Here is a 114,890-nt window from a genome sequence, read left to right on the forward strand (position 1 = left end):
TTTGTCTCGTTTTGATGCCCTCTTGAATGATGACGTCCCAGTCAAACGTCAGATGCTCGTCATTCCGACGTGGCGCTCGTGGCTACAGACGCCACTCCAGTTCTTCGAATCGGAATATTATCAGCAGTACCAAGCGTTCCTATCGAGTGAGCGTCTGCATGCATACGCAAAACAACATCGTCTCGAGATCGTCCTTTGCCTGCACCCGAACATGCAGCAATATTCGAGTCACTTCGAGAACTTACCGATCACGGTCATCCATCAAGGCGAACGTGATGTCCAAGGGTTGTTAAAAGAGAGCCTCTTGCTCGTCACCGACTACTCGAGTGTCGCCTTTGACTTCAGTTTCTTGAAACGACCGGTCCATTACCTGCAATTCGACCCGAAACGCTTCATCGGTCCACTCGGTTCGTATCTCGATCTCGAAAACGAATTACCGGGGCGGATCTCGAAGACGATCGATGACTTGTTCGAGGATCTCGATGCGACGGCACGCCGTCATTTTGAGATGGATGACGAATTCAAACGCCGCGCTGACGTCTTCTTGACGAAAACGGATACGACCTATTCCGATCAGGTCTATCAAACAATCGCGAACTATACGAAGCAGACGAGTCTTTTAGAGAAGATTCAGACGAACGAAGCGGCGAACATCATCTTTAAGGTCTATCGTCGGAGCCGGTTCTACTTCCCGACGATGAAGGCAGGATATCGACTCATGCAACGCGTCTTACCGGTCGACCCAAAACTTGTCGTCTTCGAGAGCGGTCTCGGTAAACATTACGCGGACAGCCCGCGTTACATTTACGAAGAACTGAAGAAACAAGCTCTCGGCTATAAAGTCGTCTGGATCTATAACAAAAAGCTCTATCTGAGTGATCCGAATGCAAAAGTCGTCAAACGCCTGTCTCCCGCCTACTTCTATTACATGGCGACAGCGAAGTTCTGGGTCAACAATCAGAACTTCCCGCACTACATGACGCGGCGGAAAGAGACGACGTACATCCAAACGTGGCACGGCACGCCGTTGAAGAAGATGTTGTTCGACTTAGATGAGATCCATGGACGGGATGAAGGCTACGTCGAACGAGTGACGAATTCGATCGCGCAATGGAGCGTCCTCTTGTCTCCGAGTCCTTATGCGACGAACACCTTTAGAAGTGCATTCCAGTATAGCGGTCCTGTCGTCGAATCCGGTTATCCGCGAAATGACCTCTTCTTTACGGCGAATGATGAAGCAACGATCGAGCGGATTCGGACGCAGTTGCAACTACCGGAAGGCAAAAAAGTCATCTTGTATGCACCGACCTTCCGCGATCATCAATCGCTTGGCAAAGGGAAGTTCTACTTCGACTATCCGTTTGATTTCGACCGTGTCGCGGAAGCGTTAGGCGATGAGTACGTCTTCTTGATTCGGACGCACGTGCTCGTCACGAAAAAGCCGAAGATTCCGGCACAGCACCGGGAACAATTCATTGACGTGACAGCCTATCCGGACATTCAGGAATTGTATTTAATCACGGATCTGCTGATCACGGACTATTCCTCTGTCTTCTTCGACTTCGCGAACATGAATCGACCGATGATGTTCTATGCGTATGACCTTGATCTCTATCGGGACACGCTACGCGGATTCTATCTCGATTACTACAACGATCTTCCGGGACCCATCTTAGAGACGGAAGAGGCTTTGCTTCACGCCTTATCGGACATTCCGCGTCTGAAGAAAATGTATCAAGCGCAACTCGATACGTTCCGTGCGACGTACGGTCCGATGGAGGACGGCTTCGCCGCTTCCCGCGTCGTCGATGCGTACTTCGGGACGAATCCACAGGTTCGCACTGGAGCACTCGAATTACGTGAGCAACCGGACGGCAGTTATTCCGTTTAATTGTTTCAATCTGTTGAATAAACGCTCCCTCTCAAAACAGACGGTTTCATTCTTTCAACCGTTTATTTTGAAGGGAGTTTTTCTGTGTTTTCGTTCAGCCCTTCTGCATGGTCCATACGTTAAGTGATGCTAAGAATAGGAAAACGGCTTGAGTCCTTTTGAATTCTGGACTCAAGCCGTTTCATTACGTTGCTTATTCGTTTGACGGAAAAATCGAGCATTTACGTAGTCGATCGGATGATATCAGCTATTGACCTCAACGGTGTCTTGAATAATGTAGTAGAGAAAATCGGAGAACGATTTGAATGCATCACGATCATCATAGTCTTCTTCCGGTACGTTCACTTCTCGATACACTACTTTAGGCTCACCATTCACTATATTTTTGAAATCAAGACACGCATAAAATTCCTCAAGATCATCAAAATAGACAGCCACTAGATGTTTTGAAAGAGCATGCTCAAATTCTGTTGGATGATACAATTCGAGATTCGTTTTTACTAATTCATCATTGAACATCGTAAAAAACTGGTTGTCTCCAAAGATACCCCCTCCGAATTCTTTCATAAATGTCACGTAACTTTCAGGTAAGGTGACGTTTAACTCTTTTTCAATTACCTCGACTTCAGCGTCCGAAATCCCTTCTCCAAACTCAGATAACTCTGGATGTGCATGGATCAATGCTTTTGCTTCGGAATAAATATCCTTATGCTCCGTCTTGATCGCACTCACCTTTTCGATTGGAGTAGAGGATTCGTCCTCTATATCCTCTAAATACGTTGACACGCCACTATCACACACCTCAAATAATCTTTCCGTGAAGGAATCTGCATAGTAAGGTTCGTCATCACTTGGGTAAAAACATACTTTTGCCTCTTGATCATGGTAGGTCAAGGCTTGTAAGTCTAGACAAATGAGCGACGAACTAAAGTCTTCCATTTGTATTCCGATTAAATGTGAAGGAACTTCACTTTGAGATTTGCTTCGGAGTTCCTTGTTATATTTTTCAAGTCTAAATACAAGATCTAACTGGTTGTTTGATGGACTGATTCCCCAGATCTCTTCATCATGCGTAGCCAGATAACTAAACTTTTTTAGAAATTCTTTGTACATTGGCGGAAACGTGACCTGAAGACGATGTTCGACTTCAAGAATCTCATTTTCCGTTGACCCATTCCCCACTATGAAAGCTTGTGGGTATTTTTCGATTAGTTTTAAACACCGATTAAACTTTGCCTTAACATTTGCCATGGTTTCTTTCATTGCCTCCTCGTTAAGCTTCACGACACGCCCTCAATTTCTATTGGTTCGTGTTAGCTGTTGTACTCGCTAATTTGTCCGCGAGCACTTCGTCGAGCTTTTTCTTGAACATCGGAGCAAAGCTTTCCGCATACGTATTCGTCATATGGCTGTTGTCACGATAGATGACGACATTACCGATGACAGGGCGATACTCGCCTTTGACGTGGAAGTAACGCGTCAAATCCAGCTTATGGAGCGACTGGTTCGTTTTTTCGAACTGTTTCCAGTACGCCTCATCCGTTTGGTTCGGTTGCGTATTCATCTGTTTCGTCGTATCCGCGATGCTTGTCGTCTCGAGCGCCTCGAGTACGTTGAAATCGTATCGTGGATTATCCCGGAGTGCTAGACCATCGATCCCATACTCGTCTTTGACGAACTGCATCTGGTCGACCATTTGTTGATGAATGCTGTCTTTTGAAGCATCTGCTGCAGTCACGTGCGAGATGATCAAATCGACGTCAGCATCTTTCAAGTAGTTCAAGACATTCTGGTTCCAGATCCCTTTTAAGGAATCCGGTTCATAGCCGGTCGAAAAACGTGTTCCTGAACGAGTCAGATTGAGTAAACGGATGTCCGTTCCTTTAATCGCTTCATGCAATGCACCGAACCATTGCTCCGAGTGCGAGCTCCCGACGAGCGCAATCGTCGCTTTATAATCCTTCGTCTTTCCGTATTCGCCGACTTTCGCTTCCGTCTTTTGCAGCCCTTGGTTGCTCCCATCCGTATGGACGAGCGGTAAGTCATTGAAGACGTTCGCATAAGACGGGAACGGATCTTGCTTCGGTACAGGCAGTGTCTGTTCGATCGCTAAAGCACCCGGATACTTATTCTTGCTGACAGCTTGTTTCAGCTCTTGCTCTTCCATATAAGCGAGTCCGAGTAAGGATCCAATCAACAAAACGTTGACCGTCAACAGCGCACCTAGCTTCTTGAACGCTGTCCGATTGACAGTCGAAGTGCGAATCGGTTTTTCAACCCATTCCGTCATCAAGTAGGATAAACCGATCGATGCAACGATAATCAGTGTACCGACGAGCAGACCTGGCGTTTGTTGAACATTATAGCGATAGAACTCAAGCAACACCCAGTGCCAAAGGTAAATCCCGAACGCGATCCCGCCGAGTTTGACCATCGGCTTTGATCCGAGGAATCGTTTTAATCCGAATCGTGTCTCTTGCGTTCCTGATAACACGATTATCAAGGCGCACGTCATCGGCCAGAGTGCGATATAGCCAGGGAACATTTGCGAGACGTTAAACAGAACACCAGTCGTCAGCAAGCCAATCAGACCGACCCAGCCGATGATCGTCGCTATCCACTTCGGAACACGAATCGCCGATAAGTTCACACATAACAGACTACCTAAGGCAAATTCCCAGACCCGCGTCGGCGTAATGAAATACGCCCACGGCTGATTGACTTCTGTCAGGTAGATTGAGTACGCGAGTGACGTGACGAATAGGAATCCAAGCAACCCATTTAAAACGGTTTTAATCGACCGGATCTGATACGTGTTCATCATCCATAAGATGAACGAGAATAAGACGAACCAAATCATATAAAACTGCCACTGGATCGATAGCGCCCAAAAATGTTCGACGGGTGACTTCATCTGGGTCGCGTCTAAGTAATCCGTACTTGAGACGGCGAGTTGCCAGTTTTGATAAAAGAACATCGAGGCGACGACTTCACGAATTGTTTTCCCGAGAATTGATGCCGGTAATAAAAATGTGCTTAGTACTAACACGACGCCTAAGATGAACAAAACGGATGGCAAGAGGCGTTTCAGCAACTTTGTCACGTACGGCAGGAATTTGAACTCCCCTGTCCGGTTGATCGTCGAGATGATCGATGTCGTGATCAAAAAACCTGAGATGACGAAGAAGACATCGACACCTCCAGAGACGCGATTGAACCAAATATGATAGATTGCGACGAGTAAGGCAGCTACCGTGCGTAGCCCTTCGATTTCCGGACGAAACCGGCTTTCAATATCAATCCGCTTCTGACCCGGTTGACCAGATACTTTCCATTCCTGCATGCTTCTATGTCCCTCCATCTACTTCTACACCTACGAATCCTGACGATTGCAGCGCATTTCTTGTACAGTTCGGTATGTACTCACCATTTTAAGAAAACGTTTCCATTCACTATGATAGAACATATTTCAAAAAATACAATGCTACTGAACTATATTGCCGCAAGAAACTTGGAAAATATGTAAAAGAAGTGCATCGATGAAAGATTACGTTAAAAACCGGTATAAGTAGTCGGCAAAAATTCGTTGCATGACTTTTGGTGTGTTCTCGATATAGATCCGCATCTGTTCGACGTTTGCTTCGACAGCATTTTCTTCCTTCTCTTCGGTCGGAAAATCGGAGATACCTTTGATGATGATACATTCGACGGCGTTTTTCTGACAGATGTACGCGATAGCCCCCGCTTCCGTATCGGCAATCGTCAATCCGTTATCCCGCAGTTCGATATAGTCTCGCCACATGACGACAGCACGGTCTGCCGTTCCGATCGTTCCGAGATGAAAGTCGTTGCCATACTTCGATACATCGAGATTGACGACGAACGAGGGTTTAATCAGTGGTTCAATCTCTTTGACCGTGCAATCATATTGAACGGCACGATCTGCCACGATGATATCGAGTACGTCGTACCTCGAGTCAATCCCGGCACACGTTCCGGCAACGATGACCTTCGTCAATGAGAAACGGAGAATCATGTATTGATTGGCACCGATACCGTTTACTTTTCGAACGCCCGTGCTATAAAACAGAAGTGTCTTCCCGTTTATCTCACTTGTGAAGTATTCACCATATGGATAAGTGATTCTATCTTCAGGCGAGACATGAAAATACGCAAGTGTTGCGTCAAACTCCCATGTGGTGGCGATGCTGATTCCGATCATGACTTATTCCTCCTTTATTGCATTCGCTAGAAACCACTCTATTTTTTAAACTATTTGATTTAACAAAAAATCTTATCAGTTATATTGCTTGTATTAAAACAAAATCACATTTATATTAGTACCTAGTACTAATATCTAGTTTTAAATTTTATAGGAATATTTTTTACAAGGAGGAACAATTCTTGAATGCATCTTATGCCCGAATTACAGCAATCGGCTCTTACGTTCCAAATCAAATCATGACGAACCATGATTTAGAGAAACTAGTAGAAACAAATGATGAATGGATAGTTCAACGAACAGGCATCAAAGAACGAAGAATCGCGGCTCAGACTGAATCGACAAGTGATCTTGCATATCAAGCGGCCATGAATTTAAAACTGCGTTACAATAAAGAATTTCAAGATGTCGATATGATCATCATCTGTACGATGTCACCCGATTTTAAGACACCAAGTACCGCATCATTGGTTCAAGCAAAACTCGGTATCAAACATGCCGGTACAATTGACCTGAACGCTGCTTGTGCGGGATTTACATACGGATTACACTTGGCGAACGGATTAATTTCATCTGGTCTTCATAAAAAAATTCTCGTTATCGGTGCAGAAACACTTTCTAAAATTACTGACTACACGGATCGAAATACATGCATTTTGTTTGGAGACGGAAGCGGAGCTGTTCTTGTGGAACGTGATGAAGTCCAGTCTGACTTTATTTCCTTCTACTTGAACTCGGAAGGAGAAAAAGGATCAAGTCTATATTGCTCAAACCTGTCAAATCAATTGTTCGAAAATCCTATTATTCACAATAACAAAATCGTTCAAAATGGACGAGAAGTATACAAATGGGCAGTCAGCACGGTTCCTCATGGGATGAAATATGTACTGGCTCAAGCATCGATGACTTTAGATCAAATCGATTGGTTCATTCCACATAGTGCAAACCTTCGCATGATTCAATCAATCTGCGATAAAAGTGGGGTTCCCTTTGATAAAACGCTTTTCAGCCTAGTCAATTATGGCAACACTTCTTCAGCGACCATCCCCTTATCTTTAGATAAAGGTATATCTGAGGGGAAAATCAAAGCGGGAGATATGCTCCTGTTATATGGGTTCGGTGGCGGTTTGACACAAGCAGGATTACTAATGAAATGGAGTCTGTGATTCATAAAAGGAAGAAGTACAGATGCATCGTACTTCCTCCTTGTTTTTAATTCTGATGATGGATAAGCATAGCGACATCCAGCCATTCATATGCTTCATCTTTAACAGTGACATTCCCAAAACGACTCTGACGATGACCTATGTATTTGCCGCCAAGTCGTTTGTAAAATGCACGCCCTGGCTCATTCTTTTTCATTACCCAAACCATCATCGAGGAGACCTCTGCTTTCAGGAAATGCACGCTGACAGTCTCCATCAACTTTTTGCCGATTCCTAAACCGTGTGCTTCGGGTAATATATAGAGGGCAGACAACTCTCCTTTCCGTACTCCAGCATTAGCATGAATTTGAGCTGCTGCGAATCCGATTATAATTCCCTTTTCATTTAATACCACATATAGGAATGTATCTTGTGAGGAATCTTTCAAAAACTGTATCCATTTTTGTTCAGCTTGTTGAACAGTGAGTTGTTCTAAATATGCATCGGGCACTAAACCGGTGTATGTCGTCCTCCACGTATCAACGTAAATCTTTGCTACTGCCATCATGTCTTTGGATGTTGCTAAACGTATTTTCAAAATTTTTACCCCCTACCTGACGGATTGCATTAGCAGCTCATACTACTAACACTTTTTCTCATTAAATTACCTTAGTCCCAAACTCGTACCCGCTCAACATCTGCTGTTCTTAAGTAATCGAGTAACTGTCCTGTATGCACTGCTTCGTGATAAGCAATTCGTAACAACATATCACCGAGCGAACGCACATAACCTGATTCCGAACGATCAATCTGAACGATCGCTAAATCTGATTCCGGTAGTTGCTCGACATATGCCATGAATTCCTCATGATAGACTGCCGCAAAGTCTAGTTCAGCTTGCACTGATACGAAGTCGCGCCCTTCAAACGGGGACTCATACGACGGTAGACTGCCTCGATTCTGTAACGCTAAGAAATAATAATACTCGCTGTCTAACACATGACGGATCATCTCAAAACACGTCATGGCGTTCTCATCCGGTTTCCAGTTCAATTTATCTTCAGGAATCGACTGCCAGACTTTGATGCTTCTTCTTCTCACTTCGTTTAAATTCCATACCGTCCAATCGATTGCGTTCATGATGCGACCTTCCTTTCAATGACGAATAAGTGTTCTCTTATCTCTATTTTGACAAAGCAATTTAAAAATCCTTTAAAAATTAAAAACAGGAAGCATCCGCAGATGTTTCCTGTCTTGTCGTCCACCGTTCAGTTATTCTCTTCCTCAGATAACGCATCAATCTCTTTTTGGCGCAAGATCTCCGCAATCTGATGGTGTTCGTTATCAAGTGCCGCATCACGCGCTGTCCGTCCATCTTCATTTCGATGCAGTGGATCGGCTCCATAAGAGAGTAATAACCGGACGACCCGTTCATAGCCGTAAGCACTCGCTAATGCGAGGACTGCCGTATCGCCATCCGCGACGTTTTCCGCTTCGATGTCAGCTCCTGCCTTTAGAAGCACTTTGACCGCTTTCGGATGATTATTTCCGACTGCGAGATACAGCGGTGTGAATCCGTCTAGTCCGACAGCATCGACTTCTGCTCCTGCCTCCAGTAATAGCTGGACTTTTTTCGACTTACCTTCCTGCGCCGCATAATGTAGCGGTGTCACACCTTCCCCGTCATCGGTCCGTTGATGTAACAACTCGACGTTCTGCGCTAGTTTCCGTAAGACTTTTTTATTGCCGCCCCGGCCCGCTACTAAATGAAGTGCTGAGAATCCGTGTTCATCTAAATCAAGATGAGCGCCTCGCTTGATCAAAAGTAACGCAATGTCGGTCTTTTGATCATAAAGCGCAATATGCAATGGTGACATCCCGTCCTGATTCGGAAGGTTGACATCCGCCCCGTGATCGAGCAACAATTCGACGATCCGTAGGTACCCTTCCTGAATCGCCCAATGAAGCGCCGCAAATCCTTCTTCATCCAGTTCGTTCAGATCGTCACCACGTTCGATGCAGCGCATTACTTGTTTTCGTTTGCCCAAAAAAGCAGCATCTTGGATGGATCGTTTCGTCATGTCCGTTCGCCCCTCACCTGTTCCGTCGTTGTTCTCATTTTACAACAACAATCAGTTGTCATGCGCAAAAACGCCTTTGAACATCTGATGTCTTTTGTACCAAGTTCAGTTCGTCACTCATGACATTTATTGATTTTAGGGAGATCGTTAGAATTAAAAGAAAAATAATCATGATCAGAGCATAGATAAACATCGTGAAAATAATGGATTCGTCATATCGTAATATATTTCACTTGATCACTTTGTATGGAAGAAAGCCCACATTATGAAGCACATGTGGGCTTTCTTCTATCGTGTACTCAGCAATAGAACAATTGAATACATTATTGATTTGATGTGTTTTTTTTGAGAGATTTTTTAGAAAAAATACCTTCCGTTATTAGGAAAATGACAGCAATTGCCACAGACTTTATTCCATATTCGACCCATGTATCAGTCGACTTCGGCATTCCTTCAAAAAACATTAGAAAAATAAGAAAAAACATTACTGCGAAAATACTTTCTAAAATTTGATTTTTCATCTTTCTGTATCACCTCTCAATTCTTCATACTTTATTTTACTTTTATAGAAGTAACACAATTCAATTTTACTATATTTATATAATTACATTTATTTTTTACCAATTCAACTAAAAAAAGATTTATCCTATTTTTAACGAGGAGACAATTACGTTCTACCTAAGCAAATTATGGAACGAAATCATCAATTTCTCGTTTGATTTGGATGAATTGAGAAAAGGTATCACAAAAGTTTTTTCGCTCAAAATCGCCTTATAGAGAAAAACAAGCAGGAGTAGCCGCGAGAAGCTTGACCCTGGAAAATGATTCGAGATGAACGAAAAAGCGCAAGCTTTCTCAATTAGAGAAAAACTGCACTTTGTCTTCAATCTGAATCGACCAACTTCAGGTGGTCTTCGTGTATCTCTTACTTTTCACTCGACTTATCCTGCAGGGAGCGCTCTACCAAAAGCACGAAAACGACTGCTGTTAGGACGCCAAGCACGCCTGGTAACACCGAAACGATTGGATCACTGAAAAAGGCAGTTGGGATAAGTACTGTCATTCCCCACTTCACACCCTTCAAGATCGCAAGCGATAGAAGCAAGATTAGGGAGATTTTTTTCTTTTCGACACCTGCGAAAAATTGTCGCTCTGCTTTTTTATCAGTCCTCATACCGAGCCACGTTAACATATGTAGCACCTCTCTTCTCCTTTCTTCTACGTTTCGACTAGACGGAATGGTTTCATGAATTACAAAAAAACCACTCTGAATCATGTCAGAGTGGTCCATCATGTTAAATGTCTAGTGTCTTGATAAAAGCTTTCAGCTCGTCACGCATCTCTGCATCTTTCAACGCATACTCAATCGTCGTCTTGACGAAACCGAGTTTCTCTCCGACGTCATAACGGTTACCTTCGAAATCATACGCGTAGACTTGGCTATCCGCATTCAATCGCTCAATCGCATCCGTCAATTGAATCTCACCGCCTGCCCCTTCTCCTTGATTTGCTAGATAATCAAAGATATCCGGTGTCAGCACGTAACGTCCCATGATCGCGAGGTTTGATGGTGCTGTGCCTGGAGCCGGTTTTTCGACGAATTTCTTCACGTCATACAGTCGTCCGTTTTGTGAAACAGGATCGATGATGCCGTAACGATGCGTATCTTCCGGACGGACTTCTTGTACACCGATGACCGATTTCTCCGTCTGTTCGTAGACGTCCATCAATTGTTTGATTGCCGGATCATCCGACTCGACGATATCGTCCCCGAGTAAAACTGCAAACGGTTCGTTCCCGATGAATTGTTTCGCCGTCAAAATGGCATGACCGAGACCCTTTTGTTCTTTTTGGCGGACATAGAAGATGTTCGCGAGGTTCGTCGAGAATTGAACCTTCTCGAGTAATTCGGTCTTCCCAGAGTTCTCGAGCGTAATTTCGAGTTCTTTTTGGTTATCAAAATGATCTTCGATGGCCCGTTTGTGTTTACCCGTGACGATGATGATATCTTCGATGCCGGCTTTTGCCGCTTCTTCGACGATATACTGGATCGTCGGTTTATCGAGAATCGGTAACATCTCTTTTGGCATTGCTTTTGTCGCAGGCAAGAAACGTGTCCCGAGTCCTGCTGCTGGAATAATGGCTTTCGTAATTTTCTTCATAACGTTCATCCTCTTCATCGTTCAAGTAGTAGGTTTAATTGCTTAATTCTTCTAGTAATCGTCCGTAGTTCTTTACAGCCGTCTCGAGGTAAAGCGATGGCTTCGTCTCGACGCGCGCGAGTGGTCGTTCGACGAGTTGCACCATCGCGGCAGCAAAAGCTTCCATGTCGTTCGCTGGAACGAGGTAGCCGTTCTCGCCGTGGGCGATGATTTCGCGTGGTCCGTATTTGACGTCATAAGAAATGACCGGACAGCCGACATTAATACTTTCCATGACCGTCAGTCCAAATCCTTCAAATTCACTCGTCAACAGTGATGCTTTCGATTCCCGGAAGACTTCTGCCGGATTCGATGTGAAGCCGTGGATTTCGATATCATCCTGTAAGCCGAGCTCCTCGATCAAACTCTCCATCATCGCCAGTTGCCCTTGTTCGTCCATGCCATAGAGCACAAGCTTCGTCGTATGACCTGATTGTTTGAAGATCGCATAACTCTTAATTAAATGATCCATCTGTTTTTGCAAACCGAATCGACCGATGAAACAGAATTGATCCTTGACCTGTTCGCGTCGTTGCGTTTGTTCTGGGACGATAAAGTGCGGAATGATGGAAATCTTCTCTTCCGGGATGTTATACCGCTCCAAAATGTCTTCTTTTTGGTGATTCGTCAGACTGATGAAACGTGTCACTTTATCGGATTCCGAGAACATCGTCGTATATGATCCTTTGACGGTCGAACCATCCAAGTGTGAGTTGTGGATGACCATGACTCGTTTGACATCTGCTTTGATGTTGAGAATCGAGCGGTCCAGTAAACGCGCATCGACGAACAAGACATCACCGTCTTTAAACAATCGATTGAAGTAATACTCAAATAAATCCTTCTCTTTTTTGAACGCTTTGTACATTCTGCCGTTCCGGTATAACTGAATCAAGATGAGCTTCGGGCGCGCCATTTCATTGTAGAACTTCTTACAATAGACATTGCCTTCCGAATCATATAGCTCTTCCATCATCTTTCCATGATGGACCGGCGAATAAATCGTCTTCCGGTGCAATTGACCATAGACGTTATATTCCCAGCGCTCGACTTTTTTACGGGAAGCGTTCGTCATGAAATCCTCGAATTCGACGACTTGCGTTTCAGGGTAAAATTTACGGTAGAGGACATACTCATCTTCCTCATCATAATAACGAACGGCGTCACTGTTTTTTTTCTCGACGCTTTTCAATCCTTCGATTTCGCGCTCCGTTTCTTTGATGATCGGTTTGTTACGAAAACGAGTCGTTGGAATACTTAACAATTTGTAATCTGATAGCCAATCGTAGATATTTTCAAATTGTACTTTCGGACCGACCTTCTCTTCTGTTCGGAACAATTCGTAGACTTCCATGTAGTTGGCATTGTAGTTCGTCGTAACGATTGTTGAACCGGCGCCAAGTTCTCGTTCCATGAGTGCGATTCGACTCAATAACGACTTCGTTCTACCACCGTGTTTTGGTGGTAATGTCGATGTTACCGTATACAGCATCTGTCATTACTCCCCTTCACCCTTCAAGATTGATCCCTGTTTTTTTCTGTGAGTTCAACCTCTATATATAGCCGACTTTGCTTTTTCATAAACCTCTTGCGATACTAGTCGCATTTACCAATACAGTTTCTATTTATCTCCTTTTTTACGAACAAAGTCAATCGGTTTTGCATAATATCCAATCATTGTCATGGTTCTGCAACCAATGATCTGTCGAAGATACGGTAACGTCTGTCTTTTCCCAATATCCTTCAGCCAGTAGACTATACTGCATTGGTTTCCAATCAATCTACATCTTTGCAGAAATCGGAAGATATTGTATGGTAAGTGATGTAGTTTAAGAACGACTGAATCAGAGTATGAAAGGAAGCCATGCACCAATGAAAATCACTTGTCGTGATCATACGTTTTTGATCGAGAATCTTCCGCACCAAAGCCTACAGTTATCGATCAATGAACAACTGATACCACTCCAAAAAATAGAGACAGCCTTTGTGCTATCGATTGATACATTGCTCGATATCTTCAAAAAAAAGAATCATCCTGTTAAATTCGTCGATAAATCCGGTAAACCGATTTCGTTCAAACATCTTTCGGAACCACTGGACATCGCACCGAATAGCTACATCAAACAAGGGAAACATTCCTATTTCATTTTCATCGACCAAGACTACGAGCTCAGTCTGATCTATAACAAAAAACCGTCCATCATGAATTTTTATGATCAAGACGTCCTATTTGAGGGCATCACTCGTCAAGACGACGTCCTTCTATTGAAGTTTTCGTTTCACTCAAAGTATTTCGAAGTGAAACAGCCACATTGCTTCATTAAAATCAGACATCAGGAACAAAAAATCGCCCTGCCGATTAATCGCTTCAACGTCACACCAGTTGATGCTCGTCGCTTCAAGACAGAAGTCGAAGCCGTGATCGAACCAAAACTCGTCGAGCAGTTACTCGGTGACCGGTATAACTACGACGCGTTCAATGCGAACATCTATGACCTCATGTTCGGATTTACGATTCGTGAGATGCCGATCTCTGGTTTCACACCGCGGATTCGTCACTTCAAAAATCACCCGGAACTCTTGAACGATGAGCACTGGTTATCGCTTAATGAGCAACATGACGTTTTGGTCCGCCCTTATTCAACCGTGTCGGAACGCCTTGCGATGCGTCTGATCCCAGTGCCGGTCGAGACCGTCAAGTATTATGCGGACCCTCAACCGTTACTTGGACTGGATCCAAATAAGAAGACAATTATCTGTTTTGAATATCCGGATAAAGCACAAGATAATGGGATGATTTTCTTCAAGTATCTCGTTGACCAGCATCAGAAGCGCTTCAATATCTTCTACATCATCAGTCGATCGAGTCCGGACCTCAAAAATCTTGTCGGATATGAGAACCATATCGTGTTCTACAAGTCACCAGAGAACATCGAGGTCGTCCAAGCAGCAGACATTCTCTGCCATACGCATTCTTCCAGTTATGCCTTACCGTTCGCTACCTATCACACGGAAGCATTGATGCAAACGAAACAAAAGCTGTTCTTGCAACATGGTGTCATCGGATCAAAAGATGTCAGTCACATTTATGGGAAAAAGATGCCGCATCCATTTACCGACTTATTCGTCGTCTCCTCGGAGCGGGAAAAACAACTCATCGCCCGCGATTACGGTTTTCATCCTGACGAAATCATCGTAACGGGTCTCGCCCGATTCGACCACTTGATCACGGTACGATCACGTTGGCTCAAGCGATACAAAAACCGGAAAAAGCTGTTGATCATGCCGACGTGGCGACCAAAACTCGATACGTATTCAGACGAACAGTTCATGGAAAGCGACTATTACCAGGAGTTTCAAGCGTTGATCACGGACGAACGGTTGAAAAGCTTAGTAATGGACAACAAGGCTGAAGTCTCGTTCTATCTTCATCGCAATTTCCAAAAATTCAGCCACTTGTTCCACTCGGACTTCGTCGATGTCATCAGTCAGGATGCGTTCACAGTCAAGGAGCTACTTGAAAATCATCATGTGTTGATTACCGATTATTCGAGTGTCGGTCTCGATTTTTCTTTGATGCACAAAAAGGTCATCTACTACCGCCCACCTGTCTTAGTTGGCGAAGATAACGCCGGCGAATCGACGGATTTGTTACCAGGAGACGTCATCGAAACAAGAGACGCCTTGATGGAATCACTACGCGAATCGAAGATGCCTAAAAAATTCAAACGTCATCTCAGCCATATCTATGCGTTTGACGATACAAAAGCAAGTAAACGGATTTTCGAAGCGATGCAACACCATTTTCAGCTATAACAAATGGAGCTGACTCAAAAAAGAATGACGCGTCTTTTCACGCCCTTTCCTCAGGCGAGACACAAGCCAGTTTTCCTGCTTCATTTAAGCAGGAAAGCGGGTCTTGTTTGTCTCTGACAGCGCATAATGCGCTTTTTCCTGTAGGAGTGGCGTGTGACGCGTCATTTTTACGAGAAAAGGGTGGCAGATCATCATTCTGCCACCCTTTTCTTTGTAGAGACTGACTTTTGAGTCAGCTCTTTTTTTCATCGACGAAATTCCAATGAGACCCCGTCGGCAATCTGGGAGGACTGTTTTAACAGCTCACGCTTGACTGGATCAATCCAGTAATACTGAATCCGCTCACCAAACGTAATTTGAACGTAAAGCGTCTCTACGTGTTCGCCTGACTCAGTCGTCAATAGTTCGTGCCGCAGAGGGTGCACCTGAATCGGCACCTCACGTCCGGAAACGGCACTAAAACCGTTGAACGAGAGCGTCGAATCGACGGTTAGTGGTAATGATCGCAACAACAATTCGATTGAAAACAGATCAACACTTTTCGTACGGATGGGCAAGACAGATTGCTCATTTCCTCGCGTGATCACGACTTCATCCGTTCGATACAACGCATGAACGGTTTGAACACCTTCTTGGTACTCGACGAATTCGAGCGGCGCATAACTTTCTGCATCCATCGTCAAACGAATCGTTCGATTGCCAATTTTTTCTGACACTAATTCTTGCTCCCGTACAAGGATGGATTGATGTGATGTTTTTTCTAACCAAATCGTTTCGTAAGTCTGTCCAATCTGAACCGCTTCTCCTTTTTCTATCCAGTAAACCTGTTTTTCGTCTTGTCCTTCGATGAGGGGATAGGTCATCCCTTTTACATTCATATCTCATTCTCCCTTCCTAAGATTCCGGTGACAGCCAACCGATGAACCGCTGCTTGTCGGACTTGCTCCAGCGATTTCGCTGTCGTATCAATCGAATAGACCGGAAACCGTTCAAACCAGTTTTCTTCAAGTTTCCAAAGCGGTTCGTGTTGTGCGAAAGATTGGCGCGTTCTTGTCTGATCGGCGTCGCGCCGCTCTCGTAAGAGATGGTCTGGTGCCCGTAAATAAAGAATCAGGTCTGATCGGCATCTTCTTAATGCCTCTAGTTCTGTCTTTAAACGGAATTCCATATCCCAGTCATACCCATGTACCTGTGGATAATGAAGCGTATAAAATTCAAGATCTTCCGGACCACGATCTAATATGATGTGTCCGTCGGGAAAATGGCGAAACCGTTCGAGTTCCGCTTGAATGAACAAGCGCTGATTCTCAACGAATCCGTCTTCGGTACGGATGTCTAATTCGAGCTCCTTTCGTTTTTGAACGATCGGATACGGATTTTCATAATAGACATGCAACTCCGGGTAAGCGTCTTCGAGCGCTTGCGCAAGCGTCGTCTTCCCGGATGCCATAGCCCCTTGGATCGAGATGATGGTTCTCATGAATGGCGTTCCTCCTACCTGTATATACTTAAGTATTAAAAAAATATGAGCTGAGGTCTGGATGACTGATCAATTCCTTTAACCCACTTTGTTCAGCATCCGGGATTTGCTCAAGCGTCCTAAGAATGGCCATAAGTCGTAACCAGTCTGCAAGGTTCGATAGCTGAATGGATGAAACAGCTTGATAGCGGTCGAGGTATTCGAGACAGACATATCGTCGTACCTCGTCCGGTACTGTTATTTCACCCGCTGTCCGTAGCAAGAGCAACGTCCGCGCGACATCCGCGATCGGTGGACCCATCGTCGCATCATGCCAATCAATGACGACGAACGTGTCATCTGATGTCACGAGAATGTTCTGGAAATGGAAGTCCCCGTGGAGCAATCCTTGCTGTTGCGGAATGTGAAGCGTCTTTAACAATCGTTCCGCCTTCAAGCGTAACGCAGGTGATAGATGACGCATTTTTTGATAGGTGACATCGTGCCATCCAGGTGCTACACGCGATTGATGCTGATGAATCCGTTGATGTAATGTCGCGAAGGCATTAAGAAAATCCGTTATTCGGGAGGGATCAAACAACTCTAACATTTCGTTGCCGTCGACCCGCTGCATCTCAATGAACGGCGAATCTTCTAATGCAACAGCATATACGTTTGGCGTCGGGATGGTCGTTCGTTCTAGTTCTTCGAGCATACGAAATTCCTGTATGATTCGTTGTTTTTCAATCGATTCATGGAAGTATTTGCGTACTCGTTCGTCAGAGATTGTCATCACGGTTGCGGTAGAACCTTTATTTACGTTAGTCATCGCCATATTTCTCCCATCACTTATTTCGTTAGGTCGTTTCTCAAATCATCCAGCCAATCCTTCTAATAAACGCATCACTTTTCCATCTTTTATCGTCTTCTTGATGCTTCAGGCTGAAACGCGTCCCAGTGCAACAAAAAATCTTGAATGAACAGTTCATTCAAGATTTTTGTTTTACCCTTTGCTTCAAATGGAGACGTGATGCGCTGTCTGTTGTTTTTGAACAAACTCCATCAAGATCGGTCGTTCCGGTGGATTGAGTTTTTCTGGTAGCTGATCGATAGCGAAAAAGCGTAATTCCGCGACTTCTGACGGATCCCGAACGATTTCACCCGTATAAGCCGTACACAGAAATGCTGAGATGACATTATAGACTTCATCCCCGTGCGGATACTTATAGTAAAACGCATCACCCGAATAGACGTTCAATAATTCGAGGTGCTCTGCTTCAAGACCGGTCTCTTCCCTTAATTCTCGTTTTGCCGTCTCTACGAGCGTTTCCCCGATCTCAAGCGCTCCACCAGCGAGTCCCCAGCATCCGTTATCTTGCCGAAGTTGTAATAAGACTTCTTGTTTATCGTTGACGACGATGACACACGCTCCTGCCATGACGAGCGGTCGTGTGCCGACGAGTTTGCGTAATTCTGTGATGTATCCCATGTCATTCAGTCCTTTTCCATTTAAATCACTCTCGTTCGGACGCGCATCCGTTTGAGCCCCGTCAATAGGAGACACAACAAGATGATGCCCGAAACGAACAGTACGTACGTGTGAATCGTAAAGAGGGAACGGAAATCGATTACGGCAACATTCTGCTGCACCTCAATCCAACTACTTAGTGTGATTCCACTGATTGCAAGTAAGATGAGTACGCCGACCTGTCGACGTGTCAGCGAGACATACGTCAAAACACGCATGCCTTCACGGATCACGAATGGTAGGAGAACGAGGAGTGCTGCGACCGGTAAGATGACCGGGTCACCGCCTTGCTGAATCGGCATCGACCGGGTCAAATAGCCAAACAGAAAAAAGAAACCACATACGAACAACAATAATCCGAACGCGATACTCGCATTCACCGCTTTGTTCATCTTACTTCCCTCACTTTTTAGAATAATGAATTATGAAGACACGGTACTTTGATGCCATATACCCGCTGCGTCAAGCCGGACCCGATGTCTGCCGTCGAGTTCCATCTCGATCGGACTGATCTTCGCCGTCTTCGGTGAGAACAACCATGTCCGACCTTCTGGGACGAGCAAGATATGCGTTCCATCTGCGACCGGTCCGAGGAAGTTGAGTGACGCGCCGTTGAGCGGACGTTCCCGTCGCTCGAGAACGCCGATCTCCGCTAGCTGCTCACCGACTTCAAGCACATCTTTCACCGTCAGACTCATCTCACCAATCCCGAGGATATCGGATACATCAAACGTCAGTTCCGCTTTAGATGGATTGATTTGATGCCGCGCAATCAGCTCCAAGACATTTTCATCTGGATCATAAAAATAGCAGGAATGCGAGTCCGTGAAGTCAAAATAAATCTCGTCCTGTCCATCTTCGATCAAGAGTGGTGTCCGTTCTACGAGCCACGCTTTACCTTGTTGGAAGACGTTTTCCGGAATGTTGAACGCCATATGGTACTGCGTATCAACATCGTCCGTCTGTTGATATGTCAGCTGATCGGTACCGATTTGCATCGTAAACGAATCGTTCGTTTCCGAGACGAGCGGAAATCCGATCTGGTTTATGTAAAAAGCCTTCATCGCCGGTAGATGGCGTGTCACAAGAATGGTTTTTGAAATATTCAAGCTGATGACCTTCCTTCATTTGCAGTAAAATTTATCAAAAAGCGATATGCTTTATTTTACCACTAATGGTAAAATCATGACGAATGGAAAGTCTGATTTTTCAGATATATTTATGCCTGAGAGGATGTTTTGATGAAATTATTAATCGCCCAACCGAAACGCGAGACCGGGCTCGAGCAATTCGAACGTGAAATCGCCGCTTATCCTGAAGTCGACCTGATTGTCTACCCGGAAGGCTATTGTACGGTCGCAGAACTCGAACGCGTGCAACATCTTGCCAAGCAGTTCGAAACAGCAATCGTCCTCGGTTACAAAGATGATGTGAATCTCGATCGCGCTGTCATCATCGATGCGACCGGAACGATTCTCCTTGATCGCGCAAAAACACCAGAAGCTGGACCACTTTATACACCATCAACAGCAAACGACGGGTCGTTCCGCTATGGATACGTCCTCTGTCGCGAAATCTTCTTAGGAAACGACGGACTACGCGAGGAATCTGGACTTGATCTCATCTTCAACCCGATTGGCGTCGGCATGTTCAGCGAGGAACAGTACGTTGAGTGGTCCGGTGAAGCGCGCATCATCAGTCAGGCGCAACGAGCACTCATGATCGGAACGAGTCATGCCGATGGTTCGTACCGCAACTGTGGTTTTTCGATTCCGATTGCCTTCATCTATGACGAGACGGGCGAGCCGTTGCTGTTGTCTCATAACGATACCCGGACACGTCTGTTTGATACGGACACGCGTCACGTCGAAGTAGTCGGTACACCCTCTTTATCGTAAACGAACACACGCTTCTTCTGACTGGAAGAAGCGTGCCATTCCTTCAGGAGGTGCTCTTATGTCTCAAACAGGTCGTGCGTCATTCTTTTGGAAACGATACTTCTATGTCTTCTTTCCTTTGTTCATCTTCGGGGTCAGTCACGAATCGTACTTGGTCGATAATCCGTTAGCTAACCTTGAGGACATCGGTGAGTTCGTCTTCTTCTTTTGTCTTTATTTGTTTAACTTTGCCGTCCTTGCCGCTCTATTAACGAATCTGTGGTGGTTCTTCCTTCCGACAAAACCCGCTCATGCCGAAACCGATTTTTGATAAGAAACAAGTGTCGCCCGTTCGTTGAGCGGTTGACTGACACCGGTCAATCGATAGCCCATCTTCTCATAGAAATAACAGTTACGTGTCTCTTCACGAATCGTCCGCAGTTCCCATGTCGTTGCAGTCGGATAAGCTGCTTCAACGAGCTGTAATGCGCGTTGGGCGATCCCTTCACCTTGACGGGCTGGATCTAAGAACATCGGACTGATCGCGTAGCGACTCGGTGCTTTCGCAACGACACAAATCCCGCCGACGACGACATCGTCGACGATGATTTGATGAAACGTACTACTTGGATGCGTGATCCGGTGAATGACACGATCGATCGATTCGTTCGCCGGATTCGTTGCAAAATCCTGATACCGCTCGAGCGTCTCTGAAAACGCCTCGAGTTGAAGCGTGTGAAGCTTCGGAGCGTCTGTAAGAGACGCTATCTTTAATTGAATATCCACTGAACCTCTTCCTCTCTTACCGAAACCATTCCCAAAATTGCGTGCCTTGCGTGACGATCAAGTAGTCGAGCCATCGCTCGAAGCCAAACTGCATTGCGTCTTCTTCCCATTCCTCGAAATTAAGAAATTCCCCACTCCAGATCCGATTTCCTGCCGGGCTTGACATAAGAACGTCTGATAGTCGTCTGCCGTCCACGCAGGTAACAGCGCGAGCTGTTCGTCCGTCGCTTCTCGGTTAAAGATGAAACGTTCTCGGGCTACTTCCCCTTCTTCTTTTTGGACCTGTAACAAACCGTCGACGAGTCGACCTTTTAATGCTTCTAATGCAATCATGATCTTCTCCTTAACAATATTCTTTCGTTGGTGCGAACGAGACACCGACATCGTGTCCGCCTAGCTGGACATCCCCTGCTCCTTGTAGCGGTTCAGTTCGAACGGAGGATAAGGCAAGGTGTTTAAATAACAAAGGCTCAAACGTCTCGACAATCGGTTGGAACGTCGCATCGACAGACAAGACGAGATCGATTCGTGCGTCCCGCGATAATGCTTGTGCCTTTCGTTCCGACTGGATATAGCGAACGAGCTCTCGCATCCAGCGTTCCTGCTCCAGTGTTTCCGTGATTCGTGTATCGAGCGTCACGGTGAGTCCACCACTCGTCGCAGCAGCAAAACCCGTCTTGACGATTGGTTCGACGATGACGTCCGCTTGACGCACCTCGACTTCATCGCCTGATGCGGTCTGATAGATCAATCTTCCGGTCTCGAGCAAGTCTGAAGTCTTCTGTGCAGACAATTGTTGTAGCCATTGATGGATCGCGTTCGCTTGCTGTGCGAATTTCGCTCCGGCTGCGCGGAAGTTCAATTTAAGACGGAACCGTGTCGTCGCTTGCGTCGTCGGAACGATTTGGACGTCTTTTACATTCAGTTCCTCTTGGATGATTGCCGTATAGTCCGACCACGAAAAGGTTTCACTCGATTGGACGCCTAAGCTAGCAAGCGGTTGTTTAACTTTTAAAGCGTGCGTATTACGAACTTGTCGTCCTAACTCGACGACAGACACGACTTGCATCATCTCGTATTCCAGATCAGGTCTGAGCATCGATGGATCGGCAACCGGATAATCCGCTACATGTACGCTCATTCCTGTTAATCGCTGATAGACATCATCAGCAAGGTACGGCGTGAACGGAGCGAGTAGTCGTGCCGTCGTCGAAAGTGCGAAGTGGAGCGTCGTGTACGCGGCTTGTTTCTCTTCCGACCAGTCAGCTTGCCAGAAACGTTCCCGCGAACGGCGGATGTACCAGTTACTGATCTCATCGACGAGTTGCGCAAGACTCCGTGCTGCTTGAGTCAATTGATAATCGTCCATCGCATCCGTCACGTCTTGCGTCGTCTGATGGACACGCGAGAGCAACCATTCGTCGAGACGCGTCCGTTTTTGCGGACGTGAGCCATCAAATCCGTCCAGTTCTGCATACGTCAGATAAAACTGGACGGCATGATCCAGTGTATCGACTAGTTTTGATTTTGCTTCTTGGACGATCCGCTCAGCAAACCGTTTCGCACTCCACGGACTGCTGTCGACGAGTAGCGCCCAGCGTAAGCTATCAGCACCATATGCTTCGATTAACGCCACCGGGTCGAGGGCATTTCCACGACTCTTCGACATCTTCTGCCCGTTCTCATCGAGGACGTGCCCGAGTGCGAGGACACGCTTATAGGCAGGCTGTCCCGTGAAAAGTGTCGAGATCGCTTGCAAGCTGTAGAACCAGCCCCGCGTCTGATCGATGCCTTCGATGACGACATCGGCTGGATAGCGGTTAAGCGTCTGCGTCCGTGACGGATAATGCTGTTGCGCGAACGGCATCGCTCCGCTATCAAACCAGACATCGATGACTTCTGGTGTCCGGTGCATCACTCCCTGACACGTCGGACACGAGACCGATAACGCATCAACGTATGGTTTATGCAACTCGACGGATTCCGTCGATGTCGTCGTCCGGTGCAACAAGTCAGCCTTGTTTTTTGGAACGAACGTCGTGTCACACGCTTCACACTCCCAGACGTTCAGTGGTGTACCCCAGTAGCGATTACGACTGATGTTCCAGTCGACGAGTTGCTCGAGGAACTTTCCGAACCGCCCTTCCTTGACGTGATCGGGGTACCACGTCACAGAAGCATTGTTCGCAAGGAGTTGTTCCTTGACGGCCGTCGTCTCGATGAACCAGTTGTCTTGTGCGTAATAGAGCAGTGGCGAGTCACATCGCCAACAATGCGGATAACTGTGCGTATAGCGTTTTTTCGCAAACAAGCGTCCCCGTTCAGCGAGCAGCTGGATGATCGCGACGTCTGACTCTTTGACGAATCGACCAACGAGTGGTGGAACGGCGTCCGTGTAACACCCAGCAGCATCGACGACATTAACGAATGACAGTCCGTTTTCCCGGATGACCCGGTAATCCTCTTCCCCATACGCTGGAGCAAGATGGACAAGTCCGGTTCCACTCGTCGCTTGGACAAAGGACGCCCCGACGACCGTGTGACCATTCTCCGGCGTCACGAAATCAAACGGTGGTTCATAACGCAAGCCAACGAGTTCCGCACCGAGCTGTTCGGATACGACCTCGACGGATTCTGAGAACAGTTCAGCGACTAACGCTTTTGCGACAATGAATCGCTCTCCTTCAAACGCTACCGTGACGTACGTCAATTCCGGATGAACCGCCACCGCGACGTTTGCCGGTAACGTCCAAGGTGTCGTCGTCCACGCAAGCAGAAATGTCTGCTCCATGTCGACGATCGGAAGTTTGACCGTCGCCGATAAGTCCGTTACGTCCTGATAACCTTGCGCGACTTCATGGGAACTGAGTGACGTCTGACAGCTCGGACAATACGGTGATACACGATGTCCTTTCGTCAACCAGCCTTTGTCATGGATCGTCCCAAGGATATGCCAGACGCTCTCGATATACTCGTCCTCCATCGTCACGTAAGGATCATCCATGTCGACCCAGTAGCCGAGTTTTTCCGTGAAGGCACGCCACTGTGTTTCATAGGAGAAGACACTTTCCTTACAGCGTGCGATGAATGCTTCGACACCATAGTCTTCGATCGCTTGTTTGCCGGAGATGCCGAGTTGTTTCTCGACCCCGAGTTCGACCGGTAGTCCATGTGTATCCCAGCCGGCTTTTCGTTCGACCCGGAATCCTTGCATCGTCTTATAGCGGGCGACGGTATCCTTGACGGTTCGTCCGAGTGCATGACCGACGTGGGGGTAAGCCGTTCGCGGTCGGCGGTCCTTCGTAGAATACGAAATCCGCTTCCGTGCGTTGCTCGATCGATCGTGCGAAGACCTGATCTTGTTTCCATCTGTTTCGAACACGCGCTTCGCGTTGTTGTACGGTTTCTGCTTGGTTTTGTGACGTCATCTCTTGTTCGCTCCTTTGTCGGTAACTAAGAGAATACAAAAAAGTCCGCCCCCTTTGACAGGGACGGACTTCACCGCGATACCACCCATATTCCGTCGAGAATGGTTATTCTCGACAGCACTTAGTTGCACACTATCATGTGCATTCCATGTAACGGTGGACACCCGGTCACGCTTACTGAATGGTTCAGCGTGACTTCTCAGAGAGGATCTTCATGATTGATCTGGCTACCGGTTCTCAGCAATCCCGGTTTTCTGTAAGGCAGAGGGACAATCATTACTCTTTCTCGTCAACGAAATGATATGCTCTTGTTGTGGAGAATCTTACCATATGACTTAAAGACTGCACAACATCTTTTTACATTTTCTTGCAAAGGAGTTTTTTGAATGTTACATACTTTCCCAACGCTTAAAACAGACCGTCTCGTCTTACGCGAAGTGTTACCCGAAGATGCTACGAGTGTCCTCGCCTATTTATCAGACGAACAAGTCGTCAAACAGATGGGACTCGACGCCTTTCAATCGGAAACAGACGCGCTCGAAGAGATTGATTGGTACGCTTCGATTCGTCGCGATGGCACGGGCATCCGGTTCGGGATCACGTTACAAGAAGACGATGTCATCATCGGCAGTTGCGGTTTCTTGAATCAGTCGGCACGCCATCAGCGGGCAGAACTCGGGTTTGAGTTGAATCCTGCCTATCAGGGACAGGGCATCGCGAAAGAAGCAGCGCTTGCAGTGATCACATATGGTTTTGAGGAGCTCTCTTTAAATCGTATCGAAGCACTTGTCTTACCAGCAAACACCGCTTCGCAACGATTGCTCGAACGGCTTGGTTTTCAGCGTGAAGGGTTGCTTCGTCAATATGAGAAAACACGTGGTCAGTTTGACGATCTGTATATGTACTCGATTTTGCAGAGTGATTGGTCTGTCTAAAATCTCACTTTTGGTTCTTCGACTCTAGCTCTTTGATCCGTCGGTAGACTTCTTCTACTTCTGTTTGCGCAAACCAGGCATCGGGATGCTTTTCAAACATCAACAAATTGATATACCATTCGATGTTATCAGGATCTAATTCGACTGCTTTTTTTGCATGGAATAAAGCGATTACGCAAGCTCCCTCGAGATGGCAAAGTGGATGTAACATCAATGAAGACGTCAAATCATGTATCTCGCTCGATTCATGGTGTTGGAGTAAATAATTCATAAAGGCATATATCGTGAGATGAAACGTATCAAACCCTGCACTAAGAATCATGTTGGATTGCTCTTCTTTTGTTAACTCTAAAAATAGTTTTGCTGCTTTCTCGAAATCCATCTCGGCAATATGTTTTCTTAATCGGTACTCTAATTCCGTCGCGGTGATTCCCTCCTTCCATAAAAAATCGCTGTTAATTGGCACTTGCACTATTACACGAGTCGTCTCTCCCAGTAATGTATCTAACATCCGTTGCAGAAGATCGACTGCCATTCCTTTTCATCGATAGGATCGTGCCTTTAGGAATTTAATGATCGGCAACAGTGTCAGTCCGATCGCGAACAAGACAATCAATAACAGATTCGTTGATCCATGTAAAAAGTAATCGAGACAAATAAATCCAAAAATCAGGACGATCAGAATTTTGTAGCTAACGAGCCCACTCTCCGTCGTAATCTTTTCTCCAAGTTCATCATTCGGTGTCGGTCGACTGTCTTCTCCTGAACGCGCCCACGTAAAATACGAGAAGAACATGATCAACAAAATCGCCAATTGAACAATCGAGAAGAACGTTACGTTGTTTTCGATGATCATACTAATGATGGTAAGACTCGCCACTATCACGAGCGTCACTAAAAATAAAACCGTTTTTTTCTTAGACATCCCATTCCTCCTGTTCTGAAATGAACAGATGATCGACTTGTGTCTGCAAGACTTTGGCGATATTAAACGCTAATTGTAAAGTCGGATCATACTTGTTGTTTTCAATCGCATTGATCGTCTGCCGACTGACCTGACAACGGTCAGCCAGTTCTTGTTGCGATAATTTTGCCGCTAGACGTCGCTCCTTGATGTGGTTTCTCACGTTCATACCTCCACGACGTGTCAAATTCTTTTTACATCTCTACTGTAATGAACTTCCATCCTCATGTCAAAAACATTTGACATGAGGATCATTAAAAAAACACGTTCTGATGCTCAGAACGTGTCGTATATGATAGCTCAACCTCGTGGTGGAAATGGATCGTGTCCGTAGGAATCTTTTTCGCGAATCTGCCCTTCTTTGTTATGAATGACAAGCTCTGTCTTCTGTTTTTTCGCAATCCGACGCCCTTCTGCAATCGCTTCTTTCTGTGTAGCAAATCGCTTTGTTGCTCGAGTCGCACCAGCAGCTTTCACTTGATAGCCACCTTTAGGATGTGGCGTGACATGTTGCTCTCGTTTCATCCAACTCCTCCTCTCATTTGTGTCAACTAGATACGTTCACGTCACATTGGTGGCTATCCTGATGTCCCTGTTTCAACAGTATCTTCGATTGACAACGTAGACATGTCATCAATCGGAAGGTAGCCTTTTTCGTGCTGACCGCGTGTCTTCTTAATTCATTCTCATATACATGTCTTGCCTTGATTCGATGGTCGACTTCACTTTCCATCTCAATCCCTCTTCCCTCAACTTATATTTTTTTCTAACTATTATGTGCCCTGAATCATTCTTGATAAATCCTTTTTTTAGAAAAAAACGGTTTTTCTTACGACCCTTTATAAAAAAATCGTTAAAAGGTCCTGTTTAATATGTATTTTAACGACCGATAAATGAATTACAGACAGAAAATATGAGTTGAAAGGACGGTTGCATGTGAAAAACACAACCAAGAACCATTCCATCCGAACACGTCTTTTAGTAATGATCAGTTTGATTTTGATTGCCTTTTTTGTTTTTAGTAGTCTGGCTTTATATTTCAATACGAAACAAACGGCAGTCTCAACACTGAAAGCGACTGCTGAAAAAGATGCCTTACGCATCAGCAAAACATTCGACACAGTGGCTTATAGCGAATTCCTACAATCGCCTGTCGCGTCCGAGCAGTATGAAACCCTACGGAATCAACTTGATACCTTACGTAAACAAAACGGACTCTTGTATACATACACAGCACGCATCGACCAAAACAAGGTCCGTTTGCTGATTGACGGTCTTCCGAAGAAAGATGCCGCAAAGATTAATGAACCGGCGAGTGGCGCAAAAGTCGCTGATATGAAGGACGTATTAAATGGTGGAACACACGCGACGGACATCATTGATGATCCTGTATATGGACAGTATATGAGTGTCTACGTTCCGTTAAAGGATGCGTCTGGTCAAATCATCGGAATTCTTGGCGTCGACATCGCTGCGAAGGAAATCGATGCCCTCACAACAGAAATATTAAAACAAAATGCACCGATTTTCATTGGACTTTTACTTCTTCTGTTAACGATCACACTCGTCTTGCTCTACATCGTACTCGGTCGAAAATTACGTCCGCTCGAGACGTTACAGAAAGTCGCTGCCTTGATTGCCGAGGGACGACTGGATCAGGCAAAACAGACGTTGACCGATTTGACGATTGCTTCGAGAGACGAAATCTATGCGTTTGCGATCTCGATTCGTGATATGAACGAGATGTTACGGACGATGATCGTTGATATCAAACAGACAGCCACTCTCGTCTCGACGACGAGTCAATCGATTGATCAAAGTACATCAGAAGTACTCGACGGTTCCGAACAAATCGCTCATACGATGTCGGAAATCGCGACCGGAACAGAAAGTCAGACGCAAGTCACGCTTTCGTTGAATGACGAGATGAATCGGTTCGCAGCATTGATCGAGACGACGAATCAGTCTGGTGTCGAAATTCAAGGAACGACGGAGCAGATGGCAACACTGACACGAGTCGGACGGGATCAAATGTCCGCTTCTGTCGAACAGATGCGCCACATTCATCAGCACGTCACGCAGTCTGCTGAACAGATTGATTTACTGAAACAGCAATCATCGGATATCCAAACGCTCGTCGGTATCATCCGCGGTATCTCCGAACAGACGAATCTACTCGCCCTTAATGCCGCGATTGAAGCGGCACGAGCTGGTGAACAAGGAAAAGGATTCGCTGTCGTCGCGACCGAGGTCAAGAATCTCTCAAGCCACGTCGCTAGCAGTGTCAGTGAGATCGCAACAATCGTCACGTCGATTGAAGCCAGTGCGCAGCAGATGCAACATAGCTTCAAGACGACGGTCGAAGCAACTGCAGCCGGTGAACAGATCGTTCTCGATACAGATACGACGTTCGAACGGTTGACGGATCAAGTCACGCACGTCTCGTCAGCAACACAGCAGATGACGCAACAGATGGAAGACGTCTTGCAGGCAGAACGGTTCATTCGTAATGCCTTGACGGAAATTGCTGCTGTCGCAGAAGAGCACACGGCAAGTAACGAGGAAGTTGCCGCTGCGTCTGAACAAATGATCGCGACGATCACGACGCTACATACGCTCGTCGGCGATTTAAACGCACGAACGGAACACTTAGAACAAGAAGCCCGTCGCTTCGAGATTTAATCTTTCATTTGTTCTTTTCTAGTTCTCACTCTATACTGGTGTGAACTTACATATGAAGGAGTCGAATCAGATGTCCCATTATGATGTCATCATCGTCGGTGCCGGATCCATGGGGATGGCAGCAGGCTACTATCTCTCACGAACCGATCAAAACATCTTACTATTAGACGCTCACAATCCACCGCATGATCAAGCGAGCCATCACGGGGAGACTCGGATCATTCGCCATGCGTACGGAGAAGGTGAAGCTTATGTGCCACTGGCGTTAGCCGCGCAACGCTTATGGTACGAGTTGGAACAAATCAGCGGCCGAAGTCTATTCCTGAACACGGGAGTCTTAAACGCTGGTCACCGTTCGTCCCGTTCGATGCAAACGATCATCAGGAGTGCAGCGCAATACGATTTGCCGCTCGAGGTCCTGACGGCTGAGGAAGTTAGAACCCGCTGGTCCGGCTTAACGATGCCCAACGACTATATCGGCTGTTTTGAACCGACGTCTGGTGTATTGAAGTGCGAGGATTGTATTGAAGCGTATCGCGATCTTGCAATCGCGAACGATGTCGACATCCGGACGAATGCGAAAGTAACGACGCTTACCGCCCACACTCATGGTGTGGACGTAACCGTCGGAACAGACACCTACTCAGCTGACGCGTTAATCGTCGCAGCCGGTGCCTGGTCTGGTCCGTTGCTCGAACAAACTGGACTCTCCTTACCGCTGCGCCCTATCCGTAAGACGTTCGCCTGGTTCGAAGCAGCGGAAGAGGTATTCAATGACGCGGTGTTCCCGGCCTTCGCCTTTGATACACCCGCCGGTTATTATTACGGTTTTCCAAGTATCGCTCAAGCCGGTCTGAAAATCGGACGCCACGACGGCGGCATCCCGGTTGATCCAAATCAATCACGCCGTCCTTTCGGTCAAGAGACGGGTGATCTGGCTGATTTACGACAATTCACGAATACGTTCATGCCCTCAATCGATACTTTAGCTCACGGCAAACCGTGTCTCTATACGATGACGCCAGACGAAGATTTCATCATCGATTTGCATCCGGACTATCCGCATATCGCGATCGCCGCCGGCTTCTCCGGTCACGGATTCAAGTTCAGCAGCTTAGTCGGAAAAGTACTCAGTGAATTGATCATGGAACGATCGACGACCGAACCGATCGGACCGTTCGCGATTAAGCGATTTAAACAATTGAACACATGAAACGATAAAGACCGGCAACGAAAATGCGTTGTCGGTCTTCTGTATCAACGGTATGATGTCACACCGATTCATTCGATTCTTGCTGATTTTTTGCAGCTAGCTTTTCACGCTGTTTTTTCTCATCTTCAGTCCACCAGCCGTGGATCAGTAATACGAGTCCAAGGATCAATGCACTCATCGGGAAATATGTTAAGTAATACTCACCAAGGTTTTCTCCTAGAAATTCTGGAGATAATTCAATATACGCTCGGAACATCTGAACGATGAAGAATAAGAAAAAACTTGTAATGAGTGCATATGTACTGTAGCGATAACTTGTATTTTTCATATGAAGGCTCCTTTCTAAAACATACTCTAATGTAAATCATTCAAGGAATACATCAAATTCCCTCTTTTTACATTATCATTTTTAAGAATGTTTCCAAAAGCATGATAAGATAGTTTTAGAATCGATTGAACGAAGGAGTGAAACACGTCGTGAACTTTAACTTATTCAAAAATCATGTCCGGTTTAAGATTGCACTCGAATTGATTGATCGCGAAGACGGCTTATCAATCATGCAACTGAATCAACGTTTAACGGATGTACCGCAGTCTACTTTGTACCGGCAAGTTAATGCGATGATGGACGATCAGTTGTTGAAAATCGTCGCCGTCCAGCGCGTCGGAAAAGTCGAGGAAAAAATCTATGCCTTGAACACGAGCGGTTATCAAATCAGCGAAGCAGACTGGAACAGTGCGACGTACGATGAAAAAGTGAACTTCGTCTCGTTCTACTTCATGTATGTCTTGCAGCAGTACCAGTCGTACTTCGAACAGACCGTTCAAACGCATGGTCAGGACCACTCGACGTTCTCGATCGCGAAATTGCACCTGACAGATGATACCTTCAATGATTTTCAACAGGACATGCGGACACTGCTCGAAAAATATCATCACCTAGAGACAGAAGACCAGGCAACTGAACGGACCGTCTCACTCGTCATCTTGCCCTAAACACGCTCCGTTTCTAGAATTGTATTTTCACCAAACTGAAACGAGACAACATTGCGAGGGAGAGAAAATAGACCCCATGAAACGGATCAAAGAAAATCTTGATGCAATTGTGCTGGATACGTTGAACGTAAAAGCAGAACAGATTCTAAAGATTGGTGAAGGAGCTTGGCACACTGTATATAAGTTAAAGAGAGTAGATGATCAAGACCTTGTGATTCGCATAAAAAAGAATGAAGCTTATGGGGAGTTGCAACAGATTGATAAACAAGAGCTGACTACAGAGTATGAGTCTACGAAAGCTTACTATTTACATGCCAATACAAGTGACCAAAATGTCTGTCCTGACTTTTATCAGTATTTTATTGAAGATGACACAGTATTTACAGTAGAAACGTTCATGGGTCGTGGAACAGATTTATTGTTACTCGATCAGAATAAAGCCCATTCTTACGGTACGAAATTAGGACAAATTTTTCATCGTATACACAACCAGAAAACCTCTATTGTTGGTTTCGGGGAACTGCACTGGCAAGGGGAAACTTTACAAGGTAGTGATTTAAGAAACGAGGATGAATTATGGCTGGAAGAAAATGAACACGTCTTAACCGCCTTAAATGCTCTCATTCACTCTAATCTTTGCTTTGATAAAGAAAAAGTCAGTCAGCATATTCATGCTTTAATTGAAAATAGACGAACTCAGGTTCAAAAGATCTCGCTCGTGAATCAAGATGTAACACCAGAAAATTTAATTTTAAGTGATAAACACATTGCAATCATTGACCCGTTTCCAAGATTGGACTTTGATTTGAAATATGCAGCTTACTTTGTTTTTTGTTACAATTTTTTGTTACCAGCCTTCTCAAATGCTCCACGATACATAAATCAAGCATATCAAGAAAAAAGTTATGTTCTTAACAAAATAGCTGATGGATTCATAAGCGGATATTGCTCTAACGTGGTTGGAGACGAACTCACCACTCAAACTCGACGGATACTGGATGATTATACATTATGGGTATTGCAAGAAGCTTATGAGCACTACGACATTCTAAATCATCCTCATCTCAATCTTAAAACAACGCAACAGATGGGGAATCGAGAAATGATAACTGTTCGGTTACATCTATGTCTCGAAGAATTAGAAAAACGGTGTACGGAATCAGAGTAGAGGCTGACGCAAACTCTAGTCTCGACAAAGATAAAAAGAATGACGCTTTACACGCCACTCCTACAGGAAAAGCGCATTTTTGCGCTGTCAGAGACAAACAAGACCCGCTTTCCTGCTTGAATGAAGCAGGAAAACTGGCTTGTGTCTCGCCTGAGGAAAGGGCGTGAGAAAGCGAATCATTCTTTTTTTGAGTCAACTTCTTTATGTATCCCACTTAGTTTCGTCATACGGAAACGAGAGATGACGTATCCAGTGACTCACTTTCGATCACGATCGCTGTTAAACCCGTATCCGTCTTCGTTTCGTGCCATTCTCCTTGTTTCCAAAACACGGCTTCCCCACACTGAACATTTATGTAGTCATCCGTTTCCCCTCTTACAAAGCCCTCACCCTCTACAATTAATAGAAGTTGCGGCACGACAGCCTGGTGATAACCGACCACGCCATCCTTCTCTAAATGGATGCATCCGATGTGCGTCACTTTTTCCGTCTGCATGATCCGTGACATCACAAAGTTCGAATCAAATTTCGTGATCTTCTTACCAACCTCTTTTTTGAATTGATAAATCTGCATATAAGCCTCCTTAAAATCATGATTCGTTTGATAGTTCGTTTTTCATTTAAACTATTTGATTCAAATCGCATTTGGAAAATTTTGATAAGAGAAGTTTATCATAGCTCTAACTGATTGAGAACTAACGATGATTCGTCTATGGCATTGACTTTTCTATTTTCATTATTGATAATGGTAATAGAAAAGGAGGGTTTTTTATGAACACAGATTTCTCTGCCTTATCACAAATCAACTGGGAACAATTCCTGCCCCTATTATTGATTTACATCTCCATCAACCTGATTCTACTCAGCTGCGCCTGTATCGATTGGTTTAGACGGAAGGACCGGATCGCGACACCGACTACTTGGTTATTGATTATTCTCCTCGTCCAGCCGATTGGCTCGATTCTCTACTTCGTCCTCGGAAGGAGGATGACAGCATGATTCAGATTTCTCATCTCCAGCTTTCACTTCAACGACGTCTTATCTTAGACGATATTTCCTTTACGATTCACGAACATGAATGTCTTGGACTGATTGGTCCGAATGGTGCCGGAAAGACGACACTCCTGAAATGTCTGAGCGGCATGATCGAGAGTGACCGTGGTTCCATCACGATGTCTTCGCGCTCCATCCGTCAACACCAGCAATCGATCGGCTACTTATCACAACAAACAGATTTCAAGCCTTGGATGACGTGCGAACAATCATTACGTTTTTTCGGTCGATTGTCAGGTCTCGATCGCGCAACGTTAAATAAGCGGATTCCGGACGTTCTACATGAAGTTGGACTCCACGATCAACAAACAGAAGTCATCGAACGCTTGTCCGGCGGGATGCGCCAACGTCTCGGAATCGCCCAAGCCATCTTACATGAACCGATATTTTTGATTCTCGACGAACCGGCTTCCGCCCTTGATCCGAGTGGTCGACATGATATCAATCAATTGATCCTCCGCTTAAAGAAACGGATGACGATCATCGTCTCAACGCACCTCTTAGAAGACGCAAAGACGTGTTGCGATCGCTTCCTCGTCATTAAACACGGAAAATTGTTAGGTCCACTCGACAATCAACGCAACGTGGATCAATATCGGATTCAAGTCGAGACGCTTACAGCTGCCCCGTCTTTTTCTGCGACACTATTTCCACGAGTCGAGATTGATCGAATCAACCCGTGCTGCTATCAGTTCTCCGCGCAGCAGCCGCTTGATCTCTCGCAGTTAGCGACTACTCTGATTCAGCTAGGATGGTCGATTGCTTCGATTGCCTATCAACCGATCGGACTCGAGGAACGGTTCCTCGACATGGTGGCAGACGTATGAGGACCTTTTATACGCTGACATGGACCGAGTGGTTGGAAGCATGGAAAGAATGGAAGATCGTTTGGTTACCGCTGTTCTTCATTGCCCTCGGGGTGACACAACCATTACTGTTGATGTACATGGATGTCTTGCTCGCACACGTCGGAAATGCAGACGGAATCATCGTTGATCCGAATCGTCCTACTCCACAACCGCTTGACGTCTTCAGCGCAACAATCCATGGGCAATTCAATCAGCTTGGCTTGATCGTCCTGATCATGAGCTTCATGGGACTGCTCGCTTCAGACCGACAAACCGGCATGCAGGATTTCATTCTGACGCGTCCCGTCTCCCGGAATGTCTATCTGCTGTCGAAATGGTTCAGTCACGGGATGATCAGTCTATTTGGGATTCTGATCGGTGCCCTCACGTCCTACTGTTTGACCGTCTATTGGTTCGGATCTCTCTCACCGATGCTTGCACTTCGCATCATTCTCGATTTTAGTCTTTGGACGTTATTCGTCGTCAGTCTGACACTTCTGATCAGCACCTTTTTGCAACGCGCCGTTCCGATCGGCATCCTGTCGCTCGTCGTTTCCTTGCTACTCGTCGCACTTCCTTCGCTAATGCCAGACATTCTATTCTTTATGCCTGGTGCGCTACTGTCGCTTCCATCGCACACGTCGTTTTTTTCTTCGTCCCATCTAATCGGTGTCGCTTCTTGTCTCGTTTGGATTGCCCTAACACTTGGCTGGTCTGGTCTTCAGTTTCGAAAAACGTCTTACTAATCCGACTCTACAACAAAAAAGGATAACGGAGCCGTTCAGCAGTCCGTTATCCTTTGTTTGATTGTGTCTTTCGAATCGTTCGTTGCCTTGGATGCACGGCAAGCTTTGCTTGGCGCATCCGTTCGACGGCAGGATCCGTCGCAGCATCGAACGCTGCTAAACTCGGGTAATGTCCGACGAGACGTCCCTGCTCCAAAATCGCAAAGCTGTCGCAAAGTTGCTCGGCAGCTTTAATGTCATGGGTGATGAAGACATATGTTAAGCCGTGTAGCCGCTTCAAGTCTGCTAACAATGCAAGAATCAATCGTTTGTTGACCATGTCGAGACTACTGACTGCTTCGTCTAAAACGATCAGACGTGGTTCAGCAGCAATCGCTCGCGCAATCGCGATCCGCTGCAGTTGCCCGCCACTAAACTGCGCCGGATATTTCGTCAAATCCGTTGCCTTGAGTCCGACTTGTTCAATAAGCGTGACGAGACGCTGTTGCCGTGCTTCACCCTTTAAACGAATGAAGTTATCAAGCGGTTCGGCGATGATATCGGCCGCCGTCAGCTTAGGATTGACGGCGGCGAATGAATCCTGGAAGACGACTTGGACATCTCCTTGAAACGGTCGTTTTGTCGCATGCCGGTCGACACCGTTGAACCAAATCGTACCGCTTGAAGGACGTTCGAGCCCAAGCAACAATCGTCCGAGCGTACTTTTGCCGGCACCACTCGACCCAAGTAGTCCGAGACAACGTCCCGCTTCAAGCGTCAACGAGACATCATGTAAGACGGTCTGAGCTGGTCGAAACCGACGTTTATAGACATGTGAGACTTGATCGATCTGTAGTAAACTCATCCGAACGCCTCCCTTCCTAGATGCTGTGCGAGAAGGGACTGTGTGTACGGATGTTGCGGTCGATCAAACAAATCAAAGACATCTGCTTGCTCAACGATCCGTCCTTGCTGCATGACGAGGACATCGTCTGCAAGTTCAGCGATCACACCGAGATCATGCGAGATGAGTAACATCGCCGTTCCGTAAGTCGCCCGCATCCGTTCGAGTAATTCAAGAACGGTCTTCTGATTGAAGACATCGAGTGCCGTCGTCGGTTCGTCGGCAATCAAGACGCTTGGGCGCAGGGCAACGGCTAAGGCGATCATGATCCGTTGCAACATCCCGCCACTCAGTTCGAATGGATAAGCTTTGAGCAACCGGGCGGCGTCCGTCAGATTGACTTCTTCGAGTGCCGTCATCGCTTGTTGTTTCGCTTCACGTTTTGAACAACGTGAATGGGTCTGAATCGTCTCGATCATCTGGTGCCCGATCGAGTAGACCGGTGTGAAGGCACTCATCGGATTTTGCATGATGAACGCAATCTCACCGCCTCGAATCGTTCGGACGGTTCGTTCGGATAGAGACATGATTGATCTGCCATTCAGTTGGATGTCACCGGTGACGTCTGTCGTCTGCGGATTGAGCAGACGCATCAAAGCGAGACTCGTCACCGTTTTTCCGCAGCCACTCTCTCCGACAAGACCGAGGATCCGACCAGGTTGAATCGAGAATGATACCTCTTCAATCAGTGTCACTTGTTGTTTCGTACGGACGGTTAGACCATCGACAGCTAAGATCGGTTCGATACGGGCACCTCCTCTCATTTCATTATTTTTGACACACCGAATCGTTCTGCTAACTGTTCTCCTAATAGGTTAAAGCTGATGATGACGAGCATGATCGCAAGTCCCGGATAAATCATCAATTCCGGATTCGTCCGGATGTACGATTTTCCTTCGTGAATCATCGCTCCCCACTCGGCAGTTGGTGACTGAACACCAAGCCCGAGGAACGACATCGCCGAGATATCCATGATCGCCCAGCCCATCTCAAGCGTTCCGATGACGAGCAGCGGCGGTAAGATGTTCGGCAGGATGTGCGTCCGAATGATCTTCCACGAAGACGAACCATTGACGCGAGCAGCAGCGATGAACGCTTCCGTTTTCAGCGTCATGACCATTCCGCGGAACATCCGCGCGTAGTAGACCCACTGGACGAGCATCAAGGCGATGATGACTTGCTTGAGACCTGGACCGAAGATACCGACGAGGCCGAGGACGAGAATCAGACTCGGAAATGCCATCACACCATCACACAGACGCATCAAGAGTTGGTCGACCCAACCGCCACGGTAACCGGCAAGTGTTCCGACGAACAGTCCGATCGCAAGTGAGGCGACGAAAATCAACACGGCACAGCCGAGTGAAATCCGCGCGCCGTAAATCAAGCGCGATAAGAGACAGCGTCCGAGCTGGTCGGTTCCGAGCGGATAGGCTGACGACGGCCCATGGAGCTTTTGCGTCAGGTCGACGAGGTTCGGATCATGCGGCGCAATCCATAGCGCAAACAACGCAATGCCTGCCATACCGATTAAGACGAATGCACAAAGATAAAGAAGCGGCGTATACCGCGACCGGATCATTGTTGCTGGAAGTGGAGTATTCATACCGTCCCTCCTTTTTTCGCTAGTCGTGGATCGAGCACGGCTTGAATGATGTCGACGAGCAAACTGCTGCCGATGAAGACGAGTGCCGCGAGAAAGACATAGCCTTGGATGACCGGCATGTCCCGGTCAAAGATCGCTTCAATGAAGTAGCGACCGAATCCTGGCCACGAGAAGACGGTCTCGACGATGATCGTTCCCGTCAGCAACTTCCCGAGGTTCATCCCAAGACCCGTGATCATCGGTGGAATCGCCATCCGGAGAACGTGTTTCCCAAGAATACGTCCTTCCTTTAAGCCACGTGTCCGGGCAAACAAGACATACGGTTCATTCAATGCTTCAATCACACTGCCACGGAGCAATCGTGTATACAAGGCAATCAACGGAAAGGCGAGTGTCAATGCCGGTAAGATCAAGTGCATCACACTTCCCGTCCCCCCGACCGGAAACCAATCCAGCTGGACAGCAAAGAAGAAGATAAATAGATACCCGAGCCAAAACGACGGGATTGAAGCCCCGATGAAGGCGATTGCCCGACTGAGATGGTCAAAGAAGCCATTCTTCTTGATCCCGGCAAGGAACCCGAGCGGGATACTGATGACGAGTGCGAGCAGTAGACTCGTTAATGCCAACTCGACCGTCGGTGGTAAGCGGAGCAAGACATCTTCAAGGACCGGTTTTCCGGAAAGATACGATGTTCCGAAATCGAGCTGCGCCAGGCGGATGACGGCATCGAAGTATTGTTGGTAGAACGGTTGATCGAGTCCGAATTCTGCTCGTTTGGCAGCGAGTAGTTCATCCGTCGGTTGGATATGAGCAGCAGACAGATAGGCCTGTGCCGGATCAACCGGTGACAAATGAATCAACCCTGTCAGAATCAAGACCGCCAGTAACAAGATCGGGATGACGGATAATATGCGTTTGACGAGGAAGACCCCCATGTCACCCCTCCTTTACTTAATGCCGATCCGGGCAAATGGACTCTCATCCCGGTTCGCCGGGAACTGGAAGTTCGTCACGTCCGACTGATAGATTGCCATCTTCTTCAAGTACGAAATCGGAATCAATGCCCCTTGATCTTGGAGTGATGGCAGAATATCGGCGTACATCTTCTGACGTTTCGTCTCGTCTGTCGTTTTTAAGACATCTTTGATTTCTTGCAACAGTTGTTCTTTATTCGGATAAGCCGAAATCGCTTCCTTGAAGCCGAAGCCATCCGTATCAATCAGGTTCAAGAACGTATGCGGATCATACGGTGCACCGAAATTACTGTAGAAGTTGATGTCAAATCGGTTGTCCTTGAAGCGCTGGACTTGATCCGGCAGTTCGACGGCTTCCGTCTTCAGCTCGACGCCGATTTTCGACCATTCCGACTGGAGTGTTTCGGCCATCGCCTTTTGGACCTGCTCGGCCGCATCATACACCATCCCGATTTGCAGCGGTTGACCATCCTTGACGCGGACCTTTTCACCTTTCGGCAGTTTCCAACCTGCTTCATCTAGGAGACGATTCGCTTCCTTGACGTCATAATCCCGTTGCTTCACTTTCAGGTTCGACGTGTACGGCATGTTCGGTGGCAACAGGTAATCAGCTGGTGCTTCTATTCCCGACGTGATCCCTTCGACAAGAGCGGCTCTATCAAACCCGTGCTGGAGCGCCTGGCGGACGCGTTCGTCAGACAGACGCTTATTTTTCGTATTCAAGACGAGAAGACGCGTCGCGACTGGTTCGGACATCTCTGTCTTGTAGGATTTATCCGTCTTCAACTGGTTGAAGGCATCGATGCTGATCGCCCCTTCACCGTAAATCAGATCAACTTGTCCTTTTTCGAGTGCTAAGACACGTGTCTCCGCATCCGGGATGATGTCGACCTTAATGTGATCGATGTTCGGTTTCGGACCCCAGTAGTTTTTATTGACCTTAAACGTCGCATACTGATCCGGTTTGTATTCGTCGAGCATCCATGGACCTGTCCCGACTTCCTTTTTGACACCCTTCGACGTATCGCCGTTTTCCGGGAATCCCGCTTCTCCGAGGAAACGGACCGGGCGGACGACCGCGAGTTCCTGAATCGTCGGGTAGTACGCTTCGGATAATGTCAGGCGGAACGTCTTCGCATCAACGGCTTCCGTCTTCTCAATTTTCGTGATGAAGCCAAGCCAGCTATGTAAGGCTTTTTGTTTGAGGATCGCGTCAAAGTTCTTTTTGACGATCGCTGCGTCGAACGTCGAACCGTCCGAGAACTTGACGCCGTCACGGAGCGTGAACGTATACGTTTTTCCGTCCGGAGAGATCTTCCAAGATGAGGCTAAGTATGGCTCGAGCTTTCCACCTTCCCCGTAGTGAACGAGTGGCTCATAGATCATCGACTGCGCGAACAGTTGTGATGGGTTGTAGACGTGGGGATTCATCGCTCCGACGTCGCGTGGCCACGCGAGCGTCAATGTATCTTTATCTTTTCGCTCTCCTGTCGACTCGCCCGGGTTCGAGCAGCCGATCAATAATGATGTCAAAGACAGGATCGAGACGGTAGAAATCAGTAATTTTTTACGGTTAACGTTCATGGTAGGCAGAACTCCCAACTTGTATTGATAATCATTTTCAATTGTAAGAGGGAAAGGTAAGGATTGTCAATGGATAATCCAGATGTTAACTGGACTTCGAGACGCTTTTTGACAGGATTTCCACACTTAACTGAGAAATATTCTGAGTACATCTCTTTTTGTCAATAATTGTAATCAGATGCGTTAAACGGTATCCTAGTTTGTATGCTGCATTTCTTGTCTAACGAAATCAATTGCACGGAAAGGATGATAGGATGTCACGACTGGTTTCCTCCGTCTCGATTGTTTTGCTCAGTCTGCTCTTAGTGCTCCCTTTACTGATGATCGATGGACTGATTTTATACGTCGGAGATGTGTCCTACGACTCGTTCGTTGGTTGTCTAGTGTTTCTCGTATGTTTCTATCTCGCTAGCCTGGTCGTCAGCGTCGTCTTCGACGGGATGATGCGTGCGCTTGGCGGACTGTTCAAGCGTCGTTTCTCGAACATACTGTTTGCTGTCGTGAACGGTTCCGTCAGTTTGAGCGTCTTACTTTGGATGGACCTCTACGTTGCGTCGATCACGATTTCTCTCGCGACAAAAGTCGTGCTGGTATCTGTACATACGGTATTGTTTTACCTGATTCATCAATCGAGCGATTCGACTGCTTCGTCTTCTGAAGGCAGCGCACAACATGAGCCAATCGTCCAAGAAGCCATCCGTTTGTTAGAAGATATCGATCCTGTGACATGCGTCGAGACGTTATGTCTCAAGTACCCTGATCTTCCGAAAAAAGACATCATTCGGATCGTCTATCGTCTTCATGGCAACTAAAAAGACCTGATCGTTTCTGAGGAGATTCAGAAGCGTCAGGTCTTTTAGTGTAACTAGAAATGAAACGCACAACTTTTTATAACGAAATAAGATGCAATGGAACCCGTTTAGCTGAATAGAGAAACAATCCAACTGATCAAAATACCGACGAACGCAAAGTCAGAATCCCCGAATGTCGTCCCTTCGAATCCGAGATTGCCGAGCAGTGGTAAGAGGAATGCCGGTAAAAAGCTAATCAGAATACCATTTGCAAATGAGCCAAGTATTGCACCTCGTCTTCCACCAGTCGCATTACCGAATACGCCAGCAGCAGCACCCGTGAAAAAGTGTGGTACTAATCCAGGCACGATGATTGATAATCCGAGTAAAGGTAAGAAGAACATTGAAATCAATCCAGCGACAAAACTGGATAGGAAGCCGATGATGACCGCGTTTGGTGCGAATGGGAAAACTGTCGGGCAATCTAGCGCCGGTTTGGCATTTGGAACTAGTTTATCCGCAATTCCTTTAAACGCTGGTACGATTTCAGAAATTAACATCCGAACACCGGCAAGTACGATATAGACTCCTGCTGCGAACGTAATGGCTTGAATGATGGAGAAGACGATATAGTTCGAACCACTCGATAATTCTTTTTCAATAAATCCTGGTCCAGCAAACAGAGCAACGACAACAAAAAGTAATGTCATCGTCAAAGAAACGGCAACGGATGTATCTCTTAAGAAGCCTAGTTGTTTGGGCACCTTAATTTGCTCAGTTGAGTGTTCTTTATTTCCTGCATATTTACCAATCGTTCCAGAAATAAAGTATCCAAGGGAACCAAAGTGGCCGACTGCAAAGTCATCAGAACCAGTGATTTGTCGAACGAAAGGTTGCAAGAGAGCTGGAAAAAGAACCATACATAATCCCAGTAGAACCGAACCTACAACAACTAATAGAACGCCACTCAATCCGGAAACTGAAAGTATTGCCGCAAGTAAACTCGCCATGAATAACGTATGATGTCCAGTCAAGAAGATGTACTTGAATGGTGTAAATCGAGCCAAAACAATGTTCATGACCATTCCGAACACCATGATCATTGCCGTCTCTACACCAAATGCATCTTGAGCAACTGCTACGATTGCTTCGTTATTTGGAATGATTCCCCGAATGCTGAATGCGTGATCGAACATTTTACTAAAGATTTCGAGTGCTGCGATGATAACACCGGCTCCTGCTCCAATAATGATAAAGCCCATGATTGTCTTCAGTGTCCCCGAAACAACTGTCGCAATATCCTTTTTTTGCAACAGTAATCCAACAAGAGCAAATATACCGAGCAAAATTGCTGGTGTCCCTAAAATATCTCGCATAAGTAAATCAAGCAAGGTCAGTCCCCCCTTCTGTTATGTGTTGTTACTTAAAGTCTCGTACTAAGTTGTGCCTTAATGTCTTCGATATTCATGACATTTTCAAGAGCAACAATGTCACGAGTGCCGTTGTCGAGCGAAATAATGATGTCTTTTGCACCTAAATAAATATCAGCCGGTTCCGTTTGTGCAGTCGAGAGATCCGTATGAGAAACATCTGCTTGTTTCCCCATTTGTTCAAGTGCCTTTTTAACGTTAAGTTCCATGATGAAACTTGATCCAAGTCCGTTTCCACATACCACTAAAATTTTCTTCATGATTTAGTCCTCCTCAGAATATGGTTCAATGATTATTTCGATATCTGTTACAGAGTTTGCTTCTAGTAAACGTGTGACATCTGCTTGATTTCCTAAAAGATTCGTCAGTTGGCTTAGCGCTTTTAGATGCGTTGTTTGATCAATGGCTGCAAGAACAAAAAACAGACGTACTTCTTTATCTTGAGGAAATAAAACAGGTTCTTCTAATTTCAAAATACTCATTCCTAGTTGAAGTACACCGTCTTCCGGTCGTGCGTGTGGAATCGCCACATCTGGCATTAAGACAATATATGGACCATGAGACTCAACGTTTTGAATCATCGTTTCGATATACGCTGGTTGAATTTTCTTTTCAAGTAGTAAAGGACTTGCTGCCACTCGAATGGCATCCATCCATGATTCCACCCGTTGGTGTATCTGTATTTGGTTTGTTGTGATTAAATCATTTAGCACCGGTTGCCCTCCTTGTAGCAGTTTTGGCTGTCTTGGATATAACAGCTGATTTAATTCCTGTCGTAACGCTGATTCACTTTGGATTGTTGCATGTTGTTTGATGACAGCAATCAAATCCTCCAATTGAATTTCATCTGATTGGTTTCGTTTTAGAAAACGCTGCTCCACCGACCGTCTTAATGTAATTTGCTCAAAACGTGTCGGCAAGGTAGGTACAAGCATGACATCTGCCTGCAAATGAATACTCTCTTCTAACGGAACTGTCGTAAAAATCACATCGATAATTTCCACGAATTGACCCACTTCACGTTGTGACACCGGTGGTAAAAATACAATCTCAGGAAATTGATTTTTTAGAATGTAATCAAGCATATGCGATACACTAATCCCACTTGGACAGACAACAATTGCTTTTAACTTTTTATCCAATTGCTCTCCTTGCTGATTTAGATGTGTGGCAAAGTGAAGCGTATAATACATGATTTCGACATCTGGTATGTCTTGATTCATCAACTTGCGGAATGGTTCTAACGCTTTCGATACAAGAACATGTAATACTTGGTGTTCTTCCATGACATACCGCTTTAATTCCGATGATGATTCCAAACCTGAATAGAGGCGCTGCATCGTAGCTTTCGAGTGAAGTACTAACTTTTCACAAAGAGCCTCTTTTTCGATAATGAAAGTGCAAGAAATCGTCTCAAAATGAGTAATCACCTCATGCATGATTTTGAAAAGACGAGCATGAAGATCTTTTTGAATTTCCTCTTCCACCTTCGGACCACTTTGGATAAGGAGATCTAACGTATCAACAAATAATGTCCGTTCTTCGAAATAAGAAATGAGAGTTGAATCAATGTTCTTCACGAACAGCGGTTCTTCACTGGGTACAACTTCCTTGATAGCTATTGATCGACCTAACATCAAAAAATAAGATAGTTTCTCTCGATGCTCTTCTACAAATTGGAATTGTTGTTCTGCTTCATATGATTCAATGTGTTGTTTCGCTTTAATTAAACGCTCTGACCAATCATCAATGATCATAGACATCAAATCGTTTTTCGTAGAAAGTCGAATTAATCGCTCAATCGCTCGGTACATATACAAATAAATCGTTTGTAGATGCCCATAGAAGTGATATCCATCTTTTCGAGAATAATTGAGCGTAATCCCAAATTGAACCGCGTCTTTTTTCACAGCGTTTAAACTTTCTTGCACTGTAAACTTCGATACATTTAACAACTGCTGATAATGAACGGAAGATACAAAATCTTTTTCCACCATCGTATAGAATGTGATCAACAACTCACGTTCTTCTTCCGAAAAGATTAATTCAGCTTTCTCTAATTTCTCTCCAATCCCCTTATCAGATGGAATCGTCAAAATCGGTCCATTCACATCAATCAACGGTAATTGATGATATCCAAGCCATTCTTGAATACGTTCGATTTCATACTCTAAAGTTCGTTTAGAATACGGTAAGATTGTTAATAAAAATGGAATTTGTACGATTTCTTCATGAAGCATCACATGAAGGATTCGTTTACTTTTTTCGTTCAATAACATAAGTGGAGGCCTCCTACGCATTCAGTATAAAACGAAAACACCATCTTTTTGTAAGCGTTTACGATTGATGTTTGTTCTTACTATTAACAAAAAACTGTCTCTAATTCTTGAGAACAAAAAAACACTCATTCGTCACATGAGTGTTTTACAAGCGATTTAATTTTTATTTGTATTTTACCATAATAAGCCAAACAACCTGTTCTATACCGAATAAATATTCTTCAGATTGATAGTCTTCACTCTTTTACTAACTCATAAAACTGATACGTATTCTTCCCAGACGACTTAGCGGCATATAGCGCAACATCCGCTTGTTGTAACAAGGCTTGCAACTCTGGACGAAATGCGGTGTCATACAACACGATCCCGATACTCGTCGACACGCGGTAGTCCGTTTCCCACTCACTTAACGAAGTGACGATCCGCTCTGCAAGTTGTTCCCACCCTGCCCTTGAATCCGAATGACCGAAGTGAAGAATGAATTCATCACCGCCTAAGCGTACGGCCATCGCGTCGTCTTGTTCGCGGGCGAACTGTCGCAAGCGTTGCGCGACCTCTTGCAGAACGATGTCTCCCGTCTCGTGTCCATAGACGTCGTTGATCTTCTTAAATCCATCAAGATCAAGGAAGAAGACGGCTCCTGTCTGCCCGGGATGCTCCTCGAACTGCTTGGTTAAGTACCGCCGATTGTGCAGTCCTGTCAACGCATCCTTCCAAGCATGACGCTCAAGCTCCAAATAATACAAGAAGAGTCGGACGATCCGTTGCAATAACCGGATGTTCTTTTGTTCATACAAGCTGACCCGATTATTGATTGCACATAATGTGCCGAACGTCTCCCCGCTCGTCAAGACGATTGGAATACCTAGATAGGAGCGGACGTGAGCCTCCTCCAGACCCTTTCGCCAGTCGCCGAGTTGTTCCGCGTTCGGAATATCTTCGAGCACGACCGGCTGTCTCGCCTCGAAATCAATCAGCTTACATAACGATTGGTTCAATTCAATCTGCATGCCTTCCACCATCGGGATATCTGCTTTGTCGTTCGCAATCTTCAACATCCGTTGTTGTCCTGCTTCGATCGCTGATAAATACAGCATCTGGTCCGGTAGAATCTCTTTTGCAAAATCGAGGACATCATCCGCCAATTCATCAAAATTTTGATACATCTTCAAGTCTTCAAATGCTTGATTCATACAGCACCTCATTTCGAAGTCATCTTCTGCAGCGTCTCTGATTTGAAAAACGAAAAGGTTACATTTATTACCACTTTCTCTTTTGACTATCGTTTAAACCTATTTTTGTAAAAAGCGTTCGATGGTCCTAATTTTAGTCCTAAATGAGAAAGATTATCATTTTTTTATTTTCGTATAGTTTATAGAAGGTAAAAATTCGGACAGCCAGTTGGCTGGAAATGAGCGTTGCGTCTTCTAAAATCGTCTGCTATCATTCTCGGTGAACATGACAATGATAATCATTATCACTTATTGAGAAAAGATTAATCACTTAGGTATACATAATCCATCTGCTACTCAATCCGTGATCCATGTTTATCAAATCGAACAAGAGGAGCTGAATCATCATGGGGAAATGGAAAACACCACTCGTCGTGAGTTCGCTTGCTGTCTTATTGGCGGCATGCGGGAACGCAGGAGAAGCAGACACGAAGAAGGACGCAGAAGCACCGAAGACGGTCAAAATCAAAGACGCACACGGAACGGTTAACGTCCCGGTCGATCCGAAGAAGGTCGTCGCACTCGACAACCGAACATTCGAGACGCTTGCCGCATGGGACGTCGAACTCGCAGCAGCACCAGTCGGACTGCTCCCGGCTGAGTCACCGTATGCGAAAGATAAGGATATCGTCGATGTCGGCATGCACTTCGAACCGAACCTCGAAGCAATCGCTGGTGTTAATCCGGACGTCGTCATCGTCGGGCAGCGCTTCGCTGATCATTATGAAGACATCAAAAAACTCGTTCCGAACGCTGCTGTCATCGACCTTGACATCGCTTTACCGGAAGACTCTGGTACGCCAGGTGAATTACTCGTCAAAGGACTTGAAGATACGACTGAAACACTCGGACAAATCTTCGATAAAAAACAAGAAGCGGACCAGCTCGTGACAACGCTTGAGAAATCGATCAAAGACGTTAAAAAATCGTATAACGGACAGGACAGCATCATGTCGGTCATCGTCTCAGGTGGCGATATCGGTTTCTCGGCTCCGATGAGTGGACGTGTCTTCGGACCGATGTATGATCTGTTCGACTGGAAACCAGCCCTCGAAGTCAAACAAAAATCGGGCAACGACCAAGGGGACGAAGTCTCGGTCGAAGCAATCGCTCAAAGTAACCCGGACTGGTTACTCGTTCTTGACCGCGACGCACCACTTGGAAACGCTGAAGGTGCCGTACCGGCGCAAGACGTCATCGACCGCGCGCCTGCCCTGCAGAAAACAAAAGCAATCAAAGACGACAATATCGTCTACGCACCAAAAGATACGTACTTGAATGAATCGATCCAGACTTACTCGGAATTCTTCAACGATATCGCGAAAGCACTTGCGAAGTAATGGCACACGCACAGCAACAAATGAATGGAAGAGTTGAGCCACCCGCTCGACCTTCCTTTTCTGTCGTTTGGACGAAGCCGTTCGTCTTGACCTTATGTCTCGTCTTAGCGCTCGCAGCGGCTTCCCTCTTCACGGGCGTCTACGAACTACGGAGTGCAGCGAACGATTTCGATATGTTCTGGATCACACGTGTTCCGCGGACACTCGCCTTGATGCTGACGGGTGCTGCGATGGCAATGGCTGGACTCGTCATGCAACTGATCACGCAAAATCGGCTCGTTGAACCGACGACGACGGGAACGATCGAATGGGCGGGACTCGGACTGTTAGCCGTTTACTTACTCGTTCCGGCACCGTCATTGATGATGCGGATGAGCGGTGCCATCGTGTTTGCGTTCATCGGGACGATGGTCTTCTTCTGGTTTCTCCGTTCGGTCCGACTGCGTTCATCGTTGATCGTCCCGATCATCGGTCTGATGCTCGGAGCTGTCATCTCCGCGATTTCGACGTTCCTCGGGTTGTTTTTCCGTGCCAGCCAGGCGATCGAAGGCTGGTTCGTCGGCTCGTTCGCATCCGTCCAGATCGGTCGCTACGAATACCTCTGGATCATCATCGGTGTCACAGTCTGTATCTTCTTTCTTGCGAGTCGCTTGACGCTCGTCGGACTCGGCGAAGACGTCGCGACGAGTCTTGGCGTCAACTACAATCGACTGATGCTGATCGCGACCGGGCTGATTGCCCTATCAGTCGGTGTCGTCGCGACCGTCATCGGCAATCTGCCCTTCCTCGGCCTGATCGTTCCGAACATCGTCTCGATGTTTCGCGGTGACGATCTCCGTAGTAATCTGCCGTGGGTCTGTCTGATTGGGATGGCGACGATTCTAATCAGTGATTTGATTTCACGCACGATCATCCGTCCGTTTGAACTACCGGTCTCCTTGATTCTCGGAACGGTCGGGGCAGCCGTCTTCATCATCATTCTGTTACGTCGACGGAAGACTGGAGGTGTCAGATGAGTACCGCAATCAAACAACAAGAACATACACGAATTCAACCGAGCGTTACACGTGAAACCAATCGCCGGGCGTCTGCGTTTCAGTCGAAACGACTCGAGCGCCGCTACTGGATTCTCCTCATCCTGTTCCTCAGCGGCGGAGTGCTCAGTACGATCGGTCTCTTGCTCTACAATAATCCGGTTCCGTTTGATTCTCCGTCCTTTTGGCCGGTCGTCGAACGCCGGATCACCGCCGTCATCACGATGGCGATCGCAGCAATTTGCCAAAGTCTTGCGACCGTCGCTTTTCATTCGGTCACGAGTAACCGGATCATCACACCGTCCCTACTTGGTTTTGATGCTCTCTATTCGACGATCCAGACATCGATGATCTTCTTCTTCGGTGCGGGAGCACTCGTCGGCTTTACCGGCACGAGCGCTTTTTTGACACAGGTCGCGATCATGCTCGCGATGAGTCTCTTATTATACGGATGGTTGTTATCCGGAAAATACGCGAACCTGCAGCTGATGTTGCTCGTCGGAATCATTCTCGGCACGGGTCTGAACTCGCTGTCGTCATTCATGCGAAAGATGCTCGCACCGTCCGAGTTCGATATCTTACAAGCACGATTATTCGGTTCGGTCACGAATGCCGACGCATCTTACTTCCCGATTGTCATTCCGGTCGTCCTCATCGTCGGTCTCTTGCTCTACTTCTCGTCAAGACGACTCAACGTCGTCGCGCTTGGAAAAGAGGTCGCGACATCGTTCGGCGTCAATCATCGTGGCAGTGTCATCTACTTCTTGATTCTGATTTCACTCCTGATGTCGATGTCGACGGCATTGATCGGACCGTTGACGTTCTTCGGCTTTTTAGTGGCGACACTTAGTTATCAGGTCGCTGCGACGTATGATCACAAATACGTCTTCCCGATGGCATTCGCAATTGGTTTCTTCGTTTTGACGACTGCCTATTTCTTCATGTATCACATTTTCAACACGCCAAGCGTCGTCTCCGTCATCATCGAACTGTTCGGCGGCCTGATATTCCTTGTCGTGTTGCTCAGAAAGAGGTCCCTATGATATCACTTGAACAAGTTAAAAAATCGTATACGGATGAGGTCCGAATCGGTCCAATCGACTTAACGATTCCTAAAGGCGGATTCACGGCGTTGATCGGTCCAAACGGTGCCGGTAAGTCGACGACGTTGATGATGATCGGTCGTTTGCTTGATCTCGATGCCGGGCAGATTGAAGTCGCTGGCATGGATGTGACAAGTAGCAAATCGAAAGACTTAGCGAAGATCATCACCATCCTGCGGCAGGAAAATCATTTCGTAACCCGGCTGACAGTCCGGCAGCTCGTCGGCTTCGGACGTTTCCCCTACTCAAAAGGTCGCTTGACGGCTGACGATGAGACGATCATCTCGAAATACATCGATTTTCTCGAGTTGACGTCGCTTGAGAACCGCTACCTCGACGAATTATCGGGTGGTCAGCGGCAACGGGCGTATGTTGCGATGGTGCTCTGTCAGGAAACGGAATACATTCTACTCGACGAACCTCTCAATAATCTTGATATCGCCCGCTCGGTCCAGATGATGGGTTATCTACGACACGTCGCTGATACGTTCGGACGGACGATCATCACCGTCTTGCACGACATCAATTTTGCTGCGAAATACGCAGACCACATTTGTGCGATGAAGGATGGACAAATCGCCGCCTTCGGAACGGTTGCCGAAGTCATGGATGAAGCGCTATTATCCGAGATCTTTGAGACTCATCTTGAGATCATCGAAGGTCCATACGGTCCGATTGCTGTCTATTGATACTTATATAGAAATGAGGAATGAATGATGCAGATCGATTGGCTATCCCTAGAACAGGTAACGCAAGAAGGCGAACTCACTTACACGTTTCACTTGAAACGTCCAGATGGTTTCGTTTGGGAAGAGGGCGCCCATACGCATATGGCGCTAGAAGGGTTTAATGCAGGCGAAAAGCCGAACCGCAGTCTGATTCGGCATATGTCGATTTCGACGCTCCCTCATGAAGGAACGATCGGCATCACGACACGGATCAAACCGGAATGTTCCGTCTTTAAGGAGACACTTCGGCAGCTGAAACTAGGTGAGAAGATTGCTTTGTTTAAGACGCATTCGAACGTTCCGCTACGCCGGGAACATCGTTCGGTGTACTTACTGTCAGCCGGCGTCGGTTTGGCAACGTTTCGACCAATCATCCTGCAACATCAGGCTGATAGAAGTGGCATTCCGCACATGTACTCGTTGAATGTCGACTCGGCGCGCACTGAACTATTCAAAACTCAGCTTCCTTCGCACGAGCAGTTTAGCCCCGCTTATGTCGAGAGTCGCTCCGCTTACTACGATGCTGTCAAAGCGATGACAGCGGACAAGGAAGGGTTGTTCTACATCGTTGGTAGTGATGAATTTCTCCGAGACACGATTGACGTGTTGCAGGCTGCTAACATTCCGGCAGCACAAATCATGATTGATAAACGTCAGGACCAGCGAGATACGTTTTTAGCATAAGGTACCAATGATTAGACTTCAGCATTGACTGGAGTCTTTTTGTTTTCTCAAAATAAAGAATTGGTATGTTATCTGTAAATATTTGTTATGATAAGTGCATCAACTGACTTTCGGAGGGTTGCTTATGAATTTTGTATTTGATCTCGACGGCACAATCTGTTTTAAAGGAGAACCGATGTCTCAAGACATCGTACAGGCGCTTCATGCAGTCGAGGACGACGGGCACCGTGTAATTTTTGCTTCAGCACGTCCTATCCGTGACATGCTACCCGTCATTCATCCTTCATTCCACGACCATATCTTAATCGGCGGAAACGGATCGTTGGTCGCATCGGAACAAACAATCGTTCAGTCCAAATCGTTCGACGATCGTGAGCTTTCCCTTATTACGGGATTACTCGACAAGCATAAAGCCACATATTTAATCGATAGTGACTGGAATTATACATATAACGGACCGCAAGACCATCCTATCCTGAACAATCTAGATCCGGCTAAGACGGCACAAAACGTTCCGCTAGCTCACCATGATCGAATCATAAAAATACTTATTTTGAGTGCCAACAATCTGAAAGCCTTAGAAAACGAGCTACTTCGAATGGATGTCGTTGTTCATTATCATGGATCGGAACAAGTATTGGACATTAGTCCGACTACCATCAATAAACGGACTGCTTTACAAACACTCGGTATCGAGAACGAGGGATACATTGTTTTTGGGAATGACGCGAATGATATCGAGCTATTCAAAGGAGCACAGTATGCGGTCATGATTGGAAGCCATAAATCACTCCGTTTTTACGCAGATCACACCATTGACTCCACCAGTCATTTAGAATCTCACATAGTCGAACAAATCAGGCATCTAAGCCAAAAATACGTCTATTCCACGTCGTATTCCTAAATAACGCCTGGTGAAATTTTCGGATCAATAGTTAAATCTCTATCAATAGTTACTCATCCAAAGAGGAATACGATGGGTAAGAATAATCCGCTCATCAAGAGCATTCCTACTAGGACAGCGATACTCGATTTGAAAACCGACAGCGTTTGTTCTTCTAGTGGCTTAAATCGTTTTACGGGAATGAGCATGGTCAATGAAGCAACGACTAATGCCATTGGCTCAAGAATCGTTCGGCTCACTGAAAAGAAAATATCGATCATTAAAAAGACATGTAATACAAAGAAAAATCCCAATAAGCGAATGATCATTGCTTTATTCATATGTACTCCTTCATGGTTACTATAAATTTGATTTGTTTCATGAAACAGAATGCACTTTAATTATAGCGCTCCACAGAATAATTTTGGAAACGCATTCAAATAACTGGTGATTTGGTATCGTTGTAAGTCATACTGACAGTAGATATTAGAAAAGGAGTGTTGAAGATGGAATACAAAAAAGGACTCGAAGGCGTCATTGCCGCTGAAACACAAATCGGTTTAGTCGATGGAACGTTAGGTCACCTTATCTATCGCGGACACTGGGCGAAGGAACTCGCATTATCCTATTCATTCGAAGAAGTGGCGTATTTCATCTGGAACGGTGCGTTCCCGACTGAAGCGGAACTGGTCACATTCAAGGAACAGATGACGAGCTACCGTGAACTTCCTTCTTATATTAAGACGATTCTCGATACATTGCCGAACGAGATGGATGTCATGAGTACGATGCGAACAGCAATCTCGGCACTCGGCACACCTGCTTTCGCTTGGCCACCGACAATTGATCAAGCGATGCACGTAACAGCACTCTTACCAACGATCATCGCCTATAAATATCAAAAAAATCAAGGTGCTGACTTCATCGAACCGAATCCGGAACTCGATCATGTCGCGAATTACATCTATATGATCAAAGGACAATTACCGAGTGACGTCGAGATAAAAGCATTGACGGCGTATCTGATCCTAACGATTGAACACGGCATGAATGCTTCAACGTTCGCTTCCCGAGTCGTCGTTTCGACGGAATCGGAAATGATCTCTGGCGTCTGTGCCGCGATTGGTTCCATGAAAGGACCGCTTCATGGTGGCGCTCCGTCAGAAGTCATTGAGATGATTGATGAAATCGGAACGATCGATAACATCGAACCTTGGATCCGGAACAAGTTAGAAAAAGGCGAAAAACTGATGGGCTTTGGTCACCGCGTCTATAAAACACGCGATCCGCGTTCAGAAGCCTTAAAAGTCGTCTCAAAAGATCTCGCGCAAGAGAGCGATTGGTTCAACCTGATTACACAAATGGAGCAAACAGCGATTGATTTGCTCGAGGAATACAAACCGGGTAGAAAACTGTATACGAATGTTGAATTCTTCGCGGCAGCCGTCTTAAAAGGACTCGACATTCCGAAAGAACTGTTCACACCGACGTTCACCTCTAGCCGTATCATCGGCTGGACGGCACACATCCTCGAACAATCGCAAGACAACCGGATCTTCAGACCACAATCGTCATATACAGGACAGATGCCGGAACAAGCAGCTAAGTTTTGATTAGTCTCTAGTTACGATCAAAAAAATAGACCGATGCCTGACATCGGTCTATTTGCTATGGCGTTTTATTCAACGATTGTGTCTAATGAGAAATCTAGTACTTCCACTCCACACCCTGCCGCTTCTACATCCGGACTACACGCATACGGTCCAATCTTCAAATCGGTCACGTCATGTAAGTGTGCGATTCGGAGTTGCTCTTTGTGCTCTCCTGACACGTGATACAACGTGACGTCTTGATTGAGGTAATGGAGTTCAAAGACAAGTGGTGCATCAAACAGCGTATTGTCGACATCCCGACACGACCAGTCCGAGTACCCGAAGCTCGTCACGACGGCACCAAGATGCGATGGACCATTCGGAATGAACTCAGCCGAGACCTTCACCCAGTGATCGTCGTTCACATAAAGCAAAATCCCCGCTTGATCATATGTCGCATTCGGATTTAACTTTACTTCGATCCGGCACTTGAACTCCCTTTTCGGAGCATCCTGCAACAGTGCATGCCCCGTCAGACGGTTGAACTGATAATGGGTATTGCGCCAAAAATCCGTATCCGGATCTGTCATGAAGCGTAATGGTGTTTCCTGTTCGATACGTGTCGGTCGATTGATCCACTTCATTGATAATATATCCTCCCTCTTAACGTCCTCTTAACTTCCGTAACTTTCGATAGCCACGAATGAGCATATCGAGCATACAATCCCTCCTATTTTCGATGAACCCTTAGACTACTTGACGAAGTCGTTGCATATCCTTATTCAATGCTGATCGTTTCAAACGTCTGTTCCGTATTAAGTATTGCACATCTGACCGGTTATCGTACATAAGTTGGATATGGAAATAATTGATATATTCAAGAATTGCGAATACATATAATAACAAGGTAAGTTGTGTTCCGGAGACGGGAAGCTCAGATCGGAAACGCATCCAATCGATTCCGAACGCACACGCTGTCAGGACGATCAAAGCCAGATTGATGACACGACAGTGACGTAATCGTCGGACGACGGGTACCGGGGTGACTGACGTTCCTTCCTTCTTCAGACGCCTTGACTTGCTGTACCAATACCAAGCTCCTTGAATCAACAACAGCTCAAACAAAAACAGTGACATCCAAAAGGCACTGAGTTCAAATAACTGCAGTCGTGGAAAGACACGATTCCCAAACCAACTCAGCGGTAAAATCGTGACGACCGTGAACAATTCTCCTCGGTACAGATAGGCGAGTCGTTCCGCAACGAGCTGCTTCATGGCGTCACCCATTCGATCCGGAACTTACTTCCTGGACCAAGCCGTGCGATCAATGGTTGATCAGCCTCAATCACACGTCCGAGAACGTTGACTCGCTCATCTGCCGACAAATTACGTTTCGTGATTTGAACCTCGCCTGCGTATCGTCCGTATTTTTCATTATCGATCGTGATTGTTCCAAGCGGACGGGCAGACGGGGCTTGCGGTGTTAGGTCAATCGACGATGGCTTCATCCGTGATTCGACGGACCGAATGACATCCCGCGCTGGATCAAACCGATTCGTTTCCGTCTCCCGTTGTGCTTGCTGTCCGTTCGCGAGTGCCCGCAGTACGATGATTCCGTCTTGCTCTGCTTCGAATTGCCGAATCGTCGCCTCCGTCAATCGTGGATCCCCAACAAGAATTCGGTCAACGGTCGATTGTAAGTCGATGTAACTGGCGAACGGTGCCGCATTTCGGTGTTCTTCAAGTGTTGGTAACGTCTCAAACAACGGTCCACGGAGTGTCTCGTCACCCGGTATGAACGCTTGAACCCGTAACCCTTGCGTCTGCAACCAGGCATTCTTTTCGTCAAACCATGTCCGGTCGAGTCCCGTTTCCGGTCGCGGATAAAAATTATGCCACGCTTCCGTGTGATCGATTCGCAGACCCTGTGCCTGCATCTCCGTCAATTCGTCTGCTGTTAACGTACTGGCGTTCAGCGCAACCATCATTTGGTTCGATAACGTCGCGATTTGCTGCGGACTGATGCCGTAATCAAGACGTAGTCCGGTGACACCCCAGTCCGTTAACGTCGTTGCCGTCTCCCATGTCTTGCCGAGCGTCGCGAGCGACGCCGGTGCGATGTCCGCTACGAGTTCGAATCCAAGCTCACGTGCTAAACGACCGAGCGCTTGCAAGCGTTCGACGTACAGTGAAGAATCGTCCTCGGGAATATGTAGCGATGTAAAGAGCGACGTAAAGCCAACAGCGCGCATCCGCTGTAGCCACTCGCTCGTCTCGTCTGTGATCGGTTCACTTAAATAGATTGATAATCCTTTCATCGACTCACTCCTTCCCTTCTCTACTTAGAGAAAAAGCAGCTGATTCCTTCTTTTTCGAAGGATTCAACTGCTTTTCAATACCTTAAATACCATCTGCCATCTCTTCTTTAAAGCCGAACCAATACGTGAACAGGAATCCTGCCGCGTACGAGATGACGAGACCACCGATGTACGTCAAGTACATTCCGTTATCGATCAACGGTGTCAATGATAAACCGGATACGCCGACTCCAAGCGCCGTCGTCTTCATCGTTGCTTGGAAGGCACCGCCGACTGCTGCGCCGAGACATGCCGTTACGAACGGACGACCGAGCGGCAACGTAACACCGTATAACAATGGTTCACCGATTCCAAGGAAACCGACCGGAATCGCACCTTTAATGATGTTACGCAGGCGCGGATTGCGCGTCTTGACGAAAATCGCCATTGCCGCCCCGACTTGACCCGCTCCTGCCATTGCAAGAATCGGTAAGAGTGGCGTGTTGCCAATCGTGTTCAAGAACTCGAGATGGATCGGTGTCAGTCCATGATGAAGACCGACCATGACGAGTGGTAGGAAGAAGCCGGCCAGTACTGCCCCGGCAAGTGGTCCACCGACCTCAAGTACGGCATTGATTGCTTTCATGATACCGTCAGACAGCAGTCCCGCAACCGGCATGATCGCATAGAGCGAGGCGAATCCGACGATCAGCACCGTCAACAATGGCGTGAAGATGATATCAATCGATGCGAGCATAAAGCGACGGATATGCTTCTCAAGATAGGTCATCAACCACGCAGCAAAGATGACACCAAACAAGCCGCCCCTGCCTGGAACGAGCGGTTCCCCGTAAATCGTGATGTCCGCAAGCACGGGGTTGAATAGAATCCCACCAGCAATCGCCCCGAGCACCGGCGTCCCACCGAACTCCTTCGCCGTATTCCATCCGACAAGGATTGCGAGATATAAAAAGACCGTCCCACCAATCAAGAGTAAAATCTGCATCCATGTCTGTGTTGCATCGACACCCGCATTCTTAGCAAAGTTCGCACCGCCGTTGATGATCCCCGAAGCGACGAGTCCCGGAATGAGCGGAATGAAGATGTTCCCGATTCGGCGCAAGAAACGTTTGAACGGTGACTGTTGTTTTGCTTTTACTTTTTGCCGTTCGACAGCTGCTCGTTCTTCTGGCGTTAAATTCGGATCCACGGACTCTTCCCCGATCGCGAGTCCTGTTTCGCGACTTAAGTGGTCGGCTACCCGATTGACCGTTCCCGGACCGACAACGATTTGTAACATCTCGTCATCGATGACCCCCATGACCCCATCAATCCGCTTTAACGCATCGATATCTGCTTGCGTCGGATCCTTTAACGATAAACGAACCCGCGTCATACAGTGCGCAAGCTGCCGGAGATTATCTTTTCCACCGACGTGCTCGAGAATCGCGTGTGCCAGCACTTCTTCCTTCTTCATCGTGTTTCCCCCTTAGAGTGCGTCTCGGACAAATCCGTTCGCTTGCTGTAATCGTTCGACGGCTTCCGCATGCGGAACATTCGCGAGAATCATGACGATCGCCGTCTTGACGTGCCCGTGTGCTTCATGGCAGACACGCTCCGCCGTTACGGCATCGACTCCTGTCGCCTCACGGATCATCCGCTTCGCCCGAATCTCCAGTTTTTCGTTCGTTGACTGGACGTCGACCATCAGGTTTTGATAGACCTTGCCGACACCGATCATCGCCGCCGTCGAAACCATGTTCAAGACGAGCTTTTGTGCCGTTCCAGCCTTTAGTCTTGTTGACCCCGTCAAGACTTCCGGACCTGTTTCGACTTCGATCGCATAGCGTGCGTGCCCACTGATGACCGCATCCGTGTTGCAAGAAATCGCTGCCGTCACCGCTCCGACTTCCTTCGCGTAATCAAGCCCGCCGATGACATACGGCGTTCGACCGCTTGCTGCGATCCCGATGACCGTATCACGAGCTTCTAGCTGGAGCCCTTTCAAATCGTCGACGGCAAGCGTCCGACTATCCTCTGCTCCCTCGACCGCTTTGATCAACGCGCGTTCGCCGCCAGCAATCAAACCGACGACCATGTCTGGTGAGACCCCGAACGTCGGCACACATTCTGCCGCGTCAAGAATCCCGAGTCGTCCGCTCGTACCAGCACCGATGTAAATCAAGCGTCCTCCGTTTTTGAATGATGCAATGACGTGTTTGACGACTTCCGCGATGACAGGAATTTGTTCCCGAATGACCGTCGCGACCGTTTGATCCTCAGCGTTCATCACCCGTAAGACATCTTCGACTGTCATCTCATCGAGTTGCATCGTCCGTTCATTCCGACGTTCCGTTGCTAATTGATCTAACATCTGCTTCACCCTTTCTCTTCCCTCCCTTTATTATACAATTAAGAAATTTTAATTCAATATTATTTATTTAATTTTGAAATTAAATTTCTATATATAAAAATAAGGTTTTGTCCTTCATTTCAGGCTCGGTCCCTTGATTTCCTGCTTGTTGTAATTTCCTCATTCACAAAGTCCAGTAACGCAGACATTCGCTCCCGACCAATCGTCGCGACGAGTAACGGGATGCGTGGTCCGTAGGATTGATTGATCGTCAGTTGATAGAGTAGCGTCGCATAGTGTTTCTGCAGGCGAAGCGTCTCCTTTTTTTCAGCTTGCCGTGTCAAACGGTAGAAAGCAGCAAGGATGTCTTCATCCGTTCGGAGAGCAGCGACGAATTGTCCGATCCAGTCCTGTTCCGTTTCCGTTAGTTGCGCATGTAGTTCACGATTCGGAACAGTACTGATTTGAAGTTCCCGTTCCGGACACCACTGCGTAACGAAAGTACGGGCACGGTCAATCTGTTCAGGCGGAACGCTCGCGCAAAACACATTTTCAATTAAATCAGGGTCAAAACCAACCATCGGACCAATCATCGTCAACTGCGTAAACGAAACAAGATGAGCAGTTCCACGATGACTCCAACGAAGACTTTGCTGAATGTCTTCGGATTGACGCGATGAGTGTGCGACAAATCGCTCGAACTCACTGTAATTGCGTAACACATCTTCATCTAGCCCGATATGAAAGGCGTGATTCGGACGATGTTTCGCAAATAAGAACAGAAGAATGCTCGGTGGATAGACGGCGAGTAGATCTTGCGGAGTCAAGACACCACCGCTTGAACTCGACATTTTTTTCGACTCCCCTTTTAGACGAATGAATTCATACGGGAGATAGAGCGGTGCCGGCTGTCGGAAAATTTCTTGCGCAATCCGGGACGAAACCGTGTAACTTCCGTTTGCTGCTGAATGATCCTTTCCACCCGGCTCGAAATCGACGCCTTCATGTGCCCATCGCATCGCCCAGTCGACTTTCCAGTTCAATTTCATCCGATGTTCCGTCCGCATATCGACCGTTGCCATATGACCACATCGACAGCTGTAATGGTACGTGGCTTCAGCTTCATCGAACGAATCGATTGTAGTCGCGTCGGTTCCACAAGCAACACAATAGACGGTCGCCGGGTAAAACGCTGCTCGCTCATCATCGGATCCTGCCGCTGTCTTATGGTCGATCAAGATGTCATAAATCGCGTGACGATGGCGAAACGCGTGGATGATTTGTTCAGCATAAATGCCAGACGTATAGGCTTCGTGTTGATAACGGTAGTCTGGTGTGATCTCGAATGCTGCCAGCATCGTTTCGAATTGCTGTTCAAAGTACGTCGCGTAACTCATGTCGGATCGATCCGGTGCCGGAACGGCGCTATAAGGCATCCCGATATATCGAGTAAATGCTTGATCGACATCCGCGGGTACTTTCCGGAACCGATCGTAATCGTCCCACGAAAACAGGAAGCGGACGTCTTTACCGAGGTCTTGCAGCGCACGCGCAACGAAGTACGTCGTGACGACTTCCCGAAAATTGCCGATATGAACGGGACCCGATGGACTGATCCCGGCAGCACAGACGTAAGTCTCTTTATCTGGCTGACGTTCGATGATGGTTCTTGCAGTGTGTTCTGCCCAATGCATGATGATTCCTCCAGTAGTAGACAAAAAGCTGATTTTCGCCCGTTAGTTGCCTAAAGGACGAGAATCAGCTTCCCGTGGTACCACCTTTGTTCGTCCGCCTGTCACCAGACGAACCTTCACATGTACAATCATACATGCTCTCGATAATGGGAGAACCCATCGTAGCATCATCCATATCGGAATCCGTACGAAGCTCGGAGGCTTTTTTCGGAGAGAAACCCGGTCATCCGCTCTCACCATCTCGGACTCGCTTGGCACCATCAATTTCTTCCTACTCTTCTCGTCATCGCCTTGATTATGTAATTTTGATTAGCATACAGATTCATCCAGTTCGTTGTCAATTCTTTTTTGAAAGATGAGGTGATACAAGATAAAAGCTTTATTTTGATTTTCGATGGTGAAAATCATCGAATTCGAACATTGATTATATCATTCCCATCCTGGAAGTGGTCGTGGTGGTTCCTCAACAAAGGCACGATATCCATCGAAGCGCAGTCCTTGACGTTGCGGATTATGGTTACGAATCAACGGATCACCTGTCTCGTCCTCGTTCTGCCAAAACCGATGTTCCGTTTGAAAAACCATGATCGACGAATACTGGAATCGCTCTGCCATTAGATATTCTCGAACCGATTGCATCACTTGTTCAAAGCGCGAATCCGAGTCGTAGCTTGAACCAAGGCGTTCTTGTTCTTGTTTCCCTTCGAAAATCTTAACTGAGAAATACGCATCCCTTTTCGCAATCGGATACTCGATTTCAACGCGAACCGAGTCGACGAAGCGAATCGGTCGTGGTTTGCTCACTTCCTCTTCAGAATTGTGATTCTCTACATAATAAGCATCTGTTGCAATCGAGAAGTCCTTGAACTCCCAGAACATATCGCCTTGCGCAATAATCGCATACTCGAGGAACGTGCCGAAGTTCTGTCCAATCGGGTCAGTCGCCTCTGTCGATAACTCATGAAACATCCAGTGCATATACGGTGTCTCATCTGTCTTTGCATCTTCCGTCTGGATCAAGACGTATCCTTCGTTCATTTCGCCAATCATCAAGAAGTGATCATAGTCTTCATGGATCAGGTCGTCCTCTTTAGCCTGGATTGTCATTTCAATGACTTTTTCAAGTGGATAGAGTTCGATACCAAGACCTTGGATCATGAACAACTCCGCTCCGTCATGTAAACGAAGGAATGTCTTATATTCACTTGGTAACGTTAGTTTGAACTGTTTTTCAAATGACTGAATCGCCTGTTCCGTCACCGGATCATTCAAATTGAATTGAGCGATTCCTGTATCGTATCGCCGCTGAATAAAGGTCGACCCGTGATTGATTTTTTGTGATAAGACGTCAAGTACCGCTTCGATTTGGTTCATTTCTTTCATGGGTCCCACCCTGTTCATTTTCGTATTCGTGAATGATACGACTTCACCCTATACACCATACCATTTTTTCAATTATTTGGTGTATTCCATCCTACGCGTTCTGTGGTATTCTCGTTCTAATATCATTTTAAAAAATTGCATTCGAAGAGGTGACCCATGTCTAAATCATCATCGATGTTGCTCATATTACTCGCTGCGATCTTTTGGGGCACGACAGGAACCTCACAAGCCTTTGCGCCGGAAGATGCACATCCGATTGCGATTGGTGCCGTTCGTCTGGCTGTCGGTGGACTGTTCTTACTCTGTCTCGTTCTCTTCAAAGGAACGCTGACGTTACGCGACTGGCCGGTGCGAACGATTTTACTCGCTGCCGTCAGCATGGCGGCTTACCAGCCACTGTTCTTCTCAGCTGTTTTGATGACCGGTGTCGCCGTCGGTACTGTCGTTGCGATTGGGAGCGCGCCGATCTTTTCCGGCTGTATCGAGTGGCTGTTCCTAAAGAAACGTCCAGCGTTGCTGTGGTGGGCATCGACCGGACTATCGATCACCGGTTGTCTGTTGCTCCTTAACAATCAAGGAACAGTTGCGATCGATCCAATCGGGATCATCCTTGCACTCGGTGCCGGACTATCGTTTGCCGGGTATACGTTCGTCAGCCGTGACCTCGTCAAGACACACGCGCCGCTGTCAGTCGTTGCCGTCATTTTCACGACAAGCGCCTTGCTGTTATCGCCTCTGCTGTTTTTATTCGACCTCTCCTGGTTGTTCACGTCACGTGGTGCTGGAATCAGCCTCCATCTTGGCGTCGTTGCGACCGGACTCGCTTACTGGATATTCGCGAAAGGACTATCGAACGTACCATCGTCGACTGCCGTCACGCTCTCGCTCGGTGAGCCGCTGACTGCCGCCTTGCTTGGTGTGTTCGTCCTTGGTGAAGAATTAAGTGGTACGGCTTGGTTCGGAATCTCGTTATTATTACTCGGAATCGCCTTATTGATTGGTTCGTCTCGCCTAGCAGCGCGCCAAACCGTTTTGACAGAAGAACGACAAACTCGGACTGGAGGCTAAATCATGCAAGAAATCACGCTTGAGAAACTACAATTTCGCGAAGATTATCACATCGGACTCAATCAGTTCTTGATGGATGTCGCAAATGGTAACCGATTGATCTTTCATTTTCGTGGGCATACGGAGGAGACGATGGTCATCGTCGGCGACTACAGCTGTAATTACTTCCGATTGACCTTCGAGGCGGATGCGATTCTGCTTCGTTCACCGGACCTCTATGAACTAAAAGAAGATGTCGAGATCAACCCGATTCCACTTCTGACGCTGACCGATTCAAAGTTGCTGACATTCGCACGTGAAATGATGAATCTCGATCCTACAAAAGACTGGGTTCATTACTGGCTTCGTGCGTTCGAGCAGGATTTTCATGTCTTGTCCCCCCGTCCACCGGTTCTGACCGATCTCGGGCATAAGCGCAGCGATGCGATTGTCAAGCATTCCTTTGATTCGTTCATCGTTGAATGACATAAAAAAAGCCCTACCTCGCCAAAGGTAGGGTATTCGTTCGTCCCGCCCAACGACTCGCGCCGGACGGTTACTATGATTATAGATACAAGGATAAGGTTTTCTCAACCGACTGGACGGAATCGACCGGACTGAACCGCTGTACGACACGTCCTTGGCGATCGATTAAAAACTTCGTATAGTTCCATTTGATCTTTGACGACAGTAGACCCGACCGTTCGCGTTTTAGGAATGTATAAAGCGGATGTTCATTTGGTCCATTGACATTTATCTTCTGAAACATCGGAAACGTCACGCCATAGTTCAGCTGACAGAACTGCATCGTCTCTTCCTGACTCGCGAACTCCTGCTGATTGAATTGATCGCACGGAAAGCCAAGCACCGTGACTCCTTGCTCGTCATATTTATCGTACAATGCCTGTAGTTCGCCAAGTTGTTTGACGAGCCCACATTTGCTTGCCGTGTTGACGATCACGAGGACACGCCCCGCATAGTCACCTAATGAAACAGTCTCGCCCGCTGCGTTTTGTACGGTTGCATCGTATACGGTTTGCATGTTTCCCAGCTCCTTTGCCCCGAGTATAAGACAAAACGCGCACCCTGTCGTTTTCAGGCATGCGCGTAATGCTTTACCAGATCGTCTCTTCTTTGTCGCTCAGTTTGATGACGAACGGTAGGATCAAGACGAACAAGAGACTGACGTATCCGAGCGATACGTAATGTTGCGAGTCTTTTGAAATGTATTGCTTCACGCCGCAGTTCGGACATGCTTTCCCATGTTTCGCAAATCCAACAGCGAGCACTTCTTTCGTTTTGAACGTATATTGGCAATTCGTACAACGTACCATCTGATCATCTCCTTCTTCCTTATCTACTGGTGGATTCAGGAAAAAGTTTCATGAAATCGAAGGTAATCGACATCTTACCTCATCGATTCTTCTCGGCCGCTCAACCGAATCAGAAACGGCAAGAACAGGACGAACAAGAGACTGATATTCCCGAGTGAAAGATAAAATTGTGACTTCCGGGACATGTATTGTTTCACGCCATAGTTCGGACACGTCTTGCCTTTCCCATGTATCGCAACACTGACAGCGAGTACTTCCTTTGTGCTGAACTTATACTGACAATTCGTACAGCGTGCCATGACATCATCTCCTTTTCTGTTATCTACTGATAGATTTTGGAAAAGGTTCCGTTGCGTCGATGGGTTGTAAACGCATTTTCAAAAATTCATAGCTTCCACCATTCGTCGCCTGTTGGAAGCGTTCGACTGAAAGGAAGCCACTTTTCGTATACAAGCGAATCGCCCGCTCGTTGAATGTCGCGACAGCTAATTCAATTTGTTTAGGTGCATACCGGTCCATGATGAACGCAAGACCGGCTTCTAAAAATGCCACTCCATTTCCTCGTCCCGTCAAGTCTGGTCGCATGCCAAGCCCGACATCAACGACGTCTGCATTTGGTTCGAATACATAATAACCAATCAATTCTTCCCGATCCAACACAGCGAAGTAATGTTCCGTTCGCTTTGCTGGATCGAGAAATTCTGCTAAATCTTCTTCGTCATTCGGCATATCATAAAATGCAAACGTCCCGTCATATTGCCACTCGTAGGCGATCTGTTCCGCCTGTCGTTGCGTCAGCGGTGAAAATGTATAGCTCATCAGGATTCAGCTCCTCTTCGATTCGTCAACGAGATCGATTCTTTCGGTAGTCTAACAGTAGCGGCAATACGTTTAATCCGATCGAAATGAACGTCAACACCCACAGTGCCCGCTCCATGCCCGGTACGACGTCTTGCAACGCTGCCCAGTCCTCTCGCGCCACGAATTCCGCGACAAGTCGGTATTCGGCGCACAGCGTCAGTGCCGTAAAACTCAGTCCGAGCACCATCAGAAAACGATAGTCCTTACCGATCAAATAAAAGATGATGTTCAGTGCAGTAAAACCAATCGCCAGTAAACCCAGTATGATCCACATCGAATCGTCTCCTCTCACCTCTCTTTTTTACTATATTTGGAATCCATTAATCGGTATATCCGCCTAGAGTTGGATTTTCTGTCCGTTCAGCGAAATAACGCTCGAGCAGCCGATGATGGAGTAACGTTTCGACCAAACGGACGGTTTCGAGCGTAGCTGCAAAATCAACCTGTTCAAAATCCGTATGCTCATGCAGATAGCCGACGGACAAGTTGACAGCTGGAATAGCTCGTAGCGTGAATAGTTTCGCATCACTGCTCCCCCCGTACCGTGTCGTTCGCCAATCTGGCATATCATTCAACAGACCTGCTTGCTCAAAACATGCACCAAAAGCCGTCTCACAAAAATCAAACTCGCCATAACAACCTGTAACGATGTCGCGTGTACCACGGCGATCAAAGACGATTGCTGCGTCGACGTCCTCTAAAAAGGACGCGTCCATCGCTTCCGCACCACGACAACCGATTTCTTCTTCGACTGAAAAAGCGAGCTTGATCGTTCCGCGGAAGTCAGTCGCTGGGATGCGTTCCATGAGTTCAAGAATCGCAGCGATGCCCGCTCGATCATCTGCCCCGAGAATCCCGTTTGAGCTCGTTAAGATTGTTCCTTCCTGAAACAGCGTCCGGTACGAATCGATGCGTTCGAATGTATCGAGATGTGCCGATAATAAAATGACCGGTCCTTCCCCTTGATGGTAGGTCACGAGTAGGTTTCCTTTTTCATCGACAAAAGAATCGTCAGCAAACCGGCGGACTGCCTGTTGTAAGCGACTGCGAACCATCTGTTCCCTTCTGCTTTGTCCAGGAATTGCGAGCCATCTTAGTAGACGCTTTCTAAAGCGTTGCAACTCCAGTTCTTGTATCGTCGTTGCGTCTTGTTTGATGCGGTATAAGACTTCCGCTAAATCGAGCAATAGCGAACGCTGACCTCTCACTTCAAGTTGAATCCACCGACTTTGTAAGGACACGGTCAACCCTGGAACTGCGTCTGCCGCTAAACGAAGCAAATACCGTTGCTGGTTCGTCAGCAAATCCTGCGTATATATCCGAGCAGCTCGTTTACCGTGACCGTCACAACAGGAACTTGTCAAAATCCCAAGATCGTTCAACATACGAATGACGCCTCGGACATACCCGTCAAACAGATGATAGGGTAACTCCTGTTTTCTTGGATCAAACAATGCCTCCATCCCATGATCGTCAAGTGGTGCATAGCGATGTTTTGCTTCTTCGATCCAATCGAGAATCTCTTCATCCGTCGCTTCTTGTTGACCCGCTCGTTGCATGACATCTTGTACACAAGCTGACCATGTCGGTTCCTCGATGACTTCCCCACTTAAAATGCCATATCGGATCCATTTGCTTTCGTTTCTCATCTCACTTCGACTCCTTTAGTGTTGGTATCTATAGAGTAGCAACACCACTGTGACAGCTTGTCACACGCGTTGGTCCGCCCTATGATGAAAGAAAAGAGATAGAAAGGATGAAAGAGATGATAACGAGTTATGCACGAGCGCAAGAACTACACCGCACCATTCGGGAAACGACGGATCGAGATAAAAGAAAACAATTAGAAGACGAACTAACGAATCTGTATGTCCGCCAAGCGGAGTACTCAAAATTTTCGGAGACGCCGGATTATGACGCAGCGCGTCGCGCATTGACTATGGCAATTCGCCTTCGTCCGAAGCATCCACTTGCGAATTATCGTCTCGGCTATATTCATTATGTCAATCGTCAGTATGCGGAAGCGATACGTCACTTCAGCCGAGCGCTCGACGGTACGGTCGACGCTGCTCTGAGAGACATTCAGACGACACTGACGCATATGTTTGTCGTCAACTGCAGCATCTACCTGGCTCGCGAATCACTTGCTGAACTCGAATACCGAGAACACGAGGAACATCCGGACGAAGCGGCACGACTCAACAAATACCGAAACGAATTACTCGTTGAAGATGAGCACCTGTTCGATCGTCTCTATTACCGAAAAATCCAAGATGGAGCGGAGATATTGATCAATGAACGTTCATTTCAGGAGTATCAAGCTGACAATCAAGAAATCGTCTTACGAAGCAGTTCAGAGGGAACCTTCGTCGAGTGGGGCAAACAAACTATCTTACTGAATCCAAACGGTTTCTTGACACTCTTCGTGATTATGACGAACACGACATCAACATATCCTGCGCTAGCCGAGCGATTGACGGAATTGAGTGGTCAAGTGATAACATATGATCATGTTCGCCAGTTACTGCGTCGTTTACGAAGTGATCTATTTTTCTTTCAGGACATCGTCCAAACGACACCACTTCGCATGAATGATGGCACACGAATGAATGGCTTTTCTGTCGCTGATGATGTGAAGGTGACGGTTTTATGTCGAGCGGACCATTTGTTGATGTAGGAAGATAAATGGATATCATTTGTAAATGAATGATTCGAGCGCTATACTCTTACTTTTGCATCCGCTACTTAGGGGGAGATTACGCATGGAATCACTGAAGGAGTCATATGTAAAGCTTGACGGGTACGTCGTCGTCAAAAAAGATGGTGGTCATGTACCACAAGAGGAATTTCTCGTCGAATTCACCCGCTGGCTAGAGACAAAAGGTCGTGGCTGGACAGGGCATTCTACTCAAGTCGATCAGGACGGCAACGCCATCGATAATATCAAATAACTACATATCGCAAAAAGACCGGTCGAAGGAGGATTCCTTTGACCGGTCTTTCAATTGCTACTCCATGAAATTGATTCGTACTCCGATGATTTGTTTATCTCGATTTTTCTTTACTTTCAGATGATAGATACCGTCTCCATATCCCGACTCGGTCATGATACCCGCTTGAAACAAATGGACGTCCTGTTGACCGAAAAAGAGTTCCTCGGCTAGTTCCTCCTCACGAAACGCAACATCATCACCAATCAGTACAAATCCCGAATCAATCGCAATCTCATGCGAGCGCGTCCATCTGCCCGTCGGCTGATCGACACCTTCGTATACTGAAAGCAAGCGAACCGTCCCATCTGAATCATATGTGACGGAAGCCGTCCATGCGCCAGACTTCACTTGCTCCAAGACAATCGATGCTACATCTTTTTCATTCGAATCCGTCACGAGCAGTCGATGACTACTAACACTAAAAGTACCCAGGGTAATCTTTTTATTAGCCCGGTCACGTAACATTTCGGATTCTACCCATTCGTTGAGTGAAGAGGCACAGTATTTTTCAAGTCCCTTTTTAGGATGCCACGTGAAGACGAGCTCTTGTAAAAAGCGACGTCGAATCCGGTAGCATAACCGTCTACCATCTAAATGTTCACCAAAGCAAATCATATCTTCCGGTAAACCATCTGGACGATTTATGTGATGGTGGATGATATCTTCGACTTCAGAATGACTCGATTCAGTAGGTATCGAATAGAGTTGTCAGTCATGAAAGGCTGCACCATTTGATTCCTGCATGAGTGAAATGTAATCCGTCGGAAATTTTACACCGAGGATTTTTTCTGCACGCTTTAGATCGATTAGTGATACACCCGGGCGTTTAGACGATGGATTAATCTGTTTGATGGCCGGTTTCATGCAGCACCTCCGATAGCTGAAGAGTGAATTTACTCTTCATTCTCAGCTTCATATAGTTCATCATTGACTTGATACGTGATGATTTCTTCTGGCATACTCCGAATGACTTTTTCTAACGAATTCACCGATCGATCGTTTGAACATATGAAAAAACCACATCCGTCATGACCAGGCTTAATAAGCACTGATGGAGGATTTCGATCAAACGAAGCAACTGACAGATATTGTTGAAACCCCCAATGCTGCCTTTCCTCAAACGTAAATTTTAAATTATCATAATTCGAAATCACGTAGAAGACATTCTCTTCTCCCAACCAGTACGTCTTACGAACGACGCGTCGGAGTGCTTCCTTGTTCTTTAACTCGACTGTAAAATATACAAGCGGATCTAAATGATGTTTGCGATTCGGATAAACCGTTTGAATGGTATAGTCAACATCCTGTTGCTGAAAGAACTGCTGATGTCGTTCTCTTAATACATATTCATCTGAAAAATACAGATACAGTGGAAAATCATTTCGATGCTCTAAAAACTCAAACAAAATTTTCTTCGTCGGTGTAATACATTCGTCTCCCTCTGACGGACTTATTAAATATGCCGTTTTAATTGAATCATCCATATCTAAAAAGTGACCAAATAGACGCCCTAAATCACCCGTTACTTCATACTCTTCGATCCAGATCCTTGTCATGTTTTTCTCCCTCAGTATGTATAAGTACATCATTTATGTTTACCTTTTGACTACTATTCGCATCATCCTGCTTAAAAATATACTTTGTGCTAATCAAAAACTCTTTCAAAGTTTGTATTTTTTTAAGTATGGCATTTCAAAGGGATTTTTGATATTGTCTTAATTTAATCTAGAGAGGTTCTTAAAAATTATGTAATGATTGTGCAACATCAATCATGCATATACTAAATGTAACTTTTGCATGTATCCTTTCACGACAGAGACTATAACACTTGGAAATTAATGGAGTAACTGCATTTCAATATTTATATACGTTAAGTATACGATTGTTCGATGCGAAGATAGTTATTCCATCGCTTAAATCCATGTCGTATAATAAACCATTTTGAGTTAGAATTAATATGGTAATCAAAAGAATAAATGTAATAAATAAGGATTAAATAAATAATTATTAATGGAGGATGCGTCGTGGACAATGAAAGGAAACGAACTTTTAAATATAGTCGTTATAATAGACGGACCATCCAGATGCGCTGGATTATTGGAATCCTTGCGGTTGTATTAATCGGGGGATCGTACTTTCTTGGGATGCATGCTAAATCATCACAGGTTAAAAAGGAAACTCCTATCACCGAATCAAAAACAGAAAAAGCAAAACAAAAAAGTGACACACCTGTAGCTTCTGATCCGAGAGATCTCGCCTCTTTCGGACACGGAACAAATGTAGAACAAACGAACAATGATTTCTCTCCAGAAGATGTCCAAAATGCTTTAGATACAGGGAAGCCTGTTGTTGAGAAGGCTATTTCATCCACAACCGAGTTAGTGAACCGTATTGTTAAAGAACAAAAAAAGATGAAAGAAACAGAACAACTTCGAATCAAAGATTTTCAAAAAACTGTCACCCAAGATGTGAGAGATCGAGTAGACGCGCAAGTTGAAATATTGAACGAAGCCGCACAAATTGCTCATATGATGGCTGCTGGTGCGTACATGGCGAAAAATGAAGATGTCCCATTCACAAATGTAGAAAACGTGATAGCGGAAAAACTCGAACCTCTTTCTCAGAACCTATTAGATATGGCATATAGTCTAGAAACGTATACGGTTGCTAAGAGTTTTGAAACGTGGAACGAAGCTGAAAGCTATTTGCCCAATAGAGAGGAGAAATCACTACTTGCAATACCTATAAACGAAGCAATATTTAATTCTTCCTCTATTATCGATCAACCAGTCATTGCGGAACCGGTCACAGAGGAAGGAAATACTAATAATGAATCAGCTATAGCCGATCAAACGGATGCAGAGAAATATCCTGAAGCCATTACTAGTGTTTTCAAAATTTCAGAAGCTATGAACGCTATTTATGTAGAAGCTGATGAATTGCAACAAAAATTCACTCCTTATAAAAAGAAAGATGGCTTTAGTCAATTTGAATATATTTCAGTAGACGATTTGAAAGATTTATATAAATTTGATGCTACCATAGCAAATGAAATTACCGCGAGTACTCACTTTGAAGCACCTGACTATACGACTAATGGATTTACACAGGCCATGGAATCACATCGCATTATTATCAAAGAGCTTGATCAATTATCATTGTTGCTTGAGGATTACCCTGAAGATTTCCAAAAAGATCCTGACGGCACACTAATGAAAGCAAAAAGTCATTTCGAACGAATCAAGGACACAGCACAGACTGAGTTACCCGGATTCGAAAAGTTCTTCGAAACTGCTGGTCCAGAAGCAAACTAAAAGGTGTACAACGAGGGCACTCAGGTGCCTTTTTTGCTGACTTAAACTAAACTTACATACCAAGAGGAAATTACAATATGATACTGCTAATCAACTCGCGGCATTAATAGACGATAAAAAAAACCGCTCAACCGAGCGGCTCATGACATTTTGGCGAAAAAAATAAAAAAGTGAGAAGTGAGTGGGAACTGACGCCCACTCACTTCTCACAAATCGCTTAAGCCTGCGGACGTTTCCGACGCAAACCATAATACTGATAGAACTGAACTTCGATGTTCCCGTTGTACAGCTTTCGGCGCTTCGTCGCTGGGCGACCGTACGCTTTTTCGAACTCAACATACGACGTGATCATGTAGACACTGTAGTATGGGAATTCTTTATACGCTGTTCCGATTTTGCGGTAGAGCTGATGAACTTCACGTGCGTCCTCGAGACGCTCCCCGTACGGCGGGTTCCCGATGATGACACCGAAATCTTCCTTCGGTTTGAAGTCTGCTGCGTCGCGTTGCATGACGTTGATTGCATCGCGGACGTCTGCGAGTTCTGCGTTTGTTTTCGCGAGCTTGACCATCTCTGGATCGACATCGCTTGCGTAAATCTTCAATGGTTTGTCCCACTCGGCTTTTTCATTCGCTTCCTTGATCGCGTCGAACCACGCCTTCTTCGGAATGCATTTCCATTCCTGTGAGACGAACTCGCGGTTGATCCCTGGTGCGATATTACGCCCAATCATCGCTGCTTCGATCGCAAGCGTACCTGAACCGGTGAAGACGTCGTAGAGCGGCATGTCCGGCTTCCAGTTCGTCAGCATCAACATCGCTGCTGCCATCGTTTCTTTGAGTGGGGCTGCTGAGTGGAACTCACGGTAGCCACGTTTGTGTAACGCGTCGCCAGACGTATCGATCGTTAATGTCGCGATGTCTTTTAACAAAGCAACTTCGATCGGATAGCTCGCGCCTGTCTTCGGTAACCATTCCGTTCCTTTGTTGTACTGTTCTTGCATGTGCGAGACGATCGCTTTCTCGGTGATTTTCTGACAGTCACGGATCGAGAAGAGCTTCGACTTGACCGAACGACCGTTGACGATGAAGTTTGCATCCCACGGCATCAATTCGTGCCACGGCAGTGCCTTGACTTGATCGAACAATTTTTCGAATGTCGTCGCGCGGAACTCAGCGACGACGAGTTTGATCCGGTCCGCTGTCCGAAGCCACATGTTCAAACGGGGAATGTCCTCCATCTCACAATCGATGTAGACCTTTCCGTCCTCGACCGTACATTCATATCCTAACGCACGGACTTCTTTTGCGACGAGCGCTTCGATTCCCATCGCCGCTGTCGCGATGACTAAGCGTTTTGCCATATCGCGTTCACTCCTTTATCGTTTCTTCCACTGAATCGTTTCATTGCAATAAAAAAAGAGCCCAGGGTGGACCTGGACTCTCGTTCAACTTAAAAATAACAGCCTATGTGGTCCTGTAAGCCATGTTCTGTTCCTTAGTGTTTCAAACGGTTTGACCCTCACACGCAGGCGACAATCATCTATCTCCGTATTTGCATACGCTCTCCTTCGCGTTCAGTTCCGCTCCGGAAATTCCCCTACCAAATTTGGGTTTCTCGCTCGTGGGGTTTACCTCGTTCCACCTTCATGATTTCCCATGAAGCTCCGTCACTGTGGCACCTTCAAGAAGTTTCGGCCATATCCGAAGACTTAGGCGTTCCTTCTGCCGTCAGCTTGACGCTGCCTACACTTATCTTTTTGTGTAGCACGATCACTACAGCCATCGCAGGCTGTGCGAGCATGGACTTTCCTCAAAGCACCGAAATGCCCCGCGATTGTCCGAACCAACATAGTCACTGCTTATGAGTGTAGCGTAGATGCCGCTTTCCTGCAAGAGGCAATTCTCGTTTTATAAACGAAAAAGTTGCGTCCCTGCCTCATTTCACGGTATAGTACAAGAGTTCAGAAGGGGGCATGTAGCATGAAAAAACGACGCTCTGGTACGAACCGGCGAACGGTTCGCAAGTTGACATTCCTGATCGAGATCGATGAGATCAAGGCACTTCATCTGCGAAACGGCATCTTCGCCTTCTATCGTCAAGGAGAGCTCATCCACGCGTTCGAGCCGTTCAACGTCAAGGCGCCCGATGCACTCTCAAAACGTAGCTATCATTTCGATCAACACGATATCTTGCTTATGAATGAACGTTTCCCTGAGCAAATCCCGTTGTATGATAATGCGATGACGTTACGCTCTTGGGCCGACCAGGTCGCTTATGGTTTATACCAATTGATCGATTCCAGTCGCCTGTCATTCGTCCATGAGGATGATACAGGATACAAGATGGAAGCGATGATCACGTGGACTGGAGAGGCATTAACACCTCCGACGCCCGTCTATAAAAAAGGAAAAGACCCGAAGTAATCTTCAGGTCTCGTACGGCGTTTCTCACTAAGTGGGAGGCGCTTTTTTTTATTTCACTGTCAGGAGTCGTTCGACGGTCCGCGTATGGCGCCCGCCTGTCGTCGTAAAGACGAGCTTGTAAGCCCCCTTGTCTTTCAACTTATACGTAAACTTATGCGTCCCGTTCGTTAAATTCGATTGCGTGAACGTCTTGACGACCTTCCCGTCCTTATAGAGACGTGTCGTCGTCTTCGCACTCGCGTACTCATCGAAATAGAATGAAAACAGCTGATTCGGCTTGACCGTTGATGGCAACGAGATCTTCGAGATCGGTGCTGGTAACGTCGCCAAGATTCCGGCGTTCAAGCGACCCGTTCCGTAATGCGACTTCGTATCGCCTGATTTTTTCGTCGCTGCGGCATATAACTTACTGCGCATCGTCGTGTTCGAGACGAACGGATTCTTCGATTTTGCGAGTGCCAGTACACCGCTGACGACTGGTGTCGCCATCGACGTTCCGTCCAAGTAGCCGTATTTATTCCCGACGATCGTCGAGTAAACCCCTTCACCCGGCGCCATGATGTTGAGTCCTTTACCGTAGTTCGAGAACGTCGAGGCACGACCGAGCGTCCCGACTGATCCGACGGCAACGACTTGACTCATTGAGCCTGGGAAAAGGACTTTCCCCTTCCCGTCGTTCCCGGCTGCGCCGACGACGAGGATGTTTTTCGCTTCTGCTTTTTTGATCGCGGACTCCATATATGGATCGTATTCATATTGTCCGAGCGACAGATTGATGACATCTGCCCCTTGCTCGATGGCATACAGAATACCGTCGCCGATATCGATCGACCCGGCATATTCTCCGTCAAAGACGTCCGCCCCGATCAGTTTGACACCCGAAGCGACACCGACGATTCCTTGACCGTCTTCACGCGCCCCGACAATCCCCGCGACATGTGTCCCGTGATCATCTGGTTTGCGAATCCCGGAAATCGTCGTCGTTTTATAGATGACATCCTTGAACTCACGGTGTTTCGTATCGATCGCGTCATCGATGATCGCAACACGAACATCCGATTTCCCGCGGCTGTACTTCCAGTAAGCCGGAATTCGTGACTGATCGAGGTACGTTTGCTGGAATTGGGCAGAATCCGTTGCTTTTTTGACGTCCGTGATCGGAATCAAGTCGGCGTCGATATCCTTTTCTTCGAGGTGCGCAAGGGGCTCGACGAGTGAGAATCCTTTTTGTTTCAGGGCACGAATCTCGGTCAGACCTTGATTCGCCAACCATTCTTGTTTTTGTTGTTCTGTAAATGTTGGGTCGTATTGTACGTATTGAGACTGCGCGAAAGCAGACGTTGGCATGGCGACGATTGTCGCTAGCGTGAGTAGTGCAAGTTGCTTTTTCATGGGAACCCTGCCCTTCTCTGTTTACGCGCCGACCGAAGAATCGTCTGGACTAAAGCGGAACCGTACCGTCCGGTTCTTCGCTGACTTCAAAAGGAATGATCTTTCCGATCGTCACGTAAGCATAATAGCGTGCAAGGACCGCACGCCAACGCGTTGCATCGATACCCGTCAAATCTTCACCTAACGGGGAACCGTCGAACGTCTCGAACTGTTGGCAAAAGAACGCTTCTTCATCTTCATGCCACGTTACTTCTTCGCCGATGAACCCGGTCGAAAAGCGGACGAAGTCCGCAATCGAGGGTCCGATCACTTCTGCCGGCAAGCGTTCGCTCATCCGTCCGACCAGTTCATACCGGTCACGTTGTGCTTGTTCCGCTTCTTCAATCGAATGACACAGCAGCACTTCACGATTTATTTCTACTAACACGACATAGTCACCACTCGGTAAATTGACGTGAATCATCCCTACACCCCTTGGATTGGATTCGTGCGGCTTCTAGGTGTCATTTTTTCTTCGATAATTTATAATGTCCATTTTCGATCAAATGTTAATTCAATCGGCTCGTTATCTTTCGACTTTAACATAACGACCCGTGTCGTTTCAATTTGATCGACGAGATCCGCTTGACGAAGAGACTGAATTTCCTTCGATGAACCGGCTTCAATCCGTTCTCTGTACGGGGCAAGCAACTCTTGTTGATTGCTTGCGAGTGCGTACCAGGCAAGACGAGCGAACGGTTCATCCTTTGCTGTCTCGAGCGCATAGCTCTCGAAGATATCTGGAAGATAACTGCTAAATTGATCGAGCGCGTCAATCCGTTCTGCAACGTCGAGAATCGTTAACCAGCTCGGGAGTGACAGTAAGGATTCACTTGACCACCAGTCGAGTAAATCAACATGTTCTTTAAGTAATTGCTGCGCTTCTGGTCGATCGATCATATGTTGTAGGGTCTGGATGAGTTCGTTCCAGGCAAGTGACCAGTATTCCTCTGACGGATTAGCTGAGAGGAAGAATTGACGATAAACCGTCAGTAGTTCCGAAACGTCCGTTAATGGTTCGACTTCCAATCGTTGATTAAAACGACTAACTGCTTTTGTAAAATAACTTGGTTCAAGCGTCAATGCCATATAGAGTAATTTCGGTGCATTTTTAATTTCGCCTTGATCGACCGTCTCAAATAATTCTTGGATCCATTCTGGTTGTGGTTGTGTCATAATCCTTTTCCTCCGTTTAGTAAATTTGTTTACTATACCCGAAAAAAGATTAGTTGAATCATGCCCGACCTAAATTGCTCCGATTCGTTGGGCGGTTTCCTCCGAACATAAGACGATCAGCGTGCCATTTTTCGGAATCGTTTCGTCGAGACGTTGGTTCAAATCAAGCCGCTTCCCGTCAGATAGAATCGTCACCCCTTCTTCCAGCAAAGCATGAAACGCATCGCGGTATGTCGCCCATTCCGGTCGTGTAGGAATCGAGAACATCCCTTCACCGTCTTTCGTCAACAGATTCGTCACGACCTTCGTTACGCCAGGATGATGGGACGCGAGGATTGCCATCCGGGCAATCGTCTCGTCACCAAGCAACACTTCATCGACCTTGACCTGTTCAAAGCTGTCGAGGTGTTCTTCAAGCATCATCTCGACGATCGTATAGATGTTCGGGTTCGCCCGTTCGATGCTTGAAGCGATCAACAGTGTCCGTCCGTCAGCATGGACTGGTGGAATCGAATGGTCAGCGAGGACGATCGCACGGACCGCCTTTTCGATGTGTGCTCGCTCAAGCGTCGACGTCAGCGCCGGATCACCACAGACGTAATGGAACCGGGGGTGACTGAATGGCTCTCGCTCTAGGTCGTCTACGAGGACGACATCCGTATGTTCGAGCAATGACTCAATGACGTGCTTCGAACGCCGACTGTAACCGAAGACGACCGTATGCCCTGTTTCCTTCACTTGTAACAACCCTCTTTCCTTTTGATTACGAATCAACTGGACACCGTCGACCAGTTTTGAGATCAATCCACCGACGATTCCGATCCCGAAGATGAAAACGAAAATCGTCAGAATCCGACCGGTATCCGAGTTCGGGAAGAAGTCACCGTATCCGACCGTGACGACGGTCGTCATCGTCCAGTAGACGGCGCGGAAGTAGGACCCGAACGTCTCCGGCTCAAGCGCATACATGATGCCCGCGACACCGAAGACGAAAATTAAGGACGCATACCCGAGCGTCCGCATCCGTAGAAACGAGACTTTTCGTAAAAAACGTAACCAGACCATGTTTTTTTCATTCCTTTCGAACAATCCGGTCTCTTCCCCTGTCAATAAGGGCGAAGGAGGTGATACACATGACACAAGCTGAAGAGATCAAGACGAGTCTCGTCATCGTCTTCGAGCGTAAGGACAAGGTGACAGCGAACGGTGATGCCGTCGTCGCTCGCCGCCGCTACAACGGCTTACGTTCGAATCTTCCAGCAGACGTCGTCGCTTCGATCGGGCAATCGATCGGTAGCTTACTCGACGGACGCTACGCGCTGACGGAAATCAGCCGTGACTACGCTTTACTGAAGGCATAACCCATCCTCTAGATTTCATGAAAGGAGTGACCATTGATGGAACATACGATCGTCCTGACGTTCGATACGGTGACGAAAAAACCGTATCGCTTGCGCATCGCTGGTGCGAAGGAGAATGCGACCGTGGCGGAGATCAAAGCAATCGGTGACTTGTTCGTCGCCCATGACCCGTTCATGAACGGTGTCACACATCTCGCGTCCGCCGAATTGCAAAACAGTTCGGAATCGGCATTCGTCTTGTAAGCTTTTTCAGTCCATCGTCACGGGATTACGTGACGATGGCTTTTTTTTGGTATACTAAAAACATCAACCAGCTGAAAGGAAGTCAATTTATGGCCAAACGCCCACTCACTCCTCGCGAATGCGAACTCGTCGTCTGTAGTCTCTACGTAATGGAACTCATCCCGTTCGAAGGCATCATGGAACGTCTCGAATCCATTACGCTCCGAGACATCATCGGCCCCGTCGCACGTGGTGAATCGACGCGGGAGCAAGCTGCTGACGCGCTTGACCAGTACATCAAGGTCCGACGTCGCCGGTTCCGCAACGTCCCACCGGAACATCTGTGGTCGCTTGACGACCGGATTGAACAAGAAGCACTGCGGATGATCCGCAAGCGTTCGCCGCTCTCGGCAGGAGAAAAGCTCCAGCCGAAAGCCATTCCTCATGAAATGGGTGATACGGTCGAGATGAAAGTGACCGAAATCCAGGATCGCAACAACAAAGTGACCTTGATCGGGAAAGTCGGAAACGTCACGGCGAAGCTCCCGGTCGAGAATCGTCAAGCTTATAAGGGCAATAAGACGATCTCCGCCTGGATCACGGGTGTCGAGAAAAAACCTGCCTTACTTCATCTATCGACATCCGACTACGGCAAACATCAGCCGTCGGAAGACGTCAAGGCAGCGTATGCGACTGCCGTCGCCGCGTTACGTCGCTATTTCGAGACGAACGAGCTCCCGACGACCGAAGAAGTCGATCTCGCAAAATCACTGTTCCAACGGATGATCCGTCGCGATCAGAACGATTGGTTCACGGTATACGTCGCGATGGGTCGCCCGCAACTCGATCACGTCCGGCGCTGGGTCAAGGTCATTCAGATGCTCGCCCGCTCCCTGCGCGGGGACGAGGAAGCAACACAACAACTCGCTTCGCAGGAAGATCGTTTCTTCAAGGATGCCTTATTGCGTGCCTGTAAAGCGGCAGAGAAAAACTTCACGTCTTGATGCTTTCGCCTTAGGACGCATTGATTCCTAGTCAAAACGAAAAAAAGAACGCTTCGGACCGGATAACTTTTTCCGGTCCGAAGCGTTTTTTCATTCGTAGATCATTGAATCGCAAAATCATAGATATGCGTTCCTTTTTTATGATTCGCATCTTTGATTTCACCTTGATACATCAGTTGTTCATTCTTCAGATCGATCACAGACACTTGGAATCCTGCGTTCGTCTCTGATGAGAGATAGAGCTGCATCTCGTCCGTCGAATCCAACCAATCGATCTTTTTCAAAACAAGCGGACTGCTTACGCTATGCTCGGATAATCGTTTCGTTTCCAAGTCGAACATCGACCATTCGATTCGTTTCGTCTCCCCTTCCGGCAGACGGAATCCGATTAAATAACGACCGTTCGCATAGGGGGTAAACCCGATTTGTTGCTGATTCAACTCCTTGATGGACTGAACGCTTTTTCCGTCATCGAGGAAATAGGACTGCTTAACGTTTTCATCTTCGCTGTCGGACTTTTGTTCCGTGTAGACGATTTCATTTCGATAAATTGCTAAGAATTGACGAGAGTGTTTAGGTGCTATAGGTTTTTGAAGAATGATTTCTTCGACCCGGTCGCCTGCTAAATCAAGCACAAGGAGTTTCGTTTCCATAGGCTGATCGACACGATCAAGTTGAACATAGACCTTCATCGCCTGTTTATCGACGACACTTGCTTGTAAATCCATCCCCGTCTCAAATTTCGTATCATACTGAAATGTCTTCTCGAACATTTCCTCTGTCTTGAACGTAAACATCTTAAATTGCAGTTTATTGTGTTTAATCTGAATCGCATATTCCGATTGCCCATCCCCACTGACATTTGTTTCCATTTTCGTCGTGAACTCATAATATTTGTCTGGTAAATCCGTCACTCTATCCTTACGGAATAGTTGTCCGACGTAAGAGTTTGACTGTTTTTCGATGTCTCCATTTGCATTGGCATCATAAATCGTCGAACGCATTCCTTTCGTCTGTAAACGTAAATTAAAATTTTCTACTTGCGAAGATTTCCCACTGATGGTCTCGAGGGAAAAGTCTGCGCCTTGGATCGACAGCGTATAGCCGATGTAGCTCCCGATTGTCATGAGAATGATCAATCCATAGATCAAAAGTTGACGATATCGTTTCATGAGATTTCTCCTTTAGACGGATAGGCGCGTCTGGACTAACCGCAGATTTTTGTATGACACATATAACGTTAAGAGCACGACGTATCCGAAATAAAATTGCATATGCAGCTGACTCAGGTTGCTCGAAATAGCTGACAAGGCTACGCCTAAAACGATATAACCGCCAATCAGCGCAACCCCGTGTAATCCGACGAGCAAGAACGCTTTTCCTCTTCGAAACGACCGCTCAAGTAATACTGTCATGAAGACGAACGAGATGACGATGAATGTCATTAGTAAAATGAATAAAATGTCAGTTGGGTACATCGTATAGAACAACTTCATGTAGAAGGAGTATTCGTTGATGCTGGCTGTGACCTGTTGAGCATCTGGCAATAGCCATAAGTAAAGATTGCGACTAAGCAACAACAAGACCCACTGAATTCCGATCAGACTAGCGACGACGAGAAGAACGGCCGTCAGTTTTGATGCAATAATCGCCCGACGTGATCCCGGTAACAATAGTAGTCGGTAGATGTATTTCGTCTCGCCCACCCAGTCGCGATACCAAATCCAGAACGCGAACAAGAGAATCATCCCCATCGCTAAAACAATGATTGAATCGTAAAAATCCGTTGCCTGTGCGAAGGTCAACGCACCACCTGCTTGTGCAATTGCGTCCATTTCTGAAATCTGATCGATCCGCATCGTTTTCTCGATCGTGCTTTGATAATCGTAAATCTGATAGAGCAGTGACGCGATTTCTGCGACGATCAATCCTGAAATCAACAACACCAGTAATTTCGTACTTCGTTTCAGTTCTTCATTCGTTAATAACAACCAGCGTTTCATCCTTGATATACCTCCCGCATCCGGTCCTGGACCGATTGATGATGACGGCCGCGTAACTCATCCGTCTCTTTGACTTCGACGATTTTCCCGTCCCGTAAGAACAACACTCGGTCAATCACCTGTTCGACCTCGGCAATTTCATGAGTCGTCATCAGGATGCTCCGTCCTTCCATGAACTCACTTGAGAAAATCCAAGCGATCTGTTCCTTCATGAAGAGATCGATTCCCGCGAGCGGTTCGTCGAGTAATATGTACGGTCGATCGAGGGCGAATCCTAAAACGAGATTGAACTTCGCCTTGTTCCCTTTTGATAAGTTCGCCATTTTATCCGTCGTAAACAGCTGGAACGTCTGCAGCAACCGTTCCGCTGTCTCTTGATTCCAATCCGGATAATGATCCGCCATATACGCGAGCGCTTGTCCGATCGTCATGTAGCTCGGCATCGTCTGGAGATCAGGCACGAACGCGATCTGGTCGCGCGACGTTTTGCCATTGACCGTCACTGTCCCGGCATCCACCGGAATCAGACCGAGTATCGCTTTTAAAATCGTCGACTTCCCTTCCCCGTTCAAGCCGATCAGACATGTCACTTCGTTTAGACCGACAGAGAACGTCACGTCACGTAAGACGTGCTTTTTTCGTCCGTATCGCTTTTGTAGCCCCTTCACTTCAAGCACTAGACTTTCCCTCCTTGATTATCACCATTGTATTAAGACAATAGTACATCTGCTAACTGTATGGTACATGCCATACAGTCTAGCGTCAACCTGTTTTTTCCTGCTATCATCCAGAAAATGAAAAGGAGCCGGACAAAAATGTCCGACTCCGCGAGTATTTTGATTTTGTTTCTACTTTTTATGACCGGAAGAAAGGAGAGCGATTTGTTCACTCGAAATCACTTCCCAGGAAAACGATTCGAGATGAACAAAAAAAGAGAGGACGCCCTGATGGACGCCCTCTCTGAACACGTGACTGGTGTTTCAATAAATATCAATCGTCGACTCCAGTGCCCGGCATGTCCGACGCACGGTCGGTAAGAAGTCGGTCCGTTTTGCGACACCGCCTTCAATCTGGACATGCTGAATGCCTTTCGTCCGCTGCATCGCTGTTAAGACGGTGACCAGCTCGATGAACCAATTCGAGATCAGTTCGACGACCTGTTCGTCAAAAGCGGCAGCGCCATACACATCATACCCGTTCTCGCAGAGATGGTTCGGGAAGCGGGCTTTGAACCGATGAATCAAAGTGTCCGTCGTCGGAATCAAAAATTCGTCGTAGATGACACGTTGTTCGGCATCAAGCGTTTGTTCTGTCACACCATCCATCATTAAATGTGGCTGATTGCCGATATTCAATGTCCAACTCGTCTTCTTTCGCTCGCCAGTGGAAGTGATCGTTCGCATGGTTTCATCCATCTCCTTTTGATGTGTAAGCGTTTACCTTCTCATTCTACCTGTCATTTGACCTGTTCTGCAACCGTCAACTTGACCAATTTAAACGATAACTTCGCTTGACATTCAGTCTACCAAATTCAACGCTTTTTGACGATGTCAGGAATTAACATCGTCCTTGTAAACGTAGACGGCAACGAGATCGATCAAGACATGGATGATGATCAGCGGCCAGAGCGTCTCGAGCGCTAGATACAAGTAGCCGAATCCCGCTCCGATCAGTCCTGTCACGAGAATCGCGAACCACCCTTGATAGCGATGGGCAATCCCGAACAGGATGGCACCGATCCAGACGAAGCTGACTTCAGAGAACGGTAAAAATAATCCAAGCGTATGGAAGAGAAACCCGCGATAGATCAACTCTTCCGTCACCCCAGCCATTAGCGCGACCATTTGGAATCCGGTCCGCTCCTCTTTCGTTCGCGGCAGAATCAGTCGCTCCGCCTCACTTTGATAGAGCGGCAATAAACGTTTGCGAAACGCTGGAATGGTCGCTGTCAAAAGCAAGACGATACAGAGAAAGACGATTAGTCCAATCGTCGCGTACCAGACTGGACCACTTGGGACAAAAAACGTCAAGCCGATTTCCGGTAACAGCGTACCGCTGACCAGCGTGCCACCGACGAGTAAGAGACATAAGATGCCGCTCGACTGGACCATCGAGGGGTAAAATTCCTTGCGTGGAACGATCGTCAAATCGACCGGACGGACCGCTGCGATGATTGAGAGGACGACAAGCAATCCGAGTAAAAACCCATTTACGAAGAGATACATGACTTCGACTCCTTTTTTGATTCCACACTCCCGTCACAGAAAGTGCTATTAGACCCTACTAAAATATGATACCATTCAGTGGAATCCTATACAGAGGAGAGAACAATATGCGAAAAGTTTTTCGAATCAGCATCTTGTTCGTACTGTTCGCCCTCATCGTCAGTAGCTTCATCTACTGGCAAAATCGGGAACGTGTTCAAAATGAAATGTATCGTACGTATTATGGACAGCATGGCGTACCTGCCGAGAACATCGACATCTACGAACAAGCCGCGGCACGTTACGGCATCGACTGGAAGCTACTCGCCTCCATCCATCGCGTCGAGACGATCTTCTCAAACTCGTCAGCGATGCAATCGTCCGTTGGCGCCATCGGTCCGTTCCAATTCATGCCGAAAACATGGGTCGGTTGGGGATACGAAGGTGGCACGTCGCTCGGTGACATCGAGCATGACGGCATCGACGTGACGGATCCGGAAGCCATCGAGAAATATGGTGGTCTCGGAGTGGACGCGGACGGCGACGGGAAAGCCGATCCGACGAGTCTCGTCGACAGCGCCCACACGGCAGCGAAATACCTGAACCAACACGATGTTACGAAGACATCAGACCGAGACACGCTCGCGACAGCACTGTTTGAATACAATCGCAGTGAACAATATGTTTCTGACGTGCTCGCCCAATATGATCGTTACCAGCAACACGTCGAGGCGATCGATGCGAACGACCTCGACCTCAAGAAGAAGACACTCGCATTCTTCCTTCGCATCAGCTCACGTTTGACCAATTAAAAGGAGGCACCACCCATGACACCAGCCGATTCTTCCGAACTCTTGATTGAGGAATCGTCGATCCGCGTCCAAACGACGTTTGATCGAGACAAGACGAAACGCTATTTACGTAGCTACATCTTTGACGACATCGTAGAAGGGACGCACGTCGCCGCTTTAATCTACACACCACGGACGACGGACGCCTTTCTCTCTGGAACGACGACACAACGTGCGTACAATTTGATGAAGAAGTATGTCAGTGACCCCGTCAAACAATATGACATCATCAGTTTGATGCCGGACCTGCTCGTCAGCGAGGATCTGCCGTTCGCGCAAGCGAGCTTCGATGAGACGAACTATGAGTTCGTCGCGAAGACACTTGCTGAAGTCAAAGCAAAAAATGGCGTCGTCCTCTGTGGCTGGGGATCGCCTGGTCGACTGATGCACCACCTGCCGGCTTACGAGGATCTATTCAATGAATATGCCGACATCTTGTACTGCTCCGGCATCACGAACAAAGGTGAACCGAACCATCTGCGCTTGACGATGGACGATAGCCCGATGATCACGTACAACGACATGAAACAAAAAGCGAAAAAATTGCGTCGTAAATGACACAATGGACCCTTCCATAACGGATAGGGTCTTTTTTTGAAACATTTCCCATCAGCTTCGCGTATAATCAAGGTCTACATACTACATAGCAAGGAAGGTCATACGATGCCATTTTGGGATAAAGAGTCACAAGAAGAAACGATGATTTCAGTCAAAGAAACAGACATTCAACGAATCGAGCAAGCCGTCAACGGTTCACTCCCCGTCCGTTACCTCGAACAAATCCGGGAACAAAACGGTGGTGCCCCAGAAGCTATGGCCGTGATGGTCGAGTTCAAGAATACATGGTCGGACGAAGAAAGCGGATTGCACCTCCCACTCCGCTCCATGACGTCATTGACATTCGAACGGTATCTGGACGAATTGTCGGTCCTCAGGGAATGGGATGTCGAAGGAAACGTCATGATGTTCGCGGAAGGAGAAGGGAGCTATTTTTGGTACTTCCACTTCACGGAAGCTGCTGAGCCGACTGTCTCGTGCCTCGATATTTCGGATGAGACGACCCATTTCGTCGCGGCGACATATGACGAGTGGTTAACGAAGTTGAGTACCGATGTTCCGGAAGTCGTCATGCCGGATGTCGTATTTCTGACGTTACCTGAAATCAAGGACATTCTCCGTGGAGATGACGAGAACGAAAAACTCCTCGCCTACTCCCACTGGATGATTCTCGATGAAGAACAGGAAGAACTGATCGAAGCGTTCATGACACTGATCGAACGAAACGATCAGCCTGATTTCCTTGGCTCGTATGCGTATTACCTCATGGAAGTCTTGACGAACAACCCGGAGTTATTAGAACAGAAACGAGATGACGTCACAGCCTTGATCCTCAGTAAAGGTGACGATCTTGATGCAGAAGACTTACTATCTTGGATGGATGAAGAGGTAGACGAAGAGTTCTGACCTCAATCAAAAAGCCAGTATTCCTCGTCCATACGGATGACGAATACTGGCTTTTTCGCATGCCTATCCAATCGTTTAAGACAACATCAACTCAAGCAGACAGTCGACGAGATCCTTCTCGAGTTCGAGTGCTTGCAACTGGTGCATCATGTTGACCGGGTCGAGCTTTTGTGACAGCAGACGGTACAAACGATCCTTCAAATCATAGCTGATTTCCGCTTGGTCGAGAAATGCATACAACCGGTCCATCTTATTCTCGTTCGTCGAGATCTCAACTTGGAGCGACAACGTGATCGTATCGGTCACTTCACCCAGTTCAACGCGAAGGGACTGCGTCGCATGATCATAGACGCCGGTGACACTCTCTCCGTCGCGCTGAACGTATCCTTCACGGACTCCACGTAAGATCAACGTAATCGAGCGGTTTTCGGGTAACAAGTCACGGTGTCCGGTTGGTGCCGCGATCGTCAACTCACGTGCTCCCCAGTCGAGCGCAAACGTCGTCTCGACATTGACACCGTCGCGGTGCGCGACACCTGTGCTATCGTCTTCGAACAACGTAAACCGGTTCGATGCTCCCGGGAAGACGACGACTTCGAGATCGTCCGGATTATGCAGGGCATTCGACTGTTCGAGATGACGACCGAGTGGAACAATCGCACCGGCTTTTGCGAGTACGCCTTGGTCTTCGAGATAACGGAACAGACGGATCTGCTTGCCGCCGCGGTATCGGTGCCCATTAAAGAAATCGAACCATTCCCCTTCCGGCAACCACGCTGTCGTCGCCGTCATGTGCAGTTTCCGGTGCATTGGTGTGACCATCGGCGCGACGATCAATTCCGTTCCGAAGTAGAACTGATTCGGAACGTTATATGCTTGATCGTCTTCCGGATGCTCATAATACATCGGTGAGACGAGTGGCAAGCCGTCAAAGTGATTACGGGCATTCATCGTGTAGATGTACGGCACGAGCTGGTGCCGAAGTCGTAAATATTTCTTCATGACGTTCGCCGCATCGGTCGAATAACGCCACGGTTCTTTCCCGTTGAAGATGCTCATCGTACTGTGCAGGCGCATGATTGGACTGAAGACACCGTATTGGAGCCAACGTGTCGATAACTCGTCATCTTTCTCTCCCCGTTGGTGTCCCCCGATATCATGGCTCCACCATCCATAACCGATGTTCGACGCTGTCGCTGTAAAATACGGCTGGAATTGAAGTGATGCCCACGAGATGATCGTATCGCCTGAGAAACCAACCGGATAGCGGTGACTTCCGGGTCCCGCGTAACGTGAGAAGATCAACGGTCGATTGCCATCGCGGGCGATATCGAGCGCGTGATAATGATTGAGCATCCAGAGCGGATCAAGCCCTTTCATCTTCGAGTTCGCGCCCTGCTGCCAGTCGATCCACCAGAAGTCGACGCCATCTGCCTCGTGCGGATGATGCAGCTTCGTGAAGTAGTTCTCGATGAACGTCCGGTCCGAGAAATCAAACGGGATCCGGACATCCGATTCGGGATCGACGCCCATCGCGACCGCCATCGCCTCGTATGCTTCTTCAAACCCACGCACACCGTCCGCCGGGTGCAAGTTGAGCGTGACCATTCGGTCGTCATCCTTCAACCATTGTAAGAATCCGCGTGGATCCGGGAAGAGATCACGGTTCCACGTATAGCCCGTCCAGCCACTTCCGTAGCGTTCCGGGATATCGGTGACGTGCCAGTCCATATCGATGACACTGACCGAGAACGGAATGTCTTCCGTCTTGAAGCGCGTCATCAAATCCTTGTATTCCTTCTCGCTATAACGCCAGTAGCGACTCCACCAGTTGCCAAGTACCTGACGTGGTAACATCGGTGTCGGTCCTGTTAGGTGGTAGAAGTCACGCAGTGCCTGTTTGTAGTCGTGACCGTATCCGAAGTAATAGATGTCATGCGTACCGGAGCGTCGCGGTTCGACGAAGTGGTCTTCCGTCAGGACGAAGGCGTTCGAGTCGTCGATCGCCGCGTAACCTTGCCGGGAGAGAATCCCTTCTTCGAGTGGGATGACGCCGTCCGCATGGTCAAGCGTCCGTGCCGTTCCTTTTAACGTCCGGAGCGGTCCGCCGAACGTATAGCGGCTGTAGTAGGTACTGAAGTTCCCTAAGACATCGATATAAAGTGTGTTCGCAGCGAACGGTCCCTTCGTATAATGCAGATGGACGTGCTCGGTGATGATTTGCAATTCTTCCTCGTTTTCGACGATGCGGTAAGCAGGTACCGGAAAATCACGATTGAAGACCGTTTGGGTCGGTCGATCCTCGAACTGTCCATCCGCCGCGTACTCAAGTCGGATCATCCGACTCGTCAAGACCGTGAAACGGTAGACATCTCCTTGGATGATGGCGTCTGGTCGTGCTTGTGGTTTCATGTCGCGCGTGTAGAAATGGGATTCATCAATTGTTCGCATACGGGTTCGGGACTTACGCCCCTTTCACTTCCTTCCAGGCTAAGTAGTGTGCAACCGATTACACATCTAGTGTATAAGAGTTCATGTTCCCACTTCAAGGAAGAATGAACCAAAAAAACGTCCCGCACCTGAAAATCGATGCGGGGCGTTGTGTCATAATAGTGGTGAAATCAAGCGCGAGAGCGACTCAAAAATGCGGAAACGAAGCGGACGTTTGACGTAATCGTTCGATGATAACTGAATCGAGACATCGAAATCAGCGATAAAGTCACGCTCGAGCTGTTCCGTACTTTCTGTGTCGTACAAGAACGCCATCAGTTCATAGTTGAGGACAAAACTGCGAATATCCATGTTTGCCGTTCCGACGGCACCGATCTTCCCGTCGACGAGAAACAGTTTCGCATGGATGAAGTGACGGTTATACGTATAAATCTTGACGCCATCCTTCAAGAGTGGTCCGAAGTAGGAGCGGGTCCCGTAATAAGACGTAAAGCTGTCGCCTTTACCCGGCGTCAAGATACGGACGTCGAGTCCGGCACGTGCCGCGAGTCGGAGTAGCGTCATCGTCTCATTGTCCGGAATCAAGTACGGTGTCGCAATCCAGATCGAACGTTGCGCTGCGATGATCGCGGCAATCAAGGCATTACGAATCGCGGGATCCTTCGAGGTCGGTCCGCTCGTGACGATTTGAATCGCCCCGTCTGACGCCACATCATGTTTCGGGAAGTACTGGTGGATCGACTCATCCCCCGCAAACGTCTCCCATGTGTCACTCGATTCAATTTGGGCATAGATCCAGTCGTCGAGGAACGTCGCTTGTAATTCCTTGACGGCGCGTCCTTCAAGCCGCAAATGCGTATCACGCCAAAAACCAAACTTCTTACTCTTACCGTCGTACTCATCCCCGACGTTCAATCCACCGGTGAATCCGACTTTTCCATCAACGACGACGATTTTCCGGTGATTGCGGAAGTTCGCCGTGAAGATGAACAAGGGACTTGAGATTGGGTCATAGGCTGCGATATGCGCTCCAGCGTCGCGTAGCGGGCGCAGGAAGTTCTCACCGAGCATATAGCTTCCAAGTCCGTCATACATGAACCGCACCGTTACTCCGGCTTCGAGTCGCTCGATCAACGCTTCACGGATTGCCTTGCCTGTCTCATCGTTCCGATAAATGTAGTACTGGATGTGGACATGATGCTGTGCTTTACGAATCGCGTCAAGAATCGCTGGGAACGTCTCTTCCCCGTTCGTCAGGATGTCACTTGCTGTATGAACGTCCACCCCGCCACCACCGAAGTTACGAATCGTGTTCGCAAGCTTCAAGTGATTCGGTGGCAACTCACTGACAGCAAGCGACCGAACTGGACGAATCGCTTGCTTGAGCAATTTCCGTTCGTCATGCGAACGACGATTCCGACGGCGACGCCTTGGATTCCGACCGAACATCAACCAGATGATGACTCCGAGAATTGGTAAGAAAATCAGAACGAGGAACCAAGCAATCGTTGATTCTGCCGTCCGGTTTTCGATGAAAATGATCATGATGACGGCGAGCGGCACGACCGTCGCTGAAATCGTTAAGACATAAAATAAATAGCCGAGTTGATATAGTCCCCAAATGATGCCACCGGCGACTAAAAATACGAGTGCGAATTGTAAAATCCGGTTGCGCACAGATTTTCCTCCTTCAATTAACATACCTTCACTAGTATTCTTTCCCCATTCACTATGAAAATATAACAAAAAAGAGAAACCGCAGATACGGTTTCTCGAAAGATTGACCTCTTATAAAAATGTTTCTTCGTACATCTCGCGACCAGGAATTGGATCATTCAATGACGCCCAGTCCGTTTCGTCTGCTTGAACGAGACACGCATCGAATAGCGCTTCGAGCTTCTCTTGTTCTAGTCCGATGCCGATCAAGACGAGTTCGGTCCGTCGATCCTCATCTGATGCAAAACGACCAGCGTATTCCATGTTCGACGCATATCCTGCCTGATGGAACAGCAATGCCATCTCGGGACGTGTCGCAAGGAACAAGAATCCCTTCGCCCGGACGACTTCTTGCGGCCAGTCTTCGATCAAGGCAAGCAAACGCTCCGGGTGGAACGGCACGTCGCGCTTGTAGACGAACGAGCTGATCCCATACTCTTCCGTTTCCGGAATATGTTCTTCCGCATTCAACTCACGGATCCAACCAGCACTAGATGCCGCTTGTTCAAAATCAAATAGATCAACATCTAAGATGTCTGCCGGATCGACTTGACCATACGTCGTCTCGATCAAGCGGGCAACTGGATTTAATGCCTTTAGATAGCCGATGACGGTATGGCGTTCTTCCGGTGTCAGACGATCGACTTTGTTCAAGACGATAATGTCCGCGAACTCGACTTGATCGACGAGTAGGTCGACGACTTCGCGCACGTCTGTCTCATCGACTGCCTGTTTCCGCTCAATCAACGATTCACCGGATTCGAAGTCCTTCAGGAAACGATAACCATCGATGACCGTGACCATCGCATTGATTTTCGTGACTTGTGATAAGTCGATTGCACTGTCCGGATCTTCGTACGTGAAAGTCTGGGCGACCGGAATCGGTTCCGAGATACCACTCGATTCGATGACGATACCGTCAATATCGCCTTGGTCGACGAGGCGTTTGACTTCAAGCAAAAGATCATCGCGTAACGTGCAGCAAATGCACCCGTTCGAAAGTGTGACGAACGACTCTTCCGTTCGCGAGAATCCGCCTTGCTCAATCAATGCCGCGTCAATGTTGACCTCACTCATGTCGTTGACGATGATCGCGAGGCGGCGCCCTTCGCGATTATGTAGTAAATGGTTCAATAGAGTCGTTTTACCGGATCCCAAGTAACCGGATAAAACGGTGATCGATATCGGTTGCATCATCATTCATCTCCTAAAACGTAATCGTTACGTTTTATAGAGTAACCGACTTTTTATCTGACGTCAATCGGAATGATTTCGATTTATTTTGTTCCCTAAAAAAAGCCGATAAGCATCGACTCAAGGAGTAGACCGGGCTGACTCCAAAAAAATGACGCATCTTCTCACGCCCTTTCCTCAGGCGAGACACAAGCCAGTTTTCCTGCTTCCTTCAAGCAGGAAAGCGGGTCTTGTTTGTCTCTGACAGCGCATAATGCGCTTTTTCCTGTAGGAGTGGCGTGTGACGCGTCATTCTTTGTAGATACTGGCTTTAGAGTCAGCTCCGTCAGATATTCCGAAGCACAAGAAAAGAAACTTTTTTCGCTCGGAATCTCTTCTTAGGGAAATACAAGCAGGATCGACCCTGCAACGAAGTGAAGCGGCGCGATGCTTGTCCCAGGAAAACGATTCGAGTGAAACGAAAAAGCGTAACCTTACTACTGAATTTGAATCGGTAAATCCCATGTTGTCCCAATCAAATCCGTGATCCGCTCCGCTGCCTCATGCGAAAACCCGGCAATCGTGTAATGATTTGTATCCGCAATCACATGATACATCCCGTTCGGTAAACTGTCGGCGAACGCAGCGTGAGCCGCATTGATTTGTTCGGTCAATGCCGGGTTCAACCAACTTTCTGGCATACCTCCCGCCCAGTTCGAAGCGGACAGGACGAGGACCGGCTGTGTCACGTCTTCAAGCAACGAAAGAATCATCTGATTGTTCTCTTCGACCGATTTCCATTCATCGAGCGTCCCCCGCCAATGCCCGGGTGCTGCAAAATGCCGCCACATCGGTAATTGATCAGCTTCCGGTAAGACACTGAACATCTTTTTGCCGAGACGATCAGGAATCATCCAGGCGATCGGTCGGACGTGACTAAGGAAATAGAGGAATCGATTCCACTCCTCTTGTGTTCGTTCGTACCAGTTCGGTAATGCCGCATCGACATCCGGATGCGACGGATCGAGCAAGACGATGCCGCGTGTCTCGTCTGCAAACAATCGTCCACTTGCGAGCGAGATATAGGCGCCGAGCGAGTGCCCGATGAAGACGTACGGTCCTTCGACACGAAGCATCCGTAAGACGTCCGCCAACTCATCTGCTTGATGCGTAAAGAGTCGTTTGTTTTTACCACGACTCGACCGACCATACCCGAGACGTGAATATTCAAAGACCCGTCCCCGCTTCAACAATTCGGTCCGTAGCCAGCCCCACTGGTGTCGGTTCGACATCATCCCGTGGTCGAGGACGAATGTGACGTCCCCACTTCCTGTCAGCCGGGTATCAAAGCGACCGGCTGATGTTTCAACGATATATTCCATACACTACCCCTACTTCCATTCATTCAAATAACGAAATCTCTAGCTCGTATCCAAGGATGTTCAAGTAATCAAATAACTGGGATCGATGATGATAGAGATGCACGGCTGCTTCGATTGCCCAGCCGTTCATCGAGTCGGTAACGCCCCAGTACGTCGGACGGGTCGTAAATCCGGTCGTGACTTTCTTCTGATAGATAGAAAACGCACGATTGATTCGTTCATTTAACTGATCGCGCGGGACCGGTTCCGCATAAAACGCCTGCATCGCTTCAGCCGTCGCCCCTTCTGCCAGCATCAAATCGGCTTCGAGCAACACAGCGAGATGGACGGCGACTTCACCGACGGTCCGTTTCCCGGGGATTGGCCGCGCGTCCCAGTCCTGCACCTCGATCTTCTCAAACAACGCTTTCGCCGTCTTCACACCAACGCCGACATGGCGAATGAGGGCATGTTCCCACTCAGTCATGCGCATTCCCCCAAGCGATCGCGCGGTGTTCGAGTTCCTTGACGAACGCATCCTTGCCGGCGATATAGGCTTCGATATCAAGCGGATATATCGCCGCTAATTGTTCCTTTAATGCCCCGTAAGCAGTGGCTTCTTCTGGATGCGCACGCAAATAGTCCCGAAAGACGAGATGACGCTTGATTTCTGGATTTCCCGCCGCATAGAGATGGATGTGATGCGTCCGTTCGTCTCCACCTTTTCGGTAGTACCGACGCCCCGGCATCCCGAATTCACCCTTCGCCTCGTAACCGATTGCTTCCATCTGTGCATCGAACTGCTCGATCCCCTCAAGCGCATCGACGACGGGTAAGATATCGATGATCGGTTTTGCTGCGAGTCCCGGAACTGATGTGCTCCCCATATGATGGATCTGCTTAAGACGTGCTCCGAACACGTCTCGTAACCGGTCCGCTTCTCGTGAGTATTCACTCGCCCATTCTGATTGATACGGTAACACAATGACTTGTCGCATGGTCGTTTCCCCCTCTCAATTCAGTATGCCAGTTTTTGGGGTAAAACAAAACGACCATCCATTTTGGAGGTCGTTAATGTTAGAGAGTCGTTAATCCGTTAAATAATCATACAGTTTCGCAGGTCCACCAAGTCGAAGATCAGCGATGATATGCTGGGCATCGACGATCTTCCGAACAGGGAAGTCAGCGAGTGGTGCCATGACATGTTCGAATAACTGAAGTCGCGCCGGTCCACGGTATGCTTCTTTAATCTCAAGATCCGTGATTTGACTCCGCGTCAGCTCGGAGATGATCAACTCGCCTTGATAACCGCGATGCTGTTTGAGCATGAACTGCGGTGCACCGACGATTGATTGTGCTTCTTCGACCGCCATCGGAACATATTTGTATCCCATCGTCGCTTGGGCGACACGAAGTGAATGATAGTCAAGCGTACCGACGAGTACATCATTGTCGAGATAAAGCCGGGGTGAACCATACTTCTTCGGAAACGCAGCTACTTCACGACCAGAGGCGATCGCCGGCTGATTGTTGACATACATCGAGAGGTAAAACTCACCGACCTCCCCTTGATACCGAACCGGAATGACTTGCCCGCACTCAAGATAACTCCCAAGACCCGTGCTATCCGGCATGTTGATGATCTCAAACTTGATCTGATTACTCAGCACCTCGAGCGGTTCCGGAACGACTGCTTGTAACGCTTCGATGTCTGTCTCATAGATGATGTTTAAGTATTCCCGATTCCGAAAAAAGATATCGACCGCCGGAAAGACTGGTGCATTGATCGGCGTCGCGACGACGTTCTTTACATCGCTCTGTTTCATTTGAATTCCTCCTTTATGCGTTTAACAATGCGGCAAAGCGTGTGACACTTGTTTCAAAATCAGGGACTGTCTTCGCTGTTTGCGCTTCCTCGACGATTTCTTGAATGAGTGAGTTGAACGGTGTTTTGATATCGTACGTGTTGCCGTACATTGTTACGATCCCATTGATGAAACGAATTTCGGTCGGTTGACCTTTTTGTAAGTCCTGCAACATGCTCGCTTCTAAGTCACGTGATCCGTACATCAATTGTGGCACGGTGATCAGTTTTTCATCGATATCGTCAAGTGTTGCGTAGGCTGCCGGCTCAAACGTACTCATCGGCGCGAATGTGATGTCGTGGGCGTGACCGACTTCAACGACTTCTTGCATCGTATGGATTGCTGCGCGTAACAAGACCGGATGATCGAGAACGTCGCCATACGTACCGTTACACGCAGCGGATAACCCACTGAACGTACTATTGATGACGAGTTTTGACCATTTCGTTCCCGGTAGATTATCAGAGATTTCCGTCCCACCGATGTGATCAAGGATTTCCTTCAAGTGAATGATCCGGTCCGTCTTCTTACCGTCCAGTTCACCGATTTGCATCGCATACGTCTTGAAGTGCTCGTAATCCGATGTCAGACGTGACTCGCCTGGTCCGACGTATGTCGCTCCGAACTCGACGGATCCCGCGATGATACGTTCGCGTGGAATCTGTTGTTGAATGAATTCTTCCGGTACACCGTTTTGCAAGGAGACGAGAATACCGTCTTCCTTCAAGATCGTCCGGACTTTCGCCAGGACCGGTTCATTGTAGACCTGTTTCGTCAGCAACAATACGATATCGTACATCTCCGTGATGTCATCCGGATGCATCGCATGGACGGCTTGCGTCAAATCTGGTCCAATGACATGCGCGCCTGTTGTGTTTAGCGCTTCGATATGTGCGCGATTCGTATCGATCAGATCGACACCCGCATACTGTTGACTCAAATAAGCTCCCATGATGGTTCCTAGTGATCCTGCTCCGTAAATTCCGATTTTCATATCTATCACCTCTGGTATTTACGATATACTGGTTTCATCATAAACAGAAATATATATATTTATATATTTTAATAACCTATAGGTTATGTTAGGAGGATATCATGGAACTCTTACATTTGAAGTATTTTCGTCACGTCGCGGAGGAATTGAACGTGACGCGTGCTGCCGAACGATTATTCATCAGCCAACCCGCCCTCAGTGCGACGATCAAAAAACTAGAACGTGAATTGAACACGACGTTGTTTCATCGAAAAGGCAGAACGATCAGCTTGACCGACAATGGACGACTTCTGTTGCAATCAGTCGAAAAAATCGAACACGAGCTGACACGGGTCCAGGAACGCATGGCGCGAAATGATGCCTCTACCGAAACACCACTCAGTCTTGCCAGTTCGCACGGTCGCTTCATCCAATTAATCCTACGGGAATTTCTCTTGCCGCAGACTGCGCCTTTGTTCAACTCGGACATCCTCTCGAATCGCGACATTTTAAGTGGCCTGCTCCATCAAGAATTCCATTTCTCGATCAGCTTCATGGAACTCAAGCATCCGCTCATTACGAGTGAACCGATCGTGGAAGAGGAGATTGTCATCACCTATCCTGCTTCCTATTCAGAGAAAGAAGCGATCACGGCGCTCTATGCGGACGCAACGGAGACTGCCTTTTTATTTCCCTCCCACAATAAGGATTACAACCGCTTCATCCAATTGAAGATGGCGGAACTAAACATCTATGCCGATACCACGCACTATATTGATGACGTCTCGCTGCAACTCGCCTTACGTCAGCAACGGTATTTCAGCTTCGTTCCCGTCTCCGTCTGCCGCGAGATGGGACTCCCTTTCATCACAGACGATGTGTTTACCGTTACGTCACGACTCTACATGTCGCACGCGACGGATCAATTGACGGTCGAGCAAGCAATCATCTACGAACGCATTAAACGGTTTCTGCTCTCACAACGCACGTATCTAATCAAATAAAAACGGATGCCTGCATATGCAGACATCCGAGTGAGATGTTACTTCGTGATGAAGTAACGTGACTGATCGAGATGATCCTTCGCTGTATAGATGTTGAGTTTGTACGAGCCGTTCGTCAATGCCTTACGCATCTTCAAGACATAGTTCCCGTGCTGATCCGCCACGTCTTGAGCGATCAATTGATAACCAGCTTCTGTTTTTTGGTAGAGGCGGACGATTTGTCGTTTTTCGACTTTACCTGTCAACGTCTTTTTGCCTGACCATTTTTTGACCGGATACGTGTTCTTGATCGTGAACGACGCTTTTTTCGTGATCTTGTTCGAGATATCTGTCGACTTGACCGTGTACGTACCTGTCGTTAGACCGTTCTTGACCGCAATCTTGAAGCCGCTTGCCGTCGTTTTCGCTTTTGCGATTTTCGTTGATCCTTTATAGAGCGTCACGTCAAGACCTTCCGTTGCTTTACCGCGGAGGACAGTTGAACCGTAGACTGCTGACTTTTTATCGATCGCTGGTGTCGCAACGACACCTGTTCCGACTGTGACGTTCGTTTCTGTCTTCATAAAGCTGAGTTCAGAGACGATCGTCAACTTGTCACGCAATTTGAGCGGACGTGTCACGACTTCGTATTGACCCGCTTCGTTTGCTGTTGCTGTACCAAGGACTTTTTCGCCGAGTTTAACCGTGACTTTCGCACCTGGAACGGCTTGACCAGTAACGACTTTCGCACCTGGTTTAACTGCTTTTGCCGAGACCGTGAAGTTTTTCATCGGCACGTTCATATTGAATTTAAGGAACGTACCTGTCTCACCTGGACGTGTTTCACCTGTGTTCGTGATGCCTTCATACCGCTTGACGTACGGCGCAGCTGCAACCGCTGAATCAAAGCTGACCGTAGTCGGTTTGCTTGCGACGAGTGACCAGTTGTCATCGGCTTTATAATCAACCGGTTGTTTCGCTTTGATGAAGTCCGAAATGACGTTACGTGTTTCGTAGGCTGATTTGTAGACGATATTCTTTCCGCCACCAAGACCTGGGAACGTCGCACTGCCTGCGCGGTAGTTGTTTGTCGCGACAAGGAATTCTTGATCGTCGGCGATCGCTTTGCCTTGATACTTGATGTTTTGAACACGGTTTGCGTCTTTATTGACGACGACACCGTTATAGTCAAACTTCGCTGGTTTCGTGATATCAATTTCATACGTCAATCCGTCGAGGATATCGAAGTTGTAGCTACGGAAATCTTTGTTCAACAAGTTCGTTTGCTCACCGCCGACTTGGTTAAATTGCCCCGCAGACATCTCGAGCCAGTCTTTGACGTCAGCACCTGTTACTTTGACGACTTCGAGTGTATTCGGATAAACATAAAGATCGGCGACGTTCTTGAGTGCGATTGGCCCTTTTTTGATCAACGTGTAATCGGACGCGTTGACTTGGTTACGACCACCTGTCTTGAATGGTGCACCAGCTGACAACAACGGGAGATCTTTATATTTCGCAAGATCGGCATTTTCTTTGAGTTGTTTCTCGACATACCATTTCTGAGCGTTCGTTACGAACTGAACGGAATCATCGTCTTGCGCGAGAGCGAAGAAGCTCTGGATATCATCATTGATCGTCCCGACTTCTTGACGAATGTAAGCGAGCGTTCCTTCATGTGCTTTTTCGATCAACTTGACAGCACCGGCATCTGCTGTCGTATCTTTCGTCACGTCCGCTAGTTTTGCACCTGACGTATCAACGACCCATTTCCCGTCAACTTCCTTTAACTGAAGATCGATGACACCAACGTTTTTCCCTTGTGTGTTCGCCATGACGACTGGTTTCCCATTGATTAAGCCTTTTTCTTTATCAACATTCGGCAGTTTGTTGAACGCTGAATCGGCTGCTGGGAACTTCCCATGCTGATGACCTGTCATCAAGACATCGATGTCTGCGACTTTCGTCAACGCGTAGCCAACGTTCTCATCGCCATCTTTTTGATCCGTCGTATCCCCAATCCCTGTGTGCGCGAGTGCCACGACGACGTCTGCGCCAGCATCTTTTAATTTTTTCGCTGTGGCTTTAGCAGTCGGGATGATATCTTCAGCCGTGACTTTCCCCGTCAAATTCCCCGCATCCCATGCCATGATTTGTGGCGTGACGACTCCAAACACACCAACCTTAACTGTTTTCATGTCACCGTTCTGGTCCTTGACTTGACGTTCGATGATTTGATAGTCTTTTCCATCTTTGTTGTAGTCCGCGACGATTGGCTTTTTCGTGACAGCATCCAACACGTTCGAGTTGACGAACTTGATTGAACCGCTCGAAGCACTCATCGCTGACTTAAGGAAATCAAGACCGAAGTTGAATTCATGGTTTCCGAGCGTGACCGCGTCATAACCAAGGTACTCCATCAATTCGTACATCGGATGTTTGCCTTTGTTTCCTTTGTCGTACTGGTTCTTCACGTAATCACCGAATGGCGTTCCTTGAAGTGTATCTCCGTTATCGAACAAGAAGCTATTCGTAGCGCCCACTTCAGCTTGTTGCTGTTTGATGACTGTAGCGGCTTTGACGAGACCAATCGTTTCGTCCTGCGCATCCTTGAAGTAATCGTAGTTCATTGAGTTCGTATGTAAATCCGTTGTTTCTAAGAAGCGTAATTTGACGACACTGTTGTCGGCAGCAAGTGTCTTGACTTGGACGACTGGTACGAGCATCGGTGCGATCAATGTCGACGCGATGACGAGCTTTGTAGCTTTTTTCATTTAAATTTCCCCCCAGGATGTTTTGACTGCTTCATTAATTTAGCATGGTTCGATTATAGCTAATAGTCCTTTCAAATAGGTCGGACATCCGTCTTATTTAACCTACTTAACTAATTCCAAATACTGGCTTAACGTTGTTGATTTTCCCTTTACAAACCAAGTTTACATGGTAAAAAAAGGAGATGATGCAAATGAGATGAACCACGTAAAAAAACGATACATTTCAGGTCATGAACCTGAAAACGTATCGTTTATGCTTGATGTAGAACGTAACTGTTCCTTCTCGACTCCTACAGGGAAAGAAAGCATGGTTTTCGCTTTCGTCAGGGTCAGGTGAGATCCGGTAGACGAAACGTAGTTTAGGATACCGCGGCTTACCTCCCGCCTGTGGAAAGCGAGCATGACAGCAACATTCGTAGAATGGATTCATGGCATAGGATTTTCGCCACTCCACGTCCCTTACACCGTTTTCTCTGGTTTCCGTCGGACGACATAACCAAGAATTCCACCAAGTAACGCAAGTCCTGCGGCGTATAGTACCGTCCAGCCTGCCGTCTGTTGAGCGAACTCGAATAAGACGTCACTGCGCCATTTCATCGCGAACTGAACGTATGAAGCTTGACTGACGATGAAGCTGATGACACCAATCGCGATCGCAAAGACGAACGGATCGATAATCGACTTGAAGCTTCGGATACTACAGACGAAGTAGATCGCGAACGTTACGAGCAACAGCACCCAGTAAGCACTCTCACTGGAGACATTCGGTGGCGTCGCTCCTGCCGATTCCGCATCAATCGCTTGGATCGTCTGCCGCGCGACGCCGTAATCAACAGGGTCGAGCTTCAATTGTGTTGCTGACAAATCCGGACGTTCTCCACCGAGTAACGTCAACAATTGTTCTGTCACCCGGTCCGTGTCGATTCCATCGACGACTTTTTGGATCGAGTCATTGAGCTGATCCGTTGAGGTCTCCCCGTTCAACATTGAGACCGGGATTTCCGCATTCGCTCCAAGGACATCTGCTTGATACACGACCTGACCGCCGTGGATCCAGTCGTACATCCCGCCACTTCCGGCGTTTAGACTCGCGACGGTGAGTGCCGTCCGTAGTGAGGAATCACCGTCATACTCCGCTTCGTCCTGCACCGTAAAGACGAGTTGGAGCGTACTTGCGAGCATCAAAATCAGCAAGCTGGCACGACCGGCAGCTGTCAGACCAGATAACTTTTGCGGGAAGAACGCCATCCAACCAAGCAAACTGACGACGAGAAGCGGTAGGATCCCACTCATCGCATAGCCGTCTTGTAACGAGAGGAATGACACGTCGTTTCCGCGTCCGGCAAGGACGAACCAGATGATTCCGACCGTTAAGAAGAAACTGATCGATCGAATCGTCCACCCGAGACGACTTGCCTTAATCCGTAACACTAAAAATAACAGGACGATCAAACCGATGCCAAAAACGGAATAGAGTAACGTGCCGTAAGAGACATCAAACGTAAGTGGTGCAAGGACTTGCTTTAAGTCAATCCCAAACAACGATAAGACATCGCCGGCAGAACTCGCATCGAGCACCTGATTGATGATTCCTTCCCGGACCGCACTCGGCATCGTGATCGACAGCCCACCGACGAACAGTAGCATCAATGACACCGTGATATCTGCATCTTTCCAGGAGACATCCGCCTGTTGCATCTGCGTCACGAGATCCTGATAGTCTGAGGATGAGGTGATTTGTGAAGTCAAAAATGCCATCACACCATAGATGACACCGAAAAAGATGAGACCGATAAGGACACCAAACAGGACATCCCAGACGGAAAACCGTCGTTGTTTCCTTTCTTGCCTTGACTCCATCCCATTTCCTCCTTTTTATGTCTGATGTTTGAATATTCCTGCTACAGCGAAACCAAAAACATCAAATTCATTCAACAGCCATTATATCCCACTTCTTCTCTGACTGTCTCCACTGATTCCCAAAACAAAAACCGACTTCTCACAGTGAGAAGCCGGTTGAACGATCAGGTGCCATGGTATTTTTTTCTCTATTAGATGCCTTCGTATGCTTGTTCCATGATCGTCCGTAACTCAGCGACAAGCGGCATCTTCGGATTCGCAGTCGTACATTGATCTTCAAAAGCATCGACCGCCATCTTGTCGAGTTTTGCCTCGAAATCTGCTTTTTGAATGCCTTGCGCCTTGAATGACATCTTGATGTTGAGACGTTGTCCAAGATCAGCAACGGCTTGGATGAGGGATTCGACCCCTTCTTCTGTCGTTGCTGCCGGAAGACCGAGGTAGCGTGAGATGTCGGCATACCGCTCATCCGCAACGAATGATTCGTATTTCGGGAATGCTGCTAGTTTTGTTGGACGTGACGCGTTATAGCGAATGACGTGTGGCATCAGGATCGCATTCGTCCGTCCGTGTGGCGTGTGGAACTCGCCACCGATTTTGTGTGCGATCGAGTGGTTGATGCCAAGGAAGGCGTTCGCGAATGCCATCCCTGCCATCGTTGACGCATTATGCACTTTTTCGCGTGCTTCGGCGTCTGATCCGTTAGCATATGCTCGTGGCAAGTAGTCGAAGATCATCTTGATTGCTTTCAGTGCCAGTCCATCCGTGTAGTCGTTCGCAAGCACCGAGACGTATGCTTCTGTCGCATGCGTCAAGACATCCATTCCGGTATCAGCAGTGATTGAAGCTGGGACGGTCATGACGAATTCTGGATCAACGATTGCGACGTCTGGCGTCAATGCATAGTCAGCAATCGGGTATTTGACGTTTTTCTCTTTATCCGTGATGACGGTGAACGGTGTCACTTCTGAACCTGTACCAGAAGTCGTCGGAATCGCGACGAACTTCGCTTGACGACCAAGTGTCGGGAATTGATACGCCCGTTTGCGGATATCAAGGAATTTTTGACGTAAGTTCGAGAACGTTTCGTTCGGTTGTTCATAGAAGAGCCACATTCCTTTTGCAGCATCCATCGCTGAACCACCACCGAGAGCGATGATCAAGTCAGGTTTGAAGTCACGCATCGCTTGGGCACCCGTCTGAACAGTCGTCACCGATGGATCTGGTTCGACTTGGTCGAAGATCCGGTAACTGACGGACTGTGGTAAGTTTTGAATTACTTTATCGGCATACCCGAACTGTACCATCGTTGGATCAGTGACAATCATGACACGTGAGACGTCAGTCATCGACCGCAAGTACTGAACGGAGTTCTTTTCGAAGTAGATTTTTTCAGGGACCTTGAACCATTGCATGTTCACGCGTCGTCTCGCCACCTTTTTGACGTTGAGTAAGTGTTTCGCTGTCACGTTTTCAGAAACAGAGTTTTTCCCGTATGATCCGCAACCGAGTGTCAGTGATGGTGTCAACTCGTTGTACAGATCACCGATTCCGCCATGAGCAGATGGGCTGTTGACAAGGATCCGGCAGGCTTTCATGCGGAGTCCGAACGCTGTCATCAAGTCATCGTTCGTCGTATGAATGACGGCTGTATGACCGAGACCGCCGATTTCAAGCATCTGTTCTGCAATCGTGAACGCTTCTTCGGTCGAAGCGACGCGGTACGCACCGAGGACGGGACTGAGTTTTTCATGAGACAATGGTTCTGCCGCTCCGACGTGCTCGAGTTCTGCGACGAGCATGACCGTTGTTTCCGGAACATCGATGCCGGCTTTTTCTGCGATCCATGTCGCAGGTTTCCCGACGATGTCCGCGTTGACGGCACATGTATCGGTTTTGATGACGAGTGATTCGAGGCGTTGTTTTTCTTCCGGTGTACAGAAGTAACAACCGAGTGCTTCCATTTCCGCACGAACCGTCGCATAAATCCCTTGGTCGACGATGACAGCTTGCTCAGACGCACAAATCATCCCGTTATCAAACGTTTTTGAAAGAACAAGATCGCTGACTGCCCGTTTGACTTTCGCAGACTGTTCGATATAACACGGAACGTTCCCTGGTCCAACACCAAGTGCCGGTTTACCTGTTGAATACGCCGATTTGACCATTCCTGCTCCACCTGTCGCAAGGACCATGGCGATTTTTTCATGGTTCATCAAGACTTTCGTTGCTTCAAGTGATGGTTCTTCCACCCATTGAATACAGTCTTTTGGTGCCCCTGCTTTGATGGCTGCGTCGCGGAGTGTTTTCGCTGCTTCGACGGAACATCGTTGTGCCGACGGGTGGAACGCGAAGACGATCGGGTTACGTGTCTTGATCGCAATCAATGCTTTGAACATCGTCGTTGATGTCGGGTTCGTGACCGGTGTGACACCACAGACGACACCGACCGGTTCAGCGATATAGGTGATGCCGTTTTGAACATCCTCTTCTAAAATCCCGACTGTTTTTTCATGACGTAGACTGTTGTAGATGTATTCTGTTGCAAACATATTTTTAATCATCTTATCTTCAAAGACACCGCGTCCCGTCTCTTCTGCCGCGAGACGAGCGAGTTCGACGTGCCGTTCGAGTCCGGCAAGTGCCATATCCCGGACGATCGTATCGATTTTTTCTTGATCGAATGTCAGTAATTCTTGTAATGCGCGTTGCCCTTTTTCAACGATTTGTCCAACTGCTTGTTCGACCGGCGTTGCCGTCGATTTTGTTTTTTCTTTCACAGCCATGAGTGGTTTCCTCCCTGTCGTGGAACGAATCTGAGTTTGATTTGCCAACCATTATGTCAGGAATGCCAAGCTGTTTTTCAATAGTTTGTGCTTTCCTTCACAAATCAATCATAACCCCTTTTTCCCGTTTTGTGCATGACCATCCTGTGAATTCCCTCACACCTTTGATAGCGTTTACAACTGTTGTGAAATCTTCTTTTTCATCATTTTGCTTCATGTACATGGATGTGTGCGATTTGTCACACCTCGCATTTTCGTGACTTGATAGCCGTTTCATCATCTTGTATTCTGATATGGGGTACATATTAAGAGCTACCACTAAAGGAGGACACTTGAATGTCAGTTGTACAGGAAATGCTAGCCTTCAACGAGCGATTCGTCGCCGAAAAACAGTATGAACAGTTCGTCTCGGATAAGTTCCCAGACAAAAAGGTCGTCATCCTGACGTGTATGGATGCCCGCTTGACGGAACTCCTCCCACACGCACTTGGTCTTAAGAACGGGGATGCGAAGATCATCAAAAATGCCGGTGCTATCCTATCGCACCCATTCGGTTCCGTCATGCGCTCGATTCTCGTCGCGTTGTATGCTCTTGGTGCTGAAGAAGTCGTCGTCATCGGTCACCACGACTGCGGCATGAGCACGATTGATCCTAACCACATGATCAACGAGATGAAAGATCGGGGCATCGACCAACAGATTCTTCACACGCTCGAAGTATCTGGCGTTGATTTGAATCAATGGTTGCGTGGTTTCACGTCAGTTCAAGAAAGCGTCGCTCACTCGGTCAGCCTCGTGAAGAACCACCCATTACTACCACCTGGGACGAACGTTCACGGACTCGTCATCGATCCAGGGACTGGTAAACTTGACGTCGTCGATTGCTGATCACTCTCTATAGAAGAAACGCAAATAGAATTGGATGATTTACTCCGCTTTAAACTAAAGATAACGTGCCATTTTCTCTTACCGGAGAAGGATGGCACGTTTTTTCGTATGAATCATTTTCAGTGATCAAAACGCTTCTCACTTTAAGCTTCAGGGTATAACAGAATGTAACTTCTTGTGGAGAGCTAAAAAGCGTATCATTCATCTTTTGATTACGAGGTCAGACTTTTACTCTTGACAGCATTCCAACATGGCTGTAAGATACTTTAGTATAGTACAGTGATAACAAAAGAAAGTGTGGTTTTACTGAATGATAAACGCCGTATTGTTTGCCGTCTTTTTACTATTTATATTAGCGATCTTCCGCGTCCACATCGTGCTCGCGATGGTCATCAGTGCGTTTGCCGGTGGTCTCATCGGTGGTCTTGACCTGACTGCGACGACAAAAGCATTCTCCGGTGGTCTTGGTGACGGGGCCGAAATCGCCCTGAGCTACGCGATGCTCGGTGCGTTCGCTGTCGCCCTCTCGAAAACAGGTTTACCGGATGCACTCGCGCACTCTTTGATTGCGCGTTCGCGTGGTAACGCAAGTGCCGCTTCCGTCAAAAAATTAAAAGGATTCATCTTGTTCGCGATTCTCTTGCTTGCGATCAGTTCACAAAACGTGTTGCCGATCCACATCGCGTTCATTCCAATCATCATTCCGCCGCTTCTTGGTCTCTTCAATCAATTGAAGATGGACCGTCGCCGGATTGCGATCATCATGACGTTCGGTCTTGTGACACCGTACATGTTCTTACCAGTCGGTTTCGGAGATATTTACCTCAACCAGATTCTACTAAAGAACTTGAAGGCAAATGGTCTCGATACTGCTGGAGCTTCCGTCATCGAAGCGATGGCGATTCCTGCACTCGGAATGGTCGTTGGTCTCTTGATCGGTTTGTACACGTACCGGAAAGAGCGCACGTATGAGATGCGCGACATCGCACCGGACGATTATGAAATCCCGGTCATCACGAAAACGAAGCTTGTATTAAGTGGAGTCGTCGTTATCGCGACCTTGATCGTACAACTACAGACCGGATCAATGATTCTCGCTGCGACGACAGGGTTGATTCTCTTCTTGTTGCTTCGTCTTGTTCGCTTCAGTGAAGCCGATGACGTCATTACACGCGGTATGCGCATGATGTCATTCATCGGTTTCGTCATGATTTCAGCGAACGGTTTCTCAAACGTCTTGCGTAAGACGGGCGATATCGAGCCACTCGTCGAGAATTCGAAAGCGTTGATGGGCGATTCACAACTCGTTGCCGCCTTCGTCATGCTCTTGATTGGTCTTCTCGTCACGATGGGGATCGGCTCGAGTTTCTCGACCGTTCCGATCATCGCTGCCATCTTCGTTCCACTTTGTATCCAGTACGGATTCAGCTTAGAAGCGACGATTGCCATCATCGGAACATCCGGTGCTCTCGGTGACGCGGGTAGCCCGGCGTCTGACTCGACACTCGGACCAACGAGTGGTTTGAATGCTGATGGTCAGCACGATCACATGCGAGAAACGGTCATTCCGACGTTCCTGCACTACAACATTCCATTACTCATCTTCGGTACGATCGCTGCGGTCGTATTATAAAAACAAGACGGATTCGCTGTCATCGCGAATCCGTCTTTTGAATTGTCTCCGTTTTTTTCCTTTTCATTTCGTCCTCGGTTCTCTAAAATAAAGGAATGAACTGATACAAAGGAGTTGTCTAACGTGTTATCTCAAGTCGTCAACCAGATTTTACTTTCGCTTGCCGATCTCGGATATTTCGGCATCGCCCTCGGGTTGATGATTGAAATCATACCGAGTGAAATCGTCCTCTCTTACGGTGGATTCATGATTTCCCAAGGAACGATCGGCTGGCCGCTTGCTATCGTCGCTGCCGTCATCGGTGGATTATTCTCGCAATTATTCTTATATTGGTTCGCTCGCTACGGCGGTCGTCCCCTTATCCTGAAATACGGGAAGTATGTTTTGATTTCAGAACATCATCTCGATCTAGCCGAGCGTTGGTTCTTAAAGTACGGACAAGGCGTCATCTTTGGAGCCCGTTTCATCCCGGTCGTCCGTCATGCCATCTCGATTCCGGCAGGTCTTGCCAAGATGGATCAAACGAAGTTTTCTCTTTATACGGTGCTTGCGATCATTCCGTGGTCGATCTTGTTCCTGTATCTTGGTGAAACGCTCGGAACGAACTGGCGCTCGATCAAGGAAGTGGCTGCACCGTACACGAACGGTGTCCTAATCGCTGCCGTCGTCTTGATCATCTTCTACGTCATCTACAAACGCCGTCAACGAACGGTTTGAACAACTAGCAGTCTGTCTGACGACGGACTGTTTTTTTAAACAAACAGGAGGTCCTGCCATGCTCACATCCCCACTTGCTCATTTTCCGTTACGTCGTTTGACTGCATCCTATCGGGCGGGTCATCCTGTCGCAACCGGGATCACCGTCGACGGACATATTTTAATCGTCGAAGAAACCCTCGACGAAGCACGCAATGAACACGTCCTTTCCATTCATCAATTGAAGGATGATTGGCGTAAGACGACGATCGTTAAAAAAAGCGAAATTGATTTTTCGCTCGTCGATCGATTTCCGGATGGACGTTTGTTACTCGTCGCTTCCCGTTGCGATGATGACGTAGACGGAACGTGGTTGCCGAATGCCTTTATTTATGATGTTCAGGGAAATCTAGTCAATCAATTTTGTTTAGATGATGGGATTCAAAACATGCAAATCGATGAACGAGGGTGGATTTGGGTCAGTTATTTTGACGAAGGTGTCTATGCTGACGCCGTAACCAGTTCAAATGGTGCCTTTGGACTCGTCGCTTTTGACGATACGGGCGAAGTACAGTATAAAAACCGTCAATATCCGATTGATGATTGTTACGCCTTAAACGTCTGTTCATCAAAAGAAATCTGGTTCTTCTACTACTCTGATTACCGTTTCATTCGTATCGATCAAGAGGAAGATCTCGTCTGCGAGGCACCTACGATCGCCTTTTCTCAGTTCGCTCGGTACGACGATTTTCTGCTTGCCGCAAATTCTGATGAAGCACATTTACTCGAACGGAAAGGTACGCTCTTTGAAAGTGTTCGTTCGATTCGATTCATGACAGAACAGGGAAATACCCTGTCAGGTGACCTTACAATGCGTAATGACTTGATCGTACTAGCGACCTCGGAACACCTATATTTCGGGAGACTCGGTCAGCGACTTGTCTCTCTCTTAGCAGGCAAATGAAAGCCATTACACAGTTGTTTCATAATCTTTTTACTTTTGAAAACCTCTAACCCAAATTTTCAAAAAGACTAGCGAGTTCTATCTGAGGATAGTATACTCAGCGTTATAGTTATTCGGACAAATTGTCTGAACATTATGACGTCACAGAATTTTTTTGGGGGAAATGATGAGTTCGAATTTGAAACGAGATTTAACAGCACGACAGGTACAAATGATTGCACTCGGAGGAACGATCGGGGTCGGTCTTTTCCTTGGAGCATCGAGTACGATTGCTTGGACGGGACCATCCGTCTTACTCGCGTACATGCTAGCAGGAGTCTTTATCTTTTTCATCATGCGGGCACTTGGTGAGATGGTCTACACCCATCCTCACAGTGGTTCGTACGCAAAGTTCGCAAACGACTATATCCATCCAGCAGCTGGTTTCTTGACAGCAAGCAGTAATATCTTCAACTGGGTCGTCGTCGGGATGAGTGAAGTCATCGCTGTCGGGACATACTTACGCTTCTGGTGGCCGGAACTACCGACTTGGATTCCAGGCGTCGTCGTCATCATTCTCTTGACGCTTGCGAACCTTGCTTCCGTCAAGATGTTCGGTGAACTCGAGTTTTGGTTCGCCTCAATCAAGGTAATAACGATTCTTCTAATGATCGTCGCTGGACTTGGAATCATCTTCTTTGGTCTAGGAAATGACGGAAATCCGGTCGGCTTCTCGAATCTTTGGGCGAACGGTGGATTCTTCACAAATGGTTTCACCGGCTTCTTCTTTGCGCTCTCGATCGTCTTCGCCTCTTACATCGGTGTTGAGTTGATCGGCGTGACAGCTGGAGAAACGAAAGATCCAGAGAAGAACATTACGAAGGCGATCAATGGTGTCGTCTGGCGAATCTTGATTTTCTACGTCGGCTCCATCTTCATCATCGTCACGGTGTATCCGTGGAATGAGTTGTCTGATCTCGGCAGTCCGTTCGTTGCGACATTCGCCAAGGTCGGTGTCACGATTGCTGCCGGGATCATCAACTTCGTCGTCATCACGGCCGCTTTATCCGGTTGTAACTCCGGGATCTTCAGCGCAAGCCGGATGATCTATGCATTGGCTGAAAAAGAACAAGTGCCGTCCTTCTTCTTAAAGGTCAACAAACGCGGCATTCCATTCTACACGGTCTTAGCGATTTCAATCGGGATTTTCTTCGGTGTCATTCTCGATATCACCTTGCCACTCGTTCTCGGGAAGGATACGAATATCTTCGTGTATGTCTACAGTGCTTCGGTACTACCAGGGATGGTACCGTGGTTCGCGATTTTAATCAGTCATATCCGGTATCGTAAACTCGAAAGTGAACGGACAGCCTCACATCCGTTCAAGATGCCCGGTGCGCCGGTGACGAACTATCTGTCGATCGTCGCGCTGTTGACAGTGCTCGTCGGGATGTTGTTCAACGATGAGACACGCGTCTCGATCTTAATCGGAGTCGCTTTCTTGATCTTAAGTACGGTCTATTACATCGTAAAAGTACCGAAAATCGAAAAATAAACGTCTGTCTCTCCTCTCATGACCGCATGAGAGGAGTTTTTTGATGGAGATGATTTTCTATATTGACATTGAATAATATTCATGATAGATATTTTTCGCGAACGCTTAAACCCTTAAGACGTCGTAACATCCTTGATTTCAATGCGTAAAGCCGTATTTCATCTACTATTTTTCTAATAAATAGATAAATTTTCAGAATAAATAGTCTTTTCATTCTAAGTGCATTTTCATGTTTCGAGTTCGTTTGAGCGGGAATATTCTCACCATACACATAATATTTCATGTGTAGAACAATCACGTTAAAACAATTTAACGGCAGAAAGGAGAGATGTAACATGAACGGATTCAATCGTTTCCTACTCGTTCTGATCGGCATTCTCGGTTTAGTCAGCGTCGGTCTTCTTGTACTTGGCGTCTATGATGTTCCACGACTCAGTCCTTTGATTGAACAGTGGCAAGATCAACAATGGTATAGCTACACGATTTTATCACTTGGTGGCTTCCTAGCATTCGTATTTGTCATTCTATTATTCACTGGACTACTCAGTCGTTCAAAAGGACAACGTCTCCTGATTCAAACGGGTGACGGGAATATCACGATCTCTAAGCAAACAATCGAACGAACGGCACTCGAGTCGATTCGCGGTATCAACGGCGTACGATCTCCACGCGTCAACGCAGACATTCACTCGAAAAAAGAAACCGTCGCGTTAGAAGTTGACTGTTCCGTCTTTGGTCAAGAAGGCTTGCCGTCAATCGGCAAAGACATTCAAGAACGCGCCAAACATGCAGTCGAATCGTTGCTTGAACTACCTGTCACAAAAACACGCGTCCGGATCAGTGACACGAAGACAAAAACGTCTGAACGCGTCGTCTAAGATCCGAGAGGAGGAAGATCATGAAAACGAGCGAAGCACTTCGTCCGTATCGCTACCGTCTACTTGGCGGGCTAGTCGGACTGATCCTCGCCATCTTGTTCTTGACGATCGGTTTTGGACCGACGTTGTTGATCATCGTATTCGCAACAATCGGTTACCTGATCGGTCAGTGGCGGGATAATGCGCTCGATGTTGAAGGATGGATTCAGTTCTTTCAGCGGGATTGAGCATAGACAGAAAATAAAAATCACTTAACTCACACTAAAAGGAGAGGTTTCTCATGGCTAACGAAATCAACACTAAACAAAACGAAAACGAAGTAGTACGCGAAAACAAACTCACATTCGAAGATCAAGTCATAAAAAAAATCGCCGGTATCGCATCAAATGATGTCAAAGGCATCCTCTCAATGAGCGGTGGCTTCATGAGTGGATTGACAGATCGTTTCCGGAGCACGGAAGATATCACAAAAGGCATCGACGCGGAAGTCGGCGAACGACAAGTCGCACTCGACTTAAAAGTCATCGTCGAGTACGGCAAAAACATCCCTTCCATCTTCCAAGACGCTGTAACGAAAATCAAAAAATCAGTCCATGATATGACAGGACTCGATGTCATCGAAATCAACATGCATGTCGAAGATGTCATGACACGTTCTGAGTTCGACGCAAAAAGTAAATCGTCGAAAGAAGAGGAAGAAAAACGCGATTTGAAATAAGACAGTCAACTAGATAGCCGCATAAAATGGACCCGCTTAAAAACGGGTCCATTTTTTACTTTTTCAATGCCCCGCGTGCGTTCAACGCAGCAAAGATCACCATCGCAATACTGAGAACAGCAGCGACGATCAAACCTTGCCAGTAGACTGACCAATCGATTTCAGGACGGGTCAACACACTACGCATCCCTTCCATGATATAGGTCGTCGGATTGATCGTCGCAGCAATCTTGAGCCATTCGGCTTCAATCAAGTCTTTCGGGACAAACGTCGTCGACAAGAAAATCAGCGGGAAGAATAAGAGCGTTCCAGCTTGAGCGGCTTGCGCATTCCGTGTCTTCAAAGCGACACCGACCGAGTAACCGGCAAAGGCGAGTCCAAATCCGAGCGCGAGTAAGATCGTCAAGAAAAAGCCGCTGACACCGACTGGAATCGATAGACCAAGCAAGAATGCCATCCCGAAGATCAGTAACGTTTGAACGAATAACTGCAGCATCCCGGCAAGCATCGGTCCGAGGACGATTGCGGTCCGGGAGACCGGTGTCAATAAGAGTCGAGCGAAATAACCACTCTCGATGTCCTTGACGAGTGCTTGCCCCGCTCCCCCTGCTCCGCCGACAGCACCCGAGACGATCGAAACAGGCAAAATGAAGTTCAAATAATCGACGCCGTCGAACTGCGGTAAATTCGAGATTCCGGACAAACCACTCGTGTAGACGAGCAGGAAAAAGACACTGATGATCAAGTTCGGAATGAAGGAAAACGGATTACGTAACGTCACGAGGAGACTCCGCCGCATCAGAAACCATGTTTCTCGAATCATGTCACGATTCCTCCTTATAAGCTTGTCCAGTTAAACGAATGAAGACATCATCAAGCGACGGTTGTTTGACGACCAGTGACGTAGCGACCATTTTTCGTTCATCAAGAAAACGGACGACCGCGCGCAGTGTCTCCGTTCCCCGCGAAGGAATGACGAGGCGATCTTTTTCCTGACGACCGGAAAACGTCTCTAAGACGATTCGTTCGTTCTCTTTTTCAGCTAGCGTCAATTCGATCCGCTCTTCTCCATTTGCTGCTTTCAGCTCAGCTGCCGTTCCTTCGGCAATCAATTGTCCCTCATTGATGATCGCGATTCGGTCGGCTAGCTGATCGGCTTCTTCCAAGTACTGTGTCGTCAAAAAGATCGTTGTTCCGAACTCTTCGTTTAATCGTCGGACCTCGTTCCAGATTTGTACACGGCTCGCGGGGTCGAGTCCTGTCGTTGGTTCGTCAAGGAACAAAACAGTCGGTTGATGGACGAGCGTCAAAGCAAGGTCAAGCCGACGTTTCATCCCGCCGGAGTAAGTACCCGATCTGCGCTTGCCGTCTTGATCGAGTCCGACGAGCTGCAACAATTCCTCTGCCCGTGTTTTTGCTTCCGTCTGACTTAATCCAAATAATTTTCCCTGTAAGACGAGTAATTCAAGCCCGGTCAAATCTTCATCGATGCCGGTATCTTGCAAGGCGACCCCGATTTGCAATCGGACCTGTTTTTCCTGTTTGACGACATCAAATTCCTGAATCGTCGCCCGACCTCCGGAAATTGGAATCAACGTCGTCAGCATCTGGACGGTCGTCGACTTTCCCGCCCCGTTCGGTCCTAGAAAAGCAAAGATCTCTCCTGCCTCTACATCAAATGAGATGCCTTTGACGACATTCTTCCCATCGTACGTCTTCGTCAAGTTCTCGACATGAATCATCTTCATTCCTTCTTTCCTTGAATTCAAAGTCATGTCCAAGATTTTCCCGTTTTTTCTGTTCTCGAATCAAAAAAAAGACACCTGATTCGGTGCCTTGATTCACTCTATAACTATTACGCAACAATCTGATACACACCATACAAGACGCTGGCAGATACCACGAGCGTTGTGACGATCGAAACCAGCATCATCGTTAATCCGATTCCTGTTAATCGAACGACTCGTGCCATCGCGAGACTAAATGAGAGCACTGCACCACTTGTAAATATAAGCGCCCCTCCGAATAACAACGTAGGATTAATCCATGACTCTCCGATGACAATCCATGTGTAAGTGATACCAGCAAAAAGAACGGTCATGATGAGCCATTGTCTCGCTGACACGTTTTTCAACATATTGATTCCTCCTAATTTGCTTCTACCTACTTGTTCGCCCTTTCCCACTAGATTCCTGTTACGAAAAAATCGTGCCTCCTGCTGTCAGGAGACACGATCCACTTAAGACGCCACTTGCCATTTTTCTTTTAATTGCTCCATCTCTTCTTGACCTTCGTGCGATTGCATCCACAGATTGAAGACATCAACAACGTCCCCTTCCGACTCTCGAACGAGGTAACTCTTCTCCGCCGGAATCCATTTTTCTTGAATTCTTGGTGCTGCGAGTCGCTTGTCGAGCGCTTCATAATGAATCGCCTCGACCGTGTCGGTGATCATGACATCGACTTCACCTGAGGCAACCGCGTGCGGGATATCGAGGTTTTGTTCATACATGACGATGTTCGCCTTTGTGAACGTCTTACGGACGAATTGTTCATTCGTTCCACCTGGATTTAGACCAATCGTCACGTCTGGACGATTGATTTGTTCGATCGAAGCAAGACGTTTAGCATCTTCTTTTCGGACGAGCGGTGTCTTTTGGAACGACAGATAACTCGACGTGAAGTCACCGATGATCTCTCGCTCGATGTTTTTCGTCACACCACCGACGACCATATCGAATTTCCCGCTAGCAAGATCAGCAGATAGCGTGGGCCATGTCGTCGGGACGAATTCGACATCGATACCGGTCGTCTTCGCGAAAGAACGGATCACTTCGATATCGAATCCTTCGTACTCGTTCGTCTTCCGGTTCAAGTACGTGAATGGTTTGTAATCCCCAGTCGTTCCGACGACGATTTTTTTCGTTGCAAAGACGTTCTTCGCTTGTACTCGTCGAGGTTGCTCCGTTTGCCACAGCGTCAGTAAGCTCGCAAATAAGACGCCACCTCCGACGACGATCCATCCCCACTTACTCATGTGCTCCCGCTCCTTTCGCTCCGACCGTCTCACGCGTTGAGACGATGTTCCATTTTTTCTTTAGTTGTTCAACCTGTTCTTGCCCCTCTGCACTTTCAATCCAGACCCGGAAAACGTCTCCAAGCTGTTTTTGGTCCGGTTTCATCAAATACGCCATCTCAGCTGGTTCCCATGCCTCTGTCAGTTTCGGCACCGCAAGATCGAGTTCTGTCGCGTAATGCAACGCCTCGATGTCGTCCGTCACCATGACATCGACTTGTCCGCTTTTTACGGCTTTCGGAATGTCCAAGTTGTTCTCAAAGACGGTCACATCTGCTTTCGGAAAATGCTTCTTCACGAACGCTTCGTTCGTGCCACCCGGGTTGACGCCGATTTTGACTGCTGGATCATTGATTGCAGCGAGCGAATTCAAGCGTTCGACATCTTTCTTCTTTACGAGCGGTGCTTTTTGAAAGGAGAAATACGACGATGTAAAGTCTCCGACGACCTCGCGCTCGACTTTCTTCGTGATGCCACCGACAGCGATATCAAACTTGCCTGATTTCGTATCCTCCGATAATGTCGGCCATGTCGTCTTGACGAACGTCACGTCAAGATTTGCTGCTTTTGCGAACGCTTGGATGACATCGATATCAAAGCCTTGATAACGATTCCGTTCCTCGTTCCAGTATGTAAAGGGCTTATAATCCCCCGTCGTCCCGACGACCAGCTTGTGGTCTTCGAAGATGACATGTGCTTTGGCATCCGTCTGTTGATTCCAGATCATCCAAGCGGCAACGCCTGTCAAAACAAGTCCTGCCAGTAGCCATGGTTTCTTTCTCATCGTATCTCTCCTTTCTGTTTCGTCGTTGCCCATTCACCGAATATTGCTACAATTTAACCCAAATGATTTTCGGTGTGGGTAATAGTCATTATCCTACCACACTTACACGTGATTTCAAGATAATTTGATGATTTTATGCATAAAAGCGTTAAAAAGATGTTTTGATGACGGTTACAGTTCTACAAGTCGTCTCTCTTTACAGAAACCCTTCGTCTTTTCCATACTGAAACAGAATCATCAAATCGTGAAATGGAGGAATGGAACATGAGTCAGATTTTCATCATTGGTGCAAATGGTAAAGTAGGTCGTCACGCTGCTCGCTTACTGCAGGATTCGGAGCACGATGTCAAAGTAGGATTACGTTCCAAGGACCAGTTCAGTGATTTTGAGAAATTAGGTCATACCCCGGTCCATCTCGATCTTGAAGCGGACGTCGCGACGATCACTGATGCATTACAAGGATCAGATGTCGTCATCTTTACGGCAGGGTCCGGCGGTCACACGGGGGCGGACAAGACGATGCTGATCGACTTCGACGGTGCCGTCAAATCGATCGAAGCAGCGGAAGCAATCCATGCAAAACAGTTCATCATGGTCAGTGCCTTGAATGCCGATTCGCCGGAAACATGGTCCGACAGCATGAAACCGTATTACATTGCAAAACGCTACGCGGATCGTGTCCTGAAGGAATCGTCACTTAATTACACGATTCTTCGCCCAGGCGGACTATCAGATGAAGCCGGCACAGGAAACGTCACGACGGATCCGTCCGAGCAAGCAACTAAAAAGATTCCGCGTGAGGATGTCGCACGCGTCATTCTAGCTGCAATCGGTCACGACAAGGCGTCGAAGCAAGTCGTCACGCTACTCGAAGGTGACACACCGATCAACGAATCATTCTAATACAAAAGCTCACGTCTCCATTTCCGAGACGTGAGCTTTTTTTGATGAAATCACTCATTGGTGAAGTTGCAGATACATCGTTCACATCGTTTCAGCAATCGTCGAGAATGAGAGCACGTAATGTTTCCTCGCTAGCTCGGATTCCGATGTTTAATCCTGCTCCGCGATCGTACGCAATCCACGTAACGTTTGAATTTTACGTTCGTGGCGTTGCATCACGAATGAGAGACCCGTCACGATCGCAAGATTGAACCAGATCATCGTGTCGGTA

119 protein-coding genes, 1 other RNA gene, 1 pseudogene and 1 other annotated feature (2 of these 122 running past the window's edge) are annotated in these 114,890 nt (G+C 47.3%); of the genes and pseudogenes, 43 read left to right on the forward strand and 78 right to left on the reverse strand.

Features of this window, described 5'->3' with window-relative positions; genetic code table 11:
- Nucleotides 1-1,891, forward strand: partial view of a CDP-glycerol glycerophosphotransferase family protein gene (locus AYO36_RS07615; protein WP_064300039.1) — the 3' portion only. 1,631 nt of this gene lie to the left of the window's left edge; 1,891 of the gene's 3,522 nt are visible here — the last part of the coding sequence; the start codon falls outside the window, past its left edge; its stop codon occupies nt 1,889-1,891.
- A 243-nt stretch (nt 1,892-2,134) separates the two neighbouring features.
- Here AYO36_RS07615 and AYO36_RS07620 read toward each other — a convergent pair whose 3' ends face one another.
- The 3 genes from AYO36_RS07620 to AYO36_RS07630 form a co-directional block, all read right to left on the reverse strand.
- Nucleotides 2,135-3,154, reverse strand: a complete 1,020-nt coding sequence (locus AYO36_RS07620) for an SMI1/KNR4 family protein (RefSeq protein ID WP_064300040.1) — start codon at nt 3,152-3,154, stop codon at nt 2,135-2,137.
- A gap of 37 nt (nt 3,155-3,191) precedes the next feature.
- The gene (locus tag AYO36_RS07625; RefSeq protein ID WP_064300041.1) at nt 3,192-5,234 is read right to left on the reverse strand and encodes an acyltransferase family protein; all 2,043 of its coding nucleotides are present in this window, start codon (nt 5,232-5,234) and stop codon (nt 3,192-3,194) included.
- A gap of 204 nt (nt 5,235-5,438) precedes the next feature.
- Complete coding sequence (locus AYO36_RS07630) at nt 5,439-6,113, reverse strand: 5'-methylthioadenosine/S-adenosylhomocysteine nucleosidase family protein (protein WP_064300042.1); 675 nt, start codon at nt 6,111-6,113, stop codon at nt 5,439-5,441.
- A gap of 182 nt (nt 6,114-6,295) precedes the next feature.
- On the opposite strand from AYO36_RS07630, the gene AYO36_RS07635 reads away from it, so the two are divergent.
- Nucleotides 6,296-7,279 carry a ketoacyl-ACP synthase III gene (locus AYO36_RS07635; protein WP_082874196.1) on the forward strand — a complete coding sequence of 328 codons (984 nt, stop codon included), beginning with the start codon at nt 6,296-6,298 and terminating at the stop codon, nt 7,277-7,279.
- Nucleotides 7,280-7,325: 46 nt separating this feature from the next.
- Here AYO36_RS07635 and AYO36_RS07640 read toward each other — a convergent pair whose 3' ends face one another.
- From AYO36_RS07640 to AYO36_RS07670, 6 genes are all read right to left on the reverse strand, one after another.
- Complete coding sequence (locus AYO36_RS07640; protein WP_064300043.1) at nt 7,326-7,856, reverse strand: GNAT family N-acetyltransferase; 531 nt, start codon at nt 7,854-7,856, stop codon at nt 7,326-7,328.
- A 71-nt stretch (nt 7,857-7,927) separates the two neighbouring features.
- Nucleotides 7,928-8,398: a DinB family protein gene (locus AYO36_RS07645; RefSeq protein WP_064300044.1), complete on the reverse strand. Its 471-nt coding sequence runs from the start codon at nt 8,396-8,398 to the stop codon at nt 7,928-7,930.
- Between the two features lie 128 nt (nt 8,399-8,526).
- Nucleotides 8,527-9,339: an ankyrin repeat domain-containing protein gene (locus AYO36_RS07650; RefSeq protein WP_064300045.1), complete on the reverse strand. Its 813-nt coding sequence runs from the start codon at nt 9,337-9,339 to the stop codon at nt 8,527-8,529.
- 925 nt (nt 9,340-10,264) lie between these two features.
- On the reverse strand, nt 10,265-10,540 hold the full coding sequence (locus AYO36_RS07660) for a hypothetical protein (protein WP_064300047.1): 276 nt from the start codon (nt 10,538-10,540) through the stop codon (nt 10,265-10,267).
- Between the two features lie 94 nt (nt 10,541-10,634).
- Nucleotides 10,635-11,501, reverse strand: a complete 867-nt coding sequence (gene galU, locus AYO36_RS07665; protein WP_064300048.1) for a UTP--glucose-1-phosphate uridylyltransferase GalU — start codon at nt 11,499-11,501, stop codon at nt 10,635-10,637.
- A gap of 34 nt (nt 11,502-11,535) precedes the next feature.
- Nucleotides 11,536-13,032, reverse strand: a complete 1,497-nt coding sequence (locus AYO36_RS07670; protein WP_064300049.1) for a glycosyltransferase — start codon at nt 13,030-13,032, stop codon at nt 11,536-11,538.
- Between the two features lie 380 nt (nt 13,033-13,412).
- Here AYO36_RS07670 and AYO36_RS07675 point away from each other — a divergent pair, with 380 nt between their 5' ends.
- Nucleotides 13,413-15,356 carry a CDP-glycerol glycerophosphotransferase family protein gene (locus AYO36_RS07675; protein ID WP_064300050.1) on the forward strand — a complete coding sequence of 648 codons (1,944 nt, stop codon included), beginning with the start codon at nt 13,413-13,415 and terminating at the stop codon, nt 15,354-15,356.
- 245 nt (nt 15,357-15,601) lie between these two features.
- On the opposite strand, the gene AYO36_RS07680 is transcribed toward AYO36_RS07675, so the two are convergent.
- From AYO36_RS07680 to AYO36_RS07705, 6 genes are all read right to left on the reverse strand, one after another.
- Nucleotides 15,602-16,234 carry a DUF3108 domain-containing protein gene (locus AYO36_RS07680; RefSeq protein WP_064300051.1) on the reverse strand — a complete coding sequence of 211 codons (633 nt, stop codon included), beginning with the start codon at nt 16,232-16,234 and terminating at the stop codon, nt 15,602-15,604.
- Entirely contained in the window at nt 16,231-16,836 is a 606-nt protein-coding gene (locus AYO36_RS07685; protein WP_064300052.1) for an AAA family ATPase, read from the reverse strand. Before AYO36_RS07685 ends, AYO36_RS07680 begins: the two co-directional genes overlap by 4 nt.
- A 28-nt stretch (nt 16,837-16,864) precedes the next feature.
- A complete protein-coding gene (locus AYO36_RS07690) occupies nt 16,865-17,644 on the reverse strand; it encodes a phosphotransferase family protein (RefSeq protein ID WP_064300053.1) in 780 nt (259 codons plus the stop codon).
- A gap of 186 nt (nt 17,645-17,830) precedes the next feature.
- Nucleotides 17,831-18,304, reverse strand: coding sequence for an NUDIX hydrolase (locus AYO36_RS07695; RefSeq protein ID WP_064300054.1), 474 nt, complete (start codon nt 18,302-18,304; stop codon nt 17,831-17,833).
- Between the two features lie 20 nt (nt 18,305-18,324).
- A complete protein-coding gene (locus AYO36_RS07700; protein WP_064300055.1) occupies nt 18,325-18,735 on the reverse strand; it encodes a hypothetical protein in 411 nt (136 codons plus the stop codon).
- A 30-nt stretch (nt 18,736-18,765) separates the two neighbouring features.
- Nucleotides 18,766-19,452: a hypothetical protein gene (locus AYO36_RS07705; protein ID WP_064300056.1), complete on the reverse strand. Its 687-nt coding sequence runs from the start codon at nt 19,450-19,452 to the stop codon at nt 18,766-18,768.
- Nucleotides 19,453-19,584: 132 nt separating this feature from the next.
- Here AYO36_RS07705 and AYO36_RS07710 point away from each other — a divergent pair, with 132 nt between their 5' ends.
- Complete coding sequence (locus tag AYO36_RS07710; protein ID WP_064300057.1) at nt 19,585-20,241, forward strand: carbon-nitrogen hydrolase family protein; 657 nt, start codon at nt 19,585-19,587, stop codon at nt 20,239-20,241.
- Between the two features lie 58 nt (nt 20,242-20,299).
- Entirely contained in the window at nt 20,300-20,551 is a 252-nt protein-coding gene (locus AYO36_RS07715; protein WP_064300058.1) for a hypothetical protein, read from the forward strand.
- Here AYO36_RS07715 and AYO36_RS07720 read toward each other — a convergent pair.
- The 3 genes and pseudogenes from AYO36_RS07720 to ileS form a co-directional block, all read right to left on the reverse strand.
- Nucleotides 20,530-21,006 carry a GNAT family N-acetyltransferase gene (locus AYO36_RS07720; RefSeq protein ID WP_064300059.1) on the reverse strand — a complete coding sequence of 159 codons (477 nt, stop codon included), beginning with the start codon at nt 21,004-21,006 and terminating at the stop codon, nt 20,530-20,532. The genes AYO36_RS07715 and AYO36_RS07720 overlap by 22 nt on opposite strands.
- Nucleotides 21,007-21,063: 57 nt before the next feature.
- Nucleotides 21,064-21,339 (reverse strand): hypothetical protein, encoded by a 276-nt coding sequence (locus AYO36_RS07725; protein WP_064300060.1) that lies wholly within the window; start codon nt 21,337-21,339, stop codon nt 21,064-21,066.
- A 10-nt stretch (nt 21,340-21,349) separates the two neighbouring features.
- Nucleotides 21,350-24,434, reverse strand: a pseudogene (ileS, locus tag AYO36_RS07730) (isoleucine--tRNA ligase).
- Nucleotides 24,435-24,490: 56 nt separating this feature from the next.
- Nucleotides 24,491-24,736 (reverse strand) — a binding site (T-box leader).
- 84 nt (nt 24,737-24,820) lie between these two features.
- On the opposite strand from ileS, the gene AYO36_RS07735 reads away from it, so the two are divergent.
- Nucleotides 24,821-25,369, forward strand: coding sequence for a GNAT family N-acetyltransferase (locus AYO36_RS07735; protein ID WP_064300061.1), 549 nt, complete (start codon nt 24,821-24,823; stop codon nt 25,367-25,369).
- 4 nt (nt 25,370-25,373) lie between these two features.
- On the opposite strand, the gene AYO36_RS07740 is transcribed toward AYO36_RS07735, so the two are convergent.
- From AYO36_RS07740 to AYO36_RS07755, 4 genes are all read right to left on the reverse strand, one after another.
- The gene (locus AYO36_RS07740) at nt 25,374-25,904 is read right to left on the reverse strand and encodes a hypothetical protein (protein ID WP_156501838.1); all 531 of its coding nucleotides are present in this window, start codon (nt 25,902-25,904) and stop codon (nt 25,374-25,376) included.
- 6 nt (nt 25,905-25,910) lie between these two features.
- Complete coding sequence (locus AYO36_RS07745; RefSeq protein ID WP_064300063.1) at nt 25,911-26,294, reverse strand: hypothetical protein; 384 nt, start codon at nt 26,292-26,294, stop codon at nt 25,911-25,913.
- Nucleotides 26,287-26,502 carry a helix-turn-helix transcriptional regulator gene (locus AYO36_RS07750; protein ID WP_197484517.1) on the reverse strand — a complete coding sequence of 72 codons (216 nt, stop codon included), beginning with the start codon at nt 26,500-26,502 and terminating at the stop codon, nt 26,287-26,289. Before AYO36_RS07750 ends, AYO36_RS07745 begins: the two co-directional genes overlap by 8 nt.
- 131 nt (nt 26,503-26,633) lie before the next feature.
- Nucleotides 26,634-26,858: a DUF2188 domain-containing protein gene (locus AYO36_RS07755; protein ID WP_058265324.1), complete on the reverse strand. Its 225-nt coding sequence runs from the start codon at nt 26,856-26,858 to the stop codon at nt 26,634-26,636.
- Nucleotides 26,859-27,269: 411 nt separating this feature from the next.
- Between AYO36_RS07755 and AYO36_RS07760 the strand changes: the two genes are divergently transcribed.
- Nucleotides 27,270-29,015: a methyl-accepting chemotaxis protein gene (locus tag AYO36_RS07760; protein ID WP_231884686.1), complete on the forward strand. Its 1,746-nt coding sequence runs from the start codon at nt 27,270-27,272 to the stop codon at nt 29,013-29,015.
- 70 nt (nt 29,016-29,085) lie between these two features.
- Nucleotides 29,086-30,228, forward strand: coding sequence for an N-methyl-L-tryptophan oxidase (gene solA / locus AYO36_RS07765; RefSeq protein WP_064300064.1), 1,143 nt, complete (start codon nt 29,086-29,088; stop codon nt 30,226-30,228).
- Nucleotides 30,229-30,286: 58 nt separating this feature from the next.
- Here the strand turns inward: solA and AYO36_RS07770 are convergent, their stop codons facing one another.
- The gene (locus AYO36_RS07770; protein ID WP_064300065.1) at nt 30,287-30,556 is read right to left on the reverse strand and encodes a hypothetical protein; all 270 of its coding nucleotides are present in this window, start codon (nt 30,554-30,556) and stop codon (nt 30,287-30,289) included.
- Nucleotides 30,557-30,705: 149 nt separating this feature from the next.
- On the opposite strand from AYO36_RS07770, the gene AYO36_RS07775 reads away from it, so the two are divergent.
- Nucleotides 30,706-31,224, forward strand: a complete 519-nt coding sequence (locus AYO36_RS07775; protein WP_064300066.1) for a helix-turn-helix domain-containing protein — start codon at nt 30,706-30,708, stop codon at nt 31,222-31,224.
- 76 nt (nt 31,225-31,300) lie between these two features.
- Nucleotides 31,301-32,392: a hypothetical protein gene (locus tag AYO36_RS07780; protein WP_064300067.1), complete on the forward strand. Its 1,092-nt coding sequence runs from the start codon at nt 31,301-31,303 to the stop codon at nt 32,390-32,392.
- A gap of 223 nt (nt 32,393-32,615) precedes the next feature.
- Here AYO36_RS07780 and AYO36_RS07785 read toward each other — a convergent pair whose 3' ends face one another.
- Complete coding sequence (locus AYO36_RS07785; protein WP_064300068.1) at nt 32,616-32,966, reverse strand: hypothetical protein; 351 nt, start codon at nt 32,964-32,966, stop codon at nt 32,616-32,618.
- 197 nt (nt 32,967-33,163) lie between these two features.
- Here AYO36_RS07785 and AYO36_RS07790 point away from each other — a divergent pair, with 197 nt between their 5' ends.
- Genes AYO36_RS07790 through AYO36_RS07800 form a run of 3 tightly spaced genes read left to right on the forward strand, consistent with a single transcriptional unit; the run spans nt 33,164 to nt 35,039 of the window.
- Nucleotides 33,164-33,391, forward strand: a complete 228-nt coding sequence (locus AYO36_RS07790) for a PLDc N-terminal domain-containing protein (RefSeq protein WP_064300069.1) — start codon at nt 33,164-33,166, stop codon at nt 33,389-33,391.
- Nucleotides 33,388-34,272 (forward strand): ABC transporter ATP-binding protein, encoded by an 885-nt coding sequence (locus AYO36_RS07795; protein ID WP_064300070.1) that lies wholly within the window; start codon nt 33,388-33,390, stop codon nt 34,270-34,272. The genes AYO36_RS07790 and AYO36_RS07795 overlap by 4 nt, the downstream gene beginning before the upstream one ends.
- On the forward strand, nt 34,269-35,039 hold the full coding sequence (locus AYO36_RS07800) for an ABC transporter permease (RefSeq protein WP_064300071.1): 771 nt from the start codon (nt 34,269-34,271) through the stop codon (nt 35,037-35,039). Before AYO36_RS07795 ends, AYO36_RS07800 begins: the two co-directional genes overlap by 4 nt.
- 46 nt (nt 35,040-35,085) lie before the next feature.
- On the opposite strand, the gene AYO36_RS07805 is transcribed toward AYO36_RS07800, so the two are convergent.
- Genes AYO36_RS07805 through nikA form a run of 5 tightly spaced genes read right to left on the reverse strand, consistent with a single transcriptional unit; the run spans nt 35,086 to nt 40,089 of the window.
- A complete protein-coding gene (locus AYO36_RS07805) occupies nt 35,086-35,883 on the reverse strand; it encodes an ATP-binding cassette domain-containing protein (RefSeq protein ID WP_064300072.1) in 798 nt (265 codons plus the stop codon).
- Entirely contained in the window at nt 35,880-36,686 is an 807-nt protein-coding gene (locus tag AYO36_RS07810; protein ID WP_064300073.1) for an ABC transporter ATP-binding protein, read from the reverse strand. The genes AYO36_RS07805 and AYO36_RS07810 overlap by 4 nt, the downstream gene beginning before the upstream one ends.
- Entirely contained in the window at nt 36,683-37,528 is an 846-nt protein-coding gene (gene nikC / locus AYO36_RS07815; RefSeq protein ID WP_082874199.1) for a nickel ABC transporter permease subunit NikC, read from the reverse strand. The genes AYO36_RS07810 and nikC overlap by 4 nt, the downstream gene beginning before the upstream one ends.
- Complete coding sequence (gene nikB / locus AYO36_RS07820; RefSeq protein WP_064300074.1) at nt 37,525-38,466, reverse strand: nickel ABC transporter permease; 942 nt, start codon at nt 38,464-38,466, stop codon at nt 37,525-37,527. The genes nikC and nikB overlap by 4 nt, the downstream gene beginning before the upstream one ends.
- A gap of 12 nt (nt 38,467-38,478) precedes the next feature.
- The gene (gene nikA / locus AYO36_RS07825) at nt 38,479-40,089 is read right to left on the reverse strand and encodes a nickel ABC transporter substrate-binding protein (RefSeq protein WP_064300075.1); all 1,611 of its coding nucleotides are present in this window, start codon (nt 40,087-40,089) and stop codon (nt 38,479-38,481) included.
- Between the two features lie 254 nt (nt 40,090-40,343).
- Here nikA and AYO36_RS07830 point away from each other — a divergent pair, with 254 nt between their 5' ends.
- Nucleotides 40,344-40,901, forward strand: coding sequence for a hypothetical protein (locus AYO36_RS07830; protein WP_064300076.1), 558 nt, complete (start codon nt 40,344-40,346; stop codon nt 40,899-40,901).
- Nucleotides 40,902-41,008: 107 nt separating this feature from the next.
- Here AYO36_RS07830 and AYO36_RS07835 read toward each other — a convergent pair whose 3' ends face one another.
- The 4 genes from AYO36_RS07835 to AYO36_RS07850 form a co-directional block, all read right to left on the reverse strand.
- Entirely contained in the window at nt 41,009-42,271 is a 1,263-nt protein-coding gene (locus AYO36_RS07835; RefSeq protein ID WP_047395867.1) for a PTS ascorbate transporter subunit IIC, read from the reverse strand.
- A 32-nt stretch (nt 42,272-42,303) separates the two neighbouring features.
- Entirely contained in the window at nt 42,304-42,570 is a 267-nt protein-coding gene (locus AYO36_RS07840; protein WP_058705306.1) for a PTS sugar transporter subunit IIB, read from the reverse strand.
- Nucleotides 42,571-42,573: 3 nt separating this feature from the next.
- The gene (locus AYO36_RS07845) at nt 42,574-44,589 is read right to left on the reverse strand and encodes a BglG family transcription antiterminator (RefSeq protein WP_064300077.1); all 2,016 of its coding nucleotides are present in this window, start codon (nt 44,587-44,589) and stop codon (nt 42,574-42,576) included.
- A 236-nt stretch (nt 44,590-44,825) separates the two neighbouring features.
- Nucleotides 44,826-45,782: a sensor domain-containing diguanylate cyclase gene (locus AYO36_RS07850; RefSeq protein WP_064300078.1), complete on the reverse strand. Its 957-nt coding sequence runs from the start codon at nt 45,780-45,782 to the stop codon at nt 44,826-44,828.
- 386 nt (nt 45,783-46,168) lie between these two features.
- Between AYO36_RS07850 and AYO36_RS07855 the strand changes: the two genes are divergently transcribed.
- The 6 genes from AYO36_RS07855 to AYO36_RS07880 all read left to right on the forward strand — a co-directional run bounded on the left by AYO36_RS07855 (nt 46,169) and on the right by AYO36_RS07880 (nt 51,614).
- Nucleotides 46,169-47,161 (forward strand): siderophore ABC transporter substrate-binding protein, encoded by a 993-nt coding sequence (locus AYO36_RS07855; RefSeq protein WP_064300079.1) that lies wholly within the window; start codon nt 46,169-46,171, stop codon nt 47,159-47,161.
- A 20-nt stretch (nt 47,162-47,181) separates the two neighbouring features.
- Complete coding sequence (locus tag AYO36_RS07860) at nt 47,182-48,177, forward strand: ABC transporter permease (RefSeq protein WP_064300406.1); 996 nt, start codon at nt 47,182-47,184, stop codon at nt 48,175-48,177.
- Nucleotides 48,174-49,238 carry an iron chelate uptake ABC transporter family permease subunit gene (locus AYO36_RS07865; RefSeq protein WP_064300080.1) on the forward strand — a complete coding sequence of 355 codons (1,065 nt, stop codon included), beginning with the start codon at nt 48,174-48,176 and terminating at the stop codon, nt 49,236-49,238. Before AYO36_RS07860 ends, AYO36_RS07865 begins: the two co-directional genes overlap by 4 nt.
- The gene (locus AYO36_RS07870) at nt 49,235-49,987 is read left to right on the forward strand and encodes an iron ABC transporter ATP-binding protein (protein ID WP_064300081.1); all 753 of its coding nucleotides are present in this window, start codon (nt 49,235-49,237) and stop codon (nt 49,985-49,987) included. The genes AYO36_RS07865 and AYO36_RS07870 overlap by 4 nt, the downstream gene beginning before the upstream one ends.
- A gap of 27 nt (nt 49,988-50,014) precedes the next feature.
- Nucleotides 50,015-50,710, forward strand: a complete 696-nt coding sequence (locus tag AYO36_RS07875; RefSeq protein ID WP_064300082.1) for a hypothetical protein — start codon at nt 50,015-50,017, stop codon at nt 50,708-50,710.
- A gap of 124 nt (nt 50,711-50,834) precedes the next feature.
- Nucleotides 50,835-51,614 (forward strand): HAD-IIB family hydrolase, encoded by a 780-nt coding sequence (locus tag AYO36_RS07880; protein ID WP_064300083.1) that lies wholly within the window; start codon nt 50,835-50,837, stop codon nt 51,612-51,614.
- 53 nt (nt 51,615-51,667) lie between these two features.
- Here the strand turns inward: AYO36_RS07880 and AYO36_RS07885 are convergent, their stop codons facing one another.
- Nucleotides 51,668-51,934 carry a hypothetical protein gene (locus AYO36_RS07885; RefSeq protein WP_064300084.1) on the reverse strand — a complete coding sequence of 89 codons (267 nt, stop codon included), beginning with the start codon at nt 51,932-51,934 and terminating at the stop codon, nt 51,668-51,670.
- A 165-nt stretch (nt 51,935-52,099) separates the two neighbouring features.
- Here AYO36_RS07885 and AYO36_RS07890 point away from each other — a divergent pair, with 165 nt between their 5' ends.
- Nucleotides 52,100-53,206 carry a citrate synthase/methylcitrate synthase gene (locus AYO36_RS07890; RefSeq protein WP_064300085.1) on the forward strand — a complete coding sequence of 369 codons (1,107 nt, stop codon included), beginning with the start codon at nt 52,100-52,102 and terminating at the stop codon, nt 53,204-53,206.
- 65 nt (nt 53,207-53,271) lie between these two features.
- Here the strand turns inward: AYO36_RS07890 and AYO36_RS07895 are convergent, their stop codons facing one another.
- The 7 genes from AYO36_RS07895 to AYO36_RS07925 form a co-directional block, all read right to left on the reverse strand.
- Nucleotides 53,272-53,829, reverse strand: a complete 558-nt coding sequence (locus tag AYO36_RS07895; protein ID WP_064300086.1) for a DUF1349 domain-containing protein — start codon at nt 53,827-53,829, stop codon at nt 53,272-53,274.
- A 103-nt stretch (nt 53,830-53,932) separates the two neighbouring features.
- Complete coding sequence (locus AYO36_RS07900) at nt 53,933-54,460, reverse strand: hypothetical protein (protein ID WP_064300407.1); 528 nt, start codon at nt 54,458-54,460, stop codon at nt 53,933-53,935.
- A complete protein-coding gene (locus AYO36_RS07905; RefSeq protein WP_064300087.1) occupies nt 54,457-55,503 on the reverse strand; it encodes a DUF871 domain-containing protein in 1,047 nt (348 codons plus the stop codon). The genes AYO36_RS07900 and AYO36_RS07905 overlap by 4 nt, the downstream gene beginning before the upstream one ends.
- A gap of 82 nt (nt 55,504-55,585) precedes the next feature.
- On the reverse strand, nt 55,586-56,959 hold the full coding sequence (locus AYO36_RS07910) for a PTS transporter subunit EIIC (protein ID WP_064300088.1): 1,374 nt from the start codon (nt 56,957-56,959) through the stop codon (nt 55,586-55,588).
- 12 nt (nt 56,960-56,971) lie between these two features.
- Entirely contained in the window at nt 56,972-57,856 is an 885-nt protein-coding gene (gene murQ / locus AYO36_RS07915; RefSeq protein ID WP_064300089.1) for an N-acetylmuramic acid 6-phosphate etherase, read from the reverse strand.
- Between the two features lie 119 nt (nt 57,857-57,975).
- The gene (gene lysS, locus AYO36_RS07920) at nt 57,976-59,529 is read right to left on the reverse strand and encodes a lysine--tRNA ligase (RefSeq protein ID WP_064300090.1); all 1,554 of its coding nucleotides are present in this window, start codon (nt 59,527-59,529) and stop codon (nt 57,976-57,978) included.
- A 429-nt stretch (nt 59,530-59,958) separates the two neighbouring features.
- Nucleotides 59,959-60,912: an SMI1/KNR4 family protein gene (locus AYO36_RS07925; RefSeq protein WP_231884687.1), complete on the reverse strand. Its 954-nt coding sequence runs from the start codon at nt 60,910-60,912 to the stop codon at nt 59,959-59,961.
- Between the two features lie 156 nt (nt 60,913-61,068).
- On the opposite strand from AYO36_RS07925, the gene AYO36_RS07930 reads away from it, so the two are divergent.
- Together AYO36_RS07930 and AYO36_RS07935 are read left to right on the forward strand one after the other, a co-directional pair.
- On the forward strand, nt 61,069-61,980 hold the full coding sequence (locus AYO36_RS07930) for an EamA family transporter (protein ID WP_064300091.1): 912 nt from the start codon (nt 61,069-61,071) through the stop codon (nt 61,978-61,980).
- Between the two features lie 3 nt (nt 61,981-61,983).
- Nucleotides 61,984-62,445 (forward strand): hypothetical protein, encoded by a 462-nt coding sequence (locus tag AYO36_RS07935; RefSeq protein WP_064300092.1) that lies wholly within the window; start codon nt 61,984-61,986, stop codon nt 62,443-62,445.
- Nucleotides 62,446-62,524: 79 nt separating this feature from the next.
- On the opposite strand, the gene AYO36_RS07940 is transcribed toward AYO36_RS07935, so the two are convergent.
- The 6 genes from AYO36_RS07940 to AYO36_RS07965 all read right to left on the reverse strand — a co-directional run bounded on the left by AYO36_RS07940 (nt 62,525) and on the right by AYO36_RS07965 (nt 65,803).
- Entirely contained in the window at nt 62,525-63,001 is a 477-nt protein-coding gene (locus AYO36_RS07940; RefSeq protein WP_064300093.1) for a glutathione peroxidase, read from the reverse strand.
- 73 nt (nt 63,002-63,074) lie between these two features.
- Nucleotides 63,075-63,293 (reverse strand): hypothetical protein, encoded by a 219-nt coding sequence (locus AYO36_RS07945; protein WP_064300094.1) that lies wholly within the window; start codon nt 63,291-63,293, stop codon nt 63,075-63,077.
- A 74-nt stretch (nt 63,294-63,367) separates the two neighbouring features.
- Nucleotides 63,368-63,592 (reverse strand): hypothetical protein, encoded by a 225-nt coding sequence (locus tag AYO36_RS07950; protein ID WP_064300095.1) that lies wholly within the window; start codon nt 63,590-63,592, stop codon nt 63,368-63,370.
- 19 nt (nt 63,593-63,611) lie between these two features.
- Nucleotides 63,612-64,112, reverse strand: a complete 501-nt coding sequence (locus AYO36_RS07955; RefSeq protein ID WP_064300096.1) for a GNAT family N-acetyltransferase — start codon at nt 64,110-64,112, stop codon at nt 63,612-63,614.
- Between the two features lie 25 nt (nt 64,113-64,137).
- A complete protein-coding gene (locus AYO36_RS07960; protein WP_035397924.1) occupies nt 64,138-64,428 on the reverse strand; it encodes a hypothetical protein in 291 nt (96 codons plus the stop codon).
- A gap of 46 nt (nt 64,429-64,474) precedes the next feature.
- Entirely contained in the window at nt 64,475-65,803 is a 1,329-nt protein-coding gene (locus tag AYO36_RS07965; RefSeq protein ID WP_064300097.1) for a M20/M25/M40 family metallo-hydrolase, read from the reverse strand.
- A 107-nt stretch (nt 65,804-65,910) separates the two neighbouring features.
- Between AYO36_RS07965 and AYO36_RS07970 the strand changes: the two genes are divergently transcribed.
- Together AYO36_RS07970 and AYO36_RS07975 are read left to right on the forward strand one after the other, a co-directional pair.
- Complete coding sequence (locus tag AYO36_RS07970) at nt 65,911-66,831, forward strand: tetratricopeptide repeat protein (RefSeq protein ID WP_082874202.1); 921 nt, start codon at nt 65,911-65,913, stop codon at nt 66,829-66,831.
- An 85-nt stretch (nt 66,832-66,916) separates the two neighbouring features.
- Nucleotides 66,917-67,105 (forward strand): hypothetical protein, encoded by a 189-nt coding sequence (locus AYO36_RS07975; protein ID WP_064300098.1) that lies wholly within the window; start codon nt 66,917-66,919, stop codon nt 67,103-67,105.
- 57 nt (nt 67,106-67,162) lie between these two features.
- On the opposite strand, the gene AYO36_RS07980 is transcribed toward AYO36_RS07975, so the two are convergent.
- The 3 genes from AYO36_RS07980 to AYO36_RS07985 all read right to left on the reverse strand — a co-directional run bounded on the left by AYO36_RS07980 (nt 67,163) and on the right by AYO36_RS07985 (nt 68,703).
- Nucleotides 67,163-67,762 carry a hypothetical protein gene (locus tag AYO36_RS07980; protein WP_082874203.1) on the reverse strand — a complete coding sequence of 200 codons (600 nt, stop codon included), beginning with the start codon at nt 67,760-67,762 and terminating at the stop codon, nt 67,163-67,165.
- Between the two features lie 93 nt (nt 67,763-67,855).
- Complete coding sequence (locus tag AYO36_RS16760; RefSeq protein ID WP_156501839.1) at nt 67,856-68,011, reverse strand: SMI1/KNR4 family protein; 156 nt, start codon at nt 68,009-68,011, stop codon at nt 67,856-67,858.
- A gap of 29 nt (nt 68,012-68,040) precedes the next feature.
- Nucleotides 68,041-68,703, reverse strand: coding sequence for a hypothetical protein (locus AYO36_RS07985; protein WP_064300099.1), 663 nt, complete (start codon nt 68,701-68,703; stop codon nt 68,041-68,043).
- 528 nt (nt 68,704-69,231) lie between these two features.
- Here AYO36_RS07985 and AYO36_RS07990 point away from each other — a divergent pair.
- Nucleotides 69,232-70,461, forward strand: coding sequence for a hypothetical protein (locus tag AYO36_RS07990; RefSeq protein ID WP_156501840.1), 1,230 nt, complete (start codon nt 69,232-69,234; stop codon nt 70,459-70,461).
- 217 nt (nt 70,462-70,678) lie between these two features.
- On the opposite strand, the gene AYO36_RS07995 is transcribed toward AYO36_RS07990, so the two are convergent.
- Together AYO36_RS07995 and rnpB are read right to left on the reverse strand one after the other, a co-directional pair.
- Nucleotides 70,679-71,824 carry a THUMP domain-containing class I SAM-dependent RNA methyltransferase gene (locus AYO36_RS07995; RefSeq protein WP_064300101.1) on the reverse strand — a complete coding sequence of 382 codons (1,146 nt, stop codon included), beginning with the start codon at nt 71,822-71,824 and terminating at the stop codon, nt 70,679-70,681.
- 111 nt (nt 71,825-71,935) lie between these two features.
- Nucleotides 71,936-72,309, reverse strand: an RNA gene (gene rnpB / locus AYO36_RS08000) — RNase P RNA component class B.
- A 134-nt stretch (nt 72,310-72,443) separates the two neighbouring features.
- On the opposite strand from rnpB, the gene AYO36_RS08005 reads away from it, so the two are divergent.
- On the forward strand, nt 72,444-72,887 hold the full coding sequence (locus AYO36_RS08005; protein WP_041255063.1) for a hypothetical protein: 444 nt from the start codon (nt 72,444-72,446) through the stop codon (nt 72,885-72,887).
- A 48-nt stretch (nt 72,888-72,935) separates the two neighbouring features.
- Here the strand turns inward: AYO36_RS08005 and AYO36_RS08010 are convergent, their stop codons facing one another.
- From AYO36_RS08010 to AYO36_RS08025, 4 genes are all read right to left on the reverse strand, one after another.
- Nucleotides 72,936-74,279 (reverse strand): S8 family peptidase, encoded by a 1,344-nt coding sequence (locus AYO36_RS08010; protein WP_064300102.1) that lies wholly within the window; start codon nt 74,277-74,279, stop codon nt 72,936-72,938.
- A gap of 49 nt (nt 74,280-74,328) precedes the next feature.
- On the reverse strand, nt 74,329-74,742 hold the full coding sequence (locus AYO36_RS08015) for a hypothetical protein (RefSeq protein ID WP_050677067.1): 414 nt from the start codon (nt 74,740-74,742) through the stop codon (nt 74,329-74,331).
- Between the two features lie 59 nt (nt 74,743-74,801).
- On the reverse strand, nt 74,802-75,494 hold the full coding sequence (locus tag AYO36_RS08020) for a hypothetical protein (protein ID WP_064300103.1): 693 nt from the start codon (nt 75,492-75,494) through the stop codon (nt 74,802-74,804).
- A gap of 69 nt (nt 75,495-75,563) precedes the next feature.
- Complete coding sequence (locus AYO36_RS08025) at nt 75,564-76,559, reverse strand: potassium channel family protein (protein WP_231884689.1); 996 nt, start codon at nt 76,557-76,559, stop codon at nt 75,564-75,566.
- A 68-nt stretch (nt 76,560-76,627) separates the two neighbouring features.
- Here AYO36_RS08025 and AYO36_RS08030 point away from each other — a divergent pair, with 68 nt between their 5' ends.
- The 3 genes from AYO36_RS08030 (at nt 76,628) to AYO36_RS08040 (ending at nt 78,081) form a co-directional block, all read left to right on the forward strand.
- The gene (locus tag AYO36_RS08030; protein WP_023467919.1) at nt 76,628-76,855 is read left to right on the forward strand and encodes a DUF1659 domain-containing protein; all 228 of its coding nucleotides are present in this window, start codon (nt 76,628-76,630) and stop codon (nt 76,853-76,855) included.
- A gap of 36 nt (nt 76,856-76,891) precedes the next feature.
- Nucleotides 76,892-77,098 (forward strand): DUF2922 family protein, encoded by a 207-nt coding sequence (locus AYO36_RS08035; protein WP_064300104.1) that lies wholly within the window; start codon nt 76,892-76,894, stop codon nt 77,096-77,098.
- Nucleotides 77,099-77,187: 89 nt separating this feature from the next.
- Nucleotides 77,188-78,081: a hypothetical protein gene (locus AYO36_RS08040; protein ID WP_064300105.1), complete on the forward strand. Its 894-nt coding sequence runs from the start codon at nt 77,188-77,190 to the stop codon at nt 78,079-78,081.
- 101 nt (nt 78,082-78,182) lie between these two features.
- Here the strand turns inward: AYO36_RS08040 and AYO36_RS08045 are convergent, their stop codons facing one another.
- The 5 genes from AYO36_RS08045 to AYO36_RS08065 all read right to left on the reverse strand — a co-directional run bounded on the left by AYO36_RS08045 (nt 78,183) and on the right by AYO36_RS08065 (nt 82,309).
- Nucleotides 78,183-79,253: a hypothetical protein gene (locus AYO36_RS08045; protein WP_064300106.1), complete on the reverse strand. Its 1,071-nt coding sequence runs from the start codon at nt 79,251-79,253 to the stop codon at nt 78,183-78,185.
- Nucleotides 79,254-79,265: 12 nt separating this feature from the next.
- The gene (locus AYO36_RS08050; protein ID WP_064300107.1) at nt 79,266-80,084 is read right to left on the reverse strand and encodes a hypothetical protein; all 819 of its coding nucleotides are present in this window, start codon (nt 80,082-80,084) and stop codon (nt 79,266-79,268) included.
- Nucleotides 80,081-80,761 (reverse strand): ABC transporter ATP-binding protein, encoded by a 681-nt coding sequence (locus AYO36_RS08055; protein WP_050677058.1) that lies wholly within the window; start codon nt 80,759-80,761, stop codon nt 80,081-80,083. Before AYO36_RS08055 ends, AYO36_RS08050 begins: the two co-directional genes overlap by 4 nt.
- A gap of 303 nt (nt 80,762-81,064) precedes the next feature.
- A complete protein-coding gene (locus AYO36_RS08060) occupies nt 81,065-81,487 on the reverse strand; it encodes a hypothetical protein (protein ID WP_055967405.1) in 423 nt (140 codons plus the stop codon).
- 147 nt (nt 81,488-81,634) lie between these two features.
- On the reverse strand, nt 81,635-82,309 hold the full coding sequence (locus AYO36_RS08065; RefSeq protein WP_064300108.1) for a CPBP family intramembrane glutamic endopeptidase: 675 nt from the start codon (nt 82,307-82,309) through the stop codon (nt 81,635-81,637).
- Between the two features lie 107 nt (nt 82,310-82,416).
- On the opposite strand from AYO36_RS08065, the gene AYO36_RS08070 reads away from it, so the two are divergent.
- The 3 genes from AYO36_RS08070 (at nt 82,417) to AYO36_RS08080 (ending at nt 84,603) form a co-directional block, all read left to right on the forward strand.
- Nucleotides 82,417-83,100, forward strand: coding sequence for a lytic transglycosylase domain-containing protein (locus AYO36_RS08070; RefSeq protein WP_023467911.1), 684 nt, complete (start codon nt 82,417-82,419; stop codon nt 83,098-83,100).
- Between the two features lie 15 nt (nt 83,101-83,115).
- Nucleotides 83,116-83,697, forward strand: a complete 582-nt coding sequence (locus AYO36_RS08075; protein WP_064300109.1) for a DUF1643 domain-containing protein — start codon at nt 83,116-83,118, stop codon at nt 83,695-83,697.
- A gap of 105 nt (nt 83,698-83,802) precedes the next feature.
- Complete coding sequence (locus tag AYO36_RS08080) at nt 83,803-84,603, forward strand: SMI1/KNR4 family protein (protein ID WP_064300110.1); 801 nt, start codon at nt 83,803-83,805, stop codon at nt 84,601-84,603.
- A gap of 75 nt (nt 84,604-84,678) precedes the next feature.
- Here AYO36_RS08080 and AYO36_RS08085 read toward each other — a convergent pair whose 3' ends face one another.
- The 8 genes from AYO36_RS08085 to AYO36_RS08120 form a co-directional block, all read right to left on the reverse strand.
- Entirely contained in the window at nt 84,679-87,054 is a 2,376-nt protein-coding gene (locus tag AYO36_RS08085) for a glycoside hydrolase family 31 protein (RefSeq protein ID WP_064300111.1), read from the reverse strand.
- Between the two features lie 153 nt (nt 87,055-87,207).
- The gene (locus AYO36_RS08090; RefSeq protein ID WP_064300112.1) at nt 87,208-88,731 is read right to left on the reverse strand and encodes a cardiolipin synthase; all 1,524 of its coding nucleotides are present in this window, start codon (nt 88,729-88,731) and stop codon (nt 87,208-87,210) included.
- 111 nt (nt 88,732-88,842) lie between these two features.
- Complete coding sequence (locus AYO36_RS08095; RefSeq protein WP_064300410.1) at nt 88,843-89,964, reverse strand: GTP-binding protein; 1,122 nt, start codon at nt 89,962-89,964, stop codon at nt 88,843-88,845.
- A 476-nt stretch (nt 89,965-90,440) separates the two neighbouring features.
- Complete coding sequence (locus AYO36_RS08100; RefSeq protein ID WP_064300113.1) at nt 90,441-91,325, reverse strand: alpha/beta fold hydrolase; 885 nt, start codon at nt 91,323-91,325, stop codon at nt 90,441-90,443.
- Between the two features lie 19 nt (nt 91,326-91,344).
- A complete protein-coding gene (locus tag AYO36_RS08105; RefSeq protein ID WP_064300114.1) occupies nt 91,345-91,791 on the reverse strand; it encodes a DinB family protein in 447 nt (148 codons plus the stop codon).
- On the reverse strand, nt 91,784-92,302 hold the full coding sequence (locus AYO36_RS08110; RefSeq protein WP_064300115.1) for a GrpB family protein: 519 nt from the start codon (nt 92,300-92,302) through the stop codon (nt 91,784-91,786). The genes AYO36_RS08105 and AYO36_RS08110 overlap by 8 nt, the downstream gene beginning before the upstream one ends.
- Before the next feature lie 90 nt (nt 92,303-92,392).
- Nucleotides 92,393-93,130, reverse strand: a complete 738-nt coding sequence (locus AYO36_RS08115; RefSeq protein ID WP_064300116.1) for an acetoacetate decarboxylase — start codon at nt 93,128-93,130, stop codon at nt 92,393-92,395.
- 13 nt (nt 93,131-93,143) lie between these two features.
- Nucleotides 93,144-94,163: a ketopantoate reductase family protein gene (locus tag AYO36_RS08120; protein ID WP_064300117.1), complete on the reverse strand. Its 1,020-nt coding sequence runs from the start codon at nt 94,161-94,163 to the stop codon at nt 93,144-93,146.
- Nucleotides 94,164-94,264: 101 nt separating this feature from the next.
- Here AYO36_RS08120 and AYO36_RS17125 point away from each other — a divergent pair, with 101 nt between their 5' ends.
- Nucleotides 94,265-95,146, forward strand: a complete 882-nt coding sequence (locus tag AYO36_RS17125) for a LysR family transcriptional regulator (RefSeq protein WP_064300118.1) — start codon at nt 94,265-94,267, stop codon at nt 95,144-95,146.
- A 38-nt stretch (nt 95,147-95,184) separates the two neighbouring features.
- Here AYO36_RS17125 and AYO36_RS08130 read toward each other — a convergent pair whose 3' ends face one another.
- The 3 genes from AYO36_RS08130 to adhE form a co-directional block, all read right to left on the reverse strand.
- Complete coding sequence (locus tag AYO36_RS08130) at nt 95,185-97,899, reverse strand: bifunctional 2',3'-cyclic-nucleotide 2'-phosphodiesterase/3'-nucleotidase (RefSeq protein ID WP_064300119.1); 2,715 nt, start codon at nt 97,897-97,899, stop codon at nt 95,185-95,187.
- A gap of 459 nt (nt 97,900-98,358) precedes the next feature.
- Complete coding sequence (locus AYO36_RS08135) at nt 98,359-99,759, reverse strand: hypothetical protein (RefSeq protein WP_064300120.1); 1,401 nt, start codon at nt 99,757-99,759, stop codon at nt 98,359-98,361.
- Between the two features lie 191 nt (nt 99,760-99,950).
- Nucleotides 99,951-102,545, reverse strand: coding sequence for a bifunctional acetaldehyde-CoA/alcohol dehydrogenase (adhE, locus tag AYO36_RS08140; RefSeq protein ID WP_064300121.1), 2,595 nt, complete (start codon nt 102,543-102,545; stop codon nt 99,951-99,953).
- A gap of 336 nt (nt 102,546-102,881) precedes the next feature.
- On the opposite strand from adhE, the gene AYO36_RS08150 reads away from it, so the two are divergent.
- From AYO36_RS08150 to AYO36_RS08190, 8 genes are all read left to right on the forward strand, one after another.
- Nucleotides 102,882-103,433 (forward strand): beta-class carbonic anhydrase, encoded by a 552-nt coding sequence (locus tag AYO36_RS08150; protein ID WP_035397969.1) that lies wholly within the window; start codon nt 102,882-102,884, stop codon nt 103,431-103,433.
- Nucleotides 103,434-103,746: 313 nt separating this feature from the next.
- On the forward strand, nt 103,747-105,066 hold the full coding sequence (locus AYO36_RS08155) for a Na+/H+ antiporter family protein (RefSeq protein WP_064300411.1): 1,320 nt from the start codon (nt 103,747-103,749) through the stop codon (nt 105,064-105,066).
- Between the two features lie 123 nt (nt 105,067-105,189).
- Entirely contained in the window at nt 105,190-105,783 is a 594-nt protein-coding gene (gene uptA, locus AYO36_RS08160) for an undecaprenyl phosphate transporter UptA (protein WP_023467894.1), read from the forward strand.
- A 58-nt stretch (nt 105,784-105,841) separates the two neighbouring features.
- Nucleotides 105,842-106,726: a hypothetical protein gene (locus AYO36_RS08165; RefSeq protein ID WP_064300123.1), complete on the forward strand. Its 885-nt coding sequence runs from the start codon at nt 105,842-105,844 to the stop codon at nt 106,724-106,726.
- 163 nt (nt 106,727-106,889) lie between these two features.
- On the forward strand, nt 106,890-108,260 hold the full coding sequence (locus AYO36_RS08170) for an amino acid permease (RefSeq protein WP_064300124.1): 1,371 nt from the start codon (nt 106,890-106,892) through the stop codon (nt 108,258-108,260).
- 335 nt (nt 108,261-108,595) lie between these two features.
- Complete coding sequence (gene amaP / locus AYO36_RS08180; RefSeq protein WP_064300126.1) at nt 108,596-109,138, forward strand: alkaline shock response membrane anchor protein AmaP; 543 nt, start codon at nt 108,596-108,598, stop codon at nt 109,136-109,138.
- A gap of 20 nt (nt 109,139-109,158) precedes the next feature.
- Entirely contained in the window at nt 109,159-109,365 is a 207-nt protein-coding gene (locus AYO36_RS08185) for a DUF2273 domain-containing protein (RefSeq protein ID WP_029341361.1), read from the forward strand.
- A gap of 53 nt (nt 109,366-109,418) precedes the next feature.
- On the forward strand, nt 109,419-109,856 hold the full coding sequence (locus tag AYO36_RS08190; protein WP_050677037.1) for an Asp23/Gls24 family envelope stress response protein: 438 nt from the start codon (nt 109,419-109,421) through the stop codon (nt 109,854-109,856).
- Between the two features lie 55 nt (nt 109,857-109,911).
- Here AYO36_RS08190 and AYO36_RS08195 read toward each other — a convergent pair whose 3' ends face one another.
- The 5 genes from AYO36_RS08195 to AYO36_RS08215 all read right to left on the reverse strand — a co-directional run bounded on the left by AYO36_RS08195 (nt 109,912) and on the right by AYO36_RS08215 (nt 113,716).
- Nucleotides 109,912-110,679 carry an ABC transporter permease gene (locus AYO36_RS08195; protein WP_023467885.1) on the reverse strand — a complete coding sequence of 256 codons (768 nt, stop codon included), beginning with the start codon at nt 110,677-110,679 and terminating at the stop codon, nt 109,912-109,914.
- A gap of 1 nt (nt 110,680) precedes the next feature.
- Nucleotides 110,681-111,604: an ATP-binding cassette domain-containing protein gene (locus AYO36_RS08200; RefSeq protein ID WP_231884690.1), complete on the reverse strand. Its 924-nt coding sequence runs from the start codon at nt 111,602-111,604 to the stop codon at nt 110,681-110,683.
- Between the two features lie 107 nt (nt 111,605-111,711).
- Nucleotides 111,712-111,993, reverse strand: a complete 282-nt coding sequence (locus tag AYO36_RS08205; protein WP_064300127.1) for a hypothetical protein — start codon at nt 111,991-111,993, stop codon at nt 111,712-111,714.
- Nucleotides 111,994-112,095: 102 nt separating this feature from the next.
- On the reverse strand, nt 112,096-112,893 hold the full coding sequence (locus AYO36_RS08210) for a transporter substrate-binding domain-containing protein (RefSeq protein WP_029341356.1): 798 nt from the start codon (nt 112,891-112,893) through the stop codon (nt 112,096-112,098).
- Entirely contained in the window at nt 112,886-113,716 is an 831-nt protein-coding gene (locus AYO36_RS08215; protein WP_064300128.1) for a transporter substrate-binding domain-containing protein, read from the reverse strand. Before AYO36_RS08215 ends, AYO36_RS08210 begins: the two co-directional genes overlap by 8 nt.
- Nucleotides 113,717-113,980: 264 nt before the next feature.
- On the opposite strand from AYO36_RS08215, the gene AYO36_RS08220 reads away from it, so the two are divergent.
- On the forward strand, nt 113,981-114,619 hold the full coding sequence (locus AYO36_RS08220; RefSeq protein ID WP_064300129.1) for an SDR family oxidoreductase: 639 nt from the start codon (nt 113,981-113,983) through the stop codon (nt 114,617-114,619).
- 150 nt (nt 114,620-114,769) lie between these two features.
- Here AYO36_RS08220 and AYO36_RS08225 read toward each other — a convergent pair whose 3' ends face one another.
- On the reverse strand, nt 114,770-114,890 hold the final stretch of the coding sequence (locus AYO36_RS08225) for a DUF2812 domain-containing protein (protein ID WP_064300130.1). 407 nt of this gene lie beyond the right edge of the window; 121 of the gene's 528 nt are visible here — the last part of the coding sequence; the start codon falls outside the window, past its right edge; the stop codon is at nt 114,770-114,772.

Origin of the sequence: Exiguobacterium sp. KKBO11, from assembly GCF_001644945.1 — a bacterium.
Taxonomy (GTDB): Bacteria; Bacillota; Bacilli; order Exiguobacteriales; family Exiguobacteriaceae; genus Exiguobacterium_A; species Exiguobacterium_A abrahamii.

Coding starts and splice junctions, on each gene's coding strand:
- AYO36_RS07810 (WP_064300073.1), bottom strand. CDS start 36,686: ATGAGAGGAGGTGCCCGTATCGAACCGATCTTAGCTGTCGATGGTCTA.
- AYO36_RS07950 (WP_064300095.1), bottom strand. CDS start 63,592: ATGGCACGCTGTACGAATTGTCAGTATAAGTTCAGCACAAAGGAAGTA.
- AYO36_RS08205 (WP_064300127.1), bottom strand. CDS start 111,993: ATGTTGAAAAACGTGTCAGCGAGACAATGGCTCATCATGACCGTTCTT.
- AYO36_RS08170 (WP_064300124.1), top strand. CDS start 106,890: ATGATGAGTTCGAATTTGAAACGAGATTTAACAGCACGACAGGTACAA.
- AYO36_RS07870 (WP_064300081.1), top strand. CDS start 49,235: ATGATATCACTTGAACAAGTTAAAAAATCGTATACGGATGAGGTCCGA.
- AYO36_RS07940 (WP_064300093.1), bottom strand. CDS start 63,001: ATGCAAACCGTATACGATGCAACCGTACAAAACGCAGCGGGCGAGACT.
- AYO36_RS07800 (WP_064300071.1), top strand. CDS start 34,269: ATGAGGACCTTTTATACGCTGACATGGACCGAGTGGTTGGAAGCATGG.
- AYO36_RS08120 (WP_064300117.1), bottom strand. CDS start 94,163: ATGAAAATCGGAATTTACGGAGCAGGATCACTAGGAACCATCATGGGA.
- AYO36_RS07855 (WP_064300079.1), top strand. CDS start 46,169: ATGGGGAAATGGAAAACACCACTCGTCGTGAGTTCGCTTGCTGTCTTA.
- AYO36_RS08135 (WP_064300120.1), bottom strand. CDS start 99,759: ATGGAGTCAAGGCAAGAAAGGAAACAACGACGGTTTTCCGTCTGGGAT.
- nikA (WP_064300075.1), bottom strand. CDS start 40,089: ATGAACGTTAACCGTAAAAAATTACTGATTTCTACCGTCTCGATCCTG.
- AYO36_RS07930 (WP_064300091.1), top strand. CDS start 61,069: ATGTCTAAATCATCATCGATGTTGCTCATATTACTCGCTGCGATCTTT.
- AYO36_RS08015 (WP_050677067.1), bottom strand. CDS start 74,742: ATGATTCACGTCAATTTACCGAGTGGTGACTATGTCGTGTTAGTAGAA.
- AYO36_RS07690 (WP_064300053.1), bottom strand. CDS start 17,644: ATGACTAACGTAAATAAAGGTTCTACCGCAACCGTGATGACAATCTCT.
- AYO36_RS07895 (WP_064300086.1), bottom strand. CDS start 53,829: ATGAAGTGGATCAATCGACCGACACGTATCGAACAGGAAACACCATTA.
- AYO36_RS07625 (WP_064300041.1), bottom strand. CDS start 5,234: ATGCAGGAATGGAAAGTATCTGGTCAACCGGGTCAGAAGCGGATTGAT.
- AYO36_RS07770 (WP_064300065.1), bottom strand. CDS start 30,556: ATGAAAAATACAAGTTATCGCTACAGTACATATGCACTCATTACAAGT.
- AYO36_RS07620 (WP_064300040.1), bottom strand. CDS start 3,154: ATGAAAGAAACCATGGCAAATGTTAAGGCAAAGTTTAATCGGTGTTTA.
- AYO36_RS07850 (WP_064300078.1), bottom strand. CDS start 45,782: ATGAATCAAGCATTTGAAGACTTGAAGATGTATCAAAATTTTGATGAA.
- AYO36_RS08215 (WP_064300128.1), bottom strand. CDS start 113,716: ATGAGAAAGAAACCATGGCTACTGGCAGGACTTGTTTTGACAGGCGTT.
- AYO36_RS08105 (WP_064300114.1), bottom strand. CDS start 91,791: ATGACTGAGTGGGAACATGCCCTCATTCGCCATGTCGGCGTTGGTGTG.
- AYO36_RS07910 (WP_064300088.1), bottom strand. CDS start 56,959: ATGAAGAAGGAAGAAGTGCTGGCACACGCGATTCTCGAGCACGTCGGT.
- AYO36_RS07630 (WP_064300042.1), bottom strand. CDS start 6,113: ATGATCGGAATCAGCATCGCCACCACATGGGAGTTTGACGCAACACTT.
- AYO36_RS07645 (WP_064300044.1), bottom strand. CDS start 8,398: ATGAACGCAATCGATTGGACGGTATGGAATTTAAACGAAGTGAGAAGA.
- AYO36_RS08220 (WP_064300129.1), top strand. CDS start 113,981: ATGAGTCAGATTTTCATCATTGGTGCAAATGGTAAAGTAGGTCGTCAC.
- AYO36_RS08150 (WP_035397969.1), top strand. CDS start 102,882: ATGTCAGTTGTACAGGAAATGCTAGCCTTCAACGAGCGATTCGTCGCC.
- lysS (WP_064300090.1), bottom strand. CDS start 59,529: ATGCATTGGGCAGAACACACTGCAAGAACCATCATCGAACGTCAGCCA.
- AYO36_RS07830 (WP_064300076.1), top strand. CDS start 40,344: ATGTCACGACTGGTTTCCTCCGTCTCGATTGTTTTGCTCAGTCTGCTC.
- AYO36_RS08035 (WP_064300104.1), top strand. CDS start 76,892: ATGGAACATACGATCGTCCTGACGTTCGATACGGTGACGAAAAAACCG.
- AYO36_RS08190 (WP_050677037.1), top strand. CDS start 109,419: ATGGCTAACGAAATCAACACTAAACAAAACGAAAACGAAGTAGTACGC.
- AYO36_RS07845 (WP_064300077.1), bottom strand. CDS start 44,589: ATGTTATTGAACGAAAAAAGTAAACGAATCCTTCATGTGATGCTTCAT.
- AYO36_RS07945 (WP_064300094.1), bottom strand. CDS start 63,293: ATGGTACGTTGTACGAATTGCCAATATACGTTCAAAACGAAAGAAGTG.
- AYO36_RS07970 (WP_082874202.1), top strand. CDS start 65,911: ATGAAAGAGATGATAACGAGTTATGCACGAGCGCAAGAACTACACCGC.
- AYO36_RS07995 (WP_064300101.1), bottom strand. CDS start 71,824: ATGGCAAAACGCTTAGTCATCGCGACAGCGGCGATGGGAATCGAAGCG.
- AYO36_RS07745 (WP_064300063.1), bottom strand. CDS start 26,294: ATGTCTAAGAAAAAAACGGTTTTATTTTTAGTGACGCTCGTGATAGTG.
- AYO36_RS08115 (WP_064300116.1), bottom strand. CDS start 93,130: ATGAAACAGAGCGATGTAAAGAACGTCGTCGCGACGCCGATCAATGCA.
- AYO36_RS07860 (WP_064300406.1), top strand. CDS start 47,182: ATGAATGGAAGAGTTGAGCCACCCGCTCGACCTTCCTTTTCTGTCGTT.
- AYO36_RS08005 (WP_041255063.1), top strand. CDS start 72,444: ATGAAAAAACGACGCTCTGGTACGAACCGGCGAACGGTTCGCAAGTTG.
- AYO36_RS07975 (WP_064300098.1), top strand. CDS start 66,917: ATGGAATCACTGAAGGAGTCATATGTAAAGCTTGACGGGTACGTCGTC.
- AYO36_RS07905 (WP_064300087.1), bottom strand. CDS start 55,503: ATGAAAGGATTATCAATCTATTTAAGTGAACCGATCACAGACGAGACG.
- AYO36_RS07900 (WP_064300407.1), bottom strand. CDS start 54,460: ATGAAGCAGCTCGTTGCGGAACGACTCGCCTATCTGTACCGAGGAGAA.
- AYO36_RS08010 (WP_064300102.1), bottom strand. CDS start 74,279: ATGAAAAAGCAACTTGCACTACTCACGCTAGCGACAATCGTCGCCATG.
- amaP (WP_064300126.1), top strand. CDS start 108,596: ATGAACGGATTCAATCGTTTCCTACTCGTTCTGATCGGCATTCTCGGT.
- AYO36_RS08030 (WP_023467919.1), top strand. CDS start 76,628: ATGACACAAGCTGAAGAGATCAAGACGAGTCTCGTCATCGTCTTCGAG.
- AYO36_RS07875 (WP_064300082.1), top strand. CDS start 50,015: ATGCAGATCGATTGGCTATCCCTAGAACAGGTAACGCAAGAAGGCGAA.
- AYO36_RS08040 (WP_064300105.1), top strand. CDS start 77,188: ATGGCCAAACGCCCACTCACTCCTCGCGAATGCGAACTCGTCGTCTGT.
- AYO36_RS07935 (WP_064300092.1), top strand. CDS start 61,984: ATGCAAGAAATCACGCTTGAGAAACTACAATTTCGCGAAGATTATCAC.
- AYO36_RS07960 (WP_035397924.1), bottom strand. CDS start 64,428: ATGTGGATCATACTGGGTTTACTGGCGATTGGTTTTACTGCACTGAAC.
- AYO36_RS08200 (WP_231884690.1), bottom strand. CDS start 111,604: ATGAAGATGATTCATGTCGAGAACTTGACGAAGACGTACGATGGGAAG.
- nikB (WP_064300074.1), bottom strand. CDS start 38,466: ATGGGGGTCTTCCTCGTCAAACGCATATTATCCGTCATCCCGATCTTG.
- AYO36_RS08130 (WP_064300119.1), bottom strand. CDS start 97,899: ATGAAAAAAGCTACAAAGCTCGTCATCGCGTCGACATTGATCGCACCG.
- AYO36_RS07990 (WP_156501840.1), top strand. CDS start 69,232: ATGCGCTGGATTATTGGAATCCTTGCGGTTGTATTAATCGGGGGATCG.
- AYO36_RS17125 (WP_064300118.1), top strand. CDS start 94,265: ATGGAACTCTTACATTTGAAGTATTTTCGTCACGTCGCGGAGGAATTG.
- AYO36_RS07880 (WP_064300083.1), top strand. CDS start 50,835: ATGAATTTTGTATTTGATCTCGACGGCACAATCTGTTTTAAAGGAGAA.
- AYO36_RS07740 (WP_156501838.1), bottom strand. CDS start 25,904: ATGGCAGTCGATCTTCTGCAACGGATGTTAGATACATTACTGGGAGAG.
- AYO36_RS08100 (WP_064300113.1), bottom strand. CDS start 91,325: ATGGAATATATCGTTGAAACATCAGCCGGTCGCTTTGATACCCGGCTG.
- AYO36_RS07750 (WP_197484517.1), bottom strand. CDS start 26,502: ATGAACGTGAGAAACCACATCAAGGAGCGACGTCTAGCGGCAAAATTA.
- AYO36_RS07790 (WP_064300069.1), top strand. CDS start 33,164: ATGAACACAGATTTCTCTGCCTTATCACAAATCAACTGGGAACAATTC.
- AYO36_RS07795 (WP_064300070.1), top strand. CDS start 33,388: ATGATTCAGATTTCTCATCTCCAGCTTTCACTTCAACGACGTCTTATC.
- AYO36_RS07840 (WP_058705306.1), bottom strand. CDS start 42,570: ATGAAGAAAATTTTAGTGGTATGTGGAAACGGACTTGGATCAAGTTTC.
- AYO36_RS07885 (WP_064300084.1), bottom strand. CDS start 51,934: ATGAATAAAGCAATGATCATTCGCTTATTGGGATTTTTCTTTGTATTA.
- AYO36_RS07980 (WP_082874203.1), bottom strand. CDS start 67,762: ATGATTTGCTTTGGTGAACATTTAGATGGTAGACGGTTATGCTACCGG.
- AYO36_RS07650 (WP_064300045.1), bottom strand. CDS start 9,339: ATGACGAAACGATCCATCCAAGATGCTGCTTTTTTGGGCAAACGAAAA.
- AYO36_RS08075 (WP_064300109.1), top strand. CDS start 83,116: ATGACACCAGCCGATTCTTCCGAACTCTTGATTGAGGAATCGTCGATC.
- AYO36_RS08165 (WP_064300123.1), top strand. CDS start 105,842: ATGCTCACATCCCCACTTGCTCATTTTCCGTTACGTCGTTTGACTGCA.
- AYO36_RS08050 (WP_064300107.1), bottom strand. CDS start 80,084: ATGAAACGCTGGTTGTTATTAACGAATGAAGAACTGAAACGAAGTACG.
- AYO36_RS08070 (WP_023467911.1), top strand. CDS start 82,417: ATGCGAAAAGTTTTTCGAATCAGCATCTTGTTCGTACTGTTCGCCCTC.
- AYO36_RS07670 (WP_064300049.1), bottom strand. CDS start 13,032: ATGCTGTATACGGTAACATCGACATTACCACCAAAACACGGTGGTAGA.
- AYO36_RS07675 (WP_064300050.1), top strand. CDS start 13,413: ATGAAAATCACTTGTCGTGATCATACGTTTTTGATCGAGAATCTTCCG.
- AYO36_RS07965 (WP_064300097.1), bottom strand. CDS start 65,803: ATGAGAAACGAAAGCAAATGGATCCGATATGGCATTTTAAGTGGGGAA.
- AYO36_RS07955 (WP_064300096.1), bottom strand. CDS start 64,112: ATGAGCTATACATTTTCACCGCTGACGCAACGACAGGCGGAACAGATC.
- AYO36_RS07985 (WP_064300099.1), bottom strand. CDS start 68,703: ATGACAAGGATCTGGATCGAAGAGTATGAAGTAACGGGTGATTTAGGG.
- AYO36_RS07715 (WP_064300058.1), top strand. CDS start 20,300: ATGTCTCAAACAGGTCGTGCGTCATTCTTTTGGAAACGATACTTCTAT.
- AYO36_RS07890 (WP_064300085.1), top strand. CDS start 52,100: ATGGAATACAAAAAAGGACTCGAAGGCGTCATTGCCGCTGAAACACAA.
- AYO36_RS07780 (WP_064300067.1), top strand. CDS start 31,301: ATGAAACGGATCAAAGAAAATCTTGATGCAATTGTGCTGGATACGTTG.
- AYO36_RS08060 (WP_055967405.1), bottom strand. CDS start 81,487: ATGCGAACGATCACTTCCACTGGCGAGCGAAAGAAGACGAGTTGGACA.
- AYO36_RS07805 (WP_064300072.1), bottom strand. CDS start 35,883: ATGAGTTTACTACAGATCGATCAAGTCTCACATGTCTATAAACGTCGG.
- AYO36_RS07865 (WP_064300080.1), top strand. CDS start 48,174: ATGAGTACCGCAATCAAACAACAAGAACATACACGAATTCAACCGAGC.
- AYO36_RS08020 (WP_064300103.1), bottom strand. CDS start 75,494: ATGACACAACCACAACCAGAATGGATCCAAGAATTATTTGAGACGGTC.
- AYO36_RS08065 (WP_064300108.1), bottom strand. CDS start 82,309: ATGTATCTCTTCGTAAATGGGTTTTTACTCGGATTGCTTGTCGTCCTC.
- AYO36_RS07710 (WP_064300057.1), top strand. CDS start 19,585: ATGAAATTATTAATCGCCCAACCGAAACGCGAGACCGGGCTCGAGCAA.
- AYO36_RS07685 (WP_064300052.1), bottom strand. CDS start 16,836: ATGAGAACCATCATCTCGATCCAAGGGGCTATGGCATCCGGGAAGACG.
- galU (WP_064300048.1), bottom strand. CDS start 11,501: ATGAAGAAAATTACGAAAGCCATTATTCCAGCAGCAGGACTCGGGACA.
- nikC (WP_082874199.1), bottom strand. CDS start 37,528: ATGAATACTCCACTTCCAGCAACAATGATCCGGTCGCGGTATACGCCG.
- solA (WP_064300064.1), top strand. CDS start 29,086: ATGTCCCATTATGATGTCATCATCGTCGGTGCCGGATCCATGGGGATG.
- AYO36_RS07925 (WP_231884687.1), bottom strand. CDS start 60,912: ATGAAAGAAATGAACCAAATCGAAGCGGTACTTGACGTCTTATCACAA.
- AYO36_RS08045 (WP_064300106.1), bottom strand. CDS start 79,253: ATGAAACGATATCGTCAACTTTTGATCTATGGATTGATCATTCTCATG.
- AYO36_RS08085 (WP_064300111.1), bottom strand. CDS start 87,054: ATGCGAACAATTGATGAATCCCATTTCTACACGCGCGACATGAAACCA.
- AYO36_RS07755 (WP_058265324.1), bottom strand. CDS start 26,858: ATGAAACGAGAGCAACATGTCACGCCACATCCTAAAGGTGGCTATCAA.
- AYO36_RS08080 (WP_064300110.1), top strand. CDS start 83,803: ATGCCATTTTGGGATAAAGAGTCACAAGAAGAAACGATGATTTCAGTC.
- murQ (WP_064300089.1), bottom strand. CDS start 57,856: ATGTTAGATCAATTAGCAACGGAACGTCGGAATGAACGGACGATGCAA.
- AYO36_RS07735 (WP_064300061.1), top strand. CDS start 24,821: ATGTTACATACTTTCCCAACGCTTAAAACAGACCGTCTCGTCTTACGC.
- AYO36_RS07695 (WP_064300054.1), bottom strand. CDS start 18,304: ATGGGATACATCACAGAATTACGCAAACTCGTCGGCACACGACCGCTC.
- AYO36_RS08195 (WP_023467885.1), bottom strand. CDS start 110,679: ATGATTCGAGAAACATGGTTTCTGATGCGGCGGAGTCTCCTCGTGACG.
- AYO36_RS07785 (WP_064300068.1), bottom strand. CDS start 32,966: ATGCAGATTTATCAATTCAAAAAAGAGGTTGGTAAGAAGATCACGAAA.
- AYO36_RS16760 (WP_156501839.1), bottom strand. CDS start 68,011: ATGAAACCGGCCATCAAACAGATTAATCCATCGTCTAAACGCCCGGGT.
- AYO36_RS07700 (WP_064300055.1), bottom strand. CDS start 18,735: ATGAACAAAGCGGTGAATGCGAGTATCGCGTTCGGATTATTGTTGTTC.
- AYO36_RS08025 (WP_231884689.1), bottom strand. CDS start 76,559: ATGGTCTGGTTACGTTTTTTACGAAAAGTCTCGTTTCTACGGATGCGG.
- AYO36_RS07725 (WP_064300060.1), bottom strand. CDS start 21,339: ATGATTGCATTAGAAGCATTAAAAGGTCGACTCGTCGACGGTTTGTTA.
- AYO36_RS08210 (WP_029341356.1), bottom strand. CDS start 112,893: ATGAGTAAGTGGGGATGGATCGTCGTCGGAGGTGGCGTCTTATTTGCG.
- adhE (WP_064300121.1), bottom strand. CDS start 102,545: ATGGCTGTGAAAGAAAAAACAAAATCGACGGCAACGCCGGTCGAACAA.
- AYO36_RS08185 (WP_029341361.1), top strand. CDS start 109,159: ATGAAAACGAGCGAAGCACTTCGTCCGTATCGCTACCGTCTACTTGGC.
- AYO36_RS07680 (WP_064300051.1), bottom strand. CDS start 16,234: ATGAATGTAAAAGGGATGACCTATCCCCTCATCGAAGGACAAGACGAA.
- AYO36_RS08110 (WP_064300115.1), bottom strand. CDS start 92,302: ATGCGACAAGTCATTGTGTTACCGTATCAATCAGAATGGGCGAGTGAA.
- AYO36_RS08095 (WP_064300410.1), bottom strand. CDS start 89,964: ATGCAACCGATATCGATCACCGTTTTATCCGGTTACTTGGGATCCGGT.